The organism is Clostridium novyi NT (genome assembly GCF_000014125.1).
In the GTDB taxonomy this organism is placed as follows: domain Bacteria; phylum Bacillota; class Clostridia; order Clostridiales; family Clostridiaceae; genus Clostridium_H; species Clostridium_H novyi.
This window is the reverse complement of the sequence record NC_008593.1, coordinates 1441288-1556630: the sequence shown is the minus strand read 5'-3', so window position 1 is coordinate 1556630 and position 115343 is coordinate 1441288. Positions and strand designations below refer to the sequence as shown.

The window sequence follows — 115343 nt, the reverse complement described above, 5'->3', positions numbered from 1 at the left end:
GGAAAAAACTCTAAAAAAAATAGGGAAAAAAAGCAAGCAGTTATTATAAATAGCACTATTTTTATAGGAGCTTTACTAGGAGGTATAACTAATATACTATTTCCAGTATTACATATTGATACCTTTGCATGGGGTGTTTTCTTTATATATATACCTATTATAGGAATATGGTATTCAATTATAAAATATAAAATGTTATCAATAACACCGGAGTATGTATCTGATTACATATTTAAAGCCGTTAACGAACCTATATTTTTTTTAGAAGAAGATTTTTCCATAAAAAGTTTCAATAAGTCAGCGAAAATAATAACTAAATACGAGAATTTGCAAGAAATGAATTTTTGTCAGCTAATAAAAGAAAAAGATTTAAATTTAAACAATCTTTTGGAAGTAAATTCTATAAATGCTTTCGAAGTAAATTTAGTTAAGAAAGATAATGAAATAGTAGAGTGTGTTTTATCAGCTAGAGTTGTACATGATGATTTTAAGGATATTTTAGGAATAGTAGTAATATTATATGATATATCTGAAAGAAAGAAAGCAGAAAGAATTCTTAAAGATTACAACATTAGACTGGAAAATAAGGTTAAAGAGAGAACTCTAAAGTTAGAGGAATCTAACAAAACACTTCAAAAAGAGATTTTAGATAGAAAATTGGCAGAAGAAAAAATAACCTATATGGTTTATAATGACATTTTAACTGGACTTCCTAATAAATTGTATTTTGAAAAACATATAAAGAATATAATAGAAAAGCATGATAAAGACAAAGGACATTTTGCTATAATGTTTTTAGATATTGATAATTTTAAATTAGTAAATGATACATTAGGACATCCAAAAGGAGATGAATTATTAAAGAAATTTGCAGATAGGATGAAAACAATCATTGATAAAAACAATCTTCTTGCAAGAGTTGGAGGAGATGAATTTTTATTATTAATAGATGGCATAGAAGATGAAGATACAAAGCATATAGATAACATATTTTTAAAAATGAACAATGTACTAAAAGAACCATTTATTATTGACAATGAAGAACAATTTATAACTGTAAGTATAGGAACAGCATTTTACCCAAACGATGGCGAAAATGTAGAAATAATGATAAGAAATGCTGATACAGCCATGTATGAAGCTAAAAATAGCGGAAAAAACAATTTGAAGTTTTTCTCATCACAAGCTAATCTTAAATTAACAGAAAGAATAGCAATGCGAAATAATTTATACAAAGCACTTGAAAAAGATGAGTTTGAAGTGTATTACCAACCACAAGTTAACATAAGAACAAATAAAATAGTTGGATTTGAAGCATTATTAAGGTGGACATGTAATGGACAAAAAATTTCTCCAGGTAAATTTATACCTGTGGCAGAAGATACAGGATTAATAGTTCCAATAGGATACAATGTCATAAAAAGCGCTTGCACAACTATAAAAAAGCTGAATAGTATGGGTAAGGATAGATTTACTGTAGCTGTAAATCTATCTGTTAATCAACTTTATGAAAAAGATTTTGTAGAAAAAGTAGATGAAATTTTAGAAGAAGTACAAATGTGTCCTGAATATTTAGAATTTGAAATAACTGAAAGAATAGCATTAAAAGGAAATAAAGATGTATTTACAACACTAAATAATTTGAGAGATATGGGTATAAAAATATCTATAGATGATTTTGGTACTGAATATTCATCATTAATGAATATTAAGAAAATCGACATAGATAAGATAAAAATAGATATGCAGTTTATACGTGGAGTAACAGAACAAGAAAAGGATGCCGCTATTGTAAGTTCAATTATAGATCTTTCTCATAATGTGGGAGTAACTGTAATTGCAGAAGGAGTGGAGAAAAAAGAACAACTAAGCTATTTGAAAATGAAAAGATGTGATGAAGTTCAAGGATTCTTTTACTATAAACCAATGCCAGAACGAGAAGTATATAAAACTATACAAAATTCTGTTAAATATAAGTAAAGGTGAGTAATTTATGGAAGAAGAATTTTTAAAAAGAACCAATAATAAGATTTTAAAAATATTTATTTATTTTATTATTGTATTTTGTGTTTTTATGTGTAAGACATATATTGTTTATTCTCTAGACTATAAGAATGTTTTAATATTGAATTCTTATGATGAGGGATTTAAATGGACAAGACATATGGAAAGAGGCATATATGATGTTTTAAATAATCAATATGATATCCATTTATTTCATGAATATATGGATACTAAAAATATAAATAATGCAGAATATATAGACATGCTCACTAAGCTATATATAAAAAAATATGAAAATAAGAAAATAGACTTAATTATATGTTGTGATAATGATGCACTGAATTTTATATTAAGCTCTAAAATTAAATTTTTAAATAGTTGTCCCTTGGTGTTTTGTGGAATAAATGAATTTAGTGATGATTTAATTAAGAATAAAAAAAATTGTACAGGGGTAGTAGAAAAGATAGATGTAGATTCTACTATAAGCAGTATTTTTACTATGCAACCTAATACTAAAAATATTGTGGTAGTTACAGACAGTTCTACTACGGGAAAAAGTAATGAGGAAAGTGCTAAAAAGGTTATAAGTAAATATAAAGAAAGAGTAAATGTGTACTTTTGTAAAGATATTACACAAAAAGAATTTTATAATAAGCTTAAAGGACTTTCTTCAGATACGGTAATATTGTATATTGGACAATTTAGAGATGATAATTATGATGTTATTCCATTTTCTAAAAGTGGTAAAATACTAGAAAAGTGCAAATATCCTATATATGTTTGTTGGGATTTTTTATTTGGAAAAAATGTTGTAGGCGGAAAAGTGATATCTGGATACGATCAAGGGCTAGTAGCAGGTAATATGGCATCAAAAATTTTAAGAGGAATTAATGTAAAAAATGTTCCTATTATGCGTAATTGCCCTAGTAACTATGTTTTTAATTACAATGAATTAGTAAAGCATAATATAAAGTTAAATAATTTACCTAAAAATTCTACTATAGTAAATAGACCATATTCTTTTATATATGAATATAAAAGATATATAGTTGCTGTTAGCAGTTTAATATTTATATTAACTACATTTATAATAATATTATCTATAAATATTAGAAAGCGAATAGAAAGTGAAAAAAAGTTAAAAGAGAATTATATAGCACTTGAGAAGAGCAAAGAAACATTAGAAAAAGGTAGACAAAAATATAAGCTTGTAGTAGATGGATCTAATGATGCTATTTGGGAATGGGATATAAAAGAAGATAAGCTTTTTATGTCTAATAAGTTGAATATAATCAAAGGATCTTCAAAGTATACTGATATTAATGAAAATAAAAGATATTTTAGTAAAATTATAAAAGAAGAGGATTATAAGAAGATTATAGAAAAATTTAAAGAAATATTATATAAAAATGAAAATTATATTGATGTTGAGTGCAGAATATTAGATGAATTTAATTATGAAAATTGGTTTAATATAAAGGGCAAAGCTCTTAGAGATGGTGAAGGAAATGTACTAAAGATAGCAGGTTCTATAACTGATATAACAGATAGAAAAGAAGCAATAAAAAAAATAGAGTATTTAGCATACAATGATAGTTTAACCGGGCTTCCAAATAGAGTAGCCTATTCAAGAGATATATATGGCATAATACAAAATGTTAAAAAAGATAACAAAATAGGTGCCATAATGTTTTTAGATATCGATAATTTCAAAAATGTAAATGATACTTTAGGCCATGATTATGGAAATGAACTATTAAAAAAGGTAAACAAAAGAATAAGTAATATATTAACTGAAGATGAAAGATTCTATAGACTTGGTGGAGATGAATTCATAATAGTACAATGTGGAAGCTATAATGAGAAAGACATAGAGTTGCTTGCAGACAATATTTTAAAATTATTCAGTAAATCATTTATTGTAAAAAATGAGCATATTTATACTACTGTGAGTTTAGGTATAAGTTTCTTTCCAAAGGATAGTTGTGACCAAAGTGTATTATTAAAATATGCTGATACAGCTATGTATAGTGCTAAAAACTTAGGAAAAAGTAAGTATTTAATATATAACAAAGAAATGTCAAGTAATTTAATAAGAAGATCTCAACTTGAAGAAGGACTTAGACATGCTATTGAAAGAAAAGAATTAAAACTTGTTTTTCAGCCGCAAGTAAATGCAAACACAGGAGAAATTAAAGGTGTTGAGGTTTTATTAAGGTGGAATAGTGAAAAATTTGGGTTTGTATCTCCTTCAGAATTTATTGTTATAGCAGAAAAATCAGGACTTATAAATTCTATTGGAGAATGGGTGCTTAGAGAATCTTGTTTAAAGAGAAAACAATGGCAAATTGAAAACTTAAAAGATATAACTATATCTGTAAATGTTTCAGTAATACAGTTACAACAAGATGATTTTATAGAAAAATTAAAAGAAATTTTAGAGAAAACAAAATTACCACCGGAATGTTTAGAATTAGAAATTACTGAAAGTGTAATGATGGAATCTAAGGAAACAAATTTGGATATACTTAATAGTATAAGAGATATAGGGGTAAAAATTGCTTTAGATGATTTCGGAACAGGATATTCATCTTTAAGTTATTTAAAGATGCTTCCAATTAATAAAATAAAGTTAGATAAATCATTTATAGATACAATACACATAAATAAAAATGATAAATTTATAGTGGAAGGCATAATAGATTTAGCACACAAAATAGGACTTAATGTAATTGCAGAAGGCGTTGAACTAAATGAGCAACTTGATGTATTATGTGAGGCTAATTGTGATGAAATACAAGGATACTATTTTAGTAAACCTGTAGAAGAATTTGAATTTAAAGAATTGCTAAAAAAAGGTTATATAGATAGATAATTTAGTTAGTTATTCTATCTTAATATTGACAAAAATCAGTATTTTTAATATAATTTTTTTTATAAAAATGTATATTGTGTTCGTAATAATGTATTGTTATTACGGAAGTGTTGAAATCCACTTTGACAAAAAAACTCAAAGTGGGTTTTATTTTTTTGTTTAAAAGGAAAGGGGTTTTATTGTGAAAATAGGTTTTTTTGATGAATTTGTAAAAGATAAAGCATTTTACAAGAGACTTTTTTTAATAACTATACCTATTGTTATACAAAATCTTATAGCATCATCTTTAAATATGTTAGATACGCTTATGATTGGTAAAGTAGGAGAAGTTGAACTTGCAGCTGTAGGTATAGCAAATCAGTATTACTTTTTATATAGTCTTATTGCAATGGGTATAGGAGCAGGGTGTGGAGTATTTATAGCTCAGCTTTGGGGAAAAAGAGATAAGGAAAATATTAAAAGAGCATTAGGAATAGGACTTATGGTAGGAGGAATTATATCAATTATATTTATGTCTGTAGGTATTATAATTCCTGAAAAAATAATGTCTTTATTCAATAAAGATCCTAGAGTTATAAAAATAGGTAGTGAATATTTGGTTATAGTTGCTATAAGCTATTTTTTCTCATCTATTACTTTTAATTATGCCGCAGCATTAAGAAGTATAGAAAATACAGTACTACCAATGGTAGCTAGTTTTATAGGACTTATTACTAACGGAGTATTAAACTATATATTTATTTTTGGAAAATTAGGTGTTACTGCTATGGGAGTAAAAGGAGCAGCACTTGCCACTGTTATAGCTAGAACTACAGAATGTTTGATTATTTTAATTTCTGTGTATGCTAATAATAAAGTATTAAATGCTAAAATAAAGGAATTAATAAGTCCATCTAAAAAAGTTATAGATGCAATTTATAAAGTTACACTTCCAATTGTTCTAAATGAAGCTTGTTGGGGACTTGGTAATGTAACATATGCTGCCATTTACGGAAGAATAGGAACTGGTGCTGCAGCATCCATACAAATTTGTACAACCGTTATGAATTTATTTATGATAATTACATTTGGACTTGCTAATGCATCTGTAGTTGTCATAGGAAATGAAATTGGTGCAAATAGAGAAGATAATGGCAAACTTTATGCTAGAAGAATATCAAAGTTAACCTTTGTAATATCTATAATTTTGTCAGTAATATTAGCAATTATGGCAAGACCTATAATATCTATATTTAATATATCACAAGCAGTAAGATTATCTTCATTATATATTTTATATATTTATTCAGCAGTATTAATAGTTAAGGTTTGTAACAATGTATTAATAGTTGGAATATTAAGAGGGGGTGGAGATGCAACTTACGGTTCTCTACTTCAAGCTTTTACATTATGGTTTATAGGAATACCATTGGCTGCTTTTGCTGCATTTATATTAAAATTCCCAGTTTATTTAGTAGTGCTTATGACTGTTGTTGAAGAAATTATAAAAGTTGTAATACTATTAAGAAGATTTCATTCCAATAAATGGATTCACAATATGGTTAAGGATATGTAAAGTTAATATTTAGTATAAAAAAGTACCTAAAATTCACATTAGGTACTTTTATTTTTAAATAATTTATGTAAAAGTTAATATATGGATAATTAAAATTAAAGGAGTATTGATATAAGGGGAAGGGCTGATAATATTTGTACTAGGGCTATACTTAATCCATAAATAGAAGCTTTAATTCCTTGAGCAATAAGTTCCTTAAATTTAACGCTCATACCTATACCTGCAAGGGCTATTATTTCAAAAGAGTTACTTATACTTTTTAGTGTACTAGATAGTTTAGGAGAGATAATATTTAAAGTAAATAAAGTACACATTATAAAAAATCCTATAACATACCACGGAATTTTTATTTTTGATTTTGAAGAAGAATTTTGTGAATGTTGTAAGGATTTTTTCTTTAAGTTTCCAAGAATTAATACTACAAAAACTAAGAAAATAATACGTACTATTTTAAATATAGTAGATAAATCTTTTACATTTTCATTTACCATGCTACCACTAGCAACAACTTGACCTACCGATTGAAGAGTTCCTCCAATTAAAGCAGAAGTTTTAAGAATTTCTGAATGAAAAAATACTTTTGCAATTATTGGTAGTAGAATCATTAATATAGTACCAGTAAGATTAACAATTGTAATAGTAATTACTTTATCATCATCACTTGCCTTTATTACTGGAGCTGTTGATGCTATAGCAGAAGAACCACAAACAGCATTTCCACTAGCCATTAAAAATCTAAAATTATCAGAAAATCCAAGTTTTTTACCTATTAATAAAGCAGCTATTATAGTTAGTGACATTTGAATTACAATAAATCCTACTCCAGATACTCCAAGTGCTAATATGGTTTTAGCACTTAATGTTCCTCCAAGTAAAACTATTGAGTATGACAGAAGGTTACTTTCGGCAAATTTAGAACCTTTGGTATATATTTTTTTATTTCCAAGGGTATTGCCAAATAACATACCAATAAATATTGAAAGAGTTGCACCACCGATAGTAGGTACAAGCAATCCTAAATATTTACCAATATAAGCAATGATAATACATACTATAAGTCCAGGTATAGTATCTAAAATCTTATTTAAATTTAAATTCATATTATCACACTCTCTTTCAAGTTAGTTAAAAATTACTTGCAGATTTAAGTATAAATACTTTAAAATCATAAGTAAAATATGTATTATTAATAGTAACAATTAGTATTTTTAATAATTAAAGGAGAAGTGTTCATGCTAGAAGAGATAAAGACATTTATTGCAGTAGTAGAATGCAAAAATTTTACTAGAGCTGCAGAAAGTATTAATTTATCCCAGCCAAGTGTTAGTTTGCATATTAAACGTTTGGAAGAATATTTTAATACTACATTAATTCAAAGATCAATAAAACAGAAAAATATAGTTATTACTAAATCAGGAGAATTGCTATATAAAAGGGGAAAACAGATACTATCTTTGTTAGAAGATACAAAATACGATCTTTTGGATTATACAAAATCCATAAAAGGAGAGTTAAAAATAGGAGCTAGTTTTACTATTGGTGAATATTTTCTTCCTGCTTTTTTAGGGGAATTTTCTAAAGAATATCCGGAACTTAAATTACAAGTTACCATTAAAAATACAGCAGAGATATGCAAGATGGTTGAAAATTTAGAAGTGGACTTAGGACTAATAGAAGGAATTGTTCCTAGTGACAAGTTTGAATATGAGAATTTTTATAAGGATAAAATGGTGATCGCTGTACCCAATAATAATCCTATAGCAAATAAAAAGTTTTCAAAGGAAAGTTACGAAAACCAAACTTGGATTACCAGGGAAGAAGGATCAGGAACTAGGGAATACTTAGATATATTTTTACAAAATAATGAGATTGCTCCTAAAGATATTATAGTTTTAGGAAGTAATTATGCTGTTAAAGAGGCGGTAAAAAATAATTTAGGTGTTACATTTATATCTGAACATATTGCAAAAATAGCTGAAAAAAATAAAGAATTGAAAATAGTAGATACTAATAAAGATTATACAAGATCTTTTTCGTATATATTACCGAAAAATGTAATACTATCAAATGCTATAAAAGCCCTTACACATAAAATAAAAGAGTATTTTGATAATATAGTTGTTTAAAAATAAGAATTTACTAATATGTAGTTTTTATATTAAATTATAAGATATAATATAAATTATGGGTGGTGAAACATATGACAAATAATGTACATGATAAAGAAAATAAGATAATGGGACTTACTAAAAACGAAGTGGAAAAGAGAATTAAAGAAGGAAAAGTAAATACTATTCCTAAGGCACCTTCTCGTACTTTTAAGCAAATATTAAGAGCAAATTTATTTACCAGTTATAATTTATTAAATGCCATTTTAGCCATAGCGGTTTTTATAGCAGGTTCTCCTAAAAATGCTATTTTTGCAGGAGTAATAATTGTAAATACATTAATTGGTATTTTTCAAGAAGTACGTGCAAAGACCATACTAGAAAAGTTGTCTGTTATAAACAAGAAAAAAGTTAGAGTGTTAAGGTGTGGAATCATTGAAATAATAGATATAGAAGAAGTAGTTATGGACGATGTTATGTTACTTAAAGATGGGGAACAGATATTGGTAGATTGCACTGTTATAAATAATGGTGAACTAGAAGTTGACGAATCATTAATAACTGGAGAATCTGATTCTATATTAAAAAGAAATAATGACAAATTATTGTCAGGAAGTTTTGTAACATCAGGAACAGCTTATGTTAAAGTAACAGGAGTAGGCAAGGATACATATGCAGCCAAGCTTGCCGAAGAAGCTAAGAAGTTTAAACTTATAAATTCAAAATTACAAATAGCTATAAACAAAATATTTAGAATTATAATTGTTCTTGTAATTCCTATAGGAATACTACTTACATATACTCAATTAATATATGTTAAAAAAAGTTGGCAAGATGCTTTAATCGGATCGGTTTCAGGTATAGTTGGTATGGTACCTGAAGGACTTGTACTTTTAACTAGTGCCACATTTGTAGTTGCAGTAATAAGATTATCAAAGTGGGATACTTTGATTCAAGAATTACCAGCAACAGAGGTTTTAGCAAGAGTAGATGTTTTGTGTTTGGACAAAACTGGAACTATAACAAAAGGAGATTTAAAAGTAAGCGATGTAGTTCCATTTAAAGAAGAAAATAAAGAATTAGTAGACAAAGTAATAGCATCTATAGTGCATAGTAGTAAAAGCAAAAATCAAACTGAAAAAGCATTATTACATAAATATAAAGTTGATCCTAAAATAGAAATTATAAATAAAATACCCTTTTCATCTAAAAGAAAATGGTCAGCTATTGAATTAAAACGAGAAGGTGTGTGGATTTTAGGAGCACCGGAAATGATACTTAAAGAAGAGTATAAAAAAATTGAAAAACAAGTTGAAAGTGCTGCAACGGAAGGTATGAGAGTACTTTTGCTAGCAAAATTTAATGGAGAAGTGTTAGATGAAAATTTAGCAGGAAAAGTAGAAAAAGTAGCACTTATATTTATGGAAGATATTATAAGAGAAAATGCAAATGAGACCATTGGATATTTCAATAAAGAAAGTGTAAATTTAAAAATAATATCAGGGGATAATCCTGTAACAGTTTCCGCAATAGCTAAAAAAGTAGGAGTTAAAAATGCGGATAAATATATAGATGCAAGAGAGTTACCAAAGGATGAAGAAGAATTATCAAAAGTTGTAGAGGAAGTTTCTGTTTTTGGTAGAGTTTCTCCTCATCAAAAGAAGGGTATTGTAAAAGCATTAAAGAAAAATAAGCATACAGTAGCTATGACTGGTGATGGTGTTAATGATGTATTAGCTTTAAAAGAAGCTGATTGTGGAATTGCTATGGCTAGTGGTTCTGATGCTACTAAAGCTGTTGCTCAACTAATTCTTATGAAATCAGATTTTGCTGCACTTCCACATGTTGTAGTGGAAGGAAGAAGATTAATTAATAATTTAGAAAAAGTATCAGAGCTATTTTTATCAAAAACAGTGTATTTTATAATTTTGTCAATTATAGTTGCGTTTTTATTAGTACCATTTCCTATAATACCAATACAATTAACTCTTGTAGGGTCATTATCAATAGGTATACCTGCATTCTTTTTAGCTTTATCTCCTAATAAAGAAATTATAAAAGATAATTTCTTAAAAAGGGTACTAGGATTTGCAATACCTAATGGAGTGGTAATAGGGATAAGTACACTTATAATGTTTTCTTTTGGTTACAGAAGAGGATTGCCTTTAGAAGAATGTCGTACTCTTGCTTTAATTATATTTAGTGTATTAAGCTTATTTGTACTAATTAAAGTTTCAAGACCTTTAAATTTATACAGAATAATTGTGACTTTTTCAATGGCTATATTATTTGTATTGACCTTTATGATACCTTATACAAGAAAAATATTTGTTATAAAACTTTTAGATGCTAAATATATACTTCCTATAGTTTTAGTTTGTATTTTGGCTATTATAGCAATAATATTATTGTCTATTTTAAATAAAAAAATGATAAAAAATTGAGGATAATATAGTGTAATGTTTGTATATTTTTTTAAATCATATTATAATAAAACAGATAATTTTAATTATGTTTTATTTTATTATAGTAAATTGATTTAAAGGAGAACACTTACATGAAAATATTAAAAAAAGATGTTATAGGCAGAATAACAAAGAGAACTATAATTAAGAATACATTAATATTTTTAATTATAGTTTTTTTAGTTGCCACAAGTATATCTGTTTATGTGGGATTAAAGTTAACATCTCCAAAACGAGAAGAGATAAAAAATAATCCTAAGAATTATGGAATGAATTATGAAAATGTTATTTTTAAAAGCAAAAATGAAGATGTGTTGTTAAAGGGATGGTGGATACCAGCACAGAAGCAAAATAAGCAAATTGATTCTAAAAAAACTATTATATTTTCACATGGATATGGTAACAACAGAGAGCTTCATAAAATATCAGTATTAACCCTTGCAAAAAAATTATGTGAAAATGGATATAATGTATTATTATTTGATTTTAGAGCTTCTGGAGAATCAGAAGGTAAGGTTGTAACAATTGGTGGACTTGAAAAGTATGATTTGCTTGGAGCTATTGATTTTGTGAAAAATAAAAAACAATCAAAAGAGATTAACTTAATAGGATGGTCTATGGGTGCTACAACGTCTATACTTGCTGGAACGGAATCTACTGATGTTAAAGCCATAGTTGCAGATAGTCCATTTGGAAATCTAAAAGACTATCTACAAGATAATTTATCTTATTGGTCCAAGCTTCCTAACTTTTATTTTACAAAAGCAATATTGTATTTACTTCCTAAAATAAGAGGGTTTAGTATAGAAGATGTTGATACAATTAAAGCAGCATCTAATATGAGTAATAAAAAGTTATTTTTAATACACAGTAAAGATGATGAAGCAATTCCATATGAAAATACTGAGAAGATTTATAACAGTGTAAAGAATAAAGGTTGTGCTGAAATATGGATTACAAATAATGCAAAGCATATAAAAACTTATTCTTTATACAAGGATCAGTATGAAAAAAGAATTATAGAATTTTTTGAAACTGAATAAATTTTAGTTTTAAATTTTAAAATATAAAGGTGTAGGGTAGGATTTACTCTGCACTTTTTATTTAAGGATATGGAGGATAGAAAAATGAAAATAGATAATTTAAACGATACTTTAGAAAGTGGAATAGAAAGTTTAAAAAATATGATAAATAAAATAATAAGTAGTGAAGAATTAGATACTACACTATTAAAAAAAGAAAATACTGCCCTTGTTATTGTAGATATGGTAAATGGCTTTGCAAAGAAGGGAAATTTAATGAGTTCTCGCATAAATAATATAATTCCAAGTGTACTTAACACAACTAACATATGTTATAAAAGAGGATTTAAAATCTTAGCTTTTAATGATGAGCATTCATTGAATTCTATAGAGTTTAATGAATATCCAGTTCATTGCCTAAAGGAGACGTGGGAAAGTGAATTAATTGATGAATTAAAAAAATTTGAAGATATAAAGATAATAGGAAAAAATTCTACTAATGGATTTATAGAAGAGGAATTTAAAAGTTGGATGAGTTTAAATAATCATATAAATAATTTTATTGTAGTAGGAAATTGTACAGATATATGTGTAATGCAGTTTGTTATGACTTTAAAAAGTTACTTTAATAAGAAAGATGAAGAAGTTAGTATATTTCTTCCTATGGATTCAGTAGAAACATTTCATTCTAAAGAGCATAATGGAGATTTAATGAATATATTTGCTATGTACAATATGAGTATTAATGGAGTTCAAATTATGTCTAATATAAAATAAATGTGATACATTTATTAAACAATTATTCCATAAAATACACATAAAACAATATTTTTCTTGAAAATTATATATAACAATAATATAATAAACAAAAGTATATAGGTATAGTTGTGTAGGGCTTAATAATTAGATAAGTCTAATTATTAAAATTTTATGGGGGGATTTTATGTTTAATAAAACGGAAAAACAGAATAACAAACTAAGGAAAAGTTTTTTTAAATCATATATAAGATTTTTTTATCTTATAGTCTTAGCAGTAGTTATAATTGCAACAGCATCCTTTAAAATTGCTAAAAATTCTTTATATGATTTAGGAGAAAGAGAATTAAAAAACAGAATCCAGCTAGGATTAATCATAATGGACAGTTTAGAGCAAGAGGTTAAACAAGGAGGACTATCAAGAGACGCAGCACAAGAAATATTTAGAAAAGAGATGTTAAATCCTAAAAAAAAAGATGGAAAAACTAGAGGAATAAATAAAAATATAGATTTAAAAGTAGATGCTTATATGTATGCAATAAATAGTGAAGGACTTGAAATGATGCATCCTTTTAAAGAGGGAGAAAACATATCAAGTATACAAGACAGTAATGGAAACAATGTAGTTAAATTAATAATTGACGAAGGTAAAAATCCTAAAAATGATGGAATAATACATTTTGGATGGAAAAATCCAAATGATATTAAAGAAAGGGCTAAGGTAAATGCTGTGGGCTATTTTGAGCCATGGGATTGGTATATAAATATAGGCTGTTATGAAGAGGCTTTTTATAAGCCAGTGTATAAAATTTTAACATACATAAGTTTAATAGCTTTAATTACAATAATTTTATCAATAATTCTCATATGGTATTCAATGAATAAGAAGATAAATCCATTAGGTCATATATTAAGTTCTATGGAAATGGTTTCAGAGGGAAATATAAATGCCAATATTAATATAAAAAGAAAAGACGAAATAGGGTATATTGCAAAGGTATTTAATAATATGTTAGAAGAAATAAAATCAATGATACTAGAAATAAAGCATATATCCTTTGCTTTAGAAGAAAAAGCAGTAATTATAAATTCTTCTACTAACAGTACACTTGAAAATTCTAATGCTATAAATAAGGCAATGGAGAGTATTGCATCGTCTATAAGTAATTCCACTAAGGAAATGCAAAATAGCTTTGAGAGTATGCAACTTTTAGGTGATGACATTGAGGTAATTAGAGAAAATAGTATAAATATAAGAAAAGAAGCATCAAGTGCTAATAAACTAAATGAAAACATAATAAGTATATTAACTGGACTTGAGGAAAGAAGTGGAGAAAATATAAAGGTTTCTAATGAAACTAAAGAAAATATACAATCACTTCTAGAAAAATCTAATAATATAGTAGGAATAGTTAGTACAATAGAACAAATATCAAATCAAATAAATTTATTAGCATTAAATGCCTCTATTGAATCTGCAAGAGCAGGTGATGCAGGACGTGGATTTGCTGTGGTAGCAGATGAAATAAAAAAATTATCATCAGAAACTTCAGATGCTGTACAAGAAATAAATAATTTAATAAAAGAACTTTTAGAAGCTATTAATGTGTCAGTTATGAGTACAGAAAAATCTAGTGATGTAGCAGAAGGACAGATAAAAACTATAAATGAAACCAGAAAGATTTTAGGTAGGGTTGTCAGATTTATTCAAAATATGCCAGATATAATAGGAAAGAATGTTGAGAAAATAGAAGAAGCTTATAAGAAAAAAGATTCTGTAAATAATTCAATGAATTCAGTACTTGTACTTGTAGAAGAAATGTCAAGTTCATCTGAAGAAGTATACGCATCTACATCTGAAGTGAAAGAAAAAATGAATTATGCTAAAGGATTATCAGAGGAATTAAACAGTTTATCTAAAAACTTAAAAGAAAGTATAAATAAATTTGAAATATAAATTAAAATGCACTCAAATAAATTTTTGAGTGCATTTTTCAATAAGTACATATACTAATAAAAATAAGTATTTAAATTACACACTTTTATTAGAAGTTACGATTGATATATCACGTGATAATTTTACTTAAATATGAAAAACATATTAGCATAATGTATGTACTAAGGAGGAAATAAAATATGGCAAAAATGAGACAACCAAGATTTAAGTTATCAAGAAGATTAGGAGTAAATATTTATGGGCATCCTAAAGCTATGAAGAGAGCAGAAGGAATCAAAAGTAGAGGAAAAAAGATGTCTGATTACGGTATTCAACTTTTAGAAAAGCAGAAAGTAAGAGCTTATTATGGGGTAATGGAAAAGCAATTTAGAAGATATGTTGAAAAAGCTATGAAGTCTAAAGATGTTACAGGTGATGCTTTACTTAAATTGTTAGAATGTAGACTAGATAATTTAGTATATAGAATTGGATTTGCAAATTCTATTCGTCAAGCGAGACAAATGGTAAATCACGGGCATATATTAGTTAATGGAAGTAAAGTTGATATTCCATCTTATGAAGTTAAAGTTGGAGAAGAAGTTACACTTAAAGATAAATATAGAAAAAATGAAATGTTTTCTAATAATTTTTTAGAACTAAGAACTTTTGAATTACCTTATATAGAAAAAGATTATGATAATTTTACTGGAAAGTTAATAAGAATACCAAATAGAGAAGAAATTCCTATAGAAGTAAATGAAGTTGCTGTAGTTGAATTGTATTCTAAATAATTAAAAAACTAAAAATACCTGATCAAAAGGTGTTTTTAGTTTTTTTATTAGATTGAAAATTAGTAAATAAATATTTAATATGTAATTATAATATAAAATGTGTTATTATACCAATAAGGAAGTTTAGCTGAGAGCTGTTATTGGTATATAAATACTTATTTTTAAGGAGTGTGTTTCATGGATAATGGAATATTATTAGAATCAGGTACAGGGGAATTAGAAATATTAGAGTTTGTTATAAATAACAAACATTATGCTATAAATGTTATTAAAGTAAAAGAGGTAGTGGAAGTAGACAATTTAACTGAGCTTCCAGATTCACATCCTGCAATTGCCGGACTTATTTTATGCAGAGATGAGATAATAACTTTGATTGATTTAAGATATATATTAAATGGACAAAAAAGTGAAAAAACTAAAAGTAAGGTTATAATATGTGAATTTAATCAAATAAAAGTTGCATTTAATATAGATGATATCGTTGCTGTTCATAGAATCAAATGGGATACTATAGTAAAGCCAGATGATTTATCAGCTAATTCATTGGTTACAGGAAATATTCTTTTAAATGGTGGAATAATATTGTTATTAGATTTTGAGAAAATAGTAACAGATATAAATCCAAGTGCAGGTATTAGTGAGGAGAAAGTTGTAAATATAGATTATAAAGATAGATCTAATATAAAAATTATATTAGCTGATGATTCCGCGTTAATTAGAAAACTACTAAAAGATACTTTAACAAAAGCTGGATTTAAAAATTTAAAATTATTTAATGACGGAAAACAAGCATTAAATTATTTATATAATTTGGCTGAAACTAAAAAAGAATGTTTTATAGAAGATGTTCAACTTTTAATTACTGATATAGAAATGCCTCAAATGGATGGACATACTCTTACAAGAAAAATAAAAGAGCACCCTATTTTACGTAAATTACCTGTTATAATATTTTCATCATTAATAACTGATGGATTAAGACATAAAGGAGAAGAAGTTGGGGCAGATGAACAGTTAAGTAAGCCTGAAATAGGAGAGTTGGTTCAATGTATAGATAAATATATTGACAAGTTAGAAAACTAATTTAAAATTGTATTTGAAGCTAAAGGATATGTGATAGATTTAAAAAATATCACATATCCTTTTAATTTTCATAATAACCATAAGAATACTTGAAAAATTAAAATTATTATTTTAGTATGTTGACAATTTGGGAGAATAATAATATAATAAATATGAAAATGATAATCAATATCAATAAGGAGGATGGATATGAAAGAATTAGTTGTTATTTATTGGAGTGGTACAGGTAATACAGAATCAATGGCAAATGCAGTTGCAGAAGGAGCAAGAATTGATGATGTAAATGTTAAATTAATGAATGTAAGTGAAGCGAAAGTTGAAGATATAGAAAATGCGGATGCAGTTGGACTTGGTTGTCCATCAATGGGCGCAGAGCAATTAGAAGAATCAGAAATGGAGCCATTTGTAGATTCAATTTCATCAGCAATTAAAGGAAAAAAACTAGTTCTATTTGGTTCTTATGGTTGGGGAAATGGAGAATGGATGGAAGATTGGGAAGAAAGAATGACAGGCTATGGAGCAAATATAGTTGATGATTGTTTAATAATTAATAATACTCCTGATGATGAAGGGATTGAAAAGTGCAAGGAACTTGGAGAAACATTAGCAAAAGCTTAATATAATATATTTTGAATAGTATATCATACAAAAATAATCCTCTGGAAATTAAATAGTCTAGAGGATTATTTTTATATGAGTTCTAATTGGAAAAATGTTCATATGTTGAAAACTAATATGAAAGGAATATAATAAATATTATAGGAGGTGGAATTATGAAAAATAAAATAAAAACAATATTTTTATTATTAGCAGTAATTATGAGCGCTTTATTTGTAGGATGTTCAAAGAATACTAATGAAACTACTAAACATAATGAGGAAACAAAAGCAAAGATAAAAATAGCTACTTTAAAAGGACCTACAGGTATGGGTATGGTTAAGCTTATGGAAGAAGACAAAGATAATTATGAAATTTCTTTAGTTGATTCACCAGATCAAATAGTATCTAAAATAGTAAATGGAGAATTAGATGGTGCCTGTGTACCTTCAAACTTAGCTTCTGTATTGTACAATAAAACAAAAGGGAATGTTAAACTTATTGGTGCAAATACATTAGGAGTTTTATATATTGTTCAAAATGGAAATGATATAAAAACTATAAAAGATTTAAAAGGAAAAACTATATATGCTAGCGGAAAAGGTGCTACACCTGAATTTATATTAAAACATATACTAAATAAAAATGGACTAGTTGAAGGAAAAGATGTAAATATAGAGTATAGTATGCAACATAGTGATTTATCTACAGCTATAGCTTCTAGCAAGATTAAAGTAGCAGTATTACCTGAACCATTTGTTAGCATAACTAAAATGAAAGATAAAAACCTTAGTATTCCTATTGATTTAACAAGAGAATGGGATAAAGTATCAAGTAATCATAGTAAGCTTATAATGGGTACAATAATATTTAAAAAAGATTTTGTAGATAAAAACAAAGAAGAATTGGACAAATTTATAGACAAGTATAGAAAATCAGTTGATTTTGTAAATAAAGATAAAGAAGAAGCATCAAAATTAATTGAAAAGTATGGAATAGTACCTAAGGCAAAAGTTGCTGAAATGGCAATACCAAAATGCAATATAGTATTTATAGATGCAAAAGATGCTAAAGGTGATTTAGAAGAATTTTATAAGATTTTACTTAAAAACAATCCAAAATCAGTTGGAGGAAAAATACCAGATGATAAATTCTATTATGAAAATAAATAGAAGGGCATTTATAATTTTATTTTGGTTATTAATTTGGGGAGCAGTGTCTCTCTACATTAATAACCAAGTTTTATTTCCTTCTCCGAAAGCTACGTTTATTTCATTATTAAATCTTATAGTACAAAAATACTTTTGGATAACAATATTTAGTAGTGTAAGTAGAGTTGTTATGGGATTACTATTTTCAATCCTTTTAGGAATTATACTTGGACTATGTTCTGGTATAAATGTTTATTTAGAAGAAATCTTAATGCCACTAATATCCTCAATAAAGGCAACCCCTGTTATGTCTATTATAATACTTGCATTAGTTTGGTTTAAAGCTAGCAATGTTTCTATTTTTACAACTATTTTAATATGTTTTCCTATAATATATACAAATGTTGTAGAAGGCATAAAATCTACAGATTTAAATTTACTACAAATGGCAAATATATATAATGTAAAAAAGATATATATAGTGAAGGATATTTATATTCCAAATATAAAAACCTATGTGGAGTCTTCCATATTAATGTGCCTTGGATTAGCTTTTAAAGTATCTGTAGCATCAGAAGTATTAAGTACCCCTAAATATTCAATTGGATTGAATATTTTAAATTCAAAATCCATGTTAGAAACAGAAGAACTTTTTGCATGGACTATTGTAGTTATAATATTAAGCTTATTATTTGAAGTGATATTTAAAACTTATATAAAAAATTTACATAGTTTAAGGAGATGCCATGAATAAAAAAGCAGATGATATCATGATAAGTCTAATAGATGTGTATAAAAAGTATGGGAATGAAAAGATATTTGAAAAATTTAATATGTCATTAAAAAAGAATAGTATTAATGCAATATTAGGTCCTTCAGGTACAGGAAAGACTACACTACTTAATATTATAAGTGGTATTGAAGATATAGATAGTGGAGAAGTAATTTATAATGGAAATAATATATCCTATATATTTCAAGAAGATAGACTTATACCATGGCTAAGTGTTTATGACAATATAGCTTTTGTGCTTAAGTCAAAATATAGTAAGAAAAATATAAAAAATATAGTAGATAAGTATTTAAAACTAGTTAAGTTGCAAAATCACAGAGATAAATATCCAAGGGAATTAAGTGGTGGCATGAAAAGAAGAGTAGCTATTGCAAGAGCTTTTGCATATGAAAGTGATTTATTGCTAATGGATGAACCTTTTAAAGGGATAGATATGGAACTTAAAAAAGATATAATAGATGAATTTTTAAACATATGGAATTATGATAGAAGAACTGTTGTATTAGTTACCCATGATATAAAAGAAGCTAAGTATATGACAGATAAAATATATTTTTTAGAAAAAAATAATTAATATAAATATAAACTTCTAAATTATGTATAAAATTATACTTAGTGATAATAATATACATGAAAGTATAAATTAAACAAAAATTAAGGAGAAGCTAATATGAATAAATTGTTTTTGAATAAATTTCTAAAAGGGCTATTTTCAGATACATGTGAGGTGCAATATTGGGATGGTACTGTAGAAAAGTTTGGAGAAGGAAATAGCAAATTTAAAATATTTATAAATGAGAATATAAAAGAAAAAGATATTCTTCGTGATCCTTTTTTAACATTAGGTGAAGCTTACATGAATAAAGCAATAGATTTTGACGGAAACATACAAACTATAATTGAGTCAATTTATAAAAATAAGGATAGTTTTTTACATAAGGCATCTGTATTTTCAAAACTATATAATGTTACTAAACATTCAATAAGACAAAATAAAAAGGACATACAGGCTCATTATGATTTAGGAAATGATTTTTATAGTATATGGTTAGATGATACTATGAGTTATTCTTGTGCTTATTTTAAAACTAAAGAAGACACTTTGTATGATGCACAATTAAATAAAGTAAAGTACATATTAAAAAAATTAAATCTAAAGAATGGAGATAAATTATTAGATATAGGATGCGGTTGGGGAGAACTTATAATTGAAGCTGCAAAAGAATATGGTGTAAAAGCTACAGGAATAACTTTAAGCACAGAGCAAGTTAAAAAGGTAAATGAAAGAATTAAGGAAAATGGACTTGAAGATTTAGTGGATGTAAAGCTAATGGACTATAGAGAACTTTTAAAAGAGAACATAAAGTTTAATAGAATAGTAAGTGTAGGAATGGCAGAACATGTTGGAAGAAAAAACATACCAGGATATATAAAGGATATTAGTGAATTATTAGAAGAGGAAGGGGTATGTTTACTTCATTGCATTACAGCTCAAGTTGAAGGAGAAGCCAACGAATGGATTAAAAGATATATTTTCCCGGGAGGATATATACCATCATTTAGAGAACTTGTTTATAATATGGGAGAAAATAATCTTCATTTAATAGATGCTGAAAGTTTAAGGCTTCATTATAGTAAAACACTAGAATGTTGGGCTAAGAATTTTGAAGATAACCTAGACAAAGTAAGAAACATGAAGGATGAAAAGTTTATTAGAATGTGGAGATTATATTTAAATTCTTGTGCAGCATCTTTCCATTATGGAGTTATAGATATACATCAATTTTTATTTACTAAAGGACTTAATAATAATCTTCCTATGACTAGAGATTATTTATATAAATGATAATATTTGAAAAACCATAATAATATTAAAAAATAATTCTTTAAATTTATTTTTAAGGAATTATTTTTTTTATTTTGGTAAAAATATAACTAATAATAAAAATAGTAGCAAGAGGAAGTGTAAAGGTTACAAAATTTTAAAATATAATTTTAGCTAAAATTCAACATAAAATTTGAATATTGTAATAAATTTATAAAAAATATATGATTAAATTATAAAAATAAAAGATAAGGGGAGAAAAACAATGATACTATCTTTACAAGAGAGAAAGCAGTTTCAAGACTATGTGGTGAATTCATTGATAGAAAAATACAACTACACAAAAGAAAAAGCTAAAGAAATTGTAGAACAATCTTCAATGATAGATGAACTTGAAAAGGATCCTCCAAAAATAATGTACTTTGACTCTGAATTCTGGGCAAGTAGATTATCAGCTAGAACTAAATTAAAATGTTAATATAGAACAAATAAAAAATAGAGTATTTAATTGAAATACTCTCAGATTGTTCAAAAAGCCCCCAACAATTGGGGGCTTTTGTTTACGCCAAAATTCTTTTATGCGATAGCATTCGAAAAATATTTATTATGTATGTTGATTTGGAATAAATTTGAATTAACGTACACAAAAAAATAGTGCGATAGCACCATGGCTATCTTTTTCATATTCTGAACTGCCGCTGTAAGTAGGCACTGCTCAGAAACATTTTTAATTCCTCGCATGCGACAATAACGTAGCCCATGTAATTCTTTTGAATCAGCAAAGCTACGCTCAATCTTTTCTTTACGTCGTTTATAAATATTTTTACCTTTTTCTGTTTTAGTAAATCTAAAAATTTGATCTTTATAGTCTTCCCAAACATGACGACGTATAGTTCTATTAATGGATTTATCAGATGTTAAGCAATTATTTTTATATTTGCAAGAAGCACAATGCTCCGCATTACTTACGTATTCTTTATAACCTTCCCTTGTAGTAGTTCTATATTTTAAAAAGCAATTATTAATACATACATATCCATCTAATTCTTTAACATACTGAAATCTATATTTTGTATATTTTCCTTTAACATGGGGTCCTAAACGGAACCCAAAAACACCTTGATAATTTTTGTCTGAAATTTGCTTACAAATAGGATTCGTAGAATATCCGGCATCTGCTACTAAATATTTTGTATTAAAATTAAACTTTTCTATTTGAGTTTCTATTCTTTTAACATAAGGATCTACATCGTTTATATTCCCGGGAGTAACATGAACGTCTGTTATAATATTATACTTTCCGTCAACAGTTCTATGATCTAAATAAAAAAAGCCTTTAGGTTTTCCATCTCTAACCATATATCCACTGTCTGGATCAGTTGTACTTACTTTTATTTCCTTAGTTTCAGCTATTTTAGTCTTTTTTTTTAGAGGCTTTTTATTATGATTAATTCTATCTTTATTAATGTCATTCTCTAATTCATCAAAGTATTCCTTTGTGGATTTAGTTATTTCTTTTTTAATAAATTTATGTTTATTAGCGTTAGCTTTTAAGTGAGTAGAATCAGTATATAGAATTTTGCCATCAACCAAGTTTCTATTAATAGCTTGAAATACAATATTATCAAATATTTCTTGATGTATATTTGTATTACTAAATCTTTTTGTTCTATTCTGGCTTATAGTGGAATGACTTGGTATTTTATCAGTAAGTCCATATCCTAAAAACCATCTGTAAGCTACATTTACCTGGATTTCTTTTACAAGCTGACGCTCTGAACGTATACCGAATAGGTATCCTATAAAAAGCATTTTAAATAATACAACTGGATCCACTGATGGTCTGCCATTATCAGCACAATATAAATCCTTAGTTAAATCTCTTATAAATGAAAAGTCTATGTATTTATCTATCTTTCTAAGTATGTGATTTTCAGGTACTAAATTTTCTATATAAACTAGTTCTAATTGATTTTGTTTTCTTTCATTATTAGTAAGCATTTTTCCTCCGTAGGAGCCCTAACGGGCTAAAAGATTTATTGTTCTAAAATATATATTCTACATAAACACTAAAAATCCTTTTTGTAATAAATGTAAAAAGGCTGTTGACAAATTATGTTTATCAACAGCCTGAGAGTATTTAATTGAAATACTCTATTTTTTATTTGAAAAGTATTTAGGGATTTAATGGAAATATTATCAAAGGATGTTATTATATCTAGAAATTTCACAAGGTATAGTATATAATGATTTTATATAATGTGACTTAAAAATATAAATTAGGGAGGAAAATGTAATGGTTTTCATAAAGAATTTAAAAGTGTCTCAAAAAGTTGTCCTTATAGTTGTAGTAATTAATATTTTTATGTTGATTGTAACAGCACAGGGATTAAGAAGTTATAATAACGAATTTCAAATGTTAAATACTATGTACAATGACATGTTACTTCCTGTAAATTCTATAGGGGATATAAAATTTGAGATTCAAAATATTCGTATGGATCTTGAAAAATATGTAGTTCTTTTTGATCAATATACACCTGAACAAAAACAAAAAGAAAATGAAAAAATAAGATCACAATTTAATAATATTAACGAAGAATTAGATGGATTTAATAAGTTAAATATCACGGATGAGGAAAAAAAATATTCTTTGATGCTTAAAAATGAATTTAAAGAGTATGAAAAAATAGCGTGTAATACTATTGATATGTGTAATAGTAAAGGAAGAGAAGATGGTATGAATTATGGTTATCAAAATATGAAACAGGTAACCAAAGGATTACTAAGCAGTATAAAAAAACTAGATACTAGTATATTAAATAGGTCACAAGAATTTCATAAGTTAAGTGAAGTAAATTATAATAGTACAGTTAAATTAACAGCAATAATAATTATATTAGGATTAATTGTGTCTATTGGAATAAGTGTGATTGTTGTAAAATTAATAAATAAAGCTTTAGCTGATACTGTAGAGTATATAGAAGTATTAGCTACAGGAGATTTTAGTCAAGGTGCACCTGAAGTATATTTAAATATAAATGACGAAATTGGTACTATAATTAAATCTATGGAAAAAATGAGATTGACTATAAAAGATTCTATTAAGGTAACTGTAGATGAATCAAAAAGTTCTATGGAAAACATAAAGGCTGTGGATAAGCTTATAGATGAGTTAAAATTTAACATTGAACAAGTATCATCTACTACAGAAGAACTTTCAAGTGGTATGGAAGAAACAGCAGCATCTACAGAGGAGATGAATGCAACATCGGAAGAAATAGAGAAAAAAGTTGCACTAATAGCAAATAAGGCTGAACAAGGAGCTAAAAATGCTACTGAAGTATTAAACAAAGCAGAAAATATAAAAAAACAAGCTATTTTATCAAGAAATAATGCTCATGAAGTTAGAAAAAATATAGATGAAAAGTTAAAACAGGCTATAGAAGATTCTAAATCGATTGAGAAAATAGGTATTTTATCTGATGCTATATTAGAGATAACATCACAGACAAATTTACTTGCATTAAACGCAGCAATAGAAGCTGCTCGTGCTGGAGAAGTTGGAAAAGGTTTTGCTGTTGTAGCTGAAGAAATTAGAAAACTTGCAGAACAGTCAAATGAAACGGTAACAGAAATTCAAGAAATAACTAAGCAGGTAGTAGGTTCTGTTGAAAATCTTACCAATAACTCTACACAAGCACTTAAATTTATTGAAGATGAAGTGGTAAGTGCATATAAACAAATGATAGATATATGTAATCAATATAGTGAGGATTCAAATTTTTATGATAATTTCTCAAATGAACTTGATGAAACATCAGATGAATTATTAACATCAATGAAAAATATAGCAGAAGTAATAAATAACATAACAATTGCTGCTAATGAAGGTGCTACTGGAACGGTAGATATAGCTGAAAGAATCGGAGAGGTTTCTGATAAGACAGTTGAAGTTTTAAATATGGCTAAAGAAAATAAAGAAACATTTGAAAGATTGTTAGGATCAGTTTCAAAATTTAAAATATAATTTATAAATTTAAATTATTATATTGAAATTTTTAAATTATTTGATATAATAATTATAGGTTAAGTTAATATTTCTGGAGTATTCGTGGAGCTCTTATTTTGAACCTACAGAGCTTACAAGGGAGTTCAATATTTTGATGTGAATTTTTCTATAAGACCTTAATAAAGTTATTAAGGCATGAGCATTGAAACATCTGTGAGGACACCCACCTATCGGAGAGATAGGTGTCAAAATCGGAGCAGCGGTATTTTGGAGTTTAAATTTAATAATAATTTTATTTATATAAAGAGAGGTTAATACCTCTCTTTTAAATTTTATAAATAAATAATACAGGCTATGTACAATCCTTGTAAATAAATGTATTGGATGTTAAAATATTTATACATTATTCTTAGGAGGTATAAATATGAGTACACATATAGGAGCAAAACAAAATGAAATAGCAAGTACAGTTTTATTACCAGGAGATCCATTAAGAGCAAAATTTATAGCAGAAAATTTTCTTGAGGATGTAATTTGTTATAATGATGTACGAGGTATGTATGGATATACTGGTACATACAAAGGAAAAAGGGTTTCAGTACAAGGTACAGGAATGGGGATTCCTTCAATATCAATATATGCAAATGAGCTTATAGAAAGTTATGGTGTAAAAAATCTAATTAGAGTAGGAACTTGTGGTTCTATAAATAAAGATATTAAAGTTAGAGATATTATTTTAGCTATGGGTGCTTGTACTAATTCAGGAACAAATAGAATGCGCTTTAATGGCATGGATTTTGCTCCTATTGCGAGTTTTGATTTATTAAAAAAAGCATATGATATCGGTAAGAGTAAAGGTCTTGATATAAAGGTAGGAAACATATTAAGTAGTGATTTATTTTATAATGATGATAAAGATGCTATTAAACTTTGGTCTAAATATGGTGTTTTAGGAATTGAAATGGAAGCTAGTGGATTGTATACTTTAGGAGCTAAGTATGGAGTTAATACACTTGCAATTTTAACTGTTAGTGATAGTATAGTAACAGGAGAAGAAACAACAGCTAAAGAACGTGAGACGACATTTACTAAGATGATGGAAATTGCTCTTGAATTAGCTGAATAATAAAAATTTTATATATTTAAATGAATGCACAATTATATTATTGTGCATTCATTAATTAAAGAGGTTTTTTATTTTATGAAGAAAAAAGTTATAAATAATAAATATAAAATAGATAACTATAAGGTTATAGGAAAAAGTTTTTATAAAAAGAGACTTATAGATGATGCATTAAAATTTTATAAAAAAGCATATGAATCCCCACTTGGAAAAAATGATACAGAATTGATTCTAGATATGGCTTTAATATATGATGAAAAGGGAGAAGATATTAGGGCCGCAGAAAAATATAAAGAAATTTTAAATATAGATGAAAAAGATGAAAGAGCATACTATGGATTGGCTATAATACATGATAATAGAGAAGAATATAACGAGGCTATAAAGTACTACAAAAAAGCTATAGAAATAAATTCAAAGTATAATAGAGCTTTTTTCTTTTTAGCGGGAGCTTATGATGCTATAGGACAAAAAGAAGAAGCTATTAAATGTTATAAAGAAGTATTAAAAATGGATAGCAATGATTTTTGGGCCAATTTAAATTTAGGCTCAATATATGAGGAACTAGGACAAAATAACTTAGCTATTGATATGTTTAATAAAAGTTTAAATATAGATCCTTATCATTATTTGGGATTATTTAATATGGCTGTAGTAATGAATAAGGTAGGAAAAATAGAAGATGCTATAAAGTACTATAACTTATCTATAAAAGAAAACTCAAATTATCCATATAGTTATCTTAATTTAGCTGTTATATACGTAGAAAAAAATGATTATAATAAAGCTTTAAGTATAATAAGTGATGGAATTTTACATAATGAAGATGCAGATTTTTTATACTACAATAGAGCGTGTTATAATATACACTTAGATAAATTAAAGGATGCTATAGATGATTTATTTAAAGCCGTAGAATTATATCCAGGTTTTATAAAGTATATAAAAGAAGATGAGGAATTAGATCCTATAAAAGGTTTTAAAGAATATAAGAAAATAATTAAAGAGAGCCACTAACAACATGTCCCACTTTTATATAAAACATCATAATATAGATACTATAGAGAGGTTTATATATGGGGGGAGAGATAATGGGTATCATTATTTTTCAATATATATTGTTAGTTTTACTTATTGTTGGAATAGCTTATTTCATGTATTTAATTAGAGAAAAAGAAGAACAAATAAAAGACGATTACTATGGAATAACATACAACTTATTGACATTTTTAGATGATGATGAATCTACGGTAGAAAATGTAAAAAAGGTATTAAGGACAGTTAGAGAATGCGTAAATTTTGTTGAGGAAAATTTTAAAAATGAATCCAATATAGAAAAAGAAGAAAAGGCTATATCAATATCAAAAGAAGCCATAGAAAACTTAAATTTTAATAGAGAAATTGATGATGAATCTTTAATTTGTATTATTAGGCTTGCAACTGCTTTTATGAAACCTACTAATGAGAATTTATAAATTTAAATAATCATTTAATAAAGGTATACATAAGGGTATACCTTTATTAATTAATAATATACTATAGACATTTTACAAAAATAAACTTGTTATAAGTTATAAAAATATGTAAAATATTAATATGACTTTATATAAGAACATATGTTTTGTATTTAAACTATGTTTAATGTGAATTTTAAAAATGGAGGATTATTATGAGTTTAATACAAGAGAAAAATAAGAATTCTTATGATGTTACTGATTTGACATCTTTAGAAAAATTAGAACCAGTAAGGGTTAGACCTGGTATGTATATAGGATCTACAGGAACAAAAGGGTTACATCATTGCATATGGGAAATATTAGATAACTCCATTGATGAAATTGCCAACGGATATGGAAATAAGGTTGTTTTAATTCTTAACAAGGATAAAAGTGTAACAATAATGGATAATGGTAGAGGTATTCCAACGGGTATACATCCTGTAAAGAAAAAATCGGGTGTTGAAATGGTATTTACAGAATTACATACTGGTGGAAAGTTTAATAATAAAAATTATAAGACATCTGGTGGATTACATGGTGTTGGTGCGGCAGTTGTAAATGCACTATCAGAATGGCTTGAAGTTGAAGTATATCAAAAAGGACATATACATAAGCAAAGATTTGAGTATGCTGAGGACAAGTCACTAAATAAAAAGATGCCTGGAACACCTATATTTCCTTTAAAAATAGTTGGAGATACAGAAAGAACTGGAACAAAAATTACATTTAAACCAGACAAAGAAGTTTTTAGTACAACTGAATTTAAATTTGAAGTTATAGATGAAAGATTACAAGAATTAGCTTTTCAAAATAAAGGCATAACATTAGTAATAAAGGATGAAAGAAAAGAAGAAGTTATAGAAAAAGAATATCATTCTGAAAGAGGACTTTTAGATTTTATAGATTACTTAAATGAAAGTAAAATTCCAATACACAAAGATCCGCTACTTTATGAAGGGGAAAAAGAAGTAAATTCAATAAAAGTATATTGCGAAGTGTGTATGCAGTTTACTGATTCTAGTACAGAGAATATAGCAAGTTATGTAAATAACATACCAACAACGGAATCAGGAACACATGAAACTGGATTTAAAACAGGAATGACAAGGGCATTTAAAGAATGGGCTAAAAAACTTAATATTGTAAAAGAAAAGGATAAAGGCTTTGAGGGAGACGACCTAAGAGAAGGAATGACAGCTATTTTAAGAGTAAAAATAAGCAACCCTATCTTTGAAGGACAGACCAAAACAAAGCTTGGAAACAATGAAGCCTATACTGTAATGAATGAACTTGCTTACATAAAAATAGGAGAATGGATTGAAGATAATAAAGAAATAGCAACTCAAATTATTAATAATGCAGTATCCGCTGCTGCAAGACGTGAAAAAATAAAAAAGATAAATGATGCTGAAAAAAAGAAAGTGGGAAAGGGAACAGCTCCCCTTGCTGGAAAAGTATCTATATGCACATTAAAAAGACCTGAGTTTTGCGAATTTATTGTAGTTGAGGGAGATTCAGCCGGTGGAAGTGCAAAGCAGGCAAGGGATAGAAGATTTCAAACTATAATGCCTTCAAAGGGTAAAATAATGAATACAGAAAAACAAAGACTTGAAAATGTTCTAGCAAGTGAAGAACTTAAACTTTTTAATGCAGCAATTGGAACGGGAGTTTTAGAAAATTATAATGAAGATGATTTAAAATATGATAAAATAATAATTTTAAGTGATGCGGATGTAGATGGATATCATATAAGAACTTTATGGATAACTTATATATATAGATATATGAGATCCTTAATTACTAATGGACATTTATATATAGCACTACCACCTTTATATAAAGTATATAAAAATTCAAAAAAAGGTGAAATAAGTAGATATGCATATAGTGATGAAGAATTAGCTAGTGCAAAAAAGGAAATAGGTAAGGGAGCGTTAATACAAAGATATAAAGGACTTGGAGAAATGAATCCAGATCAGCTTTGGGATACTACGTTAAATCCAGAAACTAGAACACTTCAACAAATAACTATTGAAGATGCTGCAAAAGCTGAAAAAATGATTTCTCTATTAATGGGTGATGTAGTTGAACCTAGAAGAAATTATATGTATAAATACGCAGAATTTTAAATGTTAAATTGTTGTTGATTTTGAAAGGATTGAACTAAAATGGCTAAAAAAAATATAAACATTCCAAAGGATAATAATATAATAAAAGCTTCTATATCAGAGGTTATGCCGGACAACTATCTTCCTTATGCGGTAGAAGTTGCAAAAGAAAGAGCTCTTCCTGATGTGCGTGATGGATTAAAACCAGTACATAGAAGAATTTTATACGGAGCTTATAAGTTAAAGGCAACTCCAGATAAGCCTTATTATAAGTCCGCTAGAATTGTTGGGGATATACTTGGTAAATACCATCCACATGGAGATACCTCTGTATATGATGCTATGGTAATACTAGCTCAAAACTTTACAACTAGAATTCCTCTTATAGATGGACACGGAAACTGGGGAAGTATAGATGGAGATAGTGCTGCTGCTATGCGTTATACAGAAGCGAGACTTACAAATGCAGCAATGGAAATGTTAAAGGATATAGATAAAGAAGTAGTTGATATGGTAAACAACTATTCAGATACGGAGCTTGAACCAAAGGTACTACCAGCAAGATTTCCAAATCTACTTGTAAATGGAGCTTTTGGTATAGCAGTAGGACTTGCAACAAACATTCCACCACATAATCTTAAAGAAACTATAGATGGATGTATTGCTTATATAGATAATAATGATATTTCAACAAAGGAATTAATGAACTATATAAAGGGGCCTGACCTTCCAACTGGAGGAATATTAATTGGAGAAAAGGCACTTTTATCTGCTTATGAAAAAGGAGAAGGAAGGGTTACTCTAAGAGCAAAAACAAATATTGAAAAATTAGAAAATGATAGATATGGAATAGTTATAACTGAATTCCCTTATAGAAAAAATAAATCTAAAATGTTACAGACAATATCTGAAATGACTGCTGATAAAAAGCATAGTAAAGCATTGGATGCTATTTCTGATATAAGAGATGAATCAGATAGAAATGGAATAAGAGCTGTAATAGAATTAAAGAAATCAGCAAACATAGAAGAAGCTGAAAGAGTATTAAAATACTTATTTAAAAAGACTGAACTTCAATGTAATTTAAGTTTTAATATGGTTGCAATAGCAGATGGAAAACCAAAAACATTAGGATTAAAAGCTATATTAAAATATTATGTAGAGCATCAAAAGGACGTTGTTATAAGAAGGACTAAAAAAGAACTTGAAATAGCAGAAAAAAGATTTCATATAGTAGAAGGATTTATTAAAGCTATAGATATAATGGATGAGATATTAAAAACCATAAGAGCCTCAAAATCTAAAAAAGATTCGGAAGAAAATTTGGTTAACAAATTTGGATTTTCAAGAGAACAAGCCGAGGCTATAGTAGAATTAATGCTATATAAATTAACTGGTCTTGAAATAAAGGTTTTTGAAAAAGAATACAAGGAATTACAAAGACGTATAAATGCCTTAACAAAAATATTAAATAGCGAAAAAGAATTATTTAAAGTTATAAAAAAGGAACTAAATGAAGTTAAGGAAAACTACGGAGATGAAAGAAGAACAAATATAATTCATGATGATGAAAAAGCTAAAATTGATATAGAAGAACTTATTTTAGATGAAGATGTTATAATTACAATATCTAATGAAGGATATATAAAAAGAGTTTCTGAAAAATATTATAAAAGAATTAATCCAAAAGTTGAGGATATAGAGTATAGAGAAGGAGACTTTAATAAAGCTATATTAGAAGGCAACACTAAATATAGTTTAATTATATTTACAGATGAAGGAAATCTATATCAATTAAGAATTGTTAATATAGCTGAAATGAAATGGAAAGAAAAAGGAGAAAGACTAGATAATCTAATAAAAACATTAGATTTGGAAAAAGAAAAGCTTATAAATTTCTATGTAATTGAAGAATTAAATAGTCATAAGAACTTTATTTTCTTTAGCGATAGGGGAATGATGAAAAAAAGTTCTTTAGATAAATTTAAAACAAACTATTCTAAATTATTAGCTTTAAAATTAAAAGAAAATGAAAAATTAATAAATGTAAAGTTAGCTGATAACAATAGAAAAGAACAATACATAAAAGTGCAAACTAAAAATGGGTTAAAATTTACTGTAGGAGAACCTAGACTTGAAAATAGTGATAGAAATGTTATGGGAAATCAATTATTTAATTTATCAGCAGAGGATAAAGTTAAGGAAATTTCGTATACTGATGAATTTGAGATAAAAAACTTTGCCGTTAATATAAATAATAAAGGAAAGATAAAGGTATCTAAAAAAGTTAATTATAAGAATTTCAAAGGATGCTATGCAAATTCACTTAGCAATATAATTATTTTTGGAGATAAAGGAAGTGTATTTTTACTTCCTGCATATTTAATAGAAAATATCGATAACAATGGAGTAAAATTATCAAACTTAATAGATGAATTTAATGAAAATGAAGAAAGTATAGTAAATATTTTTGCTATTACTGAATTTAACGATGAAGAAAGTTTTTATTTTATAAGTGAAAATGGATATGTTAAAAAGACTATGTTAAATGAATTTCAGGGAAATTATTCCTACACAAAAGGATATAAGTTAAAAGATAAAGATGATAAATTGATAAATGTACTAAAAAAAGATAATAAATTAGAAAAAGATATTTTACTTATAACTAAAAAAGATATGAGAATAAGATTTGATAGTGATAGCATAAATCCTATGGGTAAAATAGCTTCAGGGGTAACGGGAATAAGCTTAAGTGAAGATGATAAGGTTATTTTTGGAGAATTTATATATTTAGAGGATAATGATGATAAAATAAAAGTTTATGGAGAAACTAAGAATAAACTAGAGGTTATGTATGAAGATGACTCTGAAGAGGTTGTTATATTAAAGGGTATAAATAATCAAAACAGAGCAGGAAAAGGTAAAAAAATAAGAGTTTCAAACTGTAACAGTAATATAAAATTTATAAAATAAAAAAGCACTCTAAGTATACAAAAATATACTTAGAGTGCTTTTTTATACTACATATGTTTATTTAAACTATAATACAAAAAAGTGTGTACTTGATATTTATTCAGTAATGGAATAAAATCAAAATTGTCAGACAAAGTGTTTTTTTTTTAACAAAAGCATTTAATACACAAAGGACATTTTATTGATAGAATCCACTGGATATTATGAAATGTAGGTTGTGAAAAATATTATAGTAGGAGGTAATATAAGATGGATTTTAATTTAACTAGAGAGCAACAAATGGTAAAACAAATGGTAAAAGAATTTGTAGAAAATGAAATAAAACCTATAGCTGCTGAAACAGATGCAACAGGTGAATTTCCAATGGAAGTTTACAAAAAATTAGGTAAATATGGTATCATTGGTTTACCATATCCAAAAGAATATGGCGGAACAGGTGGAGATTACCTATCTTATATTTTAGCAGTAGAAGAAATTTCAAAAGCTTGCGGAAGCTTAGGAATCTCATACTCAGTTAATACTTCATTATGTTGTGGAGCTATATACCAAAACGGTACAGAAGAACAAAAGAAAAAGTATCTTCCAGACTTATGCTCAGGAAAGAAATTAGGTTCTTTTGGATTAACTGAACCAAACGCAGGAACAGACGCATCAGGCGCTCAAACTGTAGCTGTTAAAGATGGAGATAACTACATATTAAACGGACAAAAATGCTTTATAACAAACAGCCCACTTGCTGAAACATTTGTTATATTCGCTATAACTGATAAATCAAAAGGAACAAAAGGAATTTCAGCTTTCATAGTTGAAAAAGACTTCCCAGGAATCTCAATTGGTAAAGTTGAAGACAAAATGGGTATCAGAGGAGCACAAGTTGGTGAAATCATCCTTGAAGACTGTGTAGTTCCAGCTGAAAACTTACTAGGAAAAGAAGGAAAAGGATTTGCAATCGCAATGAAGACTCTTGATGGAGGAAGAATTGGTGTTGCAGCTCAAGGTCTTGGACTAGCTGAAGGTGCATTTGATGCAGCTAGAGAATACATGAAAGAAAGAAAACAATTCGGAAAACAATTATACAAATTCCAAGGTATCGCTTGGAGAATGGCAGATATGGATGTAAGAATCGAACAATCTAGATACTTATTATACACAGCTGCTATGGATAAAAACAACGGTAACCCATACTCAGTTTCAGCTGCAAGAGCTAAACTTTCTTGTACAGATACTGCAATGTACGTTACAACTGAAGCAGTTCAATTATTCGGTGGATACGGATACATTAAAGATTACCCAGTAGAAAGAATGATGAGAGACGCTAAGATCACTCAAATCTACGAAGGAACTAACGAAGTTCAAAGAATGGTTATTTCAGGATCAATATTCAGATAATAAGTTTAATTTAAGGAGGAATAGACAATGAAAATAGTTGTTTGCTTAAAGCAAGTTCCAGATACAAATCAAGTTAAAATAGATCCAGTTACAGGAACACTTGTAAGAGAAGGAGTTCCATCAATAATAAACCCAGAAGATAAAAATGCATTAGAAGAAGCATTAAGATTAAAAGATGAAAACGGAGCAACTGTTACAGTAATAAGCATGGGACCTCCACAAGCAGAAGCTGCTTTAAGAGAAGCTATGGCTATGGGAGCTGATGATGCAATATTAATATCTGACAGAGCATTCGCTGGAGCAGATACACTTGCAACTTCACATGCACTTGCAGGAGCATTAAAGAAATTAGAATATGATATCATATTCGCAGGAAGACAAGCTATCGATGGAGATACTGCACAAGTTGGACCAGAAATAGCTGAACACTTAGGACTTCCTCAAATTACTTATGTAGAAAAAGTAGATGTTGATGGAGACAAATTAACAGTAAGAAGAGCATTAGAAAATGGATATGAAGTATTAGAAGTTCAAACTCCATGTCTTTTAACAGCAATCAAAGAATTAAACGAACCAAGATACATGGATATGAGAAATGTATTCGGATTATTCGAAAGAGAAGTTAAAGTATGGTCAGCTGATGATATAGACGTTGACAAAGCTTTACTAGGATTAAAAGGATCTCCAACTAAGGTTAAAAGATCTATGACTAAAGAAGCTAAAGGACAAGGTGAAGTAGTTAATATGCCAGTTAAAGAAGCAGCAGCTTACGCAGCTTCAAAATTAAAAGAAAAACACTACATCTAGTATACAGTATATAAGTAGGAGGGATAAGTAATGAATATAGCAGATTTCAAAGGCGTTTGGGTATTCGCAGAACAAAGAGATGGAGAATTACAAAAAGTAGCTTTAGAATTACTTGGAAAAGGTAGAGAAATTGCAGACAAATTAAACGTAGAATTAACTGCAGTTTTACTTGGAAATAAAATCGAAAATGTTGCAAATGAATTATTAGCACACGGAGCTGACAAAGTTCTATATGCTGAAGATGAAAGATTAGCAAACTACACAACTGGTGCTTACACTAGAGTAATTTGTGATTTAGTAAACGAAAAGAAACCAGAAATCTTATTCATAGGAGCTAGCTTCATAGGAAGAGATTTAGGACCTAGAGTTGCAGCTAGATTACACACTGGTTTAACAGCAGATTGTACATCATTAGATACTGAAGAAGGAACAGGTCACTTATTAATGACAAGACCAGCATTCGGTGGAAACTTAATGGCAACAATCATGTGTACAGAAAACAGACCACAAATGTCAACTGTAAGACCTGGTGTTTTCGACAAATTAGCAGCAGACGAATCAAGAGTAGATGCAGCTAAAATCGAAAAAGTTGCAGTTAAATTAGATGCTGAAGATTTAAAAGTAACTGTTAAAGAAGTTGTTAAAATAGCTAAAGAAGTTGCTGATCTTGGAGAAGCTGAAGTAATCGTAGCAGGTGGTAGAGGAGTTGGAAGCAAAGAAAACTTCGCTAAACTACAAGAACTTGCTGACGTATTCGGTGGAGTTGTAGCAGGATCAAGAGCAGCTACAGATAACGGCTGGATAGATCACGAACTACAAGTTGGACAAACTGGTAAAACTGTAAGACCTAAAATATACATCGCTTGCGGTATTTCAGGAGCAATCCAACACTTAGCTGGAATGCAAGACAGTGATTACATCATCGCTATTAATAAAGATGCAGATGCTGCAATCATGAAAGTTGCTGATCTTGGATTAGTTGGAGACTTAAACAAAATAATCCCAGAATTAATAGCACAAATCAAAAGCTACAAATAATTAGTAGATATATAAAAGCTGTTGAATTATTTCAACAGCTTTTTTATGTAATAATTTATGTATTATTAGGATAAGATTTAAGAACTTTTAACAATCTTATCTTTTTTATTTTCCTAAAAGTATTTATAATTAAAGAGAACATGGAGGGAAATAAAATGAAAAAACATATTTTAAAAAATGGGATAAATTTATATTATGTTAAAAGACAAGGAAGTATTTCTTCATTTTGCATTGGATTTAACGCAGGGGCTTTGGTAGAAAGAAAAAATATGGGTATAGCACATGCTGTAGAACATATGGTTTTTAAAGGAACAATAAATAATACAGAAAGCGAAATCAACTCTAAATGTGATAAAATATTCGGATTTAATAATGCTATGACAAATTATCCTTATGTAATATATTATGGAACTACACTATCTTCTGACTTTGAAGAAGGTTTTAGTTTATATTCAGATATAGTGTTAAATCCAACTTTCCCAGAGGAAGGTTTTAAAGAAGAAATTAACGTAATATTAGAAGAGTTAAAAGAATGGAAAGATGATCCATATCAAGAATGTGAAGACGAACTGTTTTATAATGCATTCAAAGAAAGAAGAATTAAGGAATTAATTATAGGAAATAAAGAAAGTGTATCCTCAATAACGCTAAAGGATATAAAGAACTTTTATGATGAACATTATGTACCAGAAAATTGTGTTATTAGCGTTGTATCGTCATTAGAGTTCAATGAAGTTTTAGATATAGTAAATAAATATTTTGGAACATGGAGTAAGAAATCTAATTTGGAAGATTTAAATCTATACGAAGATAACATACCAGGAATATATACTAAAATAAGAAATGATTTAAATGGTGCAAAAATACAGTACTGTTTTCCAATACATGATTTAAGTGATGAAGAAATAAAAATTCTTAATGTATTTAATTCTAGATTTGGAGATGGAATTAGCAGTATTTTATTTGATGAAATTAGAACAAAAAATGGACTTGCATATGATATAAGAAGCTATATAAAAAATGAAAATGGTATTAAGTTATTTACAATTACTCTCGGTACATCTAAAGATAATGTAGAAAAAGCTATAAATTTAATAAATAAAAACATAGAAGATATAAAAAGTAAAAGAGGAATATTTACTGAGGAATGCATAAATGACGTAATTAAAAGTATAAATTTAAAAAAGGAATTGTCATTAGAGCGATCAATAGAATTAAGTAAAAGAATAGTAACTGAAAAAATAATGTTTAATACTACAAAAGGAGTTTTTGAAGGTATTGTTAAAAATCATACAATTAATGAAAATACAATATTAAATCTCATATCAAAAGTATTGAAAAATCCAAGCATTCAAGTGTTAATGCCTGAATAAAATGAGAAAAATAAGCACTAACTATAAATAGGTGCTTATTTTATTATATAATTATATTGAATTTAAAATGATAATCATTTACAATAAATAATGTCTATATTAAGTAAACTTATGAATAAAAGTTAAATATAGGAGGCAGATATGGATAAAATACTAAATGTGCAGGGAATGACTTGTGCAGCTTGTGCAAAATCGGTAGAAAGAGCTTCTAAAAAAACAAATGGTGTAATTTATGCAAATGTTAATTTTGCATCAGAAAAGTTATATGTAAAATATGACGAAAATGTAGTATCGGACAAAGAGATAATACAGGCTATTGAAAAGGCTGGATATTCTGCAAAAGAAGAAAAAAACACTAAAACTGTTACTATGAAAATTGGTGGAATGACCTGTGCAGTTTGTGCAAAAGCAGTAGAAAAAACTACAAGAAAACTTGAAGGAGTAGAAAAGGCTGAGGTTAACTTTGCTACAGAAAAGTTATATTTAGAGTATGAGCCTTCAAAAATAAGAATTTCTAAAATCAAAGAAGCTATAGATAAGGCTGGATACATAGCAGAAGATAATGAAGTATCAGTTGATATAGATAAAGAAAGAAAAGAAAATGAAATGAAAGTTATGTGGAATAATTTTATATATTCAGCGGTATTTGCAATTCCACTTTTAATAATTTCTATGGGACACATGATGGGGATGCATCTTCCAAGCATAATAGATCCGTCTATAAGTCCACTTAATTTTGCGTTAATTCAACTTATACTAGTTATTCCTTGCATATATAATGGAAGAAAGTTTTTTAAAGTAGGTTTTAAAACATTATTTAAGGGTAGTCCCAATATGGATTCATTAATTTCTATAGGAAGTGGTGCTGCAATATTATATGGTATATTTGGAATTTTTAAAATAGCTACAGGTCATAATGAATATACTATGGATTTATACTTTGAATCTGCGGCAACTATAATAACACTGATTTCTTTAGGAAAATATCTAGAAGCTAAGTCTAAAGGTAAAACATCAGAGGCTATAAAAAAGTTAATGGGACTTTCTCCTAAAACAGCTCTTATACTTCAAAATGGAGAAGAAGTAATAATTCCAATAGAAGAAGTAGAAAAAGGAGATATTATTATAGTAAAACCAGGTGAGAGGATACCGGTAGATGGTGTTTTGATAGAAGGAAATTCCTCTATAGATGAATCAATGCTTACAGGGGAGAGTATACCCGTTGAAAAGAAAGTAAATGATAAAGTTTATGGTGCTACTATAAATAAAAATGGATATTTTAAATTTAAAGCAACCAAAGTAGGAAAAGATACAGCATTATCTCAAATAATAGAATTAGTTGAAAAAGCTCAAGGATCAAAAGCTCCTATTGCAAGACTTGCAGATACTATATCATCATATTTTGTACCTACAGTAATAATAATTGCTATAGTTTCTTCATTAAGTTGGTATTTTAGTGGTAAAGGTTTAATTTTTTCACTTACTATATTTATTTCTGTGCTAGTCATAGCTTGTCCTTGTGCATTGGGACTTGCAACACCTACAGCTATTATGGTAAGTTCAGGAAAAGGTGCTGAAAATGGAGTGTTAATTAAAAGTGGAGAAGCATTAGAAACGGCACACAAGATAAATACAATAATATTTGATAAAACAGGAACCATAACAGAAGGAAAACCAGAAGTTACAGACATTATGACTACAGAAGAATTTCATGAGGATTATATAGTAAAATTAGTGGCTTCAGCTGAAAAAGCTTCAGAACATCCATTAGGAGAGGCTATAGTAAACTATGCTAAAAATAAAAAAATAGATTTAATAGATGTTACTTCTTTTAAATCTTTAACGGGAAGAGGTATTGAAGCAAATATAGATAACAAACAATTACTTATAGGAAACAAAAGACTTATGAATGAAACTAATATAGATATAAATGAATTTTATGAAAAAGCTAAAGAGTTAGCTCATAATGGAAAAACTCCTATGTATATTGCAATAGATAATAAAGCAGTAGGTATAATTGCAGTGGCAGATGTTATAAAGAAAAATAGTAAACTTGCCATACAAAAGCTACAAGAAATGGGTATTAGAACTGTAATGATTACAGGAGATAATGAAAAGACAGCAAATGCTATAGCAAAAGAAGTTGGAATAGATGAGGTTTTAGCAGAAGTTATGCCAGAACATAAAGCAGATAATGTAAAGAAGATACAGGAAAGTGGAGATACAGTTGCAATGGTTGGTGATGGAATTAATGATGCACCAGCACTTGTACAGTCAAATGTGGGAATAGCCATTGGTTCAGGAACAGATATAGCTATGGAATCAGCAGATATAGTTTTAATAAAAAATGATATTTTAGATGTTGTAACAGCTATTAAACTAAGTAAGGCAACAATTAAAAATATAAAAGAAAATCTATTTTGGGCATTTGGGTATAATACTTTAGGTATACCAATTGCAGCAGGAGTATTAACTTTATTTGGTGGTCCTAAACTAAACCCAATGATAGCAGCTGCTGCCATGAGTTTAAGTTCAGTATCAGTAATTACAAATGCATTAAGGCTTAAAAGATTTAAAAAAGATATATAAATTAAAACATATTAAAAAGTATTAAGGAGGATGAAACAATGAAAAGAAAATTAAATATTGAAGGAATGTCTTGTAATCATTGTGTTATGCACGTTAAAAACGCTCTTATGGAAATAGAGGGAGTAAGCAATGTAGATGTAAACTTAGAAGGTAAGTTTGCTATTGTAGAAGGAGAAAAATTAGATGATATCAAAATGAAAGCTGAAGTTGAAGATTGGGGATATAATGTAACTTCAATAGAAGAAGCTTAATAAAAAAGAATATAAATATATTAAAAGCACCTTATTAAGTAGTTACTATAAAATAGTGTAATTACTTTTATGGGGTGCTTTTAACATATAAGTTTTATCTCTTTTTCTTTTTAAAATTTTGTTTCTTCTTCTTTTTCTTTTTTCTAATGGAGAAACCAAAGTTTCCTAAAACCTTTTTTGAAACACCAAAATATTCTCCATGAGAATAACATATTAAGTTAGCTTTTTCATAGTGAATTTTACCTTTTTCATCTATTAAATCTTCTTCTACATGTACAGATAAAATTTCAGCTAAAAATAAATCATGAGATCCTAAAGGAATTATATTTTTCACCTTACATTCTAATGTTATAGGACATTCATCTATATAAGGTACAGAAATATTATCACTATCTTCTAGTGTAAAGTTCAATTCTTTTATTTTATCTATAGTAGTGCCAGATTTAACACCACAAAAATCTACAGCTTTAACTAAATCACGAGAAGGAAGATTAACTACAAATTCTCCATTTTCTTTTATGTATTTATAAGAAAGTCTTTCAGGTCTTATAGCTACACTTATCATAGGAGGGTGAGTGCATGCAACTCCAATCCAGCCAACAGTAAACACATTCACTTTTTCTTCCTTATTTTTAGAAGTAATAAGAACTGAAGGTACTGGATTTAACATAGCACTTCCTTTAAAACTTTTTTTACTCATAAGTATCTCTCCTGTATGTCACAAATTTTATTTATATTATAAAGTCTCATAATAATTTTTCAAAAGTAATGCATCGTGTTCAAGTACGGGACTTTCACATATTACACAACCCTTAATGTCAAAATCTCTAAAGGCTTTAAGACAATCTTTATAGTTGAAGTCACTTTCCTCAAAAGGAAGATGGTTTCTTTCTCCTTTAGCAGTATAGTTAATTCCTGATAGATGGATATGCATATCATTTAGTCCCTCATCACCAAGTTCGTTTCCTACATAATTTAGAATTCTTGCAAAATCATCATAAGATTTTAAAGAACCATTATATCTTGCGTGAATATGAGAAAAATCTATACACAATTTACATGTATCAACAGCTTTGCAAAGGGCAACATTTTCTTCTAGAGAGCCAAATTGAGTTCCTTTACCTGTAGTTTCAAGTCTGTAATCCACACCTAAATCAGGTAGTCTTAAAAGATTTTCTTTTATTGTTTCAAAGGTTTCTTCTTTAGAGTCTTTAAGATAAAATCCAGGGTGAAAGATTAGGCTTTTTCCTTGAACTTTTTTAAGACCTTCAGCACCTTTAATTATTCTTTCTAAAGATTTTTCTATTTTTTCTTCTTCATCTGCATTTAAATTTATAAAATAAGAACCATGAGCAGATAAATAAAAGTCATTTTTAAGTTTTGTATCTAATACTTCATTTTTATTTTTGTCTGTAATATTTACGGATCTAACAAAAGGAAGTTCCATTGCATCAAGACCAATTTCTCTTAAATATTCTATTCCTGTTTTATAAGTAAATTTCTTATTGCTATTTCTATTAGGTAATCCCGATATTCCAAATAATAAACTATCCATATATAGCACCTCCACTAAGATTATACCACAAAATATATGATTATTATGCTATAATAATTTGGGAGAAGGTGATAAAAAAATGAATCAGTGGAGATTAAAAGTTACAAAATGCGATACAAAATTATTAGCAAAACAGTGTAACATAAGTGATATCACTGCAAAAATACTTGCAAATAGAAAAATACAAAGTGAAGAGGAAGCTAAAAAATTTATAAAGGCTTCACTTGATGATTTATATAGTCCATTTTTAATGAAGGATATGCAACAAGGTGTAGATATAGTATTAGATGCTATTGATGAAGGAAAAAAGATAGTTGTATATGGTGATTATGATGCAGATGGAGTTACAAGTACATCTATTTTGTATAAAGGACTTTTAGAAATAGATGCAAATGTTGAGTATTACATACCAGATAGAGAAGCAGAAGGATATGGTATGAGTAGTAATAGATTAAAGATATTAAAGGATCAAGGAGCAGAAGTAATTTTAACTTGCGATAATGGAATAAGTGCTGTAGAAGAAGTTAAATTTGCAAAGGAACTTGGTATGCAAGTAGTTGTGACAGACCATCACGAACTTCCATTTAAAGAGGAAGAGGGAGAGAGAAAATACATTATTCCTGAAGCTGATGCTGTTATAAATCCTAAGAGAAACGATTGTACTTATCCATTTAAAATGTTATGTGGAGCAGGTATCGCTTTTAAGTTTATACAAGCTCTTTATGTAAGTTTAGGATTAGATGATAGTGATGCATATAAGTTTATTGAAATTGCGGGAATAGGAACTATATGCGATGTAGTTGATTTGGTTTCCGAAAATAGAATTATTGCTAAAAATGCATTAAAAATGATGAAAAGCACTAGTAATTTGGGACTTCAATGCCTTATGAATGCTCTTGGAATAAACAAAGAAGAAATAAAATCTTATAATATAGGGTTTATGATAGGACCATGTATTAATGCTACAGGAAGACTAGATACTGCTGCATTATCTGTAGAATTACTTATAACTAAAGATGAAGAAAGAGCTAAGGAACTTGCAAATATACTATATGATTTAAATAAGACAAGACAAGAAATGACAACAAGAAATGTAGAAGAAATAATAGATGTAGTAGAAAATTCAAGTTACAGACAGGACAAAGTTTTAGTTATATATAAGGAAGATATACATGAGAGTATAGCTGGAATTGTAGCAGGAAAAATAAGAGAAAGATTTAATGTTCCAACTATAATACTTACAAAAGGAAAAGAAATGCCAAAGGGCTCTGGGAGATCTATAGAAGAATACAATCTTTTTGAAGAATTATTAAAATGCAGGGAAGTAATTGAAAAGTTTGGTGGACATCCAATGGCAGCAGGGCTTTCTATAAAAGAAGAAAATATAGAAAAATTAAGAACAATGTTAAATGAAAATTGTACTCTTACTGATGAGGATATAATACCTAAAATTAAAATTGATAAGAGAATACCATTAAGTTCAGTTAAAGAAGAACTTATAGAAGAACTTGAGAACTTAGAGCCATTTGGAAAAGGAAATCCAGCGCCTTTATTTGCTGAAAAAAATATAAAAGTTTTAAATATAAGAATTATGGGAAAAGATCAAAATACAATAAAATTAACTTGTTTAACAAATGATAATGAAAAAATAGATGCCATAATATTTAATAGAGCAGATGAGTTTAAAGATATGGTAGAAAAGTCTCTTAGAGAAAAAATTGAAACAGTTATTGCGAGTCCGTATAACTTAAAATTAGATTTAATATTTTATCCAATGATAAATGAATTTAATGGATATAGAAATAAACAACTTAGAGTTAAAGATTTTAGAGTATGTAGTAATTAAGTATACTTACAAATTTAAATATAAAAAGGAAAAAGTATATTTATATAGAATATGTTGTATATTAACCTTCATGTGATATAAGCATGAAAAAATGTAAATTAGGCAGTAAAATGGGAAATTGGGAGATGGGGGAATATACTATGGGTCAAGTCTACGATAAATTACCATTTGGAGTAGCTATAATAGATGAAACTAATTTAAATATTAAATATATGAATAGAGCATTTATAGATATGTTTAATATAGATGCAGATTTTCAATATAAGTCGTTATTTGCCATAGATTTTTTTAAGAATTTAGAACAGATAATTAAAAATTGTATAAAGTTTAAAATTGATAAGAAGTTAAGACAAATCGAAATACTACATAAAAGATATTTTGATATAATAATAAATATTTGTGAAAAAGAAGTTAATATATTTTTTTATGAAGTATCACAATATATAAATTTAAATTCTCAATTAAAAAATAGTAATGATAGCTTTTTAAGAATGTGTTCTGAACTTAAAACAAAATGTGATGTGTTGCAATCACTTAGAGGGAAAGAAAAAGAAGGGGTTAGTCATCTAAAAAATGTATTAAATAATCTTTCAGAAGGATTAATTGTATATGATGAGTTCGGAAATTTTTCCTTTTGCAATAAAGCTGCTATAGATTTAATGGGAAAAGAAATCAAAAGACGCAATTTTAGAAACTTTTTTCAATACTTAAATAAACTTATTAATCAATCAGAGGAAATAAGATTACAAGAACTTTATTACAACTATAATTTCAAGCATATTCCAATAAAAGATTTTGAAATAAAGTTAAAAAGTAATGAAAATCATAAAGAAGTTTATATACAATTAAATTCAAATTATATATTAAAAGATAACTCTATAATTAATAATATTTTAACTTTAAAAGATATAACTAATATAAAAAACAAAGAAATTAAACTCCAAGAACAAAGGGAATTTATAAATGATGTTGTTAATACTATAGATGTACCTATTGCAGTAATAGAATTTGATGATTTAAAGTATAAGTTAATAAATAATAAATATAGAGAAATATTAAAGTACAATAATAATATAGAAGGAAAAATAGTAAAAGAACCTGAGATATTAAATGTAATAAATAATGTTTTTACTAAAGATAGATGTGAAAATGAATATATAGTAGCTCCATATGCAATTAAGGATAGTAACGGAAATAATATATATTATAAAATAAAATTTTCAGCAAAAATTAGTGAAAATAACGATATAAATAGATTAAATAGGCTATTTATTTGTGCTGGAGATATTACTGAGGAAATAACAAATAATAATGAACTTCAAAGTATATCAGATATGAAAGATGAGTTTTTCAACATGATTTCTCATGAATTAAGAACTCCTTTAACTATAATAAATTCTTCAGTTCAGCTTGCGAGAAATGTATATAAAAATGAAATAACTGATACAATAGATAAGGTTCTTATGAGAATAGATCAAAACTGTAGAAGGCTTTTAAAATTAATAAATAATATTCTTGATATTTCTAAGGCAGAAGCAGGATTTTTACAATTAGAATATTCATTTTTTAATATAGTATCAGTAACTGAAAGTATAGTAAGCTCAGTTAGTATATACGCTAAAAGTAAAGAAATCAATTTAATATTTGATACGAACGAAGAAGAGAAGATGGTAGCTTTAGATAAAGACAAGTATGAAAAAATTATATTGAATCTCTTATCTAATGCAATTAAATTTACTCCAGATAACAAAAATATATATGTAACTATATGTTCACAAAAGGATGTAGTCAAAGTTAAGGTTAAAGATGAGGGAGTAGGAATTCCAAAGGATAGCCTTGATAATATTTTCAATAGATTTATACAAATAAATAATAGTGTTAAAAATGTTACTCCTGGTACAGGTCTTGGTCTTGCTCTTGTAAAAAACTTTGTGGAATTAATGAATGGAAACATAAAAGTAAACAGTAAAGTAAATAAGGGAACTGAATTTACTATAACTTTTAAGGTAGACGATAGTAACCAGAAAATAAATTTAGATAATTTTAATTTAGCAGCTAACATTGAAAATAAAATGTTACTAGAATTTTCCGATGTAAATTAACTTAAGTGCATGAGGATTAACATTCTCATGCACTTAAGTTATTAATAGAATATTATTTAAATTTTTTGCTACTTATTATAGCATATTTTGTTCATAGTAATTAATCATTTTTTTTACCATTTCTCCACCAACAGAACCACATTGACGTGCAGTTAGATCTCCATTATAGCCATCTTTTAAAGGAACTCCTACTGCATTTGCAGCTTCCATTTTAAACTTATTTAATCCTTCTCTAGCTTCTGGAACAAGAACTTTATTTCTTGACATCTTAACCAACCTCCTTGTGTGTTTTGTGTTTCAATAATAGCTTATCCATTTTTAATTTATATATAATATAAGATGTAAGGTAAAAGAAATATAAATATACATTAAATTTATTAAATTGTTTTTATGGAAATATTAAAGCTTGTATAAGAAAATATATGTTACAATAGGTATATATGGTTTATAAAAATAAAATGAGGTGTATATTATGGAAATTGACAGTACAGTCTTTTCAGACCAGAAAATAGGCAAATTGTTAATTAAATTTGCTATACCAACAATGCTTTCATTACTTGTTATGGAACTTTATAATATGGTTGATACAATATTTGTTGGTTCTACTATTGGAGCTGTTGGTATAGGTGCTCTTACAATAGCACTTCCTATTCAAAAATTAATAACTTCTACTGGTCTTATGATGGCTGTAGGAACATCCACTGCTGTATCTAGAAATTTGGGTGGAAAAAAATACGAAAATTTAAGAAAAATAATTTTAAATTCTTTAATTTTAACAAGTTTAATTTTAATTTCTTTATGTGTCTTAATATTTTTATTTAAAGATGGTATTATAAAAAATTTATTAGGTTCTAGTGAAACTCTTTTCCCTTATGCTTATCAATATATATCTATAATTCTATTTGGTGGTACATTTCAATGTCTAACCTTAGTTATTGGATATGTAATTATGGCACTTGGAGATACTAAAGTAACTTTAAAAGCCATGAGTATTGGTGCTACAGTAAATGTAATATTAGATGCTATACTTGTAGTGCGTTTTTCAATGGGAGTAAAAGGTGCTGCTCTTGCAACTAGTTTTTCTCAAATTTTAGCATTTTCATATGCAGTTTTTAGATTTTTAAAAGTAAAGAAGGAAATTAATTTAGAATTTAAATTTATTTTTGAAAGAAAAATAGTTAAAACTATAATTAGTGTTGGATTTTCTACATTTATAGTTGAAGCATCAGATGGATTGCTTTCAATTGTATTTAATAATCTTTTATCTGCATCAGGAGGAGATGATGCAGTAGTTATTATAGGTACAATAACCAAAGTATCTATGTTTTTATTCATAACTGTATTGGGTATAAGTTCAGCTATGCAACCTATAGCAGCATTTAATTATGGTTCTAAAAACTATGAAAAATTGAAACTTGTAATAAAAGAAACAATAATATTTATTACTGCAACTACTTTGGTAGTATGGGGATTAATGATGATTTTCCCAAGTAATTTAATTGGAATATTTCTAAAAGATGAAGATCTTCTTTTAAGAGCTGTTAGAGCTTTTAGGATTGTTATAATTATATTTCCATGTGTGGGCATATATTATGTTTCTATATATTGCTGTCAGGCACTTGGAAAAGCAAAGGCATCTTTTATATTATCAATATATAGAGAGACTTTAATATGTATACCAGCAGCTATAATTCTTGTATATAGTTTAGGCACATTAGGAGCCTGGATAGCTTATCCTGTTTCAGATGGAATAGCAGCACTTACCGGGCTTTTTTATATAAAGAAAATTACAAATAAACTTAAAGCCTATTAAAATTAACAAAACCTCTTCTAAATATCATTATTTAGAAGAGGTTTTGCACTTTCTGTAGAAAATTCAAATCTACTTTAGTGGTTTTAATTATTGTATTTTAGTAATAATTATAGATTATTTTTTTCGTATTGTTCTACCATAGTTTTAACCATTTGTCCGCCTATTGATCCAGCCTGTCTAGCAGTTAAATCTCCATTATATCCATTTGTTAAAGGAACTCCTACTGCATTTGCAGCTTCCATTTTAAATTTGTTTAATCCTTCTCTAGCTTCTGGTACTAATGCTTTATTACTGCTTCTTGCCATTGTAATTACCTCCTAAATTTAATGTTTGATTTTTGTTACACTAGTATTTTAACCTTTTTTCAAATTTATATATTAGTGATTTAGAGGTACAAGTTCAAGTTTGTACTTGTTTTAGCAAAAGAAATAATAAATGTAATATTTTATTTTAAAAAATATAATTATTATTGAAGGGATATATAGTATAATAAAAAATTAGTGAGTGTAATAAAAAATTAAATATATTTGATTTTTGAAATATAGTTAGGAGATGATGTTTTGAGTAAATATAAGATTATCATGACCGGAGGCGGATCAGCGGGCCACGTAACTCCAAATCTTGCACTTGTACCTAAGTTAAAAGAATTAGGATATGAAATACAGTATATAGGTACAGAAAACGGTATAGAGAGAAAAATAATTGAATCAGAAAACATAAAGTATCATATTATTTCTAGTGGAAAGTTAAGAAGATATTTTGATATAAAAAACTTTTCTGATCCTTTTAAAGTATTAAAAGGAGTTTTTGAAGCAAAAAAAATAATAAAAAGAGAGAAACCTAATATAGTATTTTCAAAAGGTGGATTTGTATCTGTTCCAGTAGTAATTGGAGCGCGTTTAAATAGGATTCCTGTTATTTCACACGAATCAGATATGACTCCTGGACTTGCAAATAAACTTGCAGCACCATTTTGTAATAAGGTTTGTGTAACATTTCCTGAAACACTTAAATATATTAAAGATAATAAGGGAGTTTTAACAGGAACACCAATTAGAGAAGAACTTTTTAAAGGAAGCAAAATTAAAGGCTATGAAATATGTAAATTTAAAGATACAACTAAACCTGTCTTAATGATAATAGGTGGAAGTTTAGGTTCTAAAGTAATAAATAAAAGTGTACGAGATGCTCTTTCAAATTTAATTAAAAAGTATAATATAATTCATATATGTGGAAAAGGTAATTTAGATGAAAGTCTTCAAAATGTAGAAGGATATGTTCAATTTGATTATGTAAAAGATGAATTACCACATTTAATGGCAACAGCTGATTTATTTATATCAAGAGCAGGAGCTAATGTTATTTTTGAATTACTTGCGTTAAAGAAGCCAAATTTACTAGTGCCATTATCAGCTAAAGCTAGTAGAGGAGACCAAATATTAAACGCAAAGTCTTTTGAAAAAAGCGGATACAGTATGGTTATAGAAGAAGAAAGTTTAAATTCAGAAGTTATAACAAATAAAATTGATGAGTTATTTAAAGAAAAACAAAAGTATATTAAAAATATGAATTCTAGTTCTGCGAACAATTGTGTAGACAAAATAATATCTTTAATAGAAAAATATAAAAAGTAATCATTTCATAATAAATTATTTATAAGACATTTAAAAATATTTTTAGATGTCTTTTTTAATTAGTTTTTTCTTGTAATAAGGTATAAAATGTAAATAAGTCGAAATTTTCAGAAAACTTTGGTATAATATAGTTACAAGAAAGTTTTACTTAGGGAAAGGGGCGATTTTATGAAATTAGAATTTTATGGTGCAGCTAAATGTGTAACTGGTTCTTGTCATATTATGAAATTTAATGATAAGACAATACTTTTAGATTGTGGATTATTTCAGGGGAAAGATGAAAAGGTTAGAGGAAATGATGAATTTCCATTTGACCCTAAAAAAATTGATTATGTAATATTGTCTCATGCTCATATAGACCATAGTGGTAGAATACCTTTATTATACAAAAAAGGTTTTAAAGGAGAAGTAATTTGTACAAGGGCTACTAAACAATTATGTAGTATAATGCTACCTGATAGTGGGTATATACAAGAAACAGAAACTGAATGGAAAAATAGAAAGAGAATAAGACAAGGATTAGACACTATAGAACCCCTATACACAGCAAAAATTGCAGAACTTTCAATGTACTTGTTTAGAGATTATGATTACGATGAAATTATAGAAGTATTTGATGGATTTAAAATAAGATTTAGAGAAGCTGGACATCTTTTAGGTTCATCAATAGTTGAAATGTATATTAAAGAAGATTATGAAGATGAAGTGAAAATAGTTTATACAGGGGACCTTGGCAATACTAATAAGCCTATAATAAGAGATCCAAGCTATATAACCTATGCAGATTATATTATAATGGAGACAACCTATGGAGATAGAGTACATGGAGATATGGATTGGTCCTTTAAAGAACTTGTTAATATAATTACAGATACTTTTGAAAGGGGAGGAAATGTAATAATACCTTCTTTCTCAGTTGGAAGAACTCAAGAAGTTTTATATGCTTTAAGTAAATATGTAAAAAATAATATTTTAAAAGATGTAACTATATTTGTAGATAGTCCTCTTGCAGCTAATACATCAAAAATATATGAAGAATGTAGTGATTATCATGATAGTGAAATGAAAAGCTTAGTGAGAACTGGATTAAATCCTTTGAACTTTAAAGGTGTTAAATATACAAATACTCCACAGGAATCTATACAAATAAATAAATTTAAAGGAAATGCAATTATAATATCTGCCAGTGGAATGTGTGAAGCTGGAAGAATAAAACACCATTTAAAACACAATTTGTGGAGAAAAGAGTGTTCAGTAGTATTTGTTGGATATCAGGCTGAGGGAACACTTGGAAGAGCCATATTAGATGGCAATAAAAAAGTAAATTTATTTGGAGAACCAATAGCAGTTAATGCTAAAATTTATAATCTAGAAGGTTTATCAGGACATGCAGATAGAAATGGTTTAGTGGATTGGATTGATAAATTAATGGTAAGACCTAAAGAAATACTTTTAGTTCATGGAGATACAAAATCTCAACAAAGTTTCAAAGAGCTATTAGATTCTAAGGGATTCAAATCTAGAATAATGGATGTATTTGAAAGTTATTATATAAATGAACATCTTAAATTAAATGATGAAAATATCAAATATAGATTGATAAAATTATTAAATTCTATTGATAATGTTGAGGATATGAGTAAAGAAGTGTTAATGAAAGAAATAGAAAAAACCATAGATAATGATAATGCAAAGTTAAATAAATAAGCTGTTTTTAAGGATACTTATAAATAAATATAAGTATCCTTTTGTTTTCATAAATATAAACTAATTTTTAAAAACTTTTAAATTGATTTAGTACATCTAAGTTATTCTCGAAAAAGCTTAATAGATTATTTATACATTTTAATGTTTCAGGATTTATAGTATGTTCAATTTTTTCAGTTTCTTCTAGTATGCCACTACTTGAAACGCCTATTAATGTAAGAAAATTTTCTATGATTTTATGTCTTTTTAAAAGAGCGTTACCTATGCGTTTACCTTCATCTTTTAAGACTATAACTCCGTATTTTTCATAGTTTATGAGACCTAATTTAGATAATTTTTGTACCATTTTAGTGGCAGAAGGAGGTTGTATATTAAGTGATGATGCAAGATCATTTATTCTAGTAAAGCCAGATTTTTTGGATAACCTATATATCATTTCTAAATAGTCTTCCATTGAAGGGGTTAAAACATTAATATCTTTTTTCATATATTCGCTAAAGGTAAAGAAATTCTCTGTTTTCAAAATATCACCTACTTTAGTATAGTTGTTAAATTATATGCCAAAATTAAAGTTTTATTAACTATGAGTCACCTTAATGTTATTTTGTCATAATATAATATTAGCTAAAAAAGTTAGACTAAGCTAATTTTATTAGGTTATTGAAATAATTTTTAAAGTGGAGGCATAACCATAATGAAAAAAATAAAGGATAACATTAAAAGGCTAAGTGATATGAATGTTGGAAGTTTAGTAAAGATTGAAGATTTACTCTCAAGTGGATTTATAAGAGAGAGAATGCTTGCATTAGGGCTTACAAAAGGGGCAACTGTAGAAGTTATCCAAAGAGGACCTACAGGAGATCCTACAATATATAACATAAGAGGGGCAATGATAGCATTAAGAAAAGATGAAGCATCATTAATAGATGTTTCAATGGCTTAAAGCGTAGCAATCAATATAGGAGGAATTTATGGGACTTACTTATAAGTCAACTCAGGTAGATTCTTTAAGAGACATCTATAAGGTAGAAAGAAAAGAAGGACAGTATGTAGTAGCTTTAGCGGGAAATCCTAACACAGGTAAAAGTACAGTTTTCAACTCACTTACAGGATTACATCAACATACGGGAAATTGGCCTGGAAAAACAGTTGTCAATGCAAGAGGAGAATTTAAGTTTAAATCTAGTGAATATGTATTAGTTGATTTACCAGGAACATATTCACTTTTTGCAACATCTGCAGAAGAGGAAGTTGCAAGAGATTTTATTTGCTTTGGAGATCCTGATGTCACTGTTGTAGTTGCGGATGCCACTTGTCTTGAAAGAAATTTAAATCTAGTTTATCAAATAATGGAGCTTACAGATAAAGTTGTGTTATGTGTAAATTTAATAGATGAGGCAAAGAAAAAAAATATAGTAATAGACTCAAATAGATTACAAAGTGAACTTGGAATACCAGTTGTTATGACAGCAGCAAGAAGTGGCATTGGTATAGAGGAATTAAAAAGTGCTGTATATAAAGTTGTATCTAATAAAGTTACAGTAAAACCTGAAAGAGTAGTGTATAAGGAGAAAATTGAATCTATAGTAAGTAACATAGAAAACATAATACAAAAAGAGATTCCAAAGATAAACTCAAGATGGATAGCTTTAAGACTTATTGATGGTGATGACACTATAATACATTCTATTTTAAAAGATATTAGTGAAGAAAATAGAAAAGAAATATTAAAAGAAGTATGTGAATTAACTAAAAATATAGATAAAGAAAACATAAGAGATTATATAACACAAGAAACATATAAAAGAGTTGAAGATGTAATAAAGACCTGTGTAATTATAGACAAAGATAAAATGAACAGGGATAGAAAAATTGACAAGTATATAACATCTAAGATATTTGGAATTCCAATAATGATAGCTATACTGGCATTACTTTTTTGGATAACCTTAACTGGAGCAAATTATCCATCGGAACTTCTATCAAAAGCTTTTTTTAAATTTGAAGGGGTACTTACTAGTTGGTTTAACGAAATAAATGCACCAAAGTGGCTTTATGGGGTAATAGTATTAGGTCTTTATAGAACACTTGGGTGGGTAATATCAGTTATGTTACCTCCAATGGCTATATTCTTTCCACTATTTACATTGCTTGAAGATTTGGGATACCTTCCAAGAGTAGCATTTAATTTAGATCATCTATTTAAAAAAGCTTGCGCACATGGAAAACAGTGTCTTACTATGTGTATGGGAATTGGTTGTAATGCAGCGGGAGTTATAGGGTGCAGAATAATTGAATCACCAAGAGAAAGGTTAATTGCAATATTAACTAATAATTTTATGCCTTGTAATGGTAGATTTCCAACACTACTTGCTATATCATCTGTATTCTTAGTTGTAGGAAATAATAGTAGGCTATCAAGTGCAATTCCAGCTTGTACTATTACAATAATGGTGATACTTGGAGTTATTATTACACTATTCGTTTCATATATTCTGTCTAAAACCCTACTAAAAGGTATACCATCTAGTTTTACTTTAGAATTACCACCTTACAGAAAACCACAAATAGGTAGAATATTATACACATCTATAATAGATAGAACTATATTTGTTTTAGGAAGGGCAGTTGCAATAGCAGCCCCTGCAGGAGTTATAATATGGATTTTAAGTAATGTTACTATAGGAAATTTAAGTATATTATCTCATGTAGCAAATTTCTTAAATCCTTTTGCAAAATTAATGGGACTTGATGGTTTTATTCTCTTAGCATTTATTTTAGGAATACCAGCAAATGAAATAGTAGTACCTATATTATTAATGTCATACTTGTCACAAGGTTCTATGATAGATTTTGAGAGTTTAGAATCATTAAAAGGAATATTATTAAACAATGGTTGGACTTATCTTACTGCACTAAATGTTATGATATTTACACTTCTTCATTGGCCTTGTGCTACTACATTATGGACAATAAAAAGAGAGACTGAAAGTAACAAATGGACAGCACTTGCAGCATTAATTCCAACTGCAATAGCTATTGTTGTGTGTATGTTTAATACACTTATATTTAAAATATTTCGTTTAGTATAAAACATAAGAAATAGGTAAAAGTGAGGAAAATCATTTTACCTATTTTTCTTTATTGCTTGGAAATAAATTATCTATCATATTTTCTGCTAAGCGTTTATAAGTATTAGCTTCATTTATTACACATAAAACTAAAAGAAGTTTTCGAATAAGTTCTGTATTAGAATCATCTTCATTTTTAGTTTCTTTTTCTATTAGCTTAAATTTATCATTTATGTTGTTTAAAAATTGTTCTGATGTTTCTTTTTTTATATTTAAAAAGCTTTCATATAGATTTTTTAGATTTAAAGTTGTGTTTTCAGAGTCAGATAAATCTTTTATGACATCTTTAAATAATAAACTTATATCATTAATAGATAAATTTTGTTTTAGATAGTAGATTAAAATCAGTAAAATAATATGATTTTTACTATATTTTTTCTTAACTGGAGGAATTAAAATTTTGGCTTTAGTGTAGTTATTTATCATAGTTTTAGTTAGAATTTTATCATCTTCATTTCTTTTTAGGTTACTTAGTTTATCATCAAACAAAGTTATAACTTGATCCATGTATAAATCTAAATCTGGTATATCAGATAACTTAATATTATCTTCTAAATGAAGATTTTCTATAAAAGAATTTAAGTATTCATTATTTAGTTTCATTTGTAACACCTCAATGTATATGTATTAAAAAAATATTAACATAGTAATATTAATAATGCAATGTATAGTATATAAAACCACATATTGGTGGTAATAATATAGGTATATGAGAACTTTACAGTTTACTAGAAATATATTTAATAAATAGATAACAAAAGAAATTAAAACTATGATTAGTGAAAATATATGTAAATGCATAAATAAGGAGATATTTAGTTAAATTTAGAGTTTAAAACTACTATAACTTTGTGGTAAAATATATACACAACATGTAGTAGTTTTTAAAACTACGTTATGAAATATGCATATTTATATAATAGAAATTAGGAGATGGTTTAAAGTGAATAGGTTTAGGGAACCCGTAAGTGGATTTACACATTTGTTTGGTGTTATAATTTCTATAATAGGGCTTATAGTGTTAATTAATTATGAAAGGAATATAAAGTATTCTTCTTCTTTAGCATGTGTAGCTGTAATAATTTTTGGAATAAGTTTAATACTTTTATACACAGCAAGTAGTGTTTATCATCTAATAAAAGCGCCAGATAAAGTAATAAAGTTTCTTAGAAGAATAGATCATTCTATGATATATGTATTAATAGCAGGCACATATACTCCAGTATGTTTAATAACACTTCAAGGAAAATTAAGATGGATTATGTTCAGTTTAATATGGATTTTGGCATTAAGTGGAGTATTGTTTAAAATATTTTGGTTTAAGTCTCCTAGATGGTTATCTACATTACTGTATATATTTATGGGATGGATCGCAGTATTTATAATTTCTCCTTTGGCTAAGAGTATGGATATAAGAGGAATAGAATTAATGTTTATAGGTGGAGTTTTATACACACTAGGGGCAGTTATTTATGCTACAAAATGGCCAAGGATAAAATCAAAGGTTTTTGGATTTCATGAAATATTTCATTTATTCGTATTAGCGGGAAGCTTTTGTCACTATTTTATGGTATTAAAATATATTTTATAGTGAATGTTTATACAAAGGGAGAGGGACATTATGAAAAGATTAACTTCTATTGAAGAAATAAAAAAATTTATAAGTACAAATGAATTAGCATTAATATATGTTACATCTAAGCTTGAAACGTGTAGTGTTTGTCATATGCTACTTCCTAAAATTCAAGAACAGTTAAATAAGTTTCCTAAGTTAGAAATCGGTACAGTGGATTCAAGTGAAGTTTTGGAAGTTGCAGGAGAGTTTTATATATTTAGCTTACCTCTTATAATTTTTTATGCAGAAGGGAAAGAGGTATTAAGAGAGGGAAGATTTATTGCTATGGATAATTTAAAAAATACTGTGGAGAGATACTATAATTTAATTTACAAATAAGATTTTATAAATATAAAGGTTAAAGGATAAGTATGTTTGTCCTTTGATTTTTGCATTTATAATTATACATAATTTATAAAAAAATCCATAAAGCAAGGACAAACTTAAAGTAATATATTATAATCTAAGTTAGATTACTAATGAAAGAGGTTATAATATGAATAAGAGAGAAATTTATTATGAGATAAGTATGGCATTATTATCTTTATTTGTGGTTATTATGTCATTAGTAGACCTTATTTTAAATCTATCTCCTAAAGAAAGATATATTTTTAATATTATTGATAATTTTATATGGATAGTATTTATTTTAGATTATGTTATTAGGTTTTTTAAAAGTCATGGCAAAATTAAATTTATTTTTAATAACAAAATAGATTTGGTTTGTATACTTCCGTTTAATCCTTTATTTAAAGGACTTAAAATGTATAATATGGGAAAAGTGATAAGAATATCTAAGTTAACAAAGATAGTAAAAGCTACAGTGTTTCTATCTAAATTTAAGAAAAAAGCAAGTGCATTTATAAAAACTAATAATTTTAATTATGCTTTGACAATAACCATAATAGTAGTAATAATAGGATCATATTCTATCACGTTTGTTGAAAAAATGGAGTTTAAAGATGCATTATGGTGGAGTTTTGTAACAGCTACAACTGTTGGATATGGTGATATTTCTCCTAAAACTGGATTAGGGAGAATCATAGCTGTAATTCTAACTATAATAGGAATAAGCTTTATAAGCATGTTAACAGGAACAATAGCTACATATTGTCTAAATAAAAGAAAATTTAGAAGATCGTATAAAAGAATAATAATCGAAGACATAAAAGATAAACTTGATAATTTTGAAAACTTAACTAATGATGATATAAAAAATATGTTTGACGTATTAATAACATTAAAGAGAGATAATACAATTAAATAGTTATTTAAAATCACTATACTTTAAGTGTAGTGATTTTTGTTTTATAATCAGTTAATAGGCTATAATTAATAATATATAAATATTCCTAAGGAGTGAAATAGTTTGAAAAAAACATCAGTAGAAATTTTAGAAAAATACTATGGATATAAAAGTTTTAGAAAAGGGCAAGAACAAGTTATAAAAAGTGTTTTAGATGGAAATGATGTTCTAGCAATAATGCCTACTGGTGGAGGAAAATCCATTTGTTATCAAATACCTGCTTTAATGATGGATGGTCTTACTATTGTAATTTCTCCATTGATTTCTCTTATGAAGGATCAAGTTGATAGTATAAAAAATATGGGAGTTAGCTGTGCGTATATAAACAGTTCATTAGGTATATATGAGTTTAATGAAGTTATAGAAAATTTAAAGAATAATAAATATAAAATATTATATGTAGCACCTGAAAGATTAGAGTCTTATGAATTTTTAAGTGCTATAAAGGATGTTAAAATATCTCAAGTTGCAATTGATGAGGCGCATTGTGTCAGCCAATGGGGACATGATTTTAGAGTGAGTTATAGAAATGTAGCTAAATTCATAGATGGATTTAAGGAAAGACCAATAGTTACAGCCTTTACTGCAACAGCTTCTAATGAAGTTAGAGATGACATTATAAATCTATTAAGATTAAAAAATCCAAAAGTATTTATAACAGGGTTTGATAGAGAAAACTTAAATATTACTATAATAAAATCAGGAAGTAAAAAAGCTTATGTTTTAAATTATATTGAAAATAATAAAGAAGATTCAGGAATAATTTATGCTGCAACTAGAAAAGAAGTAGATAATATATATGATAATTTAAGTAAAAAAGGATTTTCAATTGGAAGATATCATGCGGGACTTAGTGATGATGAAAGAAAACAAAATCAAGAAGATTTTATACATGATAGAGTAAGAATTATGGTTGCAACTAATGCTTTTGGTATGGGAATTGATAAGCCTAATATAAGATACGTAATACATTATAGTATGCCTAAAAATATAGAGGCTTATTATCAAGAAATAGGTAGAGCAGGAAGAGACGGAGAAAAAAGTGAATGTATATTATTATTTGCACCAGGAGACATTCATATTCAGAAGTATTTAATAGAAGTAAGTGTTGAGAATCCTGAAAGAAAGAAAAAACAATATGAAAAGCTTCAAGAAATGGTAGATTTAGTTTATAGCAATGATTGTTATAGAAAATATATACTAAATTATTTTGGAGAAGAATTTAATGAAAGTTGTAGCAACTGTAGTAATTGTTTAAATGAAGGAGAAATAGTTGATAAAACTATAGATGCTCAAAAGGTATTGTCTTGCATTTATAAAATGAAGAGAAGCTTTGGAACTACTATGGTGGTTGATGTGCTTAGAGGTTCTAAAAACAAAAAGGTATTAAATTTAGGATTTAATAGTTTATCAACTTATGGAATAATGAAAGAATATACAGGAGAAGAATTAAAAAACTTTATAAATACATTAGTATCTCATGGGTATATAGGTTTAAGTGGAGGTACATATCCAGTTTTAAACTTAAATAATAGGTCCATAGGTGTTTTAAAGGGACAAGAAATAGTGGAGTTTAAAGTCTTTGAGGCTAAACATAAAGATACTCACATAAATAAATTATTTAATATACTTAAAGCATTAAGACAGGAAATAGCACAGAGAGAACAGGTAGCACCCTATATTATATTTGGAGATGGCACACTTAGAGAAATGAGCTTAAAATATCCTAGAAGTAGAGAAGAAATGCTTGAGATTTCAGGGGTAGGGGAAATTAAGTATGAAAAGTATGGAGAAGAATTTGAAAAAGCAATTATAGATTATGTAAAAGAAAATAATATAAATTTAAAAAATACTTATTTAAATTTAGAAGAAAATAATAAAGATATTCCTCTTGAAGTTACAACAGATATAAAATTGTTTAATGAATTATTAAAGATAAGAGAAGATTTTGCAAGAGAAGAAAAAGTGCTTCCACAAATGATATTATCTAAAAATACATTAAAAGAGATAAGTGGAAGATATCCTTTGGATGATGAAAACCTAAAAGATATTTCAGGAATAGGACCTAAAAAGATAGAAAGATACGGCTTAAAGATACTACAGTGTGTAAATAAATATGTATATGACAATAATATAACGGTTAATTGGGTAGATAAAAAAAGAAGAAAAGCTATAATAGATGGAGAAACAAGAGAAAATAATGAAATAGCTATGGATATGCTAAGTAATGGATTTAGTTTAAATGAAATAGCAAAAGAACTTGAAGTTGGAATTTCAACTATACTTGGATATGTAACTGATTATATAAAAAATGGAGGAAATATAGATTTTGACTTATCCTTAGAAGGACTGTATACAAAAGAAGATGAAAAAATTATTGTTGATGCTTGTAATAGAGTTGGATATGAAAAAGTTAGTAAGATAAAAAAAGAACTTCCTCCAGAAATTAAATATGAATCTATAAGAGCAGTTATATTAAAAAAGTATTATTTAGCTTCTTAGAAGTAGTATTTTTATTTTTGCATAAAAATATATTTAAATTAATATCAAATAGACTTTGACTTTCTTTGACCTTTGTATTATTATATAAACATAAACAAATAATAATACAGATTAGAGGATAAATTTTGAAGAGGTGAAACATATGAATGTAGATAAAATGACTGTAAGAGTACAACAAAGTTTAAATGATGCATATAGTGAGGCAGTTAAATATAATCATCAACAAATGGACATAATACATTTATTTTCTGCACTTGTAAATCAAGAAGATGGATTAATTCCTAATATATTTGAAAAAATGGGTGTAAATATAAATGTTCTTAGAAATGATCTACATCTACAACTAGATTCTATGCCAAAGGTTTTAGGTGAGGGAGCACAATCATCAGGTATAGTAGCTACTAGAAGAATAAATGAAGTTTTAGTTAAAGCAGATAAGATAGCTAAAGATTTTAATGATTCGTATATAAGTGTAGAGCATGTTATGCTTGCAATAATTGAAATAGATAAAAGTGGAGCAGTAGGAAAATTATTAAATAAATTTTCTATTACTAAGGATGCATTTTTAAAAGTTTTACTAGAGGTTAGAGGAAATCAAAGGGTAGACACTCAAGATCCAGAAGGAACTTATGATGCTCTTGCAAAGTATGGTACTAATCTTATAGAACTTGCAAAAAAACATAAATTAGATCCTGTAATAGGAAGAGATGAGGAAATAAGAAGAACTATAAGAATTTTATCAAGAAGAACTAAAAACAATCCAGTATTAATTGGAGAACCAGGAGTTGGTAAAACAGCTATAGTTGAAGGTCTGGCTGAAAGAATTGTAAGAGGAGATGTACCAGAAGGACTAAAAGAAAAAATAATATTTTCATTAGATATGGGAGCTTTAATTGCTGGTGCTAAATATAGAGGAGAATTTGAAGAAAGATTAAAAGCTGTTTTAAAAGAAGTACAAAGTTCTGATGGAAAAATAATTTTATTTATAGATGAAATACACACTATAGTTGGAGCAGGTAAAACAGATGGTGCTATGGATGCTGGAAACTTAATTAAGCCATTACTTGCAAGGGGAGAACTTCACTGTATAGGTGCTACAACTTTTGACGAATATAGACAGTATATTGAAAAAGATAAAGCACTTGAGAGAAGATTCCAAACAGTTATAGTAAGTGAACCAACAGTAGATGACACAATTTCAATATTAAGAGGACTTAAAGAAAGATTTGAAATTCACCATGGTATAAGAATTCATGACTCTGCAATAGTTGCAGCTGCTAAATTATCTCACAGATATATACAAGATAGATATCTTCCAGATAAAGCAATAGATTTAATTGATGAAGCTGGTGCCATGATAAGAAGTGAAATTGACTCACTTCCAACAGAGCTTGATATAATAAGAAGAAAACAATTAATGCTTGAAACTGAAAAAGAGGCATTAACAAAAGAAAATGATGAAGCTTCTAAAAAAAGACTTGAAACTTTAGAAAAAGAACTTGCAGAACTTAAAGAAAAAAATAATGAAATGACTGCAAAGTATGAAAAAGAAAAAGCTCACATATTAGAAGTAAGAGATTTAAAGAGCAAACTTGACGATGCTAGAGGAGAAGTAGAAAAAGCAGAAAGAGATTATGATTTAAACAAAGTTGCTCAATTAAAATATGGAACTATTCCAGAACTTGAAGCAAAGGTTAAAGAAAAAGAAGAAGAAATGCAAAATAATTATGAAGGAGCTCTTTTAAAAGAAGAAGTTACAGAAGAGGAGATATCAGAAATTGTATCTAAATGGACTGGTATACCTGTAACTAGACTAGTTGAAGGAGAAAAAGAGAAACTTTTAAGACTTGAAGATGAGTTAAAGAAAAGAGTAATAGGTCAAGATGAGGCAACAGTTGCAGTTTCTAATGCTGTAATTAGAGCAAGAGCTGGTTTAAAGGATGAGAGAAGACCTATAGGTTCATTTATATTCTTAGGACCAACAGGTGTTGGTAAAACAGAACTTGCAAAAACACTAGCAAGAAACTTATTTGATAGTGAAGATAATATTATAAGAATTGATATGTCTGAATATATGGAGAAACACGCCGTATCTAGACTAGTTGGACCACCTCCAGGATATGTTGGATATGAAGAAGGAGGTCAACTTACTGAAGCTGTTAGAAGAAACCCTTATTCAGTAATATTATTTGATGAAATAGAAAAAGCTAATGATGATGTATTTAATATATTCCTTCAAATATTAGATGATGGAAGACTTACAGATAACAAGGGTAAAACAGTAGACTTTAAAAATACAATAATAATAATGACATCAAATCTTGGAAGCAGTTATTTACTTGAAAATAAAGGTAAAGATGAAGTTGATGAAAAAGTAAGAGAAGAAGTTATGGAAACTTTGAAGATGAGATTTAAACCCGAATTCCTTAACAGAATAGACGATATTATAATGTTTAAACCATTAACAAAAGAAGGAATTAAAAAGATTATAGATATATTTATGGAACATGTAAAAGAAAGATTAAAAGAAAGAAATATATCTATGGAAGTTACAGATGCTGCTAAAGAAGTACTTGCAAAAGAAGGATATGATCCAATTTACGGAGCAAGACCATTAAAAAGATATATAGGAAATATATTAGAAACTAAAATTGCAAAGAAAATTATAGCCGGAGAAATATATGATGGTTGCAATGTTATGGTAAATGTCAAAGATGACAATATAGAAATATTAGTAAAGTAATTGTAATTAAAATTGAATAAATATAAGGACTTTGTAATTTTTCATGGAATTACAAAGTCTTTTATGTTATCATTGATATTAATATTCATAAAATTCTAAAGAAAAGATGGAGTGATACTTTGAAAAAAACAATAAAAGAATTTAAAGAATTTGCCATGAAGGGAAATGTTTTAGACCTTGCAGTAGGTGTTGTAATTGGGGGAGCTTTTGGGAAAATAGTATCTTCATTAGTTAAAGATGTAATAATGCCAATTATAGGACTTATAACAGGAGGAATAAATTTCACATATTTAAAAATAACGTTGAAACATGGTATAGGAAATAAGCCACCTATAACATTGAATATAGGAAACTTTATTCAAAATGTAGTAGATTTTATAATAATAGCATTTTCAATATTTATGTTTATTAAATTAATATCTAAATTACAAATAAAAAAAGTAGAAGAAGAGAAGGAAAAGGAAGAAGAAACTCCTTCAGATGAAGTAGTATTACTTCAAGAAATAAGAGACTTATTAAAAAAAGACAATAAATAATAGTAATTATATACATGTTAATAAAAAAGATGCTAACTTTTATAGATAGCATCTTTTTGGTTTAGTGTTTTTTATTAAAAAGTATATTTAATATTGATGAGCCAACAATAATTATATATCCTATAATTGATAATATATCTGGCAATTCTTTAAATAAAATAAATCCATAGGTTCCAGCAAACAATAATCCGCAGTAGTCAAACATAGATATTTCAGATGCTGGAGCATTTTTATATGCTAATGTTAAAAATGCTTGTCCTATAGTAAAACAAAGTCCACCTAAAACTAATAATAAGGCATGATTTAAAGTAATTGAATTATGTATAAACATAAATGGAAACATAGTTAAAGTAGCAATTCCAGTAAATGATAAAATTATAGTATAGAAGCTCTCACGATCACCTAAAATTCTTATCATAGTGTATGCAAGTCCAGCTGTAGCTGCTGATATTACTCCCATTAGTGAAGGAATAATTGAGGAATTGAATTGAGGTTTTATTACAAATAAACTTCCCAGGAATGCTACAATTAAAAAACTAAGCTGTTTTTTAGTAATCATTTCTTTAAGAATTAAAAAAGAAAATATTATAGTAAAAAACGGACTAAGTTTTGTAAGAATAGTGGCATCCGCTAGAAAAAGATGATCTAAAGAAAAGTATAAAGTTAAAATGGATATTGTACCCATTACACCTCTTAAAACAAGATACTTTCTATTTTCTTTTTTACCAATAAAAGATTCTTTTCTATAAAAAATAATAAAGCAAACAATTATGCTTGCTATAACATTTGAAATAAATGTCTTTTGATAAGGTGTAGCCGTAGTTGCAAGCTTGCCAAAAAGATTCATTGTAGCAAATGAAAGAGAGGCAAGAATCATAAATATAATGCCTTTGCTTTTGTTCAAAATTAAGTCCTCCTTATGAATAAATACTAATAATAATTATATAATCATAAAATATTAAGTCAAATAAATTACATATAACGATTATTAGGAGAGTATTATGAAATTTATATAAATATAAATAATAATGCGTAAAAACACTTAAATATAGCTTCTGTAGAAGAATTAATGTAAGTATGATAATATTAAAATTAAGTATGAAAATATAGATGAAAAGGAAATGATTTTATATGAATATTCAAATTTTTGGAGTGAAAAAATGTTTTGATACTAAAAAAGCAGAACGTTACTTTAAAGAGAGAAAAATAAAGTATCAATTTATAGATTTAAACATGAAAGGACTTAGCAAAGGAGAATTTCAAAGTGTTAAAAATGCTGTGGGACTTACAAATTTAATAAATAAGTCTTCAAAAGAATATAAAAAATCGAACATGGAGCATATAAGAACTTCTAGTGTTAAAGAAGAAATTTTGTTAAATAACCCCAAGTTATATGTAACTCCAATAGTTAGAAACGGGAAAGAAGCTACAGTTGGGTACAAACCTGATGTGTGGAAAACTTGGGAGTAATATTAAAATTTATAATCTGTTAAAAACATATCCTATGGAGTAGAACATTAAAAATTCTATTTCATAGGAATTTTTTTGCTTTACATATACATTTGTATAGTGAAATTCAATATTTATTTATTGAAAAACAATAAAAATATATTGAAATTCAAATAATCATATGTTAATATTATGTAAAAGTAAATAGACAAAATAGGGGGAACTAAGTATGAAATATAAAAAAGAAATTTTTAATGTTTCAAAAAACGAAAGTATAAATATTTTAAAAATACTATTATTATCAGTTTTTATAGGATTTTTATTTTATAAATTTGCATTTAATTATGGAGGAATATCAGTTTTTATATTCGTAGGTACTTTAACTTTAGGATTTTTATTGATAAATGGAGTAAAAAACAAAAATTATACTGGAATATTTTTTATCATAATAAGTATATTATTGTCCTTAAGTTATGCAATTTATAGTAATGATTTATTTAGATTTCTTAATAAAGTTTTAATTCCAATTACGCTACTTTCAGGTTTTTTACTTATAACTTATAATAATATAGAATTTAAGTGTAAATCATTTAAAAGAATTTTAATAACAAGAATATTTATAGCTATACCAAATATAAAAAATATTCATAAATTAAGTTATTTATTTATAAATAAAAGTGAAAATCAAAACAATAAAAAGAAGGTATATGAAATAATACTAGGTGTCTTTATAGCTATACCAATTTTGTTTATATTAATTAAGCTATTATCTAGTGCAGATGAAGTTTTTAGTCACTATGTTTATAATATAATATTTAATATTCGCTATATTAATATTGGAGACACAGCTAAAAAGTTATTGTCATCTGTTGTATTTTCATTATTTATATTTGGATTGTATTGTAGTTTCTTAGTGAAATTAAAACAAAATGATAATAAAGTTAAAAATAAAGTTAATTTTAACCCTGTAGTAGTAATAACAATGTTAACTTTAATAACTTTACTGTATAGTATTTTTACTAAGATTCAAATAAGTTATTTATATATTAAGAAGTCTATGCCTGAAGGTTTTTCATATTCTGAATATGCAAGAAGTGGATTTTTTCAATTAGTTTTTATAGTTGTTGTAAATATAATTTTAGTTGTTTTAATTAAAAGTTATACAACAGATATTAATGAAAAGGAAAATAAGATTCTTTTAGTATTATATTCATTAATAACTATACTTACACTTAGTATGGATGTTTCCGCATTTTATAAAATAAGACTTTATATTAGAGTATTTGGATTCACAAGACTTAGAATTTTAGTTAGTATATTTATTGTTTTTTTAGCAATAATATTATTTTTATTGTTAATGTTTATTTGGAAAAATATAAATTTGTTTAAACCTATAATTATTTGTGGTGCTATACTATATGTAGCAGTTAATTTTGTTAATATAGATAATATAATAACTGTAAACAATATTAGAATAGCAAAAAATTTAGGGAAGATAGATTATGACTATTTAACAGAATTGTCCTTTGATAATTATGGTTCTATGACAAAAGCATATAAAAATGGATTAATTTCTAAGTATATATATAAACAATGGATATCTAACAATAAGAAAGTACAACAGCATTGGTATCAATACAATTATTATTACAATAAAGGAAATTCAATAAAAAAATAATTTTTAATTAAGTTTTAGAGCTTTAATTTTAAAATATATTGGAGGAAAATCATGAAATATTACGGTAAAAAATCTTTATCACAAGTCCTATTATGGATATTAAATATTATACTAATAGTTGGAATAGGACTTACTATGCTTGTATATTACAATACTTTTTTTAAAAACACAGGAAATATAACTGGAAAAAATAAAATTATACTAGGAACCCTATTAACTATTGGAGTTATATGTATATTTTTAATAGTATTTGAACTTAGAAAGATAGTTATAACTTTAATTAAGGCAAATCCTTTTATATGGTCCAATGTGACATCTTTAAAAAAGATATCAGTAAAATGTTTTATAATAGCAGCATGTTATTTTGGAAATTTTGTTGTAAGCTTTGGAAAGGAAAAATATAAATTTATATATCTAGATGCAAAAGGGATACATACAGATACAGAGCCTATAATATTTATATTAGCGGGAATATTTATTGCCATATTAGCAGGGGTTTTCAAAAAAGCTATTGAGTATAAAGAAGAAAATGATTTTACAATTTAGGAGATGAAATTTTATTATGGCGATAATTATTAATTTAGATGTTATGATGGCTAAGAGAAAAATGTCACTTCAAGATTTAGCTAAAAAAGTAGGCATAACCAATGCCAATTTATCTATACTAAAAAACAATAAAGCAAAGGCTATAAGATTTTCAACTCTTGAGGCTATATGTAAAGAGTTAGAATGTCAACCAGGAGATATTTTAGAATATGTTAAAGAGTAATAATCATAGTTTATTATTTACTTAATAGATTGAAATTACAAGCAAAGAGGATTAAAATTTTATTGTATAATAATATCCATTTAATTAAATAAGAGGTGATATTTTGAAAAGCAATAAGATGTTTAAAATATTAGCGATTTGTGTAACATCAGTATTAGGTCTTATTACAGCATCAATAGATCCAGTATCTAGTTGTAAAAATACAATGGATTCATGTAAGAACATACGAGATGACAACTAACCTAAAAAGCTATGGTATAAAAACTATACCATAGCTTTTTACTAAATTAATAGGGGGATTTTATGAAAAAATTAATAGATGGAGTTATTTTAATAAGTATTACTATTTTTTCGTTTTTTATCTTTACGTATTGTATACTTATATCAAGTGATATTCCTGTTAATATTTCACGTAATGAATTTATATTATTTGTAATACTAGATGGTATTTATTTAATGATATATTTAATCTATATTTTTAAAAGGTTAAATTTTATAAAAATAAATATAGCTTTAATTTTATTTCAGATATGGTTTTGGTTTATAATGTTAATAAGTAATATACGTTATAAATATCATTTGTATTGTACTTTAATCAGTATTATAGGATTTAGTATAAAAATAATTATATTCATTTTACTAATATATAAATTAATAAGGTTAATACAGAATAATAAAAATATAGAAAATACAAAGTTAGGGTGATAAATATGATACAAGGAAAAGACTATATTGGAGTTGGAGTAGGAGCAGTAATTAAAAATAGTAGTGGAGAAATATTATTATTACTTAGAAATAAAGAACCAGAAAAGGGATGTTGGTCCATTCCAGGTGGAAAGGTTGAAATGTTTGAGACATTAGAAGAAGCTATAAAGAGAGAAGTTAAGGAAGAAGTTAATGTAGATATAGAAATAACTAAACTTATAACTGTTACTAATCATATAATTTCAGAAGAAAAAACTCATTGGGTTGCGCCTACATTTTTAGTTAAAATAATAGATGGACAAGTAAAAAATGTGGAACCACAAAAACACCATGATTTAAAGTGGTTTTCTATTGAAAGCTTACCAGAAAACATAACCATAACTACTAAAAATGCTATAAATAATTTGTAGGGATTTTATTATGCCGTACACATATATTCTAGAATGCAGTGATTCTACTCTTTATACAGGATGGACTACAGACATTAATAAAAGAGTAAAAACTCATAATAGTGGAAAAGGTGCTAAATATACTAGGGCAAGGAGACCAGTTACTTTAAAGTATTATGAAGAGTTTAAAACCAAAGAAGAAGCCATAAAAAGGGAATGTGAAATAAAAAAATTTACAAGAAAAAAGAAATTAGAATTAATAAAAAACAAATAAAAAAATTAGTAAAGAATAAATCTTCTATTATTCAAAGTAGAGGATTTATTTTTTTACTCACATAACTTTATTTTTATTATGTGTATTTTTGAAAAAAGATTATAAACAATATAAAGGTTTGTAAAAAATACAATTATATTTAAAAAATGCTTAAAAACTACAAAATTTTGTAAAAATATAGTTAAAAGTATATAATATTATACGAATAAGTAATAGTAGACTTTTATAAAATGACAATGGAGGGAAATATGAACAGAAACGTAATTATTAAATCAATTGGAAGTTATCATCCTAAGAAAGTTCTAGATAATAAATATTATTTAGATCATTTTGAAAAGGTTAAACCTGAATTAATGGAGGAGGCGAAAGAGTATTTTGAGGAACTGGGAAGAGAAAAAAGAATGGTAGCGGATGAGGATGAAAATACTTTAACTATGTCTATAGAAAGTGCTAAATTAGCTATGAAAAAAGCATCCTTAACTGGGGATGATATAGACATAATAATATCAGCTACAAATGCTCCAGAGTATTTAACACCTTGTTGTGCTATTATGCTAAATAGAGCATTAGAGGGAAGTGCTAAAGTTTGTTTTGATGTAAGCTGTGATTGTATAAGTATGTTACACGGTGTAGATGTTGCAACAAAATTTCTAAGAGGTGACAAAAAATATAAAAGAGCTTTAGTAGTTGGTTCATATCTACTTAATAGATATTCTAGAAATGATGATGTAATCACATATGCAACAAATGGGGATAATGCTTGTGCAATTATTTTAGAGGTAAGCGAAGAAAAAGATGAAAGAGGATTTATGGGCTCTGTTACTTTAACAGATTCTGATTATGCTAAATATTTTAGGTTCCCTCGTTGCGGAATGTCAAAGGTTTTAGATACAACCATACCTACATATGACAAATTGCTTCAATGGGATCATTTCAATTGTGATTTCTTAGCTACTAACTGGGCAAAAATAATTAGAGAAGTATTAGATGAAAAAAACTTAGTACCTAAGGATGTAAATCACTTTTTTATGTCTCAATTTTCAAGAGAAGAATTAAAGGCTACTATGAAGAATTTAGGAGTATCCCAAAATAAATTTAATTTTGTAGCAGATAAATTCGGATATACTGGTCCAAGTAGTCCTTTCTTAGCTTTTCATGAAGAAATTAAAGAAACTAATTTTAAAAAAGATGATATAAATATATTCTGTTCTGTTGGAGGAGGATATAGCATGACAGCATTATTATATAAATGGTAAGTGAGGAGAATTTTATGAAAAGAATGATAGATGAATATAAGGAAAAGACATTTTTGTTTGCCAGTTCTTCTTATGTAGGAAGTGCAATTTTAGCTGCATTTGTTATGTTTATAATAAAAATAACAAATATTTTTCCAACCCTTAATTGGAAGAGTATAATAATATTTGAAATAATATTATTGTTAGAAATCCTTATATTTTTGTATATGCGTAATAAATACAAAGGTAAACTAGAACTTTTAATTAAAGATTATAGAGTGATTATAGGAATTTTCATAGCAATAACATATATAAATTATTTATTTTTAAATATAATATTACCTACAAAAGAATTTTGGATTGCAATTTCTTATTATTTGGCTATAACTTTATTATTTTTAGATAAGAGAACATCCATCATTTCAATAGTGCTTAGTGTAATTTCACAATTTATTTTATACTTCTTAAAGCCAGAATTATTTCCAAGCACAAATTTAAAATCAGAAATGGTAATAAGAATATTAGTTATATTTTTAAATACAAGTGCCATGTGGATGCTTGCTAGTACAGCAATAAATTTATTATTTAGTGTTGACGAAAAAGAAAGTTTTTTATTTAAGAATGAGCAAAAACTATTAAATGTATTTAATAGTATAAAAGAGAACATAGTGGTATTACTTTCCTCTAGCAAATCATTAAATGTTGCTGCTGAAAATTCTACAGCTTCACTTGAAGAGATTGCAAGTACTTGTTCAACTATAGACAATGAGGCGGATATAATTATAAAAGAATCATCTAAAAATAAAAACTTATTAAATGATATTTTAAATAATACCAATGAAATAACTGATAAAGTTAGAGAAACTAGAAAGTCATCTAATGAGGTTATAAAAATATCAAATAATAATGGTGATTCCTTAAACAATATGATAAGTATAATCCAAAATATTAAAGAAGGTATAGGAAAAACTTTAGAAGCAACTACAGTACTTCAGAAGAGATCCCATGAAATTAATGAACTGCTATCCGTAATATCTAATATATCTCAGCAGACAAATCTTTTATCTTTAAATGCTAGTATTGAAGCTGCAAGAGCAGGAGAAGCAGGTAAAGGTTTTGCTGTTGTAGCAGAAGAAGTAAGAAAGCTTGCAGAGAATACAGATGATTCATTAGAAAGTGTATCAAAAATAGTAGGAGAGTTTCAAAAAAATATTGGTGAAGTTGAATATTTAATAAGTGATAATAATGAAAATATTATTAATGGAAGTAATATTTTAATTGATATTGTTGATGATATAAAGTCTAGTATAGACAAGTTAAATGAAAATGGAAAAGACATAGAGGAAATAGAGACATTTATAAATGGTTTCCAAACAGAAATTAACAATATGGTTGATTTTAATGAAAAAGTATCAAATGGACTTGACTCTTTATTAAATAGTTTTAAACCTATAAGAGGAGCTATAGATGATAATACGGCTATGTCAGAAGAATTAAATGCAAGTTCATTAGAACTTAAAAATCTTGCGGAAAACATGGATAATTTAGTTAAGGAAGATAAATAAATAAAAAAGCACAAAACCCTATTGACTAAAGTTTATTATTATCAATAATTTTTAAGGGAAAATCCTACCTTAAAATATAGAATATTATGCTACACAAAAGGACTGGTATAAATTTTATACTAGTCCTTTTGTGATTTAATATTTAACTTCTGTTAATGTAAGTCCGTGAGCTGGAGCAGTTTCTGGTGCAATACTTCTATCTTTTTTATCCATAACATCTTTAACATCGTCTATAGAGATTTTGTTAAGACCAACTTCTACTAAAGTTCCTACTAAGATTCTAATCATTTTATATAAAAAACCATTTCCTGAAAAAACAATTTCTATATCATCTTCTTTTTTTCTAAAAGTGATTGAGTTAATTGTTTTTACAGTGGATTTTTTCTTTGATTTTAACGCCGTAAAACTCTTAAAATCATGTTCACCTATGAATAATTTAGATGCTTCTTTCATTTTCTTTAAATCAAGCTTTTCACGAACATGATATGAATATTTTCTAGTAAATACATCATGTACTTCGCTATTGTGTATTCTATAAGTATAAACTTTTTCTTTAACGTTGTATCTAGAATGAAAATTTTCACTAGCTTCGTTAACACTTTTAACAACTATATCTTGAGGTAAGTATTTATATAAATATTTAGATATTTCATCATTAGATATTCTAGAATCAGTTTTAAAGTTAGCAACTTGCATATTTGCGTGTACTCCTGCATCAGTTCTACCAGAAGCTATAAGCGCTACTTCTTCTTTTAAAAGTTCACCTAAAACAGATTCTATTTTATGTTGAATAGTATTATCATTATTGCCTAATTTTTGCCAACCCTTATATCTAGTTCCATCATACTGTATTGTAAGCTTTATGTTTCTCATGTATACTCTCCTTATGTGAATTTATTTATAACAATACATAACAGTGTAATCTATTTTACTTAAATTAGCAAATTAAAAATAGATAGAGAGGATAGAAAATGGAAAAATCTTTATTTATTACAGAAAAGCCTTCAGTGGCTATGGAATTTGTAAAATTATTAAATATAAAAGAAACGAAGAAAGATGGCTTTATTGAATCAGATAATGCTATTTTTACATGGTGTGTAGGTCACATGGTAACTATGAGTTATCCAGAAGCCTATGATGAAAATTTAAAAATATGGTCTTTAAAAACAATTCCTTTTTTACCTAAGGAATTTAAATATGAACTTATACCAAGTGTATTAAAACAATTTAATGTAGTAAAAAGTTTAATGCTTAGAGAAGATGTTAAAACAATTTATGTATGTACCGACTCTGGGCGTGAAGGAGAATATATATACAGATTAGTTGATATGATGGTAGGAGTAGAAGGAAAAGACAAAAAGAGAGTGTGGATTGATTCCCAAACAGAAGAGGAAATAAAAAGAGGAATTAAAGAAGCAAAACCTCTATCAGAATATGATTCCTTGTCTGATTCAGCTTATTTAAGAGCAAAAGAAGATTATCTTTTAGGAATTAATTTTTCAAGATTATTAACGCTTATATACGGAAAAACTGTATCTAATATTATAGGAGAAGATAGAGTTGTAATTGCAGTAGGACGTGTTATGTCCTGTGTTCTTGGAATGATTGTAGAGAGGGAGCTACAAATTAGAAATTTTGAAAAAACTCCTTTTTATAAGATAAATGGTAGTATTGAAATTGAAGAAAATCTAGGATATGAATGTGAATTTAAAGCTATAGAAAAATCTAAGTATTTTGAATCACCTAAACTATATAATGATGGTGGTTTTAAAGAGAAAAAAGATGCTGAAAAATTAATAGAAGAAATAAGAATTGAATCTAAAGATAATACAGCAATTATTGAAAAAATAAGCAAGAAAAAGGAAACTAAAAATCCACCATTACTATTTAACCTTGCGGAACTTCAAAATGAGTGCTCTAAAAACTTTAAAATAAGTCCTGATGAGACTTTAAATATAATACAGGAACTGTATGAAAAGAAAATGCTTACTTATCCAAGAACAGATGCTAGAGTGTTATCTACGGCTATAGCAAAAGAAATAAATAAAACTATAAGTAAGTTATTGAGATTTAAGGAAAATGAAAAAGTAAATAATGCATGTAAAAATATATTAGAAAAAAAGCTATATGTAGGACTTGAAAAAACTAAGTATGTAGATGATAAAAAGATTACTGATCACTATGCAATAATCCCTACAGGAGAGGGACTTGAAAGTTATAGAAGTTTAAAACCATTTCAAAGAAATATATATGATTTAGTTGTAAGAAGATTTTTAGCTATATTTTATCCTCCAGCTATATATAGTAAAATTACTGTAGAGACAAAGATAGGGGAAGAGTACTTTTTTACTACGGAAAAAGTATGCGTAACTAGAGGATATTTAGACATTTTAGAAGAAGCTCAAAAAGATGAAAAGGAAAAGAATTTAGATTTTTTAAACAAACTAAAAAAAGGAACTATAGTAAAAATTGATGAGCTTACTATAAAAGAGGGAAAAACATCTCCCCCTAAAAGATATACATCAGGTTCTATAATTATAGCTATGGAGAATGCAGGTAAGTTAATAGAAGATGATGAACTAAGAGAGCAAATTAAAGGTTCAGGTATAGGAACCAGTGCTACTCGTGCTGAAATTCTAAAAAAACTTGAAAGAATTGAATATATAAAAGTAAATAACAAAACACAAATAATAACTTCTACAACTAAAGGAGAAGTAATTTATAGGGTAATACGTTCATCTATGCCAAGTCTTTTAAATCCAAAGTTAACAGCAAGTTGGGAAAAGGGCCTTAGTATGGTTGTTGATAGAGAAATAACTCCAGAAGTATTCATGAATAAATTAGAGAATTATATAAATAAAAATATTAGTAATGTAGTAGATAATAATAGAGTTATAAATACTAATTATTTAATATCTGGTTTAGAGGAAAATAACAAGAAAAAAATAGATGAAGAAAAAATAGATGATGTATTGGGAGTATGTCCAATTTGCAAAAAGGGAACTATAGTTAAAAATAATAAGGGGTATGGATGTAACAATTGGAAAGAAGGATGTAAGTTTTTTGTTGCTGAAATCTGTGGTGTAAAAATACCAGTAGGAGAAATAAAGAACCTTATAAAATACGGTAAAACCAATATTATAAATGGATTTAAATCTAAAAAAGGAAATGAATTTAGAGCAAGATTAATACTAAAAGATAATAAAGTACAATTAAGCTTTGATTAATATGATAAAATATAATTTAATATTAAAACAATAAAATAATTTACATAGAAAGGGAATTTTTATGAATTTATTATCTATAGAAAATTTAACTAAAAGTTATGGAGAAAAAGTATTATTTAAAAACTTATCTTTAGGTATAAATGAAGGAGAAAAGATAGGGTTAATAGGAATAAATGGAACAGGAAAATCAAGTTTACTTAAAATAATAGCTGGTGATAATGACTATGATGAAGGAAAAATAACAAAAAATAATGATGTTAGAATAGAATATTTATCACAAGATACTACTTTTGAAGAAGATATAACTGTACTAGATGCTATTTTTAAAGGGAATTCTTCTACAATGAAAGTGGTTAGAGAATATGAAAATACCATAAATGCACTAGAGGAAAATCCACTAGATGAAAAACTTCAAAAGAGATTAATTGACTTAAATAATAAAATGGATGCAGAAAATGCTTGGGAAATAGAAAACAAAGCAAAGATGATTTTAACAAAGCTTGGCGTAGGGCATTTTGAAGCGAAGGTTGGAACATTATCAGGAGGGCAAAAGAAGAGAATTGCTCTTGCATCAGCACTTATAAATCCATGTGAACTTTTAATATTAGATGAGCCTACTAACCATATAGATAATGAAACTGTTAGATGGCTTGAGGGATATCTTAATGAGAGAAAAGGTGCATTAGTTATGATAACTCATGATAGATATTTCCTAGATAGAGTAACAAATAGAATACTTGAACTACATAATGGAAATTTATATAGTTATGATGGAAACTATAGCATGTTTGTAGAAGCTAAAGCTGAAAGACAACAACTTATGGAATCATTAGAAGCTAAAAGACAAAATTTATTAAGACGTGAACTTGCATGGATAAAAAGAGGTGCAAAGGCTAGAAGTACAAAGCAAAAGGCTAGAATTGATAGATTTAATGAATTAAATTCTAAGGATATAGATGTTGATAAAGAAAAAATGGATATATCTGTTCAAGGAAGTAGACTTGGTAAAAAGGTAATAGAAATAGAAAATTTAAATAAATCCTATGAAAATAAAAAACTTATAGATAATTTTAGTTATATATTTTCACCTGGAGATAGAGTGGGGATTATAGGAAAAAACGGAATTGGAAAGTCTACATTACTTAATTTAATAATAGACAAACTAAAACCAGATAGTGGAGAAATTCACATAGGGGAAACCGTAAGAATAGGATACTTTTCTCAAGAATATGATGATATGGATGATTCCATGAGGGTTATTGAATATATAAGAGAAGGCGCTGAATTTATAAAAGATGCTGAGGGAAATCCTATAAGTGCATCTAAAATGCTTGAAAGATTTTTATTTCCACCAAACCTTCAATACACTTATATATCAAAGTTATCTGGGGGAGAAAAGAGAAGATTGTACCTTTTAAGAGTACTTATGCATGCACCTAATGTACTTATATTAGACGAGCCTACAAATGATTTAGATATAGAAACTTTAAATATATTAGAAGAATATATAGAATCATTTAATGGTACTGTTATAACTGTATCCCATGATAGATACTTTTTAGATAAAATATGTCACAGAATACTTGCATTTCAAGGTAACGGAATAATTAAAGAAAATGTAGGTAATTATTCTGATTATGAGGAAAAGTTTAAAGAAGAACTAAAAGAATTAGAAACTAAAGAGAAAAAAGAGAAAAAGGAAAAAGTAGAGCATAAGGAAGTTAAACAAAATAAAAAGCTAAAATTTAGTTATAACGAAAAAAGAGAGTATGAACAAATTGATTCTATGGTAGAAGCAAAGGAATTAGAACTAGAAGAGATTAATGAGGAAATAAACAAGGCTGGTTCTGATTACTTAATATTACAAGAACTTTTAGAAAAAAAGAATCTACTAGAAGAAGAATTAGATAATTTAATGGAAAGATGGGCTTATCTAAATGAGCTTGCTGAAAAAATAAATAATCAATAAAATATTTTGGAGGACTTAATGCAAATAAGTAAAATTAGTTCAAGAGGATATGTATTTACCTTTTTTGAACTTAAAAATACTGAATTTAACTGTACCACTAATGTATATGTAATAAATGCAAATAAACATATTTTCATATGTGATACTTTTTTAGGACCTAAGTACATGAAAAAAATAATAAAATTTATTGATGAAAATTTAAAGCCCAAGCCAATTGTAGTTTTTAATTCTCATTCTGATTGGGATCATATATGGGGAAATTGTTATTTTAAAAATAATCTCATTGTATCTCATGTTAAATGTAGAGAAAATATTAAAAAAATTGGTGATCTAGAATTAAAAGAATATGAAAAGTTTCATGATGAGGATGTAAAAATACTTCTTCCTAATTTAACTTTTAAAAAAAGATTAAATTTTAGTGAAGATATGGTGGAATTTTTTTATTCTCCAGGGCATACAGAGTGTTCAGCCTCTTGTTTTGATGAACAGGACAATGTGTTGTTTGTAGGAGATAATGTGGAAAGACCTAATCCTTACTTAACTTGTAATAATAAAGAGAACTATGAAGAAACATTAAAAGGATATCTTAAAATGAATGCAGAGGTTATAATTCCGGGACATGGGTTTATAGAGGATAATGAACTTATAATTAAAAATTTAGATTATATAAAAAGTGTATAGATACAGTTAAAGAAAGTTTTAAATAATTATAGTATATTTGATATAATATAGTTAATAACTTTAATTACAGTTTGTCATATTTATGAAAAGGGTGTGTTACTGTATGGAAAAAAATATAAATATAAAAAACATTATTGAAAATAAAAACTTAGAAATTATATTTGAACCTGTAGTATCTATAATCAAACAAGCTATAATAGGTTTTAAAGTTTCGAATGTTGGATGCTATGAAAATGATGAATTTATTTCTATAGATAAACTAATAAAAATAGCTGAAGAATCTAATTTATCTATAGAAATTGATAGATTATATAGAGAAAAGGCAGTAGAAAAGTTTTCTCATATATATGCTACTAATAAGGAATTATTACTTTTTATAAATATAAGTGCTTCACTTATAAGTAAATTTGTTGGTTCAGGAATAATAATGGAACTTATAGATACATATAATATAAATCCTGAAAATATTGTTTTAGAAATTGTTGAAGATAAAGTAGATGACATAGAAGGACTTAGAAACTTTATTAACTTTTATAGAAGTAAAGGATTCTTAGTTTCTGTAAGCGATATAGGTTCTGGACTTGCAAACTTAGATAAAATATCATATGTAGAACCTGATATTATAAAAATAAGTGGAGTTATAACAGAGAATATATCAACTGATTACTATAAACAAGAGATATTTAAAGCACTTGTTAATCTATCTAAAAACATAGGGGCTTTAGTAATTGGTGATGGAATAGAAAATAGTATAGAAGCTTTAACTGCCATGGAACTTGGAGCAGATATGCTTGGAGGAAAGCATTTTGGAAATTGTGAAATTATAGATGAGGAATTTATAAATAATACTGAACAAAATGTGAGCTTACTTGCAAAAGAGTATGAAAATTACATGGTAGAGAAAGCTAAAATGGAAAAGAGTAGATACAAAAATTATGAAAAAACTATAGAAAAAGTTATTCATGAGTTATCAATTACTAAAGAAGAGGATTTTGATGATAAATTAAAAAATGTTATAGACTCATACAATGATTTTGAGTGTATATATGTTTTAAATGAAAAGGGAGTTCAAATTACAGATACCTTTACATATTATAAAAATATGATGCCACAAAAAGCTCTTATATTTTCTCCAGCTAAAAAAGGAACAAAGCATTCTTTAAAAAAATATTATTATTTCCTAAAGAATATGGCATTAAAAAAGTATGTGACAGAGCCATACATATCTTTAGCTACAGGAAATTTGTGTATAACAATATCATCGGTTTTTAAGGGTGAAAACGAAAAAAAATATATATTATGTATAGACTTTAATCCAAGTGACATAAATTTATAGTGTAAAAGCCATCTTGCTAAGTAAAAGTAAGGTGGCTTTTATTGTTGCAATATAAGGATAAATGTTGTTTTAAAGCTTATTATATAGTATATTTTATACATAGATTTTACTTTTATAATGTTAAGATAGGTGGTAATAATATGGATTTATTTGATCTTGCTTTAAAGAAAAGCAATGTAAATAAACCTTTAGCAGAGAGAATGAGACCAAGAAATTTAAATGAGTTTTTTGGACAAAAGCATATAATTGGAAAAGGAAAGTTGCTTAGAAGACTTATAGAAACTGATAATTTAACTTCTATAATTTTATATGGTCCTCCAGGAGTAGGAAAAACCACTTTAGCTTATATTATATCTTTGGAAACTAAAAGTGAATTTGTAAAATTAAATGCTACTTCTGCAGGAGTTAAAGAAATAAGAGAATACATAAAAAAGGCTGAAGAAGTTTTAAAATTTTATGGGAAAAGAACAATATTTTTTATTGATGAAATACACTCTCTAAAAAAAGGAGCACAACAAGATGCCCTTTTAGATGCAATAGAAAAAGGGACTGTTATTTTAATCGGAGCTACAACAGAAAATCCTTATTTTGAAATAAATAGAGCACTTCTTAGTAGATCTAAAATATTTCAACTAGAAACTCTTAAAGAAGAGGAAATAATTGATTTACTTTACAATGCCCTAAAAGATGAAACAAGAGGATATGGAAAATTAAAAGTAAAAATTCATAAAGATGCAATAAATATTATAGCAAAGCTTTCTGGTGGTGATGGAAGGGCAAGTTTAAATACTTTAGAGTTAGCTATACTATCAACATCTAGAAATAATGATGGATTTATATATATAACAAAAGATATAATAAAAGAATGTGTACAAAAACCTATGGTAAATTATGATGCAACAGGGGATAATCATTACGATATTACATCAGCTTTTATAAAAAGTATAAGAGGGTCTAATCCTGATGCAGCACTTTATTGGTTTGGAAGAATGATATTAGGTGGAGAAGATCCAAGATTTATCGTAAGAAGACTTATTGTTCATGCATCAGAGGATATAGGAATGAAAGATCCTAATGCAATGAATATAGCACATGCCGCATGGAATGCTCTTGAAACTGTTGGAATGCCTGAAGCTAGAATTCCAATTGCACAGGCTATTATATATCTTTCAACAGCTCCAAAATCCAATGCTGTTTTAGTAGCAGTTGATAAAGCAATAGAGGATGCTAGAGTGAATCAATATAGAGTGCCAAGTCATTTAAGGGATACTCATTACAAAGGTGCAGAAGACCTTGGAAGCATTGGATATAAGTATCCATATAACTATGAAGGAAATTACGTAAAGCAAGATTATTTTCCAAAAGAAATGGAAGAAAAAAAATATTATAAAGAAAAATAGTTAATGTTGACAAAAACACTCGGATTTGATAATATGATTATAGAATTCATAGTATAACACTCGGATTTAAAGGAGAGATTCAATGAAGTTATCTACAAAAGGAAGATATGGAGTACGTGCTATGGTTGATCTTGCAATAAATTATGGTGAATCTCCAATGTCTATAAAGAGTATTGCTAAAAGACAAAATATATCAGAGTTATATTTAGAACAACTCTTCTCTCCGCTTAGAAAAGCTAAACTAATAAAAAGTATAAGAGGGGCACAGGGAGGATATGTTTTAAATAAACATCCAAAGGATATCAGTGTTTCAGATATAATAAATGTCCTAGAAGGACCTATTGAGATTTCATCCTGTGTAGATACAGGTGAATGTGATAATATGAATGTTTGTCCAACAAGATTATTGTGGAAAAAAATAAAAAAGAGTATAGATAAAGTAACAGAATCTGTAACTCTACAAGATATGGCTAATGACTATAAAAGGCTAAAGAATAGGAGTGAAAATAATGGATAAAAAAATTTATATGGATTATTCAGCAACAACTTACACAAAACCAGAAGTATTAAAAGAAATGCTTCCTTATTTTACTGAAAACTACGGAAATCCATCTTCTTTATATACTCTATCAAATTTAAATAGAAAAGCTATTAATGAAGCTAGAACTAGAGTTGCAAATGCAATTAATGCAGAAGTTGATGAGATATGTTTTACAAGTGGAGGTTGCGAATCAGATAACTGGGCACTTAAAGGAGTTGCTTTTTCAAGAAAAAATAAAGGTAATCATATAATTACTACTTCTATTGAACATCATGCAATATTAAATAGTTGTAAGTTCCTAGAAAAGAATGGTTTTGAAGTAACTTACCTTCCAGTAGATGAAGAAGGATTTGTAAATATTGAAGATCTTAAAAATGCTATTACAGACAAGACAATTTTAGTTTCTGTAATGTTTGCAAATAATGAAATTGGTTCCCTTCAACCTATAAAAGAAATAGGAGCTATATGTAGGGAAAACAAAATACTATTCCATACAGATGCAGTTCAAGCAATTGGACACGTTCCAGTAGATGTTAAAGAAATGAACATAGATTTACTTTCTATGGCTGCTCATAAGTTCTATGGACCTAAAGGAGTAGGTGCATTATATATAAGACGTGGAGTTAGAATCGAAAATCTAATTCACGGTGGTGGACAAGAAAGAAATAGAAGAGCAAGTACTGAAAATATAGCTGGAATAGTAGGAATGGGAAAAGCCATAGAAATGGCAGTAAATGAAATGCCTGAAGAATCAAAAAGATTAGAAATACTTAGAGATAGATTAATTAAAGAATTAAGTGAAAAAGTACCTTATGCAAAATTAAATGGACCTAGAGGCGACAGAAGACTTCCAGGTAACGTTAATATGAGTTTCATCGGTATAGAAGGAGAAACACTTTTATTAGACTTAGATGATATAGGAATTTATGCATCAACAGGAAGTGCTTGTGCATCTAGTGATCTTTCAGCATCACACGTATTACTTGCAATAGGACTTGATCATGGGGTTGCTCATGGTTCATTAAGATTAAGCCTTGGAGAAACTAATGATGATAGTGATGTTGACTATGTAATAGAAAAGCTTCCAGAAATAATAAAAAGAAGAAGAGAAATGTCACCTTATTGGGAAGAATTTTTAAAGATGAAAGGGGAAAGATAATTATGTATAGTGAAAAAGTAATGGACCATTTTAGAAATCCTAGAAACGTTGGAGAAATAGAAAATCCAAGTGGAGTTGGAGAAGTTGGTAACCCACAATGTGGAGATATAATGAAAATCTATTTAGATGTTGAAGATAATATAATAAAAGACGTAAAATTTAAGACTTTTGGATGTGGTTCTGCCATAGCTTCATCAAGTATGGCAACAGAACTTGTAAAAGGAAAAACTTTAGAAGAAGCTTGGAAGTTAACAAACAAAGCTGTTGCAGAAGCTTTAGAAGGACTTCCACCAGTTAAAATGCACTGTTCAGTTTTAGCTGAAGAGGCAATTCACACAGCTATAAACGATTATAGAGTTAAGCAAGGATTAGAACCTTGGGATATGAAAGTTCATTCAGATCATATCCACGATGAAGTACATGGCAAATAATATTGGAATGGAATGGTGAAAATGAGTAAGAAAGTAGCCGTAGGTTTAAGCGGAGGAGTAGATAGTTCTGTAGCTGCCTATCTTTTAAAAGAAAAAGGATATGACTTAATAGGAATAACAATGAAGGTATCCTGTGATTTAGATGTTTCAGAAGACGCTAAAAAAGTTGCAGATAAACTAGGTATTCCATATTATGTTATAGATTTAACAGAAGAATTTAAAAATAAGGTAATAGATAATTTTGCTGAGGAATATTTACAAGGAAGAACGCCAAATCCTTGTGCTGTATGTAATAAACATATTAAGTTTGGAGCACTGATTCAAAAGGCAAAAGAATTAGGAGCCGACTATATAGCTACAGGTCATTATGCAAGAATAGAAGAACATAATGGAAGATTTTTAGTGTTAAACGCTAAAGATGACAAAAAAGATCAAACATATATGTTTTATAGTTTAACTCAAGATGTGTTAAAGCACATATTAATGCCTTGTGGTGAATATACAAAAGATCAAATAAGAGAAATTGCTAAAAAAATAGGACTTGAAGTTCATAACAAAAAAGAAAGTATGGATATATGTTTTATACCAGACAATGATCATGGAAAATATATTAAAGGATTAGAATGCAGGGATAGAATTAAACCAGGTAATTTTGTAGACAAAGATGGTAAGATTTTAGGAACACATAAAGGACTTATATATTATACAATTGGTCAAAGAAAAGGGCTTGGATTATCTCTTGGAAAACCAGGCTTTGTTATAGACATAAATCCAGAACGTAATGAAGTTGTTATCGGAGATGAAGAAGAAATATTTAATGAAGGTCTTATTGCAAAAGAAGTTAATTTTATTCCATTTGATTCTTTAGAAAATCCTATGGAAGTTGAAGCTAAAATAAGATATTCAACAACTAAAAGTAAAGCTACTATAATTCCTTATGATGATGGAAAAATTAAGGTTATGTTTAAGGATAAACAAAGAGCTATAACAAAAGGTCAAAGAGTTGTATTTTATATACAAGATATGCTAGTTGGCGGAGGAACTATAGAAAGTATAGTTAAATAATTATTTAAGTTATTATGCGAAATGATTTTAAAAAAATTGTTTCGCATATTTTATAATTTTTAATTTAATAATCCATAAATTGCAGGAATGTTGACATAACTACAAAATTTTCATATAATCTAAATATCTTTTATTATAAAATATTAAAAACAGTAAATAATATTAGGCGATGATAAGAATGAGTAGGTAATTTGTTATTATTAAGAGAGGAAGTGGACGGTGCGAACTTCTTAATGCAAATATTGAAGCTATCTTGGAGTCATATTAAATTAAGAGGTATATGTACATAAATTACATTTTATATGTATTCATATATAACTAGGGTGGTACCGCGAAAACTTTCGTCCCTTGAGAGATGCAAGGAATGGAAGTTTTTTGTTTTAAAATTAATGCTTTGTGGAGGTAATTAATAAATGGAAAAAATGGGATTAAATCAAGTTAGAGAAGCATATTTGAAATTTTTTGAAAGTAAAGGTCATTTAAGACTTCCAAGTTTTTCGGTTGTTCCTAAAAATGATAAAAGTTTACTACTTATAAATGCAGGTATGGCACCGCTTAAACCATACTTTACAGGACTTCAAACTCCACCAAGAAAGAGAGTTACAACTTGTCAAAAATGTATAAGAACTGGTGATATAGAAAACGTAGGAAAAACATCAAGACACGCTACATTCTTTGAAATGATGGGAAACTTCTCTTTTGGAGATTACTTTAAAAATGAAGTTATTCCATGGGCTTGGGAATTTACAACAGAAGTTTTAAAACTTCCTAAAGAAAAATTATATGTAACAATATATTTAGATGATGATGAAGCTTATGATATATGGACATCAAAAACAGATGTTGATCCAAAACACATATTTAGATTAGGAAAAGAAGATAACTTCTGGGAACATGGTGTTGGACCTTGTGGACCTTGCTCAGAAATACACTTCTATAAGGACAATGGAGAAATAAAATCAGCAGAAGAATTTATAGAAAAATCAGATGCCGATAGAGCTGTTGAATTCTGGAATCTTGTATTTACACAATTTGATAAAGATGAAGATGGAAACTACAATAGATTAGAATTCCCTAACATTGATACAGGTATGGGACTTGAAAGAATGGCAACAATTATGCAAGGTGTTGAAACTATATTTGAAGTTGACACAATAAAGAGCATATTAGATAAAGTTGCTGCACTTGCTAATACAAAATATGGAGAAGATGAACTTAAAGATGTATCTTTAAGAATCATAACAGATCACGTAAGAAGTGTATCAGTTATGATAAGTGATGAAGTATTACCATCTAATGAAGGAAGAGGATATGTTCTTAGAAGACTTTTAAGAAGAGCAGCAAGACATGGTAAACTTTTGGGAATTAAAGGAACATTCTTATACAAAATAGTAGATAGTGTTATTGAAAACTCAGGAGAAGCTTACCCTGAATTAAAAGAAAAGAAAGATTACATTAAAAAAGTTATATCAATAGAAGAAGAAAGATTTGCTGAAACAATAGATTCTGGTATGGAAATATTAAAAGAATACATAGAGGATCTGGAAAAAAATAATAAAAAGGTGTTATCAGGAGAAAAAGTATTTAAATTATATGATACTTATGGATTCCCTCTTGAATTAACTGAAGAAATTCTTGAAGAAAAAGGAATCACTGTAGACATGGATAGTTTCAATAAAGAAATGAAGGAACAAAGAGAAAGAGCAAGAGCTGCAAGATCTGAAAGTACTTATATGGGAACAGATGTTAAAATATTAGACACTATACCTTCAGAAATTGAAACAACATTTGATGGATATGAAAATCTAGAACTTCAATCAAAAGTAAAAGTTATAATAAAAGATGATGCTTTTGCAGATTGTATAAACAAAGGTGAAAAGGGAATAATAGTTACAGATAGAACTCCATTTTATGCAGAAATGGGAGGACAAATAGGAGACAAAGGAACTATTTCAGCAGATGGATTTATGGCAAAAGTTCAAGATTGTAAAAACAATATAGGTGGAAAAATAGTTCACTTTGTAGAAGTTACAGAAGGAAGTATAAAATTAGAAGACGAAGTTTTACTAGAAGTTGATAGAAAAAGAAGAGAAAATATAGGAAAAAATCATAGTGCAACTCACTTACTTCATGCTGCATTACGTAAAGTTGTAGGAGAACACGTACATCAATCAGGTTCTTATGTTGATGAAGATAAATTAAGATTTGACTTTACACACTTTGAGTCATTAACTCATGAAGAACTAAAGAAAGTAGAAGACTTAGTTAATGATACTATAGAAAGTGTATGGGATGTAGTAACTAAAGAAATGACTATCGAAGAAGCTAAAAATAGCGGTGCTATGGCATTATTCGATGAAAAATATGGAGACAAAGTAAGAGTTGTAAAAATGGGAGACTTCAGTACTGAACTTTGTGGAGGAACTCATATTTCTAATGTTGGAAAAATAGGATTATTTAAAATAGTATCTGAAAGTGGTATAGCTGCTGGTACTAGAAGAATTGAAGCTGTTACAGGACATAAAGCACTAGAATTTATAGAACATAAATCAGACTTATTAAGACAAATTGCAAGCATGCTAAAATGTTCAGAAAAAGATATAATAAATAGATTAAATCAACAAAATGCAGAATTAAAAGATAAAGACAAAGAAATATCAGCTCTTAAATCAAAACTTGCAAGTGGTTCAGAAGATGATATATTAAAAAATATAAAAGAAGTAAAAGGTGTTAAGCTTGCAGTTGCAGCACTTAAAGATGTAGATGGAGAAGCTTTAAGAAATTTAGGAGATAAAATAAAAAATAAAATAGAAAGTGGAGTAGTTGTACTTGGAAGTGAAGTAGAAGGTAAAGTTCAATTCATAGCTATGGCTAGTAAAGATGTAGTTTCAAAAGGTGTTCATTGTGGAACCATAGTAAGAGAAATAGCTAAAATCGCCGGCGGTGGCGGTGGTGGAAGACCAGATATGGCACAAGCAGGTGGAAGACTTCCAGAAAAATTAAATGATGCTATTAACGAAGTTGAAAATATCATGGAAAATTTAGTAAAATAGTATACTTTTCTTTAAATTTGGTTTATAATAAATTTAAATAAGATAACAGGTAGTTCTGCATGTCTTAAAAAAGGGGTGAGGCAGGTATGAGCATTAATGAAAATACAATGGAATTTGATATCCAAAAGAATAAAGATGATTTAACTAGAAGTATTTTAAGTGAAGTTAATAATTCATTAAAAGAAAAAGGATATAATCCAATAAATCAATTAGTAGGATATCTAATTTCCGGTGATCCAACGTATATAACTAATTACAATGGAGCAAGAGCGTTAATTAGAAAATTAGAAAGAGATGAGATTCTCGAAGAGGTTTTAAAAGCCTATTTATCAATTAAATAAAGATGCCCAATTGGGCATTTTTATTTTAAAATTAGGATATTAATAAGGAGAAACTTTATGAGAGTATTGGGATTAGACGTTGGTGATAGAACTATAGGGGTTGCTGTAAGTGATCCTTTAGGTTTTACAGCACAAGGAATAACAACTGTTCACAGAAAAAGTGTGAAAGAGGATATAGATGAGTTAAAAAAGATATGCAAAGAATATGCTGTAGAACTTATAATATCTGGACTACCTAAAAATATGAATGGAACGGTAGGAGAACAAGGAGAAAAGGTAATAGAATTTTGTGAGCTATTAAAGTCAGAATTGAAGATGCCAATAAAAATGTGGGATGAGAGACTTACAACAGTTGCAGCACATAGAGCTATGCTCGAAGCCAACTTATCTAGAGCGAAAAGAAAGAAGATAGTTGATAAAATGGCAGCAACTTATATATTGCAAGGGTATCTAGATAGTATATAAATTACATATAAGGAGAGAAACAAATGGAAAATAATATTAACGAAACATTAGTTTTAAAAGATGAAGAAGGAAAAGAAGTGACATTTGAAGTTATAATGAAACTTGATATTGAAGGTAAAAAATATATAATAGTAACTCTTGCAGATGAAGAAGTAGATGCTATTGCCTTTAGAATAGATACAGATGAAAATGGAGAAGAAACATATGTAACTATAGATGATGACAAAGAATTTGAAATAGTATGTGAAGCATATGAAACATTAAGTTTAGAAAATGAAATTTAATAACAAAGTTTAAGTGTGATTTAGTTATAAGATATTAAATTTCAATAATGATTATCAATTGACAAAATGTAAAATTAATATTAAACTTATTGTGGGTTAATAAATCACTAGATTAAAATTGAGTATTTCTATTAAAAAAGTGAGGTATTGAAAATGTCAAAAGCATCTCCAATGCAAATTGAGAAATTAAAAGAAGAATTAAAATTAAAAGGATATAAGTTAACTCCACAACGCAGGGCAATAGTAAATATAGTTATGCAAAATAAAGGAAGTCATCTTACTGCCGAAGAATTATATGATCTTGTAAAAGATGAATGCCCTGAAATTGGATTAGCAACAGTATATAGAACTATTCAGTTGTTAGAAGATATTGGTGTAGTATGTAAATTTAACTTAGATGATGGTTGTAATAGATATGAATTAGTTGATGAGGATGAAATACATCAGCATCATCATTTGATTTGTAGAGAATGTGGTAAAGTAATAGAAGTTGAAGAAGATTTACTAGATTCTATAGAAAAGAATGTAGAAAAAGAATATAAATTTAAGATTGAAAATCATAGTCTTAAATTTATTGGAATTTGCCATGAATGTTTAGAAAAATAAATAAATTTAGACATTTGTAAAAGAAGGAGGGTAGGACATTGAAGAAAGAAAAAGATAAAGTAAAAATCATACCACTAGGGGGACTAGAGGAAGTAGGAAAAAACTTAACAGTTATTGAATATAAAAATGAAATAGCTATTATTGATTGTGGACTCAAGTTTCCTGATGACGAAATGCTAGGAATTGATGTGGTAATACCTGATATTGGATACTTGCTTAAAAATAAAGAAAAAGTTAAAGGAATATTCCTAACACACGGACATGAAGACCATATAGGAGCATTACCTTATGTTCTAAAGGAACTTAATGTACCCGTGTATGGAACGAAGCTAACTATAGGAATTGTAGAAAATAGACTTAAAGAAAGTGGATTATTAAGCTCTTGTACTTTAAATCGTGTGCAACCGAGGGATATAATAAAGCTTGATAATATGGCTATAGAGTTTATAAGAACTAGTCATAGTATAGCAGATTCAGCTGCAATAGCTGTTCATACACCACTTGGAATAATACTTCATACAGGAGACTTTAAAATTGATTATACGCCTATAGATGGCCAAGTAGCGGATTTACCAAGATTCGTAGAGTTAGGGAAAAAAGGTGTTATTGCAATGCTTGCTGATAGTACCAATGTTGAAAGAAAAGGTTATACAATGTCAGAAAGAACAGTAGGTAAGACTTTTGAAAATATATTTTCAAAAGCTGATGGAAGAATAATTGTTGCAACATTTGCTTCTAATATTCACAGAATACAACAGATAATTACTGCTTCTGAAAAAATAGGAAGAAAAGTAGCTGTTTCAGGAAGAAGTATGGAAAACATTGTTGCAGTTGCATCAGAACTTGGTTACCTTAAATTTCAAGATGGAACATTAATAAGCATAGATGATATTAAAAAATATTCTAACGATAGAATAACTATAATCACAACTGGAAGCCAAGGAGAGCCTATGTCTGCACTTTCTAGAATGGCGTCTTCAGATCATAAGAAAGTTAGTATAATTCCAGGAGATATGGTTATTATTTCAGCAACTCCTATACCAGGAAATGAAAAATTAGTTTCCAAAGTAATTAATCAGTTATTTAAACAAGGTGCAAACGTAATATATGAAGCCCTTGCTGATGTCCATGTTTCAGGTCATGCATGTCAAGAAGAATTAAAACTTATTCATACTTTGGTAAAACCTAAGTTTTTCATACCAGTGCATGGTGAGTATAGAATGTTAAAACAACATGCTGAACTTGCAGTGAAACTTGGAATGCCAGAAAAAAATGCTATTATATCAGAAAATGGTGATGTTATAGAAGTAACAAGAGATAGCATTAAAAAGAGTGGTAGTGTTATGTCAGGTCAAGTATTTGTAGATGGACTTGGCGTAGGAGATGTAGGTAATATAGTATTACGTGACAGAAGACACTTATCACAAGATGGTATATTAACTGTAGTGGTTACTATAGGAAAAGATACAGGAAAAGTTATAGCTGGACCTGACATTATCTCAAGAGGATTTGTATATGTAAGAGAATCTGAAGATTTAATGGAAGAAGCTAGAGTTATTGTTAGAAATGCTTTAAGAGAATGTGAGGAAAAACACATTACTGAATGGGCAGTTATTAAATCCAAAGTAAAAGAAGTTTTAAGAATGTTTTTATATGAAAAAACTAAGAGAAAACCAATGATACTTCCTATTATAATGGAAGTGTAGGTAATGTTTTGTGGGGGGAGTATTATGAATATATACGATAAAGTACATGAACTTGCAAATGAGTTAAAAGAGTGTGAAGAAGTAAAAAACTTTAAAAAATATAAAAAAGCAGTAGAAGCAAAAGAATCAAGCAAGAAAATGGTAGAAGATTTTAGAAAAGTACAACTTCAAGCATATTCTGAACAAATGGAAAAAGGAGCTGCATCTCAAGAAACAATGGAAAAACTAGAGAACATAGGGAAAATAATTTCTATGGATTTAGATGTTTCAAATTATATGCAAGCTGAAGTTAAGTTTGGAGTATTGTGGGAAGATATTATAAAAATATTAGGAAAAGCAGTAGATGATGATTTTGTAGACCATAAATAATATCAAACATTCTACAAACATTGACTTTTTTAATTTATAATATTAGAATAGATATGTTAGTTTTAGAATTGGATACTATATAGTATCCAATTTTTGTTTGTATTTATCTACATAATTGCTATAAATATTGGAGGAAATAAGATGAGTTTATTTACAAGAAATGACATAAGAAACGTGGCTATCATTGCCCATGTTGACCATGGTAAGACAACACTAGTTGATGCAATGTTAAAACAAAGCCATGTATTTAGAGATAATGAAAAAGTTCAAGAAAGAGTAATGGATTCTAATGATTTAGAAAAAGAAAGAGGAATCACTATACTATCTAAAAACACTGCTGTAATGTACAACGGAGTTAAGATAAACATAGTTGATACTCCAGGACATGCTGACTTTGGTGGAGAAGTTGAACGTGTTTTAATGATGGTTGATAGTGTTATACTAGTAGTAGATGCATATGAAGGACCTATGCCTCAAACTAAATTTGTATTAAAGAAAGCTTTAGAATTACATTTAAAACCAATGGTTGTAATTAATAAAATAGATAAGCCAAATGCAAGACCAGAAGAAGTTATAGATGAAGTATTTGACTTATTTGTAGAATTAGGTGCTGATGATGAACAATTAGATTTCCCTATAGTTTATGCTTCAGCAAGAGCAGGATATGCAATAAAAGATGTTAGTGAAGAGCCAAAGGATATGGAATGCTTATTTGACACAATAATAAAAAATGTAAAAGCTCCAACAGGATATGTTGACGAACCATTACAAATGTTAGTTACTACTATAGACTACAATGAATATGTAGGTAGAATAGGAATTGGTAAGATTGTTAGAGGAAAAGTTAACAAAAATCAACAAGTAACCATCGTAGACAAAGAAGGTAATAAGAGAAATGTAAAAGTTTCTAACTTATATGTTTATAATGGATTAAAAAGAGAAGAAGTAGAAGAAGCTAAGCTTGGAGATATAGTTGCAGTTTCAGGTATAGCTGATATAAATATTGGTGAAACAATAGCTGATATAACTAATCCAGAAGCAGTATCATTTGTAGAAATTGATGAACCAACATTAAGCATGTACTTCATGGTAAATGATTCACCATTTGCAGGAAAAGAAGGAGATTACGTTACATCTAGACATTTAAGAGATAGATTAATGAAAGAATTAGAAACTAATGTAAGTTTAAAAGTTGAAGAAACAGATTCAGCAGATTCCTTTAAAGTAAGCGGAAGAGGAGAATTACACCTTTCTATATTAATTGAAACAATGAGAAGAGAAGGATATGAATTCCAAGTATCTAAACCATCTGTTATCTTCCACGAAGAAGATGGTAAAAAACTTGAACCAATTGAGTACTTAACAATAGACGTTCCAGAAGAATTCATGGGAGTTGTTATGGAAAAATTAGGACCTAGAAAAGCTGAAATGATCAACATGAGTTCTGCTGTAAATGGATATTCAAGACTTGAATTCAAAATACCTGCTAGAGGACTTATAGGATTTAGAAATGAATTTATGACAGATACTAAGGGTAACGGAATAATGAACCATGTATTTGATGGATATGAACCATTTAAAGGAGAAATTCCAGGAAGAACTAGAGGATCACTTGTAGCTTTTGAAACAGGTGAAGCTGTAGCTTATGGATTATTTAATGCTCAAGAAAGAGGTAAATTATTTGTAACACCTGCAACAGATGTTTATGCTGGTATGGTAGTTGGAGAATGCTCAAGAGCAGAAGATATTGATGTTAATGTATGTAAAAAGAAACACTTAACTAACACAAGATCATCTGGATCTGATGATGCTTTAAAACTTGTTCCAGTTGTCCCAATGTCACTTGAACAAAGCTTAGAATTTATAGCAGCAGATGAACTTGTGGAAATAACTCCAATTAATATAAGAATGAGAAAGAAAATTTTAGATAGCGCTGCAAGAAAGAGAGCTTCTAGAAGATAGATATTAAATTATTATAAATAAATTTTATAAAGGTGAATTAAATGAAACGGATAAAAAAAGTTACCGTAGCTTTAATAATATTATGTATTCTTATCTTTATAGGGTTTAAAACTTTCAAGAATATTAAGTATCCTTTTGTTTCAACAACTGATAAAATATCAGTTGTTGTAGCAAAAGGTGATTCTTTATCTAATGTTATTAATAAGTTACATAAGGAAGGTTATATAAAAAGACCAGATGTAATTAAATTGTACATAAACATAAGAAGAATTGATACAACCATTAAACAAGGGAAGTATAATATAAATACTAATATTTCTATTGATAGATTCATTAAGATATTGAATCAAGGTTTTGATGATGAAATAGTAAAAGTAACTATACCAGAAGGGTATAACATTGAGGATATAGGTAAACTATTAGAAGATAAAGGTATAATAAAAAAAGAACAGTTTATAAAAAGTTGTAAGAACTATAAATTACCACAATACGTAAAACAAAATAAGAATACAAAGTATTCTTTAGAAGGATATTTATTTCCAGATACATATAGACTTAAAAAGGGTGTTAGTGGTAATGAAATAATAAAAGACATGTTAGAACAATTTAAATTAGTAATAGATGATATTGAAAAGAAAAATAATAAGATTAATAATTTACATGAAATATTGACAAAGGCATCTATCATTGAAAAGGAAGCTAGATCAGAGGAAGATAGATTTAAGATATCTTCTGTAATTGACAATAGAATACAAAAACAAATGAAGTTACAAGTGGACGCTACAGTTTTATATTCATTAGGAGAACATAAAAAAAGATTATATTATAAAGATTTAAATATAAACTCTCCTTACAATACGTATAAAGTTAAAGGGCTTCCCCCTGGACCTATATGCAATCCAGGAAAACTATCAATTATAGCTGCACTAAAGCCACAAAAAACCGATTATTTATATTATGTTTTAGAAAATAATAAAGGACATTATTTTACTAAAGATTATAAAGATTTTTTAATGGCGAAAGAAAGATATAAAAAACAAATAAAAAATTAATAGTTCTATCCTAGTTTGGAGGAAGTTTTAATGAGTGGAATAACACATGATTATATAACTAAATATATTAGAAGCTTAATTAAAGAAGACAATGATATTCTAAAAGAACTTCAAGAGTTTGCAATAAATGAAAAGGTTCCAATAGTTCAAGAAGAAGTTGCAAATTTTCTAAAGTTCATGATTATGTCAAATAGACCTAAAAAGATATTAGAACTTGGAACAGCTATAGGTTATTCATCAATCCTTATGAATATAGCATCTGGTGGTCAATGTGAAATCACAACTATTGAGAGAGACGAAAATATGATAAACATTGCTAAAGATAATATAAAAAAGTATGGATTTGATAAAAAAATAAATATATTGCAAGGAGATTGTTTAGAAATTCTTCCTACAATAAATGAAGAGTTTGATATGATATTTATGGATGCAGGAAAAGGTCATTATAATCACTTCTTACCTCATTGCATGAGAATGCTTAAAAAAGATGGTATGATAATTGCCGACAATGTATTATTTAGAGGTATGGTAGCTACTAATGAGTTAGTAAAAAGAAGAAAGATAACTATTGTTAAAAGAATGAGAAGTTATTTAGAAATGGTATCAAATGATAAAGATTTAATAACTTCAGTAATACCTATGGGAGATGGTATTGCAATAACTACAAGGAGGAATATTAATGAATAAACCAGAAATATTGGCTCCTGCTGGAAATCTAGAAAAGTTAATAACTGCTATTGATTTTGGAGCAGATGCTATTTATTTAGGAGGAAGCAAACTAAATTTAAGAGCTTTAGCAGATAATTTTGATACAGAAGATTTAAAAAAAGGCTTAAAATATGCTCACGATAGAAATAAAAAAGTATACGTTACATTAAATGTATTTCCACACAATGAAGATTTAAATGGACTTGAAGAGTATCTAGTGGAATTATACGAACTTGGAGTAGATGCAATAATTGTTTCTGACCCAGGAATAATAATGACTGCAAGAGAAGTTGTACCAAACTTAGAACTTCATTTAAGCACTCAAGCAAATAGTGTTAATTATAAAACAGCAAATTTTTGGCACAAAAACGGTGTTAAGAGAATAGTTTTAGCAAGAGAATTATCTATGGATGAAGTACATACAATAAGAGAAAATTTAGATGATGATTGTGATATAGAAGCATTTGTTCATGGAGCTATGTGTGTTTCATATTCTGGAAGATGCTTAATGTCTAACTATATGACAGGTAGAGATTCGAATAGAGGTGCTTGTGCTCAACCTTGCAGATATAAATATAGCTTAATGGAAGAAAAAAGACCGGGTGAGTATTTCCCAGTGCTAGAAGATGACAGAGGTACATATATTTTCAACTCTAAAGATATGTGTATGATAGAACATGTACCTGAGCTTGTAAAATGCGGCATAAACTCATTTAAAATAGAAGGTAGAATGAAAAGCACATTTTATGTAGCATCAGTAGTAAAAGCTTACAGAGAAGCTGTGGATGCATATTTTGAAGATCCTGAAAACTATAAAATGAATCCAAAGTGGATGGAATATGTAATGAAGCCTAGTCACAGACAATATTGTACAGGATTTTATTTAGGAGAACCTAATAAACAAATATATGATACTTCTTCTTACATTAGAGATTATGACATCATAGGAGTAGTTAAGGAGTACAATAAGGAAACTAAACGTGCAAAGATACAACAAAAAAATAGAATTTTCAGTGGAGAAAGTGTAGAAGTTCTAAGACCACAAGGAGACGAATTTGAAGTTGTGTTAACAAATATGATAGATGAGAAAAATGGAAAATCCATTGAAGCTGCACGTAATGCTGAAATGATTTTTACGGCTGAAACTAATTTAGAATTAAAAGAAAAAGATATACTTATAAAGGTTAAGGAGAAGTAAGAGATGATGAGACCTATATTAATTGGAATTACAGGGGGCACTGGTTCTGGAAAAAGTACAGTAGCTAATGAAATTTATGAAAGTTTTAAAGATGATTGTATTGCTATAATAGAGCAAGATTCTTATTATAAAGATCAAAGTCATTTAACATTTGAAGATAGAATAAAGACTAATTATGACCATCCTAATGCTTTTGATACTGAACTTCTAGTAGAACATTTAAAAGAATTATCAAAGGGCAATACTATAAATAAGCCTATATATGATTTTAAAGAACATACTAGAAAAAAAGAAGTAGTAGAAGTAAAAGCAAAAGATATCATAATAGTAGAAGGAATAATGATTCTTCAAGATGTAGAACTTAGAAATTTATTAGACATAAAAATATATGTTGATACTGATGATGATGTTAGAATTATAAGAAGAATACTAAGAGACATTAAAGAAAGAGGAAGAACTATAGATTCTGTAGTAGATCAATACTTAGGAGTAGTAAAGCCTATGCACAGTCAATTTATAGAACCTACAAAAAAGTATGCTGATATAATAATACCAGAAGGTGGACAAAATAAAGTTGCAATAGATATTATGGTTTCTAAAATAAAACAAATTTTATCTGAAAATAAATAATAGTTTTGATGAATAGAACACTTCCATTTAGGTCAGAATTTACCTAAAAGGAAGTGTTTTTGTGAATAATATTGAAAATAAGAAACGTTACTATATAATATGCATGATTTTTGTTTATATATTTTTCATCCTTGCCTTTAGGATAGTTGGATTTAATTATTTTAAAGGAAAGGATCTTGCTACAGTTGCAGAAAATCAATATCAATATAAAGAAAAGAAAAATGAATTGAATTATCTACTATTAGATTACAAGGGAAGAGATTTGTTAAAGTATAAATATGAGTATTTTGTTGTTATAGATCCATATACATATCTTACAAATAATAATTATGCTAAAAAAGAGGATATGGAGGTTATTAAAATTTTACTTAAAAATTACAATAAAAATTACGATATAAATACTAAAATTAATACAAATAGTGCATCTAAAATAACATGGAATATAGACGAAATTACTTATAATAACCTAAAGAAAATAAAAGGCGTAAATGGAATTTATGCATATAAATATTCTCTTGTAGATAGGGATAACTCATATTGGAGTGTAGAAAATTTAATTACTAATACCATTAGAAATGTCAATGGTGAACCAGAGGAAAAATCTGAAGACTCTATTGAAATGAAGTTAGCAAATAAGACAAAAAATAATGAATATATATATAATGTTTTTGAAAAAGATGTCAATGGAAGAATAAATAATGAATTTAATACTGTTCCTAAAAAAAATATAAATGTTAAACTTACTTTAGATAAAACTATTCAAGAAAATATAAAAAATATATTAAATCAAAAAAAGTATAGTAGTTATGAGCAAATAGGTGTAATTTTAATGGAAAGTGATACAGGAAATATAAAAGCTATGGTACAGAAGGATGATAGTAAACCCAATATAAACATAGGTGCAAGTACTCAAAATGGATTTTTTGCAGGTTCTATATTAAAAGCCATAGTAGAAGAAGCTGGCATAAAAAATAATAAAATATCTTTAAATAAAGTATACAAACATAGAAATTTTCAAGGGTTATTTGAAGAACATGAAGATCACAAGGATAAAACAATTGAAGAAGCGTTTATAAAATCATCTAATAATATATTTGTTCAAATAGGGATGAATGTGGGTATTAAAGATTTTGATATGCTTTGCATGAACCAAGGGCTTTATGATAAAGTTTTAGGCTTTGATCATGAAGAGAAGGGAAACTTAGAAATGAATAAAAATACAACTCCAGATGATAGTGGGGACAGTCTTCAAGCCTATATAGGACAAAAAACTAGGATTACTCCTATTGAGGCAATTAGTATACCTACAACTATAATTAATAATGGAGTTTATGTTAAACCCAAATTGATAGATTCTTATGTTGATAAAGATAACAATGTTATAGAAAAGTGTGATACAGATAAAAAGAAAACAATAACCAGTTTGAATTCTAATATATTAAAAAATCAAATGATAAAAGTTGTAAGAGAAGGAACAGGAAAAAATGCATATATACCCAATATTGAAGTTGGAGGAAAAACAGGAACATCAAATAGAGTAGAAAGTATTAATTTAAAAAATAATTCTAAGGAAGTAAAAGAGTATTGCGATGGATGGTTTACAGGATTTTTTAAAGTAAAAGATAGATATTATTCAATGGTTGTATTTGTTCAAAACATAGGAAAAGACGTGAATGCATCAGGGTCAGCAGTTCCTATTTTCAAAAAAATAGTTACTGAAAATTATAATTATTTAAATAAATTTTAGGTGTACATGCAAATTTTAATATCTAAATCATATTATAGTAATAAGCATTGCTAGGAGGATATTCCTGTGTTCTTAATAAATTATTTACTTAATATGATTGATGGTATGACGTTTTTAACAGCTTATGTTAGTAACGGAACATCATTTCCACAACCTTTAAATGAGAAGGAAGAAAAATATTACTTACAACAATTTAAACAAGGGGACGCTTTAGCTAAAGGAATTTTAATAGAGCGAAATCTTAGACTAGTTGCACATATTGTTAAAAAATATTCTTATCCTAATAAGGATGTTGACGATTTAATTTCAATAGGAACTGTAGGGCTTATAAAGGCTATAGATTCTTTTGATGTTGACAAGGGAACAAGACTTGCAACTTATGCAGCTAGATGTATTGAAAATGAGATACTTATGCTTATTAGAAATAGTAAAAAAATCAAAAGTGAAGTGTATCTTCAAGATCCTATAGGGGTTGATAAAGAAGGAAACGAAATTTCACTTATGGACATTTTAAGTAGTGATGAAGATTCGGTTATTGAAGTAGTTGAAAATAGGATGGAAGTTAGAAAACTTTATGATAAAATTGAAAAATGTTTAACTGAAAGAGAAAAGATAATAATAAAAATGAGATATGGATTAGTTGATGGAAAATCAAAAACACAAAGGGAAATAGCAAGTCTTCTTAATATATCAAGATCATATGTATCTAGAATAGAAAAACGAGCGTTAAAAAAGATATATAAAGAATTTAACACTAGTAAGGATGTATAAAATAAGTAATTTTTATTATAAAAGTCTGATGTTAAATATCGGACTTTAATTTTTTATAATTATACAGTAAAATTATTATTAGGATGAAGAAGTTTAAGGGGGGCATAGTTATGATATTATTAAATGAATTATTAAAGAAAACTGTAGAAGAGAAAGCTTCTGATTTACATTTAACCGTTGGAATTTCTCCGGTTTTAAGGGTTAATGGAGACCTTGTAAGGGTTGGAGAAGAAAAGCTTACGGCTAGTGATACAAAAAAATATGCCAAAGAAATATTAGGTAATAAGTTTGATGAGTATGATAGTGTTGGAGAAATAGATACATCAATATCTCTTCCAAGTGTTGGGAGATTTAGGGTTAATATATATAAACAAAGAGGAAGTCATGCTTTAGCTATAAGAGCCGTTGCATTAAAAATACCAACTATTAGTCAATTAAAGTTACCACCTATAATAAAAGAGCTTAGTAATAAACATAGAGGATTAATTTTAGTTACTGGACCTACAGGAAGTGGAAAAAGTACTACTCTTGCATCAATTATAAATGAAATAAATACAACTAGATCAGCACATGTTATTACACTAGAAGATCCTATAGAATTTTTACATAAACATAATAAGTCTATTATAAATCAGAGAGAAGTTGGAAGTGATACTCCTTCTTATACCCATGCCCTTAGAGCGGCACTTAGAGAGGATCCTGATGTTATACTAGTGGGAGAGATGAGAGATCTTGAGACTATAGCAACAGCTATAACTGCTGCTGAAACAGGTCACTTAGTATTGTCTACATTACATACTATAGGTGCTGCCAAGACAATAGATAGAATAATAGATGTATTTCCTCCACACCAACAACAACAAATAAAAATACAACTTTCCAATGTACTTCAAGGGGTTATTTCTCAACAATTAATACCAAGATATGACGAAAAAGGACAAGTAGCTTCTTTTGAAATAATGGTGTTGAATTCAGCAATACAAAATTTAATTAGGGAAGGAAAAACTCATCAAATACAGTCTTTAATTCAAACAGGAAGTAAGTATGGAATGAAAACTATGGATATGAGTATAGTGGAGTTATATAGAAATAAAATGATTTCTTATGAAAATGCACTTACATATTCTGTTGATAAAAGTATGGTAAAAAGAATGATAGATATGTAAAATTATGTTTAAAAATGGAAGTTTAATGTTATACAAAAAATGTAGTATAAAAATAAAAATTATGATAAAATATTATTTAGGATAATAATAAATTTGGAAACTAATTGAAGAATATCAAATTTATTTATGATTTTATAAAACGATTTTAGACATATATAAATATATTAAAAAATTAGCTTATAATAAAGGAAAAAAATTGTTTATGTTGAATATATAGATTAAAGAGGCTTCTATAAGGGAGGGAAATCCAGAGATGCACGAATATATAGTAGGACTTGATATAGGATCATCAAATGTATATGGTGCTGTTGGTAAAGTTGTTAGTAATGGAGAAATCCGTATAGTTGGAATTACTTCTGTAAGATGTAAAGGATTGAAAAAATCTGTAGTAGTAGACATAGATAGTACCTCTCAATCTATAAAGGAGTGTATTGCTAATCTAGAGAGAATGGTAGATATAAAAATCTCAGAGGTCTATGTAACATTACCTGCAGGAGTAAATGAATTAATATGGAATAAAGGAATAGTAGCTGTAGCATCAGATGATAAAGATATAACAGAAAATGATGTTATGAGAGTTATTGAAGCTGCTAAAATAGTATCTATTCCTTCAGATAAAGAAATTATTGGCGTTGTACCACAACAATACATAGTAGATGGATATGATAATATAATTGAACCTATAGGAATGAGTGGTATAAGATTAGAGGTTGATGCTCAAGTTGTTACAGCTCAAAGTACTGTTATAAATAACCTGAGAAAAAGTATAAACAAAGCAGGAGTTGGAATTTTAGGTGAAGTTCTCCAACAACAAGCCATTTCTCACGCTGTTTCTAAAAAAGAAGAAACAGAAATGGGAATAGCATTTGTTGATGTGGGTGCACAAACTACTGATATTTCTATTTATAAAAAGGGAAATCTTTGTTATACTAAAATGGTACCTCTAGGAGGAGATAACATAACAAATGATATAGCTATTTGCTTAAAATTACCATTTTACGAAGCAGAAAAAATTAAGGTTAAATATGGTGATTTAAGTTATAATAATAACGAGAATAATATTAAAATTAATATTAATGCGGGATATGATAATTCTAAAGAAATAGATAAAGAATTTTTAAATAAAATAATAGAAGCTAGATCAGAAGAAATATTGTATTATGTTAGAGAAGAATTACAACAAAGTAAATACTATGATGATATATCAAGCATAGTTATTGTCGGAGGTGGATTAGCACTATTCAAAAATATAAACAATTTTGCTGAAGATATTTTACATAAGTCTACTAGAATTGGTTCTCCAATGTATACAGGAGCCACAAGTCCGATATATGCTACGGTTGTTGGAGTTATCAAGGATGTAATAAGCACGCTGAAAATAGACAAAAATATTGAAAAAGTTGAAAGTAACATTAGTAATAGTTTAAGAAAAGAAAATAATATAAAGAAAAAAAGTGGAGAAAATTTTGTATCAAAAATAAGAGAATTTTTTACTGAGTTTTTTTAGCAAGGAGGTAATATTGTGCTAGATTTTGATGTTGATGTTCAACAATTTGCTCAAATTAAGGTAATAGGATGCGGTGGCGGAGGTAACAACGCTGTTAATAGAATGATAATTGAAGGTCTTAAAAACGTGGAGTTTATAGGAATAAATACGGACAAGCAAGCTCTTGCTGTTTCTCAGGCTTCACAAAAGATTCAAATAGGAGACAAGCTTACTAAAGGGTTAGGTGCAGGTGCTAATCCTGAAATAGGAAGAAAAGCTGCAGAAGAAAGTAAGGATGAAATTTCACAAGCCATAAAGGGAGCTGATATGGTATTTATCACTGCTGGAATGGGTGGTGGAACTGGAACAGGTGCTGCACCTGTTGTAGCTGAAATCGCAAAATCAATGGGAATATTAACTGTAGGTGTTGTAACTAAACCTTTCCCATTTGAAGGAAGAAAAAGAATGCTTCATGCGGAAAAAGGTATTAAAGACTTAAAACAAACAGTTGATACTTTAGTTACTATTCCAAATGAAAGATTATTATCTATGGTTGACAAAAAGACTTCTTTAGTAGAAGCTTTTAAATTTGCAGATGATGTTTTAAAACAAGGTGTACAAGGTATATCAGATTTGATAACAATACCTGGACTTGTTAACCTAGACTTTGCCGATGTAAGAACAATTATGTTAGATAAAGGTCTTGCTCATATGGGTGTTGGTAAAGGAACAGGAGATACAAGAGCACAAGAAGCTGCAAAACAAGCAATTTCAAGTCCATTATTAGAAACATCTATTATGGGTGCTACTGGAGTACTATTAAATGTAACTGGTGGCGGAGATTTAGGATTACTTGAAATAAACGAGGCAGCAGAAATAGTTCAAGAAGCTGCTGATCCAGATGCAAATATTATATTTGGTGCTGTAATTGATGAAAATTTAAAAGATGAAATAAGAATTACTGTTATAGCTACAGGATTTGAAGAAAAAGCTGCAGCAGAACAAGAAGAAAAAACAATAATTTCAACACCAAAACAAGAAGAAACTTATTCTCATAACTATAATAATGGATATAGGGAAAGAGAGAGAGAAAGAGAACAAGTTCCTGTTTATGAAGAAACAGCAGCTACTCGTGAAAGAGAAAGAGAGCGAGAAAGAGACAGAGAATTTGATCAAAATGATTTAGAAGTTCCAGCATTTTTGAGAAGATATAATAGATAGTTATAAAATACTTACTGAATATTTCAGTAGGTATTTTTTTTATGCAAAAAACAATATGTAAAATAATGTAAAAACAAAAACAGAAATCTTTTTTATGAAATGACAAAATTTTGAAATAAGTAGTTATATAATATGTGTTAGGAGGGGGAAGGAAGTGATATTATATTTAGATGTATTTATAATTGAAAACTTCATAGTGAATTTATTTTTACTTTATATTACAACTCAAACACTTAGAATTAAGGAAAATATAATATATATAATCTTAGCATCAATTTTAGGCACAACTTATGCATTCATTATGGTTTATACTAAATTTTTGTATTTTTTTAATATACCATTAAAGATTATTGTTGCTATTTTTATGACACTAATAGTGTTTAGAAAAAAAGATTTAACTTTAATAATTAAATCAACTTTAATTTTCATATTTTATTCTATGCTATTGGCGGGTATATGTATTTTTTTAGAAATAAATATTAAGCATAGTATTTATAATAAATTAGGTATATTTTCTTATAAATATTTAATTTTAGCAATTATGATTATTTATATAGTCATACATAGACTTATTAATTATATAAGGGATAGAAATGAGTGTAATAGTTTTATATATGAAGTTGACATAGTTATGGATGATTACATTCAAAATGTAAAGGCTTTTTTAGATACTGGTAATGAACTTAGAGAGCCTGCTACAAATTTGCCAGTTATGATAGTAGAAAAGGAATGTTTAAGAGACTTAAAGATGAATGAAAATGAAAAGTTTATTATACCATATAGGGTTGTAAGTGGGTTTACGGGTGAACTTTATGGATTTAAACCTAAATATATTAATATTCATAAAAAAGATAAAATTGAAAAGAGAGAAGTTATTATTGCACTTTGTAATAATGGATTAAGTGAATTAAATGAGTATAATGCTTTGCTATCTAGAGGAATTATTTAAGGAGGGGTAAATCTTTGTTAAATTTAGAAGTGCTTTTAAACAAGATATTATCAAACTTTAAGTTTTTTATTAAAAGGGTCTATTTTATTGGGGGAAATGATGCGCTTCCACCTCCATTATCTAAAGAAGAAGAAGAAAATTTGGTTAATAAAATTAGAGCTGGGGATGATAGTGTTAGAACTATTTTAATTGAAAGAAACCTTAGACTTGTAGTTTATATAGCTAGAAAGTTTGAAAATTCAGGTATCCTTGTGGAGGATTTAATATCAGTTGGAACCATTGGACTTATTAAAGCTGTAAATACATTTGATCCAGAGAAAAAGATTAAACTTGCAACTTATGCATCAAGATGTATTGAAAATGAAATACTTATGTATCTTAGAAGAAACAATAAAGTTAAAGCAGAAATATCGTTTTATGAACCATTAAATACTGATTGGGATGGTAATAAATTGTTGCTATCAGATATTTTAGGAACAGAAAATGATATGGTTTATAACTTAATTGAAGATGAAGTTGATAAACAACTTTTATTTATTGCTATGAGAAAATTAAGTGATAGAGAAAAAGAAATAATAAAATTAAGATTTGGTCTTACTGGAAAAGGAGAAAAGACTCAAAAGCAAGTTGCAGACTTGCTTGGCATTTCTCAGTCATATATTTCAAGGCTTGAAAAAAGAATTATAAAAAGATTAAAAAAAGAAATTAGTAAAATGGTGTGATTGTCCTTAGTATAAAAAAATGTTCCTGAGGAAATACTTTTAATGCGACTACTTTGAAGGAGCTGATTACATTATGATAAATAAAGTGGAGATATGTGGGGTAAATACTTCAAAATTGCCTGTATTAAAAGAAAAGGAAATGAAGGAACTATTATTAAAGATGAAGGATGGTGACAACCTTTCAAGAGAAAAATTTGTAAGAGGAAATTTAAGACTAGTATTAAGTGTAATTCAGAGATTTAATAATAGAGGAGAAAATGTAGATGATTTATTTCAAGTAGGATGTATTGGACTTATTAAAGCAATTGATAATTTTGATTTAAGTCAAAATGTAAAATTTTCAACTTATGCTGTGCCTATGATAATAGGAGAGATTAGAAGATATTTAAGAGACAATAATTCTATTAGAGTAAGTAGATCATTAAGAGATATAGCTTATAAAGCACTACAAGTTAGAGATAAGATTATAAAGAAGGAAAATAAAGATCCTAATGTTTCGCGAATAGCAAAAGAATTAGATTTACCAAGGGAAGAAGTTGTATTTGCATTAGATGCAATTCAAGATCCAGTATCATTATTTGAACCTATATATCATGATGGTGGAGATGCCCTTTATGTTATGGATCAGATAAGTGACAGTAAAAATGTTGACGAGAGCTGGATAGAAAACATATCTATTAAAGAAGCTATGAAGCGATTAAATGAAAGAGAAAAGATGATACTTAATATGAGATTTTTCCAAGGACGTACTCAAATGGAAGTGGCAGATGAAATAGGAATTTCACAAGCACAAGTATCAAGGCTTGAAAAAACAGCATTAAAACATATGAGAAAGTATGTATAACAATTAAATAAAAAACTCCTAAATCAAAATGAATTTAGGAGTTTTTTATTGTAATCTATAAGTTTTTCTTATTAGCAATTCCCGTAACCATCAGTGCTATGGCACCATCACCGGTTACATTACAAGCGGTACCAAAGCTATCTTGAAGCGCAAATATTGTTAGGATAAGAGCAGTTCCAGAATCCGTAAATCCTAGTATACTTATTATAAGTCCTAAGGATGCCATAACTGTGCCACCAGGTACACCAGGTGCTCCTATTGCAAATATTCCAAGTAGTAGTATGAAAAGTATCATTGTAGAAACACTTGGAAGTGAACCATACAATATTTTTGACACTGTCATTACAAAGAATACTTCTGTTAAAACAGAACCACAAAGGTGTATATTTGCACATAGTGGAATAACAAAATCTACTATATCCTGTCTAAGAGAAGATGATTTTCTAGCACATTTTAATGCTACTGGTAGTGTTGCAGCACTAGACATAGTTCCTACAGCAGTTAAATAGGCAGAACCATAATTTTTAATAACAGTTAAAGGATTTTTCTTAGAAATAGCACCACCAATAGAGTATAAAAGAGCTAACCATATAAAGTGAGCAATAAGAACTATTACAATTACTTTTAAAAATACAGGAGCCTGTTTTGTAATAGAACCTTCGTAACTTAATGAAGCAAATGTAGTAGCTATAAATAATGGTAGAATAGGGATTATAACTCTATTTACTATGCTCAATATAATATCTTGAAATTGTTCTAATAGTTTTTCAATTAAATCTGATTTTGTCCATGCAGTTGCAAGTCCTAAAAGTAAGGATAAGGCAAGAGCACTCATAACTGTCATAACAGGAGGAATATCTAATTTAAATAAAAGCTTAGGAAGCTCTTTAAGATCTTCAGTTTGTGAAGCTATAGAAAGTTTAGGTATAAGTTTATAACCTAAAAATGAAGAGAAAAATGCAGCTCCTACAGAAGATAAATAAGCTATGAAAATAGTTATTCCTAAAAGTTTACTTGCATTATTCTTTAATTTTGCAATAGAGGGAGTAATAAATCCTAGTATAATTAATGGGACTGCAAAAAATATAATTTGCCCTAATACATATTTTATAGTTATAATAACTCCCATTACATTCTCAGGGGATTTTAGTCCTATAAGAATACCTAAAAATACCCCTAGTACAAGTTTGAATATAAGATTGTTAAAAAGTTTTTTCATAGTAATCTCTCCTAAATAAAATTCTCCTTACCATATTATTATATAAAAAATAAAAACTTCAGCCTCAATACAGGGAGAAGTTTTTTATTTTTATAATAAAGGAGTATAAAATACTTCATTGTATATGATAATTTAATATATTTATTTGTGTCAATAAAAAGTTTTAAACAATTTATGATTTTTTATTTATAAGAAAAGTGAAATATTTTATGTGCAAAATCATTGCCTGGTTTTCCTATAAAATTATCGTACATTTTAATTATTGCAGTATTTTCATGAGACTTTCTTTTTGGTAGATTAAGGTCTTGGTTGTAAAGTACAGATGAACGTAGTTTTTTGTAATCCACAAGTTCTCTAGTAGTAGAATTTACATGAGGATGTCCACCTCCATTAATGCATCCTCCTTCACAAGACATTACCTCTATAAAATGATATTGTTTTTTTCTCATCATGTCAGAGTTTATAAATTTAAATACATTGGAGGAACCATTTATTACTGCTAAGTTATATTCTTTGTTGTTTATAGTTACTGTAGTTTCCTTGATTCCTTTAAAACCACGAACTTCTTTGTAGTCTATGTTATCTAGCGATTTATTTTCTAAAAGTTCTTTTGCTGTTCTAAGAGCAGCTTCCATAACTCCACCTGTAGCCCCGAATATAGCTCCAGCTCCAGAGTATTCTCCCATGGCTGGATCTTGAACTCCATTCTCTAAATTTGGAAAATCTATTTTTTTATCTTTTATTATTTTAATAAGTTCTCTTGCTGTTAATACAGCATCTATACTATCAACACCATTTACAGCCATTTCATCCCTTTGTGCCTCAAATTTTTTTGCAGTGCAAGGCATTATGGTTACAGTAAATACATCTTTAGGATCTAGATTCATAAGATGTGGATAGTAGGTTTTACTAGCTGCACCAAAAATCTGTTGAGGGGATTTTGTTGATGATAAATTAGGTAACAATTCTTTAAAATAATTTTCGGCTTGTCTTACCCATGCAGAACAACAAGAGGTAAACATAGGATAGGGACCATTATTTTTTATTCTCTCAACTAACTCCTCAGCCTCTTCAACTATTGTTAAGTCAGCTCCAAAATTCAAATCAAATATCTTATCAAATCCTAATTTTCTTAAAGCAGTATATAATTTATAAGTTACGTCAGTACCATAGCTCATATTAAAAGCTTCTCCAATTGAAGCTCTAACAGAAGGAGCAATTGCAACTATAACGTGTTTTTTAGGATTGTTAATTGCATCTAAAACTCTATCTATATGTGGAGTTTCAGAAAGTGCAGCCACTGGACATATATTTACACATTGACCACATAGTAAACAGTTAGTTTCATCTAAAGATTTGTCATCTGTAGTTTTTACTTTAAAAGAACCATTTATCATTTTTAAAAGGATAGCTTGTGTATTTGTTTTGTTTTTGCAAGTAACAGCACATCGTCCGCATTTAATACATTTATGTCTATCTATAATAATAGATTTACTTCTAGTATCAACATAGTTTTCTTCTTCATAATTATTCATGTTATAAATAGTTTTTGGACCAACTTTATATTTTTTTACTATATTTAAAAGTTCACAATCAAATTTCCTAGAACATTTAAAGCATTTAAATTCATGTTCGCTTAAAATTTCTGAAATTCTATTTTTTATAGAAGAATTTACAGTTTCAGAACATGTACTAATTTTCATGCCGTTTTTGGGGCGAGTGCAACAAGCCCTTTTGATTTCCGTTTTATTATCAAATGTAATTTCTACTTGACATAGATTGCATTTTCCTATATTTAATGGATCTTTAATATAACATAAAGTAGGAATAAATATATTATGCTGTTTTGCTATATCTAATATTGTTAAATTATCTTTTGTTTCTATCTCGTTATTGTCTATAGTTATTGTAATTTTACTCATGGTGATCTCTCCTGTTTAAGCACAAAGTTATATTTAAGTATAAAGTTCATTTTAAAATACTATTAGTTAATAATAATTACTATTTAAGTATAGATATTCACAATGTTAAAGTCAAGGGTTACCTTATGACTTGTTAAAATTTAAATTATTAAACTTACAATGTCTATAAATCTTAATGCAAACATATAATTAGATAAAAACATTTGGAGGAGGAAAAGAAAGATGGACTTTTATTCTATAAATAATCTAAAGATTATGGAAGTTATAGATGTTAATACAGGGTGTAAACTAGGATATATAAAAGACCTAGTTGTTGATTGTGATGATTGTAAGATAATATCATTAATAATACCAAAAGAAAAGGATTCTTTTTTTGGGAAAGATGAAAACATAGAAATAAAATGGGAAGATATAGTGAAGATAGGTGTAGATGTTATATTGGTAAGTATATCTGAAAATGATATTTTAGATAATAAATAGTAGTAATATATATTAAAAAATAGTATAATGTAAATTGAAATATTATATAAAGGGCGTGATTGCTTGAAATGTCCATATTGTGGTTTTGAGGAAAGTAAGGTTGTAGATTCTAGATCAACAGAAGACCATAAAGCCATTAGGAGGAGAAGGGAATGCTTAAAATGTAATAGACGATATACCACCTATGAAAAAATTGAGGATATACCTGTCTTAGTTATAAAAAGAGATTCTAATAGGGAATATTTTGATAAAACAAAAATAATAAATGGATTGGTGAAAGCTTGTCAAAAGAGACCAATTTCACGAGTTCAAATAGATTCTATAGCAGATGAAATAGAAAAGAAAATGAATAATGATATGTTAACTGAAGTTAAATCAGAATACATAGGTGAGCTTATAATGGAAAAGTTAAAGGAAATTGATGAGGTTTCATATGTGAGATTTGCATCTGTATATAGACAATTTAAAGATATAAATACCTTTATAGAGGAAATTACTAATCTTATGTCAGATAAACATATAGGTAAAATAAAAAAATAACTACAAAATGTGTTCTTTATAAAAGAAGTAAAACTGTGTACTATTAATAATTTTGTACACAGTTTTTTGATTTGAAAAGTTAATATATATTTTGAGGATGTGATAAAATGGAAAAATTTAAATTAGTTAAAGTTGATGATTTTAATTTTTTAAGTTTTGATGATGATAAAGTAGGAATTTATTTTTCTACAGCGGATGAAAATTTAGATTTTAATAAAAATACAGAAGAGGGACTTTTGAATTTACAAAATCTAAAAGAATGGTTTAATGTAAAAGAGGTAGGATATTTAAACCAAACACATAGCGATAAAATCTTTGATTATGATGGTATAAATCACGATGGAGATGCCATAATTACAAATAAAAAACAAGTTCTTATAGGGGTATTTACGGCAGATTGTGTTCCTGTCATTATATATGATAGAAAAAAAATTGTTGTGGCAGCTGTACACAGTGGATGGAAAGGTACTATAAATTGTATAGTAGCTAAAACTATAGATAGGTTAATTAAAGATTATAATAGTGAAATAAAAGATATTAAGGTTTATATAGGACCTCACAACATGAAGTGTTGTTATGAAGTAAGTGAAGAACTTATAGAAACTTTTAAAAATAAGGACATATATAAAGATACATATATAAATGATGGAAGAAATCTAAGTCTTAAGCAATGTATAATAAAGCAGTTAAATGATAAGGGAATTTGTGATGATCAAATTAATAAATTAAATATGTGCACATACTGTTCAAAAGAATATAGTTTTCACTCTTATAGAAAGTCTAAAGAAAAAAGTGGTAGAATATTTTCCTTTATATTTATTAAGTAGTTTTAGGAGAAATAAACTTCCTCATAAACCACAAAGAACTCAAAGCTTGACGTAATAATTAAATTAATGATAATATGATTTAATGAACTGATAAAAGAGGAGTCTTTGGAGGGAAAAATGCAAAACGAAATTTCAAAAGTACTAGCTGATAGTATTGCCGAAGAAGTAGAAATAGAAGTTGGCGATAAATTATTAAGCATCAATGGTACTAAAGTTAAAGATATAATTGATTATAAGTATTTAATAGTAGATGATTACGTTGTTATAGAAATAGAAAAAAGTTACGGAGAAATTTGGGAAATAGAAATAGAAAAAGATTTTGGGGAAGATATAGGATTAGAATTTAGAGATCCTATGCTAGATAGACCTAAAAACTGTCATAATAAATGTATATTTTGCTTTATAGATCAGCTTCCAAAAGGTATGAGAGATACATTGTATTTTAAAGATGATGATTCTAGATTATCTTTTCTGCAAGGTAACTTTATTACCATGACAAATATGACTGAAGATGATATAGACAGAATTATAAGATATAGAATAAGTCCAATAAATATTTCAGTTCACACAACTAATCCTGAACTTAGATGTAAAATGATGAATAATAGATTTGCAGGAACTATATACGATAGACTTAAAAGAATTACTGATGCTAAAATAGATGTAAATTGTCAAATCGTTTTATGTCCAGGTTATAATGATAAAGAAGAGCTAAAAAGAACAATATTAGATTTATATAAATTGTATCCTTACATAAATAATTTAGCCGTTGTTCCAATTGGAGTGACTAAATTTAGAAAACAAAATGGTTTAGTGGAATTAGAACTATTTAATGAAAAAACTGCCTCAGAAGAAATTGATAGAGTTGCAAAACTTCAAGATAAGTTTATAAAAGAAGTTGGAGAACCTTTTGTAAGATTATCTGATGAGTTTTATGTAATAGCAAAAAGAGATGTTCCAGAAAATGAATTTTATAATGGATTCCAACAACTAGAAGATGGAGTTGGAATGATAAGAAACTTTAGAGAAAACATACAAGATTCATTACATAATGTAGATAAAAGTATAAATTGTAGTTTCACAATGGTTACAGGAACTTCTGCATACGAAGAAATAAAAAATGCTGCTGATAAAATTATGCAGCAAAATTCTAACATAAAAATTGAGGTAAAAAAAATAATAAATAACTTCTTCGGAGAAACTATAACAGTAGCTGGACTATTAACAGGTCAAGATATTATAGAACAATTATCTCAAGGTGAAATTGGCAAGTACATAATAATGTCAGATAATATGTTCAAAAAAGGATATGAATTAGGGGATTATACAGAACTAATCATGTTAGATGATATAAAAATCTGTGATATAGAAGAAAGATTAAACAGAAAAGTTATAGTTTGCGACTACACAGGAGAGGATTTAATACAATTAATAAACAAATATGGGCAGGAGGAATAAAAATGGGTAAACCAATAGTTGCAATAGTAGGAAGACCTAATGTTGGAAAATCTACTTTATTTAATAAATTAGCAGGAAAGAGAATAGCCATAGTAGATGATATGCCAGGTGTTACAAGAGATAGAATATACGCTGAAGCAGAATGGTTAAACAATAACTTTACAATAATAGATACTGGTGGAATTGAACCAGAAAATGACGATATAATTGTAGCTCAAATGAGAAGACAGGCTCAATTAGCTATAGAAATGGCAGATGTTGTACTATTTATAGTTGATGGTAAGCAAGGATTAACAGATGCGGATAGAGAAGTTGCTCATATGCTAAGAAAAGCAAGTAAGTCAATAGTTTTAGCTGTAAATAAAATAGATAGAAGACAATTAGATGATAATATATATGAGTTTTATAATTTAGGACTTGGGGATCCTATGCCAATTTCAGCATCACAAGGATTAGGACTTGGAGATCTTTTAGATGAAGTTATAGAAAAGTTCCCAGAAGGTAATGTTGAAGAAGAGGAAGACGAATATATAAGAATTGCCATGATAGGAAGACCTAATGTTGGAAAATCATCATTGATTAACAAAATATTAGGAGAAGAAAAACACATAGTAAGTAATATACCAGGAACTACAAGAGATGCTGTAGATAGCTATGTAGAAACAGAAGAAGGAAAATTTGTTTTAATAGATACAGCAGGACTTAGAAGAAAGAGCAAAATAAAAGAACAAGTTGAAAGATATAGTGCAGTTAGAACACTAGCTTCTATAGAAAATGCAGATGTTTGTATACTTATGATAGACGCAACAGAAGACATTGCAGAACAAGATGAAAGAATAATAGGATATGCACATGAAATTAACAAAGCAATCCTAGTTATTGTAAATAAATGGGATTTAATTGAAAAAGATGATAAGACTATGAAAAACTTCAAAGACAAGTTAAGAACAAAATTATCATTCTTACCTTACGCATCATTCTTATTTATTTCTGCAAAGACAGGTCAAAGGGTTCACAAAGTATTAGGAATGGCAAAAGAATGTTATGGCAACTACTGTAAGCGTATAAAAACAGGAATATTAAATGATATTATAAATAAAGCTGTTCTTATGAAAGAACCTCCAGTAATGGGAACAAGAAGATTAAAAATTTACTATGTAACTCAAATAGGAACTAAACCACCTACATTTGTTTTCTTTGTAAATGATCCTGAACTTTTACACTTCTCTTATAGAAGATACTTAGAAAATAAACTAAGAGAAAGTTTTGATTTTAGTGGAACTGGAATCAAGCTAGAGTTTAGAGAAAGAAAAGAATAATAAATTTTAAAACAATATGCAAATTTATATGATGATAGATGAGTCAACTTAATTTATTTTAAGTTGGCTTTTTATTTTTTGTAATATTTTAAAGGATTAATTAATATATTTATTATTAAAATTAAGACAGATTTATAAAATAATTTATTTTATAAAAATTTAATGAAGATTATTAAAGATTTTATAATATTTATACTTATTTTAAATATATATATTATATAAAAGGAAGTATTGGGAGGGGTAAAGTTGGAAGATTTTAACATATACAAAGATATTGCAGATAGAACTCAAGGGGACATATATGTAGGGGTAGTTGGACCTGTTAGAACCGGAAAATCTACATTTATAAAAAGATTTATGGAACTTATGGTTATACCTAACATAGAAAATACTTATAAAAAACAAAGGGCACAAGATGAACTTCCACAAAGTGCATCTGGTAAATCTATTCATACCACAGAACCTAAATTTGTACCTAATGAAGCTATAGAAATTGCTTTAAATGAAGAAACAAAATTTAAGGTTCGTATGGTAGATTGTGTTGGTTATATTGTAAAGGCTGCTCTTGGATATAATGAAGGAGAAACGCCTAAAATGGTAATGACTCCTTGGTATGATTATGAAATTCCTTTTGAAGAAGCAGCGGAGATTGGAACAAAAAAAGTAATTAATGAACATTCTACAATTGGACTTTTAGTTACTACAGATGGAAGCATAACAGATATTGATAGAGAAGATTATGTTGAAGCTGAAGAAAGAGTAGTAAATGAATTAAAATCTATTAATAAGCCATTTATAATAATATTAAATTCTAAAAATGCTAACAGTAAAGAAACTAAGGAACTAGGAAAATCACTAGAAGAAAAATACAATGTTCCTGTACAAATTATGGATATAGCTAATATGCAACAAGAAGATATAACAAATATATTCCAAAGAATATTAAAAGAATTCCCTATAAAAGAAATAAATATTGATATGCCAGAGTGGATTGAAAAATTAGATGTTAATCATTGGTTGAAAGAAGACTTCATATCTTTAATTAAAGATATGTGCCAAAAGGTTTATAAAGTGAGGGATATAAAAGAATTCGCAAATAAATTTGATGAAATAGAGTTTTTAGAGAATTCAAAGCTTAAAGAAATAAATATGGGTGAAGGAAATGCAAGAATACAATTAAATCCAAGACACGAATTATTCTATAAAGTATTAAGTGAAGTTTGTAGTCAAAATATAAGTGGAGAAAATGAACTTTTAAATATAATGAAAGAATTAAGTAAAGCAAAAGTTGAATATGATAAAGTAGCTAGTGCTTTAATTGATGTTAAAGAAAAAGGATATGGACTTGTATCTCCAGAACTTAGTGAAATGACTTTAGAAGAACCGGAAATAGTAAAACAAGGTACTAGGTATGGAGTTAAGTTAAAGGCTAGTGCACCATCATTACATCTAATTAGAGCTGATATTGAAACTGAAATATCTCCTATAATAGGAACGGAAAGAGAAAGCGAAGAGCTTGTAACATCTCTTTTAGAACAATTTGAAAGTGATAGATCAAAGATATGGGAAAGCAATATGTTTGGTAAGTCACTAGAAGTTATGGTTAAAGATGGACTGCAAAATAAGTTATACAAGATGCCTGAAGATGTTCAAATAAAAATGAGAAAGACTTTAGAGAAAATCATAAATGAGGGCAATGGAGGACTAATCTGTATAATATTATAAAAATATAATAAGATAATAAAAAACTAGGATGGAAAATCCTAGTTTTTTATTATATAAAAACACGAACTATAATAAAAAAAATAAAATTAATTTTCATAACGGGTTGACATATATAAGGGTATATAGTAAAATTATATTGAAATTAAAAATAAAACAGAATATTAATCACGTACTCATATAAGCCCAGAAATAAGGTCGGGCGTTTCTACCAAATACCGTAAATATTTGACTATGAGTAGTCTAGTGTAAATTATATAATAAACCACTTAGATTGCTTATAGCCTAAGTGGTTTATTCTGTATTTACACAGGAGGACAAAATATGGACAAGTTTTTTAAACTCAAAGAAAGTGGCACAGATTTAAAAACAGAAATAACAGCAGGAATTACTACCTTTTTGGCAATGGCGTATATTATAGCTGTAAATCCTAATATTTTAGGAAGTACAGGAATGCCAAGAGGAGCTATATTAACTGCCACTTGTTTAACAGCAGGAATTACTACAATATTCATGGGACTTTATGCAAACTTACCTTTTGCATTAGCATCAGGAATGGGACTCAATGCTTTCTTTGCATTTAGTGTAGTTAAAATTATGGGAGTAGATTGGAAAATTGCATTAACAGCTGTTTTTGTAGAAGGTATTATATTTATTATTTTATCATTGACTAATGTGAGAGAAGCTGTTGTAAATTCTATTCCAAATACATTAAAATTGGCAGTTACAGGCGGTATAGGAATGTTTATAGCGTTTATTGGATTTGCTAATGCTGGTATAGTAGTAAAAAGTCCTGAAACATTTGTTAAGATAGGTAACTTTACTACTCCAACTGTAATAGTGGCATGTATAGGTATTGTAGTTATAGTAATCTTATCAAAGAAAAATGTTCGTGGAGCGTTACTATGGGGTATAGTAGTAAGTACATTAATTGCATGGGCATATGCATTAGTTAATACAAAGGTTGCGGCAGAACAATACAATATATTTTTACCAAATGGTATTTTTAGATATGAATCAATTAAACCAATAGCATTTAAATTAGATTTTTCATATATAACAGATAGCAGTAAGATTTTATCGTTTTTAACAATAGTATTTACATTCTTATTTGTAGATTTCTTTGATACAGTTGGAACACTTGTTGGTGTTGCATCTAAAGTAGGTATGATTGATGAAAAAGGAAGAGTTAAAAATGCTGGAAAAGCATTGCTTATAGATTCTATTGGTACAACAGTTGGAGCTGTTATGGGAACTTCAACAGTTACTACATATGTAGAAAGTTCAGCAGGAGTTGCTGAAGGGGGAAGAACAGGACTTACATCAGTTGTAACAGGAATATTATTTTTAATATCTATGTTTTTAGCACCATTATTTATAGCTATACCAGCATGTGCTACAGCACCAGCGCTTATAATTGTGGGATTCTTTATGATAGAAAATGTAGTTAAAATAAACTTTTCAGATTTTATAGAAGGAGTACCAGCATTTTTAACAATTGCACTAATGCCTTTAACTTATAGTATTGGTGATGGATTAACATTGGGAATATTATCTTATGCAGTATTAAATTTAATAAATAACTTATTAACAACTGATAAAAATAAAAAGAAGAAAGTTTCATATATAATATATATTCTTGCAATATTGTTTATAATAAAATTAGTTGCAGTAGGAATTAGGAATAAATAGTTAAATTAAAAATCGTATAAAAATTAGCTTTTAATAAAAATTAGACTAACCTTAAAGTTAGTCTAATTTTTATATTATAAATAGTAATTTATTAATGTATTTTATTATAGTAGAAAATATGATATTATAGTAAATATGCATTTTTAGTTAATTTAAACTTGAAATTTCAATAATGGTTTATGTATAATGAATATGAACTTATTATGTGCTGCGGAAGGATGGTAAAAATGTTAAAAAGCATGACGGGCTTTGGAAGGGGAACGACAAAAGAAGGAAGTAGTCGCAGTTTTACTATTGAAATTAAAAGTGTAAACCATAGATATTTTGATTTGAACTTAAAAATGCCTAGAAACTTATTATCGTTAGAAAGTAAAATAAGAGAGTGTTTAAAAGAAAAA

99 protein-coding genes, 1 other RNA gene, 1 riboswitch and 1 other annotated feature (2 of these 102 only partly in view) are annotated in these 115343 nt (G+C 27.7%); of the genes, 88 read left to right on the top strand and 12 right to left on the bottom strand.

The window, feature by feature from the left end; genetic code table 11:
• The 3 genes from NT01CX_RS07270 to NT01CX_RS07260 form a co-directional block, all read left to right on the top strand.
• Window positions 1-1980: the 3' portion of an EAL domain-containing protein gene (locus NT01CX_RS07270; protein ID WP_011722416.1), read on the top strand. It extends 483 nt beyond the left edge of the window; the window shows 1980 of its 2463 coding nt (coding positions 484-2463); its start codon lies off the left edge, out of view; it ends in the stop codon at window positions 1978-1980.
• A gap of 13 nt (window positions 1981-1993) precedes the next feature.
• Window positions 1994-4879 (top strand): ABC transporter substrate binding protein, encoded by a 2886-nt coding sequence (locus NT01CX_RS07265; protein WP_011722415.1) that lies wholly within the window; start codon window positions 1994-1996, stop codon window positions 4877-4879.
• Window positions 4880-5060: 181 nt separating this feature from the next.
• A complete protein-coding gene (locus NT01CX_RS07260) occupies window positions 5061-6434 on the top strand; it encodes an MATE family efflux transporter (protein WP_011722414.1) in 1374 nt (457 codons plus the stop codon).
• 95 nt (window positions 6435-6529) lie between these two features.
• Here the strand turns inward: NT01CX_RS07260 and NT01CX_RS07255 are convergent, their stop codons facing one another.
• Window positions 6530-7534, bottom strand: a complete 1005-nt coding sequence (locus NT01CX_RS07255) for a YeiH family protein (RefSeq protein WP_011722413.1) — start codon at window positions 7532-7534, stop codon at window positions 6530-6532.
• A gap of 132 nt (window positions 7535-7666) precedes the next feature.
• Between NT01CX_RS07255 and NT01CX_RS07250 the strand changes: the two genes are divergently transcribed.
• The 13 genes from NT01CX_RS07250 (at window position 7667) to NT01CX_RS07190 (ending at window position 21439) form a co-directional block, all read left to right on the top strand.
• Entirely contained in the window at window positions 7667-8560 is an 894-nt protein-coding gene (locus NT01CX_RS07250) for a LysR family transcriptional regulator (RefSeq protein WP_011722412.1), read from the top strand.
• Window positions 8561-8634: 74 nt separating this feature from the next.
• On the top strand, window positions 8635-10986 hold the full coding sequence (locus tag NT01CX_RS07245) for a cation-translocating P-type ATPase (RefSeq protein WP_011722411.1): 2352 nt from the start codon (window positions 8635-8637) through the stop codon (window positions 10984-10986).
• A 113-nt stretch (window positions 10987-11099) separates the two neighbouring features.
• Entirely contained in the window at window positions 11100-12050 is a 951-nt protein-coding gene (locus NT01CX_RS07240) for an alpha/beta hydrolase (protein WP_011722410.1), read from the top strand.
• Window positions 12051-12134: 84 nt separating this feature from the next.
• Window positions 12135-12806 (top strand): isochorismatase family cysteine hydrolase, encoded by a 672-nt coding sequence (locus NT01CX_RS07235; protein ID WP_011722409.1) that lies wholly within the window; start codon window positions 12135-12137, stop codon window positions 12804-12806.
• 166 nt (window positions 12807-12972) lie between these two features.
• Window positions 12973-14742, top strand: coding sequence for a methyl-accepting chemotaxis protein (locus NT01CX_RS07230; RefSeq protein WP_011722408.1), 1770 nt, complete (start codon window positions 12973-12975; stop codon window positions 14740-14742).
• A 179-nt stretch (window positions 14743-14921) separates the two neighbouring features.
• The gene (gene rpsD, locus NT01CX_RS07225; RefSeq protein ID WP_011722407.1) at window positions 14922-15512 is read left to right on the top strand and encodes a 30S ribosomal protein S4; all 591 of its coding nucleotides are present in this window, start codon (window positions 14922-14924) and stop codon (window positions 15510-15512) included.
• A gap of 177 nt (window positions 15513-15689) precedes the next feature.
• Window positions 15690-16595, top strand: a complete 906-nt coding sequence (locus NT01CX_RS07220; RefSeq protein ID WP_011722406.1) for a chemotaxis protein — start codon at window positions 15690-15692, stop codon at window positions 16593-16595.
• 189 nt (window positions 16596-16784) lie between these two features.
• The gene (locus NT01CX_RS07215; RefSeq protein ID WP_011722405.1) at window positions 16785-17213 is read left to right on the top strand and encodes a flavodoxin; all 429 of its coding nucleotides are present in this window, start codon (window positions 16785-16787) and stop codon (window positions 17211-17213) included.
• Between the two features lie 155 nt (window positions 17214-17368).
• Window positions 17369-18364, top strand: a complete 996-nt coding sequence (locus tag NT01CX_RS07210) for an ABC transporter substrate-binding protein (RefSeq protein ID WP_011722404.1) — start codon at window positions 17369-17371, stop codon at window positions 18362-18364.
• The gene (locus NT01CX_RS07205) at window positions 18336-19097 is read left to right on the top strand and encodes an ABC transporter permease (protein ID WP_011722403.1); all 762 of its coding nucleotides are present in this window, start codon (window positions 18336-18338) and stop codon (window positions 19095-19097) included. The genes NT01CX_RS07210 and NT01CX_RS07205 overlap by 29 nt, the downstream gene beginning before the upstream one ends.
• Window positions 19090-19710, top strand: a complete 621-nt coding sequence (locus NT01CX_RS07200) for an ATP-binding cassette domain-containing protein (RefSeq protein WP_011722402.1) — start codon at window positions 19090-19092, stop codon at window positions 19708-19710. The genes NT01CX_RS07205 and NT01CX_RS07200 overlap by 8 nt, the downstream gene beginning before the upstream one ends.
• A gap of 96 nt (window positions 19711-19806) precedes the next feature.
• Window positions 19807-20982: an SAM-dependent methyltransferase gene (locus NT01CX_RS07195; protein WP_011722401.1), complete on the top strand. Its 1176-nt coding sequence runs from the start codon at window positions 19807-19809 to the stop codon at window positions 20980-20982.
• A 244-nt stretch (window positions 20983-21226) separates the two neighbouring features.
• A complete protein-coding gene (locus tag NT01CX_RS07190; RefSeq protein ID WP_011722400.1) occupies window positions 21227-21439 on the top strand; it encodes a hypothetical protein in 213 nt (70 codons plus the stop codon).
• Between the two features lie 82 nt (window positions 21440-21521).
• Here NT01CX_RS07190 and NT01CX_RS07185 read toward each other — a convergent pair.
• A protein-coding gene (locus tag NT01CX_RS07185; RefSeq protein WP_242648479.1) for an IS1182-like element ISCno1 family transposase occupies window positions 21522-22962 on the bottom strand; the annotation gives its coding sequence in 2 pieces (ribosomal slippage) (window positions 21522-21611 and window positions 21613-22962; 1440 coding nt in all).
• A 295-nt stretch (window positions 22963-23257) separates the two neighbouring features.
• On the opposite strand from NT01CX_RS07185, the gene NT01CX_RS07180 reads away from it, so the two are divergent.
• From NT01CX_RS07180 to NT01CX_RS07125, 13 genes are all read left to right on the top strand, one after another.
• Window positions 23258-24991, top strand: a complete 1734-nt coding sequence (locus NT01CX_RS07180) for a HAMP domain-containing methyl-accepting chemotaxis protein (protein WP_011722399.1) — start codon at window positions 23258-23260, stop codon at window positions 24989-24991.
• A gap of 67 nt (window positions 24992-25058) precedes the next feature.
• Window positions 25059-25251, top strand: a non-coding RNA gene (ssrS, locus tag NT01CX_RS12085) — 6S RNA.
• 146 nt (window positions 25252-25397) lie between these two features.
• Window positions 25398-26099 carry a purine-nucleoside phosphorylase gene (gene deoD, locus NT01CX_RS07175; protein WP_011722398.1) on the top strand — a complete coding sequence of 234 codons (702 nt, stop codon included), beginning with the start codon at window positions 25398-25400 and terminating at the stop codon, window positions 26097-26099.
• Window positions 26100-26174: 75 nt separating this feature from the next.
• Window positions 26175-27113 (top strand): tetratricopeptide repeat protein, encoded by a 939-nt coding sequence (locus tag NT01CX_RS07170; RefSeq protein WP_011722397.1) that lies wholly within the window; start codon window positions 26175-26177, stop codon window positions 27111-27113.
• A gap of 74 nt (window positions 27114-27187) precedes the next feature.
• On the top strand, window positions 27188-27571 hold the full coding sequence (locus NT01CX_RS07165) for a hypothetical protein (protein ID WP_011722396.1): 384 nt from the start codon (window positions 27188-27190) through the stop codon (window positions 27569-27571).
• Window positions 27572-27765: 194 nt separating this feature from the next.
• Window positions 27766-29724: a DNA gyrase/topoisomerase IV subunit B gene (locus NT01CX_RS07160; RefSeq protein WP_011722395.1), complete on the top strand. Its 1959-nt coding sequence runs from the start codon at window positions 27766-27768 to the stop codon at window positions 29722-29724.
• A 39-nt stretch (window positions 29725-29763) separates the two neighbouring features.
• A complete protein-coding gene (locus tag NT01CX_RS07155; protein ID WP_011722394.1) occupies window positions 29764-32676 on the top strand; it encodes a DNA topoisomerase IV subunit A in 2913 nt (970 codons plus the stop codon).
• Window positions 32677-32925: 249 nt separating this feature from the next.
• Window positions 32926-34065 (top strand): acyl-CoA dehydrogenase, encoded by a 1140-nt coding sequence (locus tag NT01CX_RS07150; protein WP_011722393.1) that lies wholly within the window; start codon window positions 32926-32928, stop codon window positions 34063-34065.
• A gap of 27 nt (window positions 34066-34092) precedes the next feature.
• A complete protein-coding gene (locus NT01CX_RS07145) occupies window positions 34093-34872 on the top strand; it encodes an electron transfer flavoprotein subunit beta/FixA family protein (protein ID WP_011722392.1) in 780 nt (259 codons plus the stop codon).
• A 30-nt stretch (window positions 34873-34902) separates the two neighbouring features.
• Window positions 34903-35910, top strand: a complete 1008-nt coding sequence (locus tag NT01CX_RS07140) for an electron transfer flavoprotein subunit alpha/FixB family protein (RefSeq protein WP_011722391.1) — start codon at window positions 34903-34905, stop codon at window positions 35908-35910.
• A 155-nt stretch (window positions 35911-36065) separates the two neighbouring features.
• A complete protein-coding gene (locus NT01CX_RS07135; RefSeq protein ID WP_011722390.1) occupies window positions 36066-37283 on the top strand; it encodes a M16 family metallopeptidase in 1218 nt (405 codons plus the stop codon).
• A gap of 141 nt (window positions 37284-37424) precedes the next feature.
• Entirely contained in the window at window positions 37425-39872 is a 2448-nt protein-coding gene (locus NT01CX_RS07130; protein WP_011722389.1) for a heavy metal translocating P-type ATPase, read from the top strand.
• Window positions 39873-39910: 38 nt separating this feature from the next.
• A complete protein-coding gene (locus NT01CX_RS07125; protein WP_011722388.1) occupies window positions 39911-40123 on the top strand; it encodes a heavy-metal-associated domain-containing protein in 213 nt (70 codons plus the stop codon).
• Between the two features lie 94 nt (window positions 40124-40217).
• Here the strand turns inward: NT01CX_RS07125 and NT01CX_RS07120 are convergent, their stop codons facing one another.
• Window positions 40218-40823 (bottom strand): flavin reductase family protein, encoded by a 606-nt coding sequence (locus NT01CX_RS07120; protein ID WP_011722387.1) that lies wholly within the window; start codon window positions 40821-40823, stop codon window positions 40218-40220.
• Between the two features lie 36 nt (window positions 40824-40859).
• Entirely contained in the window at window positions 40860-41678 is an 819-nt protein-coding gene (locus NT01CX_RS07115; RefSeq protein ID WP_011722386.1) for a TIM barrel protein, read from the bottom strand.
• A 79-nt stretch (window positions 41679-41757) separates the two neighbouring features.
• Between NT01CX_RS07115 and recJ the strand changes: the two genes are divergently transcribed.
• Both recJ and NT01CX_RS07105 read left to right on the top strand, forming a co-directional pair.
• Window positions 41758-43524: a single-stranded-DNA-specific exonuclease RecJ gene (gene recJ / locus NT01CX_RS07110; protein ID WP_011722385.1), complete on the top strand. Its 1767-nt coding sequence runs from the start codon at window positions 41758-41760 to the stop codon at window positions 43522-43524.
• A 110-nt stretch (window positions 43525-43634) separates the two neighbouring features.
• Window positions 43635-45626, top strand: coding sequence for a sensor histidine kinase (locus tag NT01CX_RS07105; RefSeq protein ID WP_242648478.1), 1992 nt, complete (start codon window positions 43635-43637; stop codon window positions 45624-45626).
• A gap of 75 nt (window positions 45627-45701) precedes the next feature.
• Here NT01CX_RS07105 and NT01CX_RS07100 read toward each other — a convergent pair whose 3' ends face one another.
• A complete protein-coding gene (locus tag NT01CX_RS07100; protein WP_011722383.1) occupies window positions 45702-45893 on the bottom strand; it encodes an alpha/beta-type small acid-soluble spore protein in 192 nt (63 codons plus the stop codon).
• Between the two features lie 205 nt (window positions 45894-46098).
• On the opposite strand from NT01CX_RS07100, the gene NT01CX_RS07095 reads away from it, so the two are divergent.
• Window positions 46099-47439 (top strand): MATE family efflux transporter, encoded by a 1341-nt coding sequence (locus NT01CX_RS07095; protein WP_011722382.1) that lies wholly within the window; start codon window positions 46099-46101, stop codon window positions 47437-47439.
• A 107-nt stretch (window positions 47440-47546) separates the two neighbouring features.
• On the opposite strand, the gene NT01CX_RS07090 is transcribed toward NT01CX_RS07095, so the two are convergent.
• Window positions 47547-47744, bottom strand: coding sequence for an alpha/beta-type small acid-soluble spore protein (locus tag NT01CX_RS07090; RefSeq protein WP_011722381.1), 198 nt, complete (start codon window positions 47742-47744; stop codon window positions 47547-47549).
• A gap of 255 nt (window positions 47745-47999) precedes the next feature.
• Between NT01CX_RS07090 and NT01CX_RS07085 the strand changes: the two genes are divergently transcribed.
• Both NT01CX_RS07085 and NT01CX_RS07080 read left to right on the top strand, forming a co-directional pair.
• The gene (locus NT01CX_RS07085; RefSeq protein WP_011722380.1) at window positions 48000-49073 is read left to right on the top strand and encodes an undecaprenyldiphospho-muramoylpentapeptide beta-N-acetylglucosaminyltransferase; all 1074 of its coding nucleotides are present in this window, start codon (window positions 48000-48002) and stop codon (window positions 49071-49073) included.
• Between the two features lie 168 nt (window positions 49074-49241).
• Window positions 49242-50780, top strand: coding sequence for an MBL fold metallo-hydrolase RNA specificity domain-containing protein (locus NT01CX_RS07080; RefSeq protein WP_011722379.1), 1539 nt, complete (start codon window positions 49242-49244; stop codon window positions 50778-50780).
• A 67-nt stretch (window positions 50781-50847) separates the two neighbouring features.
• On the opposite strand, the gene mntR is transcribed toward NT01CX_RS07080, so the two are convergent.
• Window positions 50848-51303: a transcriptional regulator MntR gene (mntR, locus tag NT01CX_RS07075; RefSeq protein ID WP_039226026.1), complete on the bottom strand. Its 456-nt coding sequence runs from the start codon at window positions 51301-51303 to the stop codon at window positions 50848-50850.
• 171 nt (window positions 51304-51474) lie between these two features.
• On the opposite strand from mntR, the gene NT01CX_RS07070 reads away from it, so the two are divergent.
• The gene (locus NT01CX_RS07070) at window positions 51475-51723 is read left to right on the top strand and encodes a FeoA family protein (RefSeq protein WP_011722377.1); all 249 of its coding nucleotides are present in this window, start codon (window positions 51475-51477) and stop codon (window positions 51721-51723) included.
• Window positions 51724-51751: 28 nt separating this feature from the next.
• Complete coding sequence (gene feoB, locus NT01CX_RS07065) at window positions 51752-53872, top strand: ferrous iron transport protein B (RefSeq protein WP_011722376.1); 2121 nt, start codon at window positions 51752-51754, stop codon at window positions 53870-53872.
• A gap of 39 nt (window positions 53873-53911) precedes the next feature.
• On the opposite strand, the gene NT01CX_RS07060 is transcribed toward feoB, so the two are convergent.
• On the bottom strand, window positions 53912-54514 hold the full coding sequence (locus tag NT01CX_RS07060) for a DUF1836 domain-containing protein (RefSeq protein ID WP_011722375.1): 603 nt from the start codon (window positions 54512-54514) through the stop codon (window positions 53912-53914).
• A 340-nt stretch (window positions 54515-54854) separates the two neighbouring features.
• Here NT01CX_RS07060 and trhA point away from each other — a divergent pair, with 340 nt between their 5' ends.
• The 6 genes from trhA to mscL all read left to right on the top strand — a co-directional run bounded on the left by trhA (window position 54855) and on the right by mscL (window position 62613).
• Window positions 54855-55502, top strand: coding sequence for a PAQR family membrane homeostasis protein TrhA (gene trhA / locus NT01CX_RS07055; protein ID WP_039238501.1), 648 nt, complete (start codon window positions 54855-54857; stop codon window positions 55500-55502).
• A gap of 30 nt (window positions 55503-55532) precedes the next feature.
• A complete protein-coding gene (locus NT01CX_RS07050; RefSeq protein WP_011722373.1) occupies window positions 55533-55865 on the top strand; it encodes a thioredoxin family protein in 333 nt (110 codons plus the stop codon).
• A 157-nt stretch (window positions 55866-56022) separates the two neighbouring features.
• Window positions 56023-56793, top strand: a complete 771-nt coding sequence (locus tag NT01CX_RS07045) for a potassium channel family protein (protein ID WP_011722372.1) — start codon at window positions 56023-56025, stop codon at window positions 56791-56793.
• Between the two features lie 102 nt (window positions 56794-56895).
• Entirely contained in the window at window positions 56896-59334 is a 2439-nt protein-coding gene (gene recQ / locus NT01CX_RS07040; protein ID WP_011722371.1) for a DNA helicase RecQ, read from the top strand.
• A 142-nt stretch (window positions 59335-59476) separates the two neighbouring features.
• The gene (gene clpB, locus NT01CX_RS07035) at window positions 59477-62077 is read left to right on the top strand and encodes an ATP-dependent chaperone ClpB (protein ID WP_011722370.1); all 2601 of its coding nucleotides are present in this window, start codon (window positions 59477-59479) and stop codon (window positions 62075-62077) included.
• Window positions 62078-62196: 119 nt separating this feature from the next.
• Window positions 62197-62613: a large-conductance mechanosensitive channel protein MscL gene (gene mscL / locus NT01CX_RS07030; protein ID WP_011722369.1), complete on the top strand. Its 417-nt coding sequence runs from the start codon at window positions 62197-62199 to the stop codon at window positions 62611-62613.
• 61 nt (window positions 62614-62674) lie between these two features.
• Here mscL and NT01CX_RS07025 read toward each other — a convergent pair whose 3' ends face one another.
• Window positions 62675-63517 carry a DMT family transporter gene (locus tag NT01CX_RS07025; RefSeq protein ID WP_011722368.1) on the bottom strand — a complete coding sequence of 281 codons (843 nt, stop codon included), beginning with the start codon at window positions 63515-63517 and terminating at the stop codon, window positions 62675-62677.
• A gap of 227 nt (window positions 63518-63744) precedes the next feature.
• Between NT01CX_RS07025 and NT01CX_RS07020 the strand changes: the two genes are divergently transcribed.
• The 9 genes from NT01CX_RS07020 (at window position 63745) to NT01CX_RS06980 (ending at window position 70677) form a co-directional block, all read left to right on the top strand.
• Entirely contained in the window at window positions 63745-64083 is a 339-nt protein-coding gene (locus NT01CX_RS07020; protein ID WP_011722367.1) for an arsenate reductase family protein, read from the top strand.
• A gap of 208 nt (window positions 64084-64291) precedes the next feature.
• Window positions 64292-65740 (top strand): DUF4153 domain-containing protein, encoded by a 1449-nt coding sequence (locus tag NT01CX_RS07015; protein WP_011722366.1) that lies wholly within the window; start codon window positions 64292-64294, stop codon window positions 65738-65740.
• A gap of 51 nt (window positions 65741-65791) precedes the next feature.
• The gene (locus NT01CX_RS07010) at window positions 65792-66286 is read left to right on the top strand and encodes a DUF2975 domain-containing protein (RefSeq protein WP_011722365.1); all 495 of its coding nucleotides are present in this window, start codon (window positions 65792-65794) and stop codon (window positions 66284-66286) included.
• Between the two features lie 16 nt (window positions 66287-66302).
• Complete coding sequence (locus tag NT01CX_RS07005) at window positions 66303-66509, top strand: helix-turn-helix domain-containing protein (protein WP_011722364.1); 207 nt, start codon at window positions 66303-66305, stop codon at window positions 66507-66509.
• A gap of 103 nt (window positions 66510-66612) precedes the next feature.
• The gene (locus NT01CX_RS12300) at window positions 66613-66750 is read left to right on the top strand and encodes a hypothetical protein (RefSeq protein WP_187146692.1); all 138 of its coding nucleotides are present in this window, start codon (window positions 66613-66615) and stop codon (window positions 66748-66750) included.
• 469 nt (window positions 66751-67219) lie between these two features.
• A complete protein-coding gene (locus NT01CX_RS06995) occupies window positions 67220-67624 on the top strand; it encodes an NUDIX domain-containing protein (RefSeq protein ID WP_011722363.1) in 405 nt (134 codons plus the stop codon).
• A gap of 10 nt (window positions 67625-67634) precedes the next feature.
• On the top strand, window positions 67635-67877 hold the full coding sequence (locus tag NT01CX_RS06990) for a GIY-YIG nuclease family protein (RefSeq protein WP_011722362.1): 243 nt from the start codon (window positions 67635-67637) through the stop codon (window positions 67875-67877).
• A gap of 248 nt (window positions 67878-68125) precedes the next feature.
• Window positions 68126-69133 (top strand): ketoacyl-ACP synthase III, encoded by a 1008-nt coding sequence (locus tag NT01CX_RS06985; protein WP_039225361.1) that lies wholly within the window; start codon window positions 68126-68128, stop codon window positions 69131-69133.
• Window positions 69134-69147: 14 nt separating this feature from the next.
• Window positions 69148-70677 (top strand): methyl-accepting chemotaxis protein, encoded by a 1530-nt coding sequence (locus NT01CX_RS06980; protein WP_011722360.1) that lies wholly within the window; start codon window positions 69148-69150, stop codon window positions 70675-70677.
• A 135-nt stretch (window positions 70678-70812) separates the two neighbouring features.
• Here NT01CX_RS06980 and truA read toward each other — a convergent pair whose 3' ends face one another.
• On the bottom strand, window positions 70813-71550 hold the full coding sequence (truA, locus tag NT01CX_RS06975; RefSeq protein WP_011722359.1) for a tRNA pseudouridine(38-40) synthase TruA: 738 nt from the start codon (window positions 71548-71550) through the stop codon (window positions 70813-70815).
• Between the two features lie 98 nt (window positions 71551-71648).
• On the opposite strand from truA, the gene NT01CX_RS06970 reads away from it, so the two are divergent.
• The 29 genes from NT01CX_RS06970 to sigG all read left to right on the top strand — a co-directional run bounded on the left by NT01CX_RS06970 (window position 71649) and on the right by sigG (window position 103766).
• Window positions 71649-73904: a type IA DNA topoisomerase gene (locus tag NT01CX_RS06970; RefSeq protein ID WP_011722358.1), complete on the top strand. Its 2256-nt coding sequence runs from the start codon at window positions 71649-71651 to the stop codon at window positions 73902-73904.
• A gap of 61 nt (window positions 73905-73965) precedes the next feature.
• Window positions 73966-75873 (top strand): ABC-F family ATP-binding cassette domain-containing protein, encoded by a 1908-nt coding sequence (locus NT01CX_RS06965; protein ID WP_011722357.1) that lies wholly within the window; start codon window positions 73966-73968, stop codon window positions 75871-75873.
• A gap of 18 nt (window positions 75874-75891) precedes the next feature.
• Window positions 75892-76554, top strand: coding sequence for an MBL fold metallo-hydrolase (locus NT01CX_RS06960; protein ID WP_011722356.1), 663 nt, complete (start codon window positions 75892-75894; stop codon window positions 76552-76554).
• Between the two features lie 103 nt (window positions 76555-76657).
• Complete coding sequence (locus tag NT01CX_RS06955) at window positions 76658-77890, top strand: EAL domain-containing protein (RefSeq protein WP_011722355.1); 1233 nt, start codon at window positions 76658-76660, stop codon at window positions 77888-77890.
• A gap of 140 nt (window positions 77891-78030) precedes the next feature.
• The gene (locus NT01CX_RS06950; RefSeq protein WP_011722354.1) at window positions 78031-79290 is read left to right on the top strand and encodes a replication-associated recombination protein A; all 1260 of its coding nucleotides are present in this window, start codon (window positions 78031-78033) and stop codon (window positions 79288-79290) included.
• Window positions 79291-79372: 82 nt separating this feature from the next.
• Window positions 79373-79807 (top strand): RrF2 family transcriptional regulator, encoded by a 435-nt coding sequence (locus NT01CX_RS06945; RefSeq protein WP_011722353.1) that lies wholly within the window; start codon window positions 79373-79375, stop codon window positions 79805-79807.
• Window positions 79800-80990, top strand: coding sequence for a cysteine desulfurase NifS (gene nifS, locus NT01CX_RS06940; RefSeq protein ID WP_011722352.1), 1191 nt, complete (start codon window positions 79800-79802; stop codon window positions 80988-80990). Before NT01CX_RS06945 ends, nifS begins: the two co-directional genes overlap by 8 nt.
• Window positions 80991-80992: 2 nt before the next feature.
• Window positions 80993-81421, top strand: coding sequence for a Fe-S cluster assembly scaffold protein NifU (nifU, locus tag NT01CX_RS06935; protein WP_011722351.1), 429 nt, complete (start codon window positions 80993-80995; stop codon window positions 81419-81421).
• A gap of 21 nt (window positions 81422-81442) precedes the next feature.
• Entirely contained in the window at window positions 81443-82486 is a 1044-nt protein-coding gene (mnmA, locus tag NT01CX_RS06930; RefSeq protein WP_039238512.1) for a tRNA 2-thiouridine(34) synthase MnmA, read from the top strand.
• Window positions 82487-82646: 160 nt separating this feature from the next.
• Window positions 82647-82838, top strand: a binding site (T-box leader).
• Between the two features lie 61 nt (window positions 82839-82899).
• On the top strand, window positions 82900-85539 hold the full coding sequence (alaS, locus tag NT01CX_RS06925; protein ID WP_011722349.1) for an alanine--tRNA ligase: 2640 nt from the start codon (window positions 82900-82902) through the stop codon (window positions 85537-85539).
• 86 nt (window positions 85540-85625) lie between these two features.
• A complete protein-coding gene (locus NT01CX_RS06920) occupies window positions 85626-85880 on the top strand; it encodes an IreB family regulatory phosphoprotein (RefSeq protein WP_011722348.1) in 255 nt (84 codons plus the stop codon).
• Window positions 85881-85937: 57 nt separating this feature from the next.
• Entirely contained in the window at window positions 85938-86345 is a 408-nt protein-coding gene (ruvX, locus tag NT01CX_RS06915; protein ID WP_011722347.1) for a Holliday junction resolvase RuvX, read from the top strand.
• A gap of 23 nt (window positions 86346-86368) precedes the next feature.
• A complete protein-coding gene (locus tag NT01CX_RS06910; protein WP_011722346.1) occupies window positions 86369-86629 on the top strand; it encodes a DUF1292 domain-containing protein in 261 nt (86 codons plus the stop codon).
• 153 nt (window positions 86630-86782) lie between these two features.
• On the top strand, window positions 86783-87235 hold the full coding sequence (locus tag NT01CX_RS06905; RefSeq protein WP_011722345.1) for a Fur family transcriptional regulator: 453 nt from the start codon (window positions 86783-86785) through the stop codon (window positions 87233-87235).
• Window positions 87236-87273: 38 nt separating this feature from the next.
• Window positions 87274-88941, top strand: coding sequence for a ribonuclease J (locus NT01CX_RS06900; protein ID WP_011722344.1), 1668 nt, complete (start codon window positions 87274-87276; stop codon window positions 88939-88941).
• Window positions 88942-88965: 24 nt separating this feature from the next.
• The gene (locus NT01CX_RS06895) at window positions 88966-89310 is read left to right on the top strand and encodes a YlbF family regulator (protein ID WP_011722343.1); all 345 of its coding nucleotides are present in this window, start codon (window positions 88966-88968) and stop codon (window positions 89308-89310) included.
• A gap of 141 nt (window positions 89311-89451) precedes the next feature.
• Complete coding sequence (typA, locus tag NT01CX_RS06890) at window positions 89452-91272, top strand: translational GTPase TypA (protein WP_011722342.1); 1821 nt, start codon at window positions 89452-89454, stop codon at window positions 91270-91272.
• A 41-nt stretch (window positions 91273-91313) separates the two neighbouring features.
• Complete coding sequence (gene mltG / locus NT01CX_RS06885; RefSeq protein WP_011722341.1) at window positions 91314-92324, top strand: endolytic transglycosylase MltG; 1011 nt, start codon at window positions 91314-91316, stop codon at window positions 92322-92324.
• A 30-nt stretch (window positions 92325-92354) separates the two neighbouring features.
• Window positions 92355-93011, top strand: a complete 657-nt coding sequence (locus tag NT01CX_RS06880) for an O-methyltransferase (RefSeq protein WP_011722340.1) — start codon at window positions 92355-92357, stop codon at window positions 93009-93011.
• Window positions 93004-94230, top strand: coding sequence for a peptidase U32 family protein (locus NT01CX_RS06875; RefSeq protein WP_011722339.1), 1227 nt, complete (start codon window positions 93004-93006; stop codon window positions 94228-94230). The genes NT01CX_RS06880 and NT01CX_RS06875 overlap by 8 nt, the downstream gene beginning before the upstream one ends.
• A 3-nt stretch (window positions 94231-94233) precedes the next feature.
• Window positions 94234-94860, top strand: coding sequence for a uridine kinase (gene udk / locus NT01CX_RS06870; RefSeq protein ID WP_011722338.1), 627 nt, complete (start codon window positions 94234-94236; stop codon window positions 94858-94860).
• Between the two features lie 61 nt (window positions 94861-94921).
• Window positions 94922-96607 (top strand): penicillin-binding transpeptidase domain-containing protein, encoded by a 1686-nt coding sequence (locus NT01CX_RS06865; RefSeq protein ID WP_011722337.1) that lies wholly within the window; start codon window positions 94922-94924, stop codon window positions 96605-96607.
• 66 nt (window positions 96608-96673) lie between these two features.
• The gene (sigK, locus tag NT01CX_RS06860; protein WP_039238515.1) at window positions 96674-97378 is read left to right on the top strand and encodes an RNA polymerase sporulation sigma factor SigK; all 705 of its coding nucleotides are present in this window, start codon (window positions 96674-96676) and stop codon (window positions 97376-97378) included.
• A gap of 110 nt (window positions 97379-97488) precedes the next feature.
• The gene (locus tag NT01CX_RS06855; protein WP_011722335.1) at window positions 97489-98544 is read left to right on the top strand and encodes a type IV pilus twitching motility protein PilT; all 1056 of its coding nucleotides are present in this window, start codon (window positions 97489-97491) and stop codon (window positions 98542-98544) included.
• 253 nt (window positions 98545-98797) lie between these two features.
• A complete protein-coding gene (gene ftsA / locus NT01CX_RS06850; protein ID WP_011722334.1) occupies window positions 98798-100051 on the top strand; it encodes a cell division protein FtsA in 1254 nt (417 codons plus the stop codon).
• A 15-nt stretch (window positions 100052-100066) separates the two neighbouring features.
• The gene (gene ftsZ / locus NT01CX_RS06845) at window positions 100067-101251 is read left to right on the top strand and encodes a cell division protein FtsZ (protein ID WP_011722333.1); all 1185 of its coding nucleotides are present in this window, start codon (window positions 100067-100069) and stop codon (window positions 101249-101251) included.
• Between the two features lie 154 nt (window positions 101252-101405).
• Window positions 101406-102200, top strand: a complete 795-nt coding sequence (spoIIGA, locus tag NT01CX_RS06840; protein ID WP_011722332.1) for a sigma-E processing peptidase SpoIIGA — start codon at window positions 101406-101408, stop codon at window positions 102198-102200.
• Window positions 102201-102214: 14 nt separating this feature from the next.
• Complete coding sequence (gene sigE, locus NT01CX_RS06835) at window positions 102215-102922, top strand: RNA polymerase sporulation sigma factor SigE (RefSeq protein WP_011722331.1); 708 nt, start codon at window positions 102215-102217, stop codon at window positions 102920-102922.
• A 70-nt stretch (window positions 102923-102992) separates the two neighbouring features.
• Entirely contained in the window at window positions 102993-103766 is a 774-nt protein-coding gene (gene sigG / locus NT01CX_RS06830; RefSeq protein WP_039225337.1) for an RNA polymerase sporulation sigma factor SigG, read from the top strand.
• Between the two features lie 55 nt (window positions 103767-103821).
• On the opposite strand, the gene NT01CX_RS06825 is transcribed toward sigG, so the two are convergent.
• Window positions 103822-104985, bottom strand: coding sequence for a dicarboxylate/amino acid:cation symporter (locus NT01CX_RS06825; protein ID WP_011722329.1), 1164 nt, complete (start codon window positions 104983-104985; stop codon window positions 103822-103824).
• A 182-nt stretch (window positions 104986-105167) separates the two neighbouring features.
• Complete coding sequence (locus NT01CX_RS06820; protein ID WP_011722328.1) at window positions 105168-106907, bottom strand: ferredoxin hydrogenase; 1740 nt, start codon at window positions 106905-106907, stop codon at window positions 105168-105170.
• A gap of 222 nt (window positions 106908-107129) precedes the next feature.
• Between NT01CX_RS06820 and NT01CX_RS06815 the strand changes: the two genes are divergently transcribed.
• The 8 genes from NT01CX_RS06815 to NT01CX_RS06780 form a co-directional block, all read left to right on the top strand.
• The gene (locus NT01CX_RS06815; protein WP_011722327.1) at window positions 107130-107387 is read left to right on the top strand and encodes a YlmC/YmxH family sporulation protein; all 258 of its coding nucleotides are present in this window, start codon (window positions 107130-107132) and stop codon (window positions 107385-107387) included.
• Window positions 107388-107450: 63 nt separating this feature from the next.
• A complete protein-coding gene (gene nrdR, locus NT01CX_RS06810; RefSeq protein WP_011722326.1) occupies window positions 107451-107927 on the top strand; it encodes a transcriptional regulator NrdR in 477 nt (158 codons plus the stop codon).
• Between the two features lie 107 nt (window positions 107928-108034).
• On the top strand, window positions 108035-108754 hold the full coding sequence (pgeF, locus tag NT01CX_RS06805; RefSeq protein ID WP_011722325.1) for a peptidoglycan editing factor PgeF: 720 nt from the start codon (window positions 108035-108037) through the stop codon (window positions 108752-108754).
• Window positions 108755-108871: 117 nt separating this feature from the next.
• A complete protein-coding gene (locus tag NT01CX_RS06800) occupies window positions 108872-110212 on the top strand; it encodes a DUF512 domain-containing protein (protein WP_011722324.1) in 1341 nt (446 codons plus the stop codon).
• 2 nt (window positions 110213-110214) lie between these two features.
• Window positions 110215-111531 (top strand): ribosome biogenesis GTPase Der, encoded by a 1317-nt coding sequence (der, locus tag NT01CX_RS06795; RefSeq protein ID WP_011722323.1) that lies wholly within the window; start codon window positions 110215-110217, stop codon window positions 111529-111531.
• A gap of 246 nt (window positions 111532-111777) precedes the next feature.
• On the top strand, window positions 111778-113256 hold the full coding sequence (spoIVA, locus tag NT01CX_RS06790; protein WP_011722322.1) for a stage IV sporulation protein A: 1479 nt from the start codon (window positions 111778-111780) through the stop codon (window positions 113254-113256).
• 153 nt (window positions 113257-113409) lie between these two features.
• Window positions 113410-113508: riboswitch (purine riboswitch) on the top strand.
• Between the two features lie 69 nt (window positions 113509-113577).
• Window positions 113578-114945 (top strand): NCS2 family permease, encoded by a 1368-nt coding sequence (locus tag NT01CX_RS06785; protein WP_011722321.1) that lies wholly within the window; start codon window positions 113578-113580, stop codon window positions 114943-114945.
• Window positions 114946-115172: 227 nt separating this feature from the next.
• Window positions 115173-115343, top strand: partial view of a YicC/YloC family endoribonuclease gene (locus tag NT01CX_RS06780; protein WP_011722320.1) — the beginning only. 711 nt of this gene lie beyond the right edge of the window; only the first 171 of its 882 coding nucleotides appear in the window; the start codon lies at window positions 115173-115175; the stop codon falls past the right edge of the window.

Excerpts from the sequence above, each read along its gene's own strand:
- NT01CX_RS07265 (WP_011722415.1), top strand. The coding sequence starts at position 1,994 with ATGGAAGAAGAATTTTTAAAAAGAACCAATAATAAGATTTTAAAAATA.
- NT01CX_RS07255 (WP_011722413.1), bottom strand. The coding sequence starts at position 7,534 with ATGAATTTAAATTTAAATAAGATTTTAGATACTATACCTGGACTTATA.
- NT01CX_RS07250 (WP_011722412.1), top strand. The coding sequence starts at position 7,667 with ATGCTAGAAGAGATAAAGACATTTATTGCAGTAGTAGAATGCAAAAAT.
- NT01CX_RS07245 (WP_011722411.1), top strand. The coding sequence starts at position 8,635 with ATGACAAATAATGTACATGATAAAGAAAATAAGATAATGGGACTTACT.
- NT01CX_RS07240 (WP_011722410.1), top strand. The coding sequence starts at position 11,100 with ATGAAAATATTAAAAAAAGATGTTATAGGCAGAATAACAAAGAGAACT.
- NT01CX_RS07235 (WP_011722409.1), top strand. The coding sequence starts at position 12,135 with ATGAAAATAGATAATTTAAACGATACTTTAGAAAGTGGAATAGAAAGT.
- NT01CX_RS07230 (WP_011722408.1), top strand. The coding sequence starts at position 12,973 with ATGTTTAATAAAACGGAAAAACAGAATAACAAACTAAGGAAAAGTTTT.
- rpsD (WP_011722407.1), top strand. The coding sequence starts at position 14,922 with ATGGCAAAAATGAGACAACCAAGATTTAAGTTATCAAGAAGATTAGGA.
- NT01CX_RS07220 (WP_011722406.1), top strand. The coding sequence starts at position 15,690 with ATGGATAATGGAATATTATTAGAATCAGGTACAGGGGAATTAGAAATA.
- NT01CX_RS07215 (WP_011722405.1), top strand. The coding sequence starts at position 16,785 with ATGAAAGAATTAGTTGTTATTTATTGGAGTGGTACAGGTAATACAGAA.
- NT01CX_RS07210 (WP_011722404.1), top strand. The coding sequence starts at position 17,369 with ATGAAAAATAAAATAAAAACAATATTTTTATTATTAGCAGTAATTATG.
- NT01CX_RS07205 (WP_011722403.1), top strand. The coding sequence starts at position 18,336 with ATGATAAATTCTATTATGAAAATAAATAGAAGGGCATTTATAATTTTA.
- NT01CX_RS07200 (WP_011722402.1), top strand. The coding sequence starts at position 19,090 with ATGAATAAAAAAGCAGATGATATCATGATAAGTCTAATAGATGTGTAT.
- NT01CX_RS07195 (WP_011722401.1), top strand. The coding sequence starts at position 19,807 with ATGAATAAATTGTTTTTGAATAAATTTCTAAAAGGGCTATTTTCAGAT.
- NT01CX_RS07190 (WP_011722400.1), top strand. The coding sequence starts at position 21,227 with ATGATACTATCTTTACAAGAGAGAAAGCAGTTTCAAGACTATGTGGTG.
- NT01CX_RS07180 (WP_011722399.1), top strand. The coding sequence starts at position 23,258 with ATGGTTTTCATAAAGAATTTAAAAGTGTCTCAAAAAGTTGTCCTTATA.
- deoD (WP_011722398.1), top strand. The coding sequence starts at position 25,398 with ATGAGTACACATATAGGAGCAAAACAAAATGAAATAGCAAGTACAGTT.
- NT01CX_RS07170 (WP_011722397.1), top strand. The coding sequence starts at position 26,175 with ATGAAGAAAAAAGTTATAAATAATAAATATAAAATAGATAACTATAAG.
- NT01CX_RS07165 (WP_011722396.1), top strand. The coding sequence starts at position 27,188 with ATGGGTATCATTATTTTTCAATATATATTGTTAGTTTTACTTATTGTT.
- NT01CX_RS07160 (WP_011722395.1), top strand. The coding sequence starts at position 27,766 with ATGAGTTTAATACAAGAGAAAAATAAGAATTCTTATGATGTTACTGAT.
- NT01CX_RS07155 (WP_011722394.1), top strand. The coding sequence starts at position 29,764 with ATGGCTAAAAAAAATATAAACATTCCAAAGGATAATAATATAATAAAA.
- NT01CX_RS07150 (WP_011722393.1), top strand. The coding sequence starts at position 32,926 with ATGGATTTTAATTTAACTAGAGAGCAACAAATGGTAAAACAAATGGTA.
- NT01CX_RS07145 (WP_011722392.1), top strand. The coding sequence starts at position 34,093 with ATGAAAATAGTTGTTTGCTTAAAGCAAGTTCCAGATACAAATCAAGTT.
- NT01CX_RS07140 (WP_011722391.1), top strand. The coding sequence starts at position 34,903 with ATGAATATAGCAGATTTCAAAGGCGTTTGGGTATTCGCAGAACAAAGA.
- NT01CX_RS07135 (WP_011722390.1), top strand. The coding sequence starts at position 36,066 with ATGAAAAAACATATTTTAAAAAATGGGATAAATTTATATTATGTTAAA.
- NT01CX_RS07130 (WP_011722389.1), top strand. The coding sequence starts at position 37,425 with ATGGATAAAATACTAAATGTGCAGGGAATGACTTGTGCAGCTTGTGCA.
- NT01CX_RS07125 (WP_011722388.1), top strand. The coding sequence starts at position 39,911 with ATGAAAAGAAAATTAAATATTGAAGGAATGTCTTGTAATCATTGTGTT.
- NT01CX_RS07120 (WP_011722387.1), bottom strand. The coding sequence starts at position 40,823 with ATGAGTAAAAAAAGTTTTAAAGGAAGTGCTATGTTAAATCCAGTACCT.
- NT01CX_RS07115 (WP_011722386.1), bottom strand. The coding sequence starts at position 41,678 with ATGGATAGTTTATTATTTGGAATATCGGGATTACCTAATAGAAATAGC.
- recJ (WP_011722385.1), top strand. The coding sequence starts at position 41,758 with ATGAATCAGTGGAGATTAAAAGTTACAAAATGCGATACAAAATTATTA.
- NT01CX_RS07105 (WP_242648478.1), top strand. The coding sequence starts at position 43,635 with ATGGGAAATTGGGAGATGGGGGAATATACTATGGGTCAAGTCTACGAT.
- NT01CX_RS07100 (WP_011722383.1), bottom strand. The coding sequence starts at position 45,893 with ATGTCAAGAAATAAAGTTCTTGTTCCAGAAGCTAGAGAAGGATTAAAT.
- NT01CX_RS07095 (WP_011722382.1), top strand. The coding sequence starts at position 46,099 with ATGGAAATTGACAGTACAGTCTTTTCAGACCAGAAAATAGGCAAATTG.
- NT01CX_RS07090 (WP_011722381.1), bottom strand. The coding sequence starts at position 47,744 with ATGGCAAGAAGCAGTAATAAAGCATTAGTACCAGAAGCTAGAGAAGGA.
- NT01CX_RS07080 (WP_011722379.1), top strand. The coding sequence starts at position 49,242 with ATGAAATTAGAATTTTATGGTGCAGCTAAATGTGTAACTGGTTCTTGT.
- NT01CX_RS07070 (WP_011722377.1), top strand. The coding sequence starts at position 51,475 with ATGAAAAAAATAAAGGATAACATTAAAAGGCTAAGTGATATGAATGTT.
- feoB (WP_011722376.1), top strand. The coding sequence starts at position 51,752 with ATGGGACTTACTTATAAGTCAACTCAGGTAGATTCTTTAAGAGACATC.
- NT01CX_RS07060 (WP_011722375.1), bottom strand. The coding sequence starts at position 54,514 with ATGAAACTAAATAATGAATACTTAAATTCTTTTATAGAAAATCTTCAT.
- NT01CX_RS07050 (WP_011722373.1), top strand. The coding sequence starts at position 55,533 with ATGAAAAGATTAACTTCTATTGAAGAAATAAAAAAATTTATAAGTACA.
- NT01CX_RS07045 (WP_011722372.1), top strand. The coding sequence starts at position 56,023 with ATGAATAAGAGAGAAATTTATTATGAGATAAGTATGGCATTATTATCT.
- clpB (WP_011722370.1), top strand. The coding sequence starts at position 59,477 with ATGAATGTAGATAAAATGACTGTAAGAGTACAACAAAGTTTAAATGAT.
- NT01CX_RS07020 (WP_011722367.1), top strand. The coding sequence starts at position 63,745 with ATGAATATTCAAATTTTTGGAGTGAAAAAATGTTTTGATACTAAAAAA.
- NT01CX_RS07015 (WP_011722366.1), top strand. The coding sequence starts at position 64,292 with ATGAAATATAAAAAAGAAATTTTTAATGTTTCAAAAAACGAAAGTATA.
- NT01CX_RS07010 (WP_011722365.1), top strand. The coding sequence starts at position 65,792 with ATGAAATATTACGGTAAAAAATCTTTATCACAAGTCCTATTATGGATA.
- NT01CX_RS07005 (WP_011722364.1), top strand. The coding sequence starts at position 66,303 with ATGGCGATAATTATTAATTTAGATGTTATGATGGCTAAGAGAAAAATG.
- NT01CX_RS06995 (WP_011722363.1), top strand. The coding sequence starts at position 67,220 with ATGATACAAGGAAAAGACTATATTGGAGTTGGAGTAGGAGCAGTAATT.
- NT01CX_RS06990 (WP_011722362.1), top strand. The coding sequence starts at position 67,635 with ATGCCGTACACATATATTCTAGAATGCAGTGATTCTACTCTTTATACA.
- NT01CX_RS06985 (WP_039225361.1), top strand. The coding sequence starts at position 68,126 with ATGAACAGAAACGTAATTATTAAATCAATTGGAAGTTATCATCCTAAG.
- NT01CX_RS06980 (WP_011722360.1), top strand. The coding sequence starts at position 69,148 with ATGAAAAGAATGATAGATGAATATAAGGAAAAGACATTTTTGTTTGCC.
- truA (WP_011722359.1), bottom strand. The coding sequence starts at position 71,550 with ATGAGAAACATAAAGCTTACAATACAGTATGATGGAACTAGATATAAG.
- NT01CX_RS06970 (WP_011722358.1), top strand. The coding sequence starts at position 71,649 with ATGGAAAAATCTTTATTTATTACAGAAAAGCCTTCAGTGGCTATGGAA.
- NT01CX_RS06965 (WP_011722357.1), top strand. The coding sequence starts at position 73,966 with ATGAATTTATTATCTATAGAAAATTTAACTAAAAGTTATGGAGAAAAA.
- NT01CX_RS06960 (WP_011722356.1), top strand. The coding sequence starts at position 75,892 with ATGCAAATAAGTAAAATTAGTTCAAGAGGATATGTATTTACCTTTTTT.
- NT01CX_RS06955 (WP_011722355.1), top strand. The coding sequence starts at position 76,658 with ATGGAAAAAAATATAAATATAAAAAACATTATTGAAAATAAAAACTTA.
- NT01CX_RS06950 (WP_011722354.1), top strand. The coding sequence starts at position 78,031 with ATGGATTTATTTGATCTTGCTTTAAAGAAAAGCAATGTAAATAAACCT.
- NT01CX_RS06945 (WP_011722353.1), top strand. The coding sequence starts at position 79,373 with ATGAAGTTATCTACAAAAGGAAGATATGGAGTACGTGCTATGGTTGAT.
- nifS (WP_011722352.1), top strand. The coding sequence starts at position 79,800 with ATGGATAAAAAAATTTATATGGATTATTCAGCAACAACTTACACAAAA.
- nifU (WP_011722351.1), top strand. The coding sequence starts at position 80,993 with ATGTATAGTGAAAAAGTAATGGACCATTTTAGAAATCCTAGAAACGTT.
- mnmA (WP_039238512.1), top strand. The coding sequence starts at position 81,443 with ATGAGTAAGAAAGTAGCCGTAGGTTTAAGCGGAGGAGTAGATAGTTCT.
- alaS (WP_011722349.1), top strand. The coding sequence starts at position 82,900 with ATGGAAAAAATGGGATTAAATCAAGTTAGAGAAGCATATTTGAAATTT.
- NT01CX_RS06920 (WP_011722348.1), top strand. The coding sequence starts at position 85,626 with ATGAGCATTAATGAAAATACAATGGAATTTGATATCCAAAAGAATAAA.
- ruvX (WP_011722347.1), top strand. The coding sequence starts at position 85,938 with ATGAGAGTATTGGGATTAGACGTTGGTGATAGAACTATAGGGGTTGCT.
- NT01CX_RS06910 (WP_011722346.1), top strand. The coding sequence starts at position 86,369 with ATGGAAAATAATATTAACGAAACATTAGTTTTAAAAGATGAAGAAGGA.
- NT01CX_RS06905 (WP_011722345.1), top strand. The coding sequence starts at position 86,783 with ATGTCAAAAGCATCTCCAATGCAAATTGAGAAATTAAAAGAAGAATTA.
- NT01CX_RS06895 (WP_011722343.1), top strand. The coding sequence starts at position 88,966 with ATGAATATATACGATAAAGTACATGAACTTGCAAATGAGTTAAAAGAG.
- typA (WP_011722342.1), top strand. The coding sequence starts at position 89,452 with ATGAGTTTATTTACAAGAAATGACATAAGAAACGTGGCTATCATTGCC.
- mltG (WP_011722341.1), top strand. The coding sequence starts at position 91,314 with ATGAAACGGATAAAAAAAGTTACCGTAGCTTTAATAATATTATGTATT.
- NT01CX_RS06880 (WP_011722340.1), top strand. The coding sequence starts at position 92,355 with ATGAGTGGAATAACACATGATTATATAACTAAATATATTAGAAGCTTA.
- NT01CX_RS06875 (WP_011722339.1), top strand. The coding sequence starts at position 93,004 with ATGAATAAACCAGAAATATTGGCTCCTGCTGGAAATCTAGAAAAGTTA.
- udk (WP_011722338.1), top strand. The coding sequence starts at position 94,234 with ATGATGAGACCTATATTAATTGGAATTACAGGGGGCACTGGTTCTGGA.
- NT01CX_RS06855 (WP_011722335.1), top strand. The coding sequence starts at position 97,489 with ATGATATTATTAAATGAATTATTAAAGAAAACTGTAGAAGAGAAAGCT.
- ftsA (WP_011722334.1), top strand. The coding sequence starts at position 98,798 with ATGCACGAATATATAGTAGGACTTGATATAGGATCATCAAATGTATAT.
- NT01CX_RS06825 (WP_011722329.1), bottom strand. The coding sequence starts at position 104,985 with ATGAAAAAACTTTTTAACAATCTTATATTCAAACTTGTACTAGGGGTA.
- NT01CX_RS06820 (WP_011722328.1), bottom strand. The coding sequence starts at position 106,907 with ATGAGTAAAATTACAATAACTATAGACAATAACGAGATAGAAACAAAA.
- NT01CX_RS06815 (WP_011722327.1), top strand. The coding sequence starts at position 107,130 with ATGGACTTTTATTCTATAAATAATCTAAAGATTATGGAAGTTATAGAT.
- pgeF (WP_011722325.1), top strand. The coding sequence starts at position 108,035 with ATGGAAAAATTTAAATTAGTTAAAGTTGATGATTTTAATTTTTTAAGT.
- NT01CX_RS06800 (WP_011722324.1), top strand. The coding sequence starts at position 108,872 with ATGCAAAACGAAATTTCAAAAGTACTAGCTGATAGTATTGCCGAAGAA.
- der (WP_011722323.1), top strand. The coding sequence starts at position 110,215 with ATGGGTAAACCAATAGTTGCAATAGTAGGAAGACCTAATGTTGGAAAA.
- NT01CX_RS06785 (WP_011722321.1), top strand. The coding sequence starts at position 113,578 with ATGGACAAGTTTTTTAAACTCAAAGAAAGTGGCACAGATTTAAAAACA.